We start from the raw sequence: 110271 nt of genomic DNA, 5'->3' as shown, positions 1-110271 counted from the left end.
ATGTGGATCAACCAGATCTTCGGCTCCTCGCCCTTCACGCTCAAGCACGGGAAGACGGATGCGGCGAGCCTTGAACCGGCCGCGGGCTTTCGCAAGATCGATTACCCGAAGCCCGACGGCGTGCTGACCTTCGATCGCCTGTCCTCGGTCTTCCTGTCGAACACCAACCACGAGGAGGACCAGCCGGTCCACCTGCAGGTGAAGGACATGGAACTTCAGAAGCGGTCGGAGCTTGGTGTCTATGCCGGCCCGTCGACCCGCTACTGTCCGGCCGGCGTCTACGAATGGGTCGAGAAGGACGGCGAGGAGGTCTACGTGATCAACGCACAGAACTGCGTTCACTGCAAAACCTGCGATATCAAGGACCCGAACCAGAACATCAATTGGGTGCCGCCGCAGGGCGGCGAAGGTCCGGTCTATCCGAGCATGTGACAGTTGTCTTGGCCCGGGTCGGGCTTTGCGGCTTCCGGTTCGGGGGCAGGCGGGGTATGACTGAGTGGCCGGACGTGGCAAGAGGTGAAGGATTGGCAATGAAGGCGGCTGAGCGGACGAAGAACGGCAGCCTGTTGATGCGGGCCTGGCAGCGCATTCGCTACAGCCGCAGCCGGGCGCTGCTGATCGTGGTCGGCCTGGCCGGTGGCCTGCTGCTGGTGGTCACCCAGTGGCCGACCGGCGTCGTCGGCAAATGCCGCACCGATGCCGGACCCTCCGTCGACTGGAGCGACTGCCGCAAGAGCATGCTGATGCTCGACCACAGCCGGCTCGACGGCGCGAAATTCACCGGCGCCGACCTCAGCCGTACGGACCTCAACGGCAGCAGCCTGAAGAAGGTCGATTTCACCAAGGCCAACCTGATGCGCGCCTCGCTGTCGAAGGCCGACGCCGAAGGCGCTGTCTTCCAGAAGGTCGAGGGCTATCGCGGCGAATTTTCCGAAATCAAAGCGGACGGTTCGACCTTCGTCAGCGCCGAGATGCAGCGCGCCAATTTCGCCGGAGCCGTTCTCACCAACACCGATTTCACCAAGGCCGAACTCGGCCGGGTGATCTTCTCGCAGGCGACGCTGGGGAACACGCGTTTCGCCACCGTCAACCTGTCTCGCGCGACGTTCCAGAACGCCAAGGTCACCGGGCCGGTGGATTTCACCGATGCGTTTCTGTTCCTCACCCGCATCGAGGGCGTCGATCTTTCGCAGGCGAGCGGCCTTGAGCAGGAGCAACTGGGGCTTGCCTGCGGCGATGCGGCAACCGTTCTCCCGCCGGGGCTGACGCGGCCGGCCAATTGGCCCTGCCGCGAGGAATGATCCTGCAACGTCGATGGCCCGACCGCCGCCGTTAGTTCTTCATTAACCATAGCGTCCATAAATTGCCGGTCATCACGAACCGACCGCAATAAGGACACTTTCATGTCGATTTCCCGTCGCGGGCTGCTCTTCGGACTGCCGCTGTTCCTTGCCGGATGCTCCACCGTCAGGTTGAACCCGCAGGCAGACTACGCCGCTCTGCCGGACGAGAAATTCCCGCTGCGGCCGGTCCCGGTCGATCGCATCAAGCCGGAGCTGCGCCGCACCGAGGTGGCCTATGAGACCCCCTACAAGCCCGGCACGATCGTCGTCGATACGCCCGCGCGTCGGCTCTACTACGTGCTCGGCGGCGGCAGGGCGATGCGCTACGGCATCGGCGTTGGCCGCGCCGGTCTCGCCTTTGCCGGCAGCGCCTATATCGGCCGCAAGGCCGAATGGCCGACCTGGACGCCAACGGCCAACATGATCCGCCGCGACCCGCAGAAGAACCTCAAATATGCCGGCGGCCTGCCGGGTGGACCAAACAATCCGCTCGGCGCCCGCGCCATGTATCTCTACCGCGGCGGCAACGACACGCATTTCCGCATCCACGGCACCAATCAGCCGGACTCGATCGGCCACGCCATGTCGAGCGGCTGCGTCCGCATGATGAACCACGACGTGATCGACCTCTACGCGCGCGTCAACGTCGCGGACCGGGTCGTCGTCATCCAGGAAGCCCGCGCCTGATCGGCGCTGGCGGCGGGAGGTATAGTCCTCCCGCAAGCTGCATCAGCGGCATTTCCAGGCGACCAGCATCAGCGCACCGACGATGCTGATGTGCTCCACCACCACGTAGAATTCGAGCGTCTTCATCGGCTCTTCCATCGCCCAGAAATTGTGGGCGATCGGGATCGTCAGCAGCGTGAAGACGGCCAGCATCCCGGCACCGAGCCAGGCATACCGGTTGAGGATGATCAGCGCTGACCCGCCGAGCTGGGTGACGATGACGGCGACATTGTAAGCCGCTGCCGGTTCCAACCCGAAATGCGTCATCTCGGCGACCCCGGCCGGGAAGTCGATGAGCTTCGACAGCCCGCTTCCCCAGAACATGAGGGTCAGCACGGTCCGCGCCAGATAGCCGAACCACGTCGTGTTGAAGAGTGCCATACCGGACGATGCACGTCCGCTGTCTGCCAGAGCCATGATCATTCCCCCTTTGTCGTGAAGGAGTGATCATAGCCGAGGTTCAGATTGTGCTCAAACCAGATGTTATGTCGACTGAAACGGCAGGGCTTCAATCGCCATCAGCGGGCCTGGCGGCGCTCCACGGCGATCGAGATCAGGAACACCACGAGGCCGAGCGCCGACAGCACCGAGCCGACGTAGCCGGTGGCACCGTAGCCGTAACCGGCTGCAATCACGACGCCGCCCAGCCAGGCGCCGAGCGCGTTGGCGATGTTGAACGCCGAGTGCATGGTGGCTGCAGCGAGCGTCTGTGCATCGGCTGCGACATCCATCAGCCGCGTCTGTACGGCGGGGCAGGCGGCAAAGCCGCAGCCGGTCAGGAAGACGCAGACATACAGCATCACCGGGTTGTGGGCGGTCACCGAGAAAATTGCCATCAGCAACACGTTGAAGGCCAGCATGCCGCCGATCGTGCCGTTCAGCGAGCGGTCGGCCATGCGCGAGCCGACGACATTGCCGACGTTCATGCCGATGCCGAACAGTGCCAGCACCACCGCGACCATGCTGACGGAAAGGCCGGCGGTGTCGGTGGTCGTCTTGGCGATGTAGCTGAAGATGGCGAACATCCCGCCGAAGCCGATCGCTGCCACGGCAAACGACAGCCACACCTGCAGCCGCTTGAAGGCGCCGAGTTCGCGGCGCATGCTGGCGCCCTCGGCCACCTGGTCCTTCGGCAGGTAGATGGCGATCAACAAAACGCAGATGATGCCGATGGCAGCGACCATCATGAAGGCCGCCCGCCAGCTGAGGATCTGGCCAAGGAAGGTGGCGATCGGCGTGCCGACCAGAGTGGCGATCGTCAGGCCGAGCATCACCCGTGCCACGGCACGGACCCGCCGATGTGGCGGCGCCATGGAGGCGGCAACCAGCGCCGCGACGCCGAAATAGGCGCCGTGCGGCAGGCCTGTGACGAACCGCAGCGCCGTGAAGCTGAGGAACTGCGGAGCCAGCGCGCTCAGAATGTTGCCGCCGGCAAACAGCGACATCAGGATCAGCAGCAGCGTCTTGCGCGGCAGCTTGGCGGCAAGTGCTGCAATCACCGGTGCGCCGACGACGACGCCGAGCGCATAGGCGCTGATCACGTGGCCGGCTTCGGGGATGGTCACGCCGTAGCTTGCGGCAACGTCCGGCAGAAGGCCCATGATGGCGAATTCGCCGGTGCCGATGGCAAAGCCGCCGACAGCGAGCGCAAGTTCGATCAGGGCAATGGTGAGCGGAGAGAGCCGGGCGTCCTGCGGGGGAGCGCAGTCGGCGGGAAGAGCAGCGGATGCGTTGGTCATGAGTGTGTTTCGTGCGCGTTCGACCAGCCTGTCAGGTGGTCACTGAAATGATGGGGAGGGCTCGGCGTTATTGATAAGGCTAACATACTATTTTGCACTGCGGGAGAGGCGAAGCTGCAACGGCCCTATCATTCTGCGCCTTAGGGTCCTTAAGCTCTTGTTGCAGCGCGCCGCAGCAACCATTTCCCACTTGCGCCGTTGTGTGGCGCGCTCATACCTCTCGGGATCACCTGACCCATGAAGCTCATTGCTATCTTCAACCGCGACGGCGGCACGTTCAAGACGACCGACATGGACGCCTATTGTGAGCGGGCGCTGCAGGCGTTCCGCGCCGGCGGGCACGAGATCGAGTGCCGTGTCGTGTCCGGCAAGGACGTCGTCTCGGCGATGGAAGAGGTGGCTGCTACGTCAGGCATCGACGGACTGATCGCCGGCGGCGGCGACGGCACGATCTCGGCGGCAGCCGGCATTGCCTGGAAGAGCGGGCTGGTGCTCGGCGTCGTGCCTGCCGGGACGATGAACCTGTTCGCGCGAACCTTGAAGCTGCCGCTCGACATCTGGCAGGTGCTTGAGGTTCTGGCGGATGGCGAGGTGCAGGATGTCGACATCGCCAGCGCCAACGGCCGCAGCTTCGTCCACCAGTTTTCCGCCGGCCTGCATGCGCGGATGGTTCGCTACCGTAACCAGATGAGCTTCGGCTCCCGGCTGGGCAAGATGCGTGCAAGCACCCGCGCTGCCATTGGCGTGATGCTCAATCCTCCGGTCTTCGAGGTCGAATTCAACGCCAGCGGCCACCAGGGCCGCCGCAAGGTTTCCGCCATCTCCGTCTCCAACAATGAATTCGGCCGCGAAGCGCTGATGTATGCCGACAGCGTCACCGGCGGACATTTGGGATTCTATACCGCGGATCCGCTGACCCCGGCCGGTGTCGCCAAGCTTGCCCTCGACATCATGCGTGGCCGCCTGAAAGAGAACGAGGCGGTCAATGCGATGACGGCCACGGAACTCGAATTGCATTTCCCCAAGGCGCGCCACGACGTGCGTTGCGTGATCGATGGAGAACTTCTGCCGATGGAGCGCGACGTCATTCTGAAGATCCACGCCGGCGAGCTGAAGGTTCTGGTGCGCGAGCCGCAGCAGCCGATGGCACAGGTCCAGGCACAGGAAGGCATCGCGCCGCAGCCGACCGGGCTCTAGCTCAAACCCGCGGCAGGTATGTCTGGTAGTCGAAGCTAGAGACGGTGCGCAGGTGGGTGATCGCCTCCTTGCGCTTGGTGTCGCCGTAGATGCGCTGGTAGTCCGCGCCGAAGATGTCGCGGACGAAGGCGGAGGCGCGGAAGCGGTCAACCGCCGTCAGGAAATCATGCGTCAGCATAGCGGGATTGTCGGGCGCCGAACCGGGGGCAGTGACCGGCCCCGGATCGAGATCCTGTTCCAGTCCAAGCAGCATGCCGCCGAGGATGGCGGCCAGCAGCAGGTAGGGATTGGCATCGGCGCCGGCCACCCGGTGTTCTATGCGGGCAGCCGGTCCCTCGCTGTCGGGAATACGCACGGCCGTCCCCCGATGACCGAACCCCCAGTCGATCTTGTCGGGCGCGAAGGAGCCCGGCTGGAACCGCCGGTAGGAATTGGCAAATGGCGCGAAGATCAGCTGCGCATCCTGCATCGTCTGCAGCATGCCGGCGGTCACCGACTTCAGGCGAAGCGGATCATCACCCCGCGCATCCAGCACGTTGTTGCCGTCGCGGTCGATGATGCTGGCATGCACGTGCAGGCCGGAACCCGCATGGTCGCCGTAGGGCTTTGCCATGCAGGTGGCCTTCAGCCCGTGCCGGCGGGCGGCAAAGTCGATCACCCGCTTCAGGTAGATGCAGTCGTCGGCAGCCGCCATCGCATCCGGACGGTGCAGGAGGTTCACCTCGAACTGGCCCGGTCCGAATTCAGCCGTCGTCGCATCGGCCGGCAGCTCCATGGCGTCGCAGTAGACCCGAACCGTATTGAGGTACTCGGAGAGCGCTGCGGTAGCCCGCATGTCGTAGAGCTGGAAACCTTCCACCTCGCCGTTCATCACCAGCGACTTTGGCGGCATCGGCCGGCCGCTCTCGCGGAAATCCGCTTCGATCAGGTAGAATTCCAGCTCGGTCGCCACCACCGGCGTCAGACCGAGCGCCGTGTAGCGCTCCAGCACCCGGGCGAGGATGGCGCGCGGGCAGATGAAATGCGGCTGTCCGTCGAGCCTGTGCATCGTCGCCAGCACCTGCTTGGATCCCGACGGCCCCCACGGGAGGGCAGTCAGCGACCGCGGGTCGGCGACGCAGATCCCGTCGGGATCGCCCAGCGTCAGCGAGATGCCGGTGATGTCGTCGTTGTCGTCGCCCCAGATATCCAGCGACTGGGTGGAGGAGGGCAGTCGGACGGCGTTCTTCCAGACCTTGTCCTCGGCCTTCAGCGGGATCATCTTGCCGCGCAGGTCGCCGTTCATGCCGACGAGAAGCACCTCGATACGCGGCGTGGCTGCAGCGCAATCGCGTTCCGGCTGATCGGTCATGACGCATCCCTTCTCGTCAGGCGAAACCGGTCGAAACCGGATCTTGCCAAACCTGTTGTCGCTGGGCCATGGTCGTAGCCCATCGCAAACCGCCTTACAATGTGCCGCGCGACCGGTCCCCCACGGCCGCTGCTTCGGGAGAAAGATCCGTGAACCCTCTGACGCCCCTCTCTAATCTGGCAGCGATCGATGCAGCCCACCATCTGCATCCGTTCTCCGACATGAAGGCGTTGAACGACAAGGGCAGCCGGGTGATCGCCCGGGCAGACGGCGTGCATATCTTCGATGCGCAGGGAAAGAAGTATCTCGACGCCTTCGCCGGCCTCTGGTGCGTCAACATCGGCTACGGCCGTCGCGAGATCGCCGAGGCCGCATCGCGGCAGATGAATGAACTTGCCTATTACAACACTTTCTTCGGCACCACGACTCAGCCGACGGCACTCCTGGCGCAGAAGGTCACCGGCTATACGGGCGGCCGGATGAACCATGTCTTCTTCACCAATTCCGGATCCGAGGCGACCGATACCTGGTTTCGCATGGCGCGCGTCTACTGGAAGGCGCTCGGCCAGCCGTCGAAGACGCACATCATCGGCCGCCGGAACGGCTACCACGGATCAACGGTCGCCGGAGCGTCGCTCGGTGGCATGAGGCACATGCACGAACAGGGTGGCCTGCCGATCGACGGCATCTCGCACATCGGTCAGCCCTACTGGTATGCGGAGGGCGGTGATCTCACGCCGCACGATTTCGGGCTGGCACGGGCGCGCGAACTGGAAGCGATGATTGATAAGCTGGGCGATGAGAATGTTGCGGCCTTCGTCGCCGAGCCGATCCAGGGCGCCGGCGGCGTTATCGTGCCGCCCGACAGCTACTGGCCGGAGATCGCCCGGATCTGCCGCGAGCGCAACATCCTGCTGGTCGCCGACGAGGTGATCTGCGGGTTCGGCCGGCTCGGCACCTGGTTCGGCCACCAGCATTTCGGTTTCCAGCCGGACATGGCGCCGATCGCCAAGGGTCTGTCATCCGGCTACCTGCCGATCGGCGGCGTGCTCGTCGGCGATCGGGTCGCGAAAGTGATGATCGAGGAGGTCGGCGATTTCAATCACGGCTTCACCTATTCCGGTCACCCCGTCTGCGCGGCAGCAGCGCTGGAAAACCTGCGCATCATCGAGGAGGAAGGGATGGTGGAGCGGGTCCGTGACGAGATCGGCCCCTATTTCGCCGCGGCGCTGAAGACGCTGGAGGACCACGAGATGGTCGGGCAGGTGGATGCCGCCGGACTGATCGCCGGGGTGCAGCTGGCAGCCGACAAGGCAACCCGCCGCCGTTTTGCAAAGCCTGATGATGCGGGAGCTGCGGTGCGCAACCACTGCCTGGAGAACGGCTTGGTGATGCGGGCAACCGGTGACCGCATGCTGGCCTCGCCGCCGCTGATCATTTCCCGTTTGCAGGTCGACGAGATGGTCGACACGCTGCGCCTGGGGCTCGATCACCTGCGCGAGACGTTGCGCGACTGAGCCCCTGTCAGCGGCTCGTCTGCGGCGCCTGCTCCAGCCACGCATAGCCGAACCGCATGGCATCGCCGCCGCGTGAGAAGTTGTACGGCACGTCCAGATGGGCAATCGGCACCGTCTCGGGTGCGACGCCGTTCGCGCGCACCAGATCGGCCAGCGGCGCCGGAAGCGCATCGGCTTCGCCGCCGGCCGGCCAGATCAGCAGGCCCGGTCCACGTCGCTCGGCAGATACGAGCGGGATCGGCTGGTCGAAACCGGGCATCATCACCGGCACAGTGGGGTAGTGCAGCCGCGTGTTGCCGGCCGTCATCAGATCGTCGGTGATGATATAGGCCGGATGCTCGCCACGTTGCGCCAGCACCTGCTCCAGCATCGGCCGGTAGGGAATGTGTTCCTTGCCGTATTTGCCGAGGAACGGGCCGATGATGTTGCTGAGCGCGAGGTAGACGATGAAGCCGGTGACGATGCCCATCAGCGGCGGCGCCATCCGCGCCACGCTGGCGCCGCTGTCGGTGCGCGCCGCGGCGAACTTCAGCGACAGATAGAGCGGGAGCAGCAAGAGGAAGGGCGACAGCCACTTCTGGCGGATGCTCGATGCCCCGAAGCCGATGCCGATGACGGCGACCAGCACGATGCAGACCACGATCATCCGGCCGATGACCCGCGTCCAGGCATTTTCCGCCCGCCAGGCGGCGCCGACATCGCGCCAGAACACCAGCCCGAACAGGATGATGACCGGCAGACTGCCCTCGAGGGTCGACAGCAGGATAGAGATCAGGCCGCGAATCGTGTCCTTCAACGGATCGCCGGAGGAACCCTCGCGCATGGCCTCGACCGTGCCGGTTGTCGCCGCCTCAAGGTGCATGACTGCCCAGATCAGGTGCGGCAGCGCGACGACGGCCGCGGCGCAGAGGGCGGCCAGGACACGCACGTCCAGCAACCGCTTCCGGAACTGCGGCTCCGGCAGCACGGCAAGTGCTGCGGCAAGCGGCACGATGACGAAGTTGTACTTGGTGATGGCACCGATGCCCACCGTCACGCCAAGCATGATGTAGCTGCCGAGGCTTGGCTGCTTCAGCGTCCGGATGAAGATGCACAGAAACACCGATACCAGACACAGAGTGGCTGTCGCATGCGTCAGGTCGCGCTGAGCCAGGATCGTCACCGACGGGATGGCGAGCACGCCGAGCATGGCGACGAGCGGCAGGCGCCGGTCGTCCATCAGCATCCTTGCCGCCAGCCAGTAGAACAGGCAGCACAGCAAGAGCAGCAGGTTCTTCAACAGCGAAATGGTGAAGATCGACAGGCCGAACACCTCCGCCATGCCGATCTGCAGCCAGTTGTAGAAGGGCGGTTGGCGACCGTAGCCGAGAAGCAGGAACTGCGCCTGGAAGGCCTGTTCGGCCTCGTCGTTCTGCAGGCTGTCGGACCGCAGCGCCCGCAGCAGGACCGACAGGACGAAATAGCCGAGGATCAGCCAGAAAACGATTTCCGGACGTCGGACGAGGAGATTATAAATTCGGTTGCTCACCGCTGTAGACGTCTCTCACGATATAGCTGACGGAACTATCGTCCCGGGAATAGGTGCGGGCGATCATTTCTGCCAGAATTCCGGTGGTGATCAACTGGACGGCAGACAAAAACAGCATGACCCCGATGATGAACAACGGCCGTGTGCCGATGTCGTTGCCGAGGATGAACTTCTCGACCGACAGATAGGCGAGGATGACCGCAGACAGGGCGCCGAGGCCAAGCCCGAGCGAGCCGAAGAAATGCCCTGGCCGCGCGCGAAAGCGCATGAAGAACATCACCGACAGAAGATCGAGGATCACGCGGAAGGTGCGCGAGATGCCGTATTTGGAAACGCCGTGCTGGCGGGCGTGGTGGGTAACGGGCATCTCGCCGATCCGCGAGCTCGGCACGACGCCGGCGACCCAGGCCGGAATGAATCGGTGCATTTCGCCCATCAGCTTTACCTGCTTGATCACCGTGGCGCGGTAGACCTTCAGGCTGCAGCCGTAATCATGAAGCCGGACGCCGGTGATGCGGCCGATCAGCCTGTTGGCGATGAACGATGGCACCTTGCGCAGCAGCAGGCCGTCGCGACGGTTCTGGCGCCAGCCGACCAATAGATCCAGCTCGCGACGCTCCAGCTCGGCAACCATCGCCGGAATGTCCTTCGGATCGTTCTGCAGATCGCCGTCCAGTGTCGCGATCAGCCGACCGCGGGCCTGGGTGATCCCGGCCTGCATAGCGGCGGTCTGACCGAAATTGCGCTGCAGGGCGACCACGTGCAGGTCAAGCCCGGGGCGGCCGAGTGCCTCTCGCGCAACGGCAAGCGTTGCATCGGTGCTGCCGTCGTCGACGAGAATCAGTTCCCATGGTGCCGCGTAGCCGGTCATCGCCTCGACGATGCGGGCGATCAGCGGAGCGACGCTTTCTTCCTCGTTGAAGATCGGCACGACGAGGGAGAGTTCCACCGCCGGCGTACCGCTCGCCGCAATTTCCGTCGACTCGGCCGTTGTCCGCACCAGATCTTTCTCCTAAACCTCAGTGCCCGTTGATCCGCCGGCAGAGCCGATAGTTCCCGGGCCGCCGCAGTTTACCGGAAACCGCGCCATCAGAGCGCCGTGTTATATGAAGAACGACATGCTTGCCAGCCGGAAGCCGTGGATTATTCGAAACGCAACCAGCCTCCTGACGGGTGCTGCGGTGCTCGGCTACATCGTCTTCATCCAGTGGTTCTGGGGATGGGGGCAGATCATCGCCCTGTGGCGGGAGGTTGGTCTGGCCGCGCTTGTCTCCGCGGTGGCGCTGCTGCTGTCGACCTACGTACTGCGCACCTGGCGGATCCACGACTATTTTCCGGTTGAGACGGGCGGCCGGTTTGCGCGACTGCTGAGGCTGGTGCAGGTGCATAACCTGCTCAACGTCATGCTGCCGTTCCGCAGCGGCGAGGTCTCCTTTCCGCTGCTGATGAAGCAGGAGTTCGGCGTCTCCTTCACCCGCGCAGGTGCAGCGCTGTTCGTGATGCGGCTGCTCGACCTGCACGCGCTCATGGCAGCGGCCGGTCTGGGTCTGGCGCTGGAACACGGCAGTCCGGCGGCCTGGCTGGCGTGGACCGCCTTTTCCATCCTCCCGGCGATAGCCTTTGCGGCACGTCGCCCGCTGCTTGCGCTGCTGCGTCGCCTGCTGCCGGCAAGGCTGCAACGGTTCGTCGCGGAGATTGAGGCCGGTCTGCCCGCCGATGCCCTGGCCTTCTGCCGCGCCTGGGGCGTGACGCTGGTCAACTGGTTCGTCAAGATCGCCGTTCTGGCCTGGGTGCTGATGCTTCTCGGCAACCTCGATCTGGCACCGTCGTTCGGCGGTGCGCTGGGCGGCGAACTGTCGTCCATCCTGCCCGTTCACGCTCCAGGCGGCGTCGGCACCTACCCGGCTGGCATCACCGCCGGCGCGCTGGGCTTCGGCGCCGCGCACGCGGAAGGTGCGGTCGAGGCGCTCGGTAAGGCAGCCGTCAACGCCCATCTGCTGATCATCGTGACGTCCGTGATCGGAACTTTGCTGTCGATGCTGGTGGCGAGGTCGAAGGCGTGAGGGCAGTCACGCCAGCCGCAGGCCGAGATGTTCTGCCATTGGCAGGAAATCCTTGTCGCGCTGAAGAAGGCGGTGACCATGTTCGATGCAGTAGGTGCCGATGATGGTGTCTATGGTCTTGCGGACCGTGATGCCACGGTCGCGGAGCAACCGATAATTGGCGGCCGCTTTGATGGCGAGATCCGCAGATAGCATCCGGGCGGTGGGGAAATCCCGGAAATTCTGCTCGATCCATCGGGCGTGATGATAATCACGCGCGCCTTGAAGCACTTCCAGCATGATGATGTCACCGACCAGAACAGTCCCCTGCGATATATAGGCGCGCAGCTGCTTTGAAACGTCGAGATCATCCTTCCTGAACAACGAGATCCAGACGGAGCTGTCCGCGACGATCATTGGCCAGCCTTCAAGCCCCAGTCGATTTGTTCGGCTGTTCCCTCGCGCATCGCATCAAGGTCACCTTCCCAGCCAATCCCTTCCAGATTATCGACAGCACGCAACTGCCGGCGGATACGCACGAATTCCCGCAGTGCCTGATCAACCGCCGCCTTTTTCGTCGGAAGACCTCCGAGCTCCATCGCTTCTACGATCAAGCTATCGTCCAGATCGATATTGGTACGCATGGCACCCTCGTGTGTATAATTTGAGCTGAGCGTACACCTAAAGGAGTATGTTCACAATCCTACTGAAACGCTGTCTCGTAGAAGCTGCGCAGCTTGCGCGAATGCAGCGTCTCGGTTGGCATGGCGGCCAGCTTCTGCACGGCGCGGATGCCGATCTTCAGGTGCTGGCGCACCTGCGTCCGGTAAAAGTCTGTCGCCATGCCCGGCAGCTTCAGCTCGCCGTGCAGCGGCTTGTCCGACACGCAGAGCAGGGTGCCGTAGGGGACACGGAAGCGGAAGCCGTTGGCGGCGATGGTCGCCGATTCCATGTCAAGCGCGATCGCCCGCGCTTGGGACAGCCGTTTGACCGGCCCGCGCATGTCGCGCAGTTCCCAGTTGCGGTTGTCGATCGTCGCCACGGTGCCGGTGCGCATGATGCGCTTCAGTTCGAAGCCTTCAAGGCCGGTGATCTCCTCGACTGCATCCTCCAATGCCTGCTGCACCTCGGCAAGCGCGGGGATCGGCACCCAGACCGGCAGGTCATCGTCGAGTACGTGATCCTCGCGCATATAGGCGTGCGCCAGCACGTAGTCGCCCAGCCGCTGGCTGTTGCGCAGCCCGGCGCAGTGGCCGACCATCAGCCAGGCATGCGGGCGCAGGACGGCGATGTGGTCGGTGATCGTCTTGGCGTTCGACGGGCCGACACCGATGTTGACGAGCGTGATGCCGGAGTGGCCCTTCTTCTTCAGATGGTAGGCGGGCATCTGCGGCAGGCGGACCGGCATCTCGTTGCTGCGGCTGCCGGCGGGGGTGATGATGTTGCCGGGCTCGACGAATTCCGTATAGCCACCGCCGCCTTCCGCCATCAGCTCGCGCGCCCAGGCGGCGAATTCGTCGATGTAGAACTGGTAGTTGGTGAACAGCACGAAGTTCTGGAAATGATCTGCGCTGGTGGCGGTGTAGTGGCTGAGGCGGGCCAGCGAATAGTCGATGCGCTGTGCCGTGAACGGCGCGAGCGGCGCCGGTTCGCCTGCCACCTGATCATATTCGCCATTGGCGATCAGGTCGTCAGTGATGTTGAGGTCGGGCGTGTCGAACAGGTCCCGCAACGGCATGTCGGTGAGCGCCGCCGAGGCCGAGGCCTCCACATGTGCGCCTTCGCCGAAGGCGAAGTGCAGCGGGATCGGCGTCTCTGATTCAGATACGATGATCGGCACGTGATGGTGGCGGACCAGGAGGCCCAACTGCTCGATCAGGTAGTGGCGGAACAGTTTCGGGCGCGTGACCGTCGTCGTGTAGAGGCCGGGCGATGCCACATGACCGTAGGACAGGCGCGAGTCGATATGCCCGAAACTGGTCGTCTCGATGCTGACCTGCGGATAGCAGGCGCGCAGACGGCCGCCGACCGGCGCACCGTCGGCAAGGCGCGAAAATCCGTCGATCAGGAAGGCGGTGTTGCGCTCGTAGAGCGCAGTAAGCGCATCGACCGCCTGGGCCGCGTCGTCGAAAACCTGCGGTTCGTACGGGTCGGGGCTGATGCAGTTGGGGGAGGCGGATGCGAAGATTCTTTTGCTCATGGCGCATTATAATGCGCTCTTCCTAACAAGCAAATCACAGGCGAGCCCGCAAATCAGCCTCGATGTGGCTGCGCGAATACAGCCGCGCGTCTGGCGTCTCTGCTAGAGGATGCTACGGCAATGCATGCCACCGAGCGGCTGGCAGGTCGGCGTCGCGCCGGCTTCAAGCCGCGCCGTGCCGCGCATCTCCTGAACCCCTTGAACCAAGGATGCGAAGCCGAAGGCGAAGATCGCCATGGTCAGTGTAATGATGGTCAACCGCCTGACGATCCGGTGCATGATCCCTCTCCCTTATCCTTAGGTATGACAATAGAGATGGGAGCTGAATGATCGCTGATCCGGCGGTTCATCAACCGTTCAACAAGTGGGCTCGGATGGACGAGTGGGCCGAGAGAGATCGGGAGAAGGCGGGTTGATGACCCGCCAACCCGACTAAAGCCGCGACCAGGTCTGCGTCTTGCAGAACACCGACATCACGCAGCCCTTCATCTTCAGTGCATTGCCGCTGACCGAGCCGGATCCGTTGTAGGTCTTGTTGGCCTCCGGATCGGTGATCTCGCCTTTGTAGTCGCTGCCCGTGCCGGACATCTTGCCGATCTGCTTGCCGGCATGCTTGCCCGTCTTCAGCGTCACGCAATAGGCGGAACCGCATTTGGAAATGGCGGCGGTCTCGCCGCTGGCTGTCTTCCAGCTGCCCTCAATGGGCTCTGCGGCAAACGCCTGGACTGCACCGCTTGCAAGCATTGCCAGGATCAAGGTCGTCTTGCGGATCATCATATTTCCTCCCACTGATCATCCCGTTGTGCGCCGGACGTACGGCTCCTCCCGTCTGCCCATCGCGCCATTGCTCAAAATATCTTACGCACACGTAAACGTAAAGCGGGACCTGGCGGTCGCTCGCGGCCTCTCGGCGGCCACCCGAAACGTGCGATCGGAGTGAGATCGCTGATCACAGGGTGAACGAACGGTAAAATCGGCACGGTTACCGGAAGCTTCTCAAATCGCCGAAAGGGCTGCCCTGCAGGCCCTCTGATGTTTAACGAAAACTCAAGTTTACCAAGCGTTTGGACTTTGTTTGCGTCGAATTAATCATGCATTTTAGGCGAATTTTGAAGTCCGGCAGGCATAGTGGGTTCATCAAACGAGCAGGACAACCTGCCGGCTTGAAGGATCGAAAAGCCGCAGAAGACGGTGATCCGGAGAGCGCCCGCGAGGGCATCAAACAGGGACTACAAACGACAGGCTCGAACAGGGATCTTTACCGATGGCACGCTTTGAAATGTACAATTCCGACATGGCCACCCTCGGTGGCGAAGCCCGCGCCGAAACCTTCTGCGACATGGGCCTGATGTATGCGACCGGCCGGGGCTGCCCTGTCGATCTCATCGCCGCCCACAAATGGCTAAACATCGCCGCGATCAAGGGATCGGACCGCGCCGCCGAACTGCGCGCCGACCTCTCCCATTCGATGACCAAGATGCAGCTGGCGGAAGCTCTTCGCGCCGCACGTGAATGGATGACCATGCACTGATAGAGATTGCCGGGACCATGACGGTGCCGGAACGAGAGAAGCGACGGGCTTCGTGCCATCGTCGCCGGATGACGGACCGCGACCGGCAGAAACAAGGCCGGCGCGGTCTTTGCTCGTTTTCGATCAGGCGAGCGTGCGCAGCACCTGCGGCAGTGCCTCGGCCAGCAGTGCCATGTCCGGCTCGGGACCGGTGCTGATCCGGATGCAGCGATTGAGCGGCGCGACGCCGGGCATCCGGATGAACACGCCGTGCTCCATCAGCCCGTCGACGATGGCGCGCGCATAGGTGCCATCGCGGCCGCAATCGATCGTCACGAAATTCGTCGCCGAGGGCAGGGGATGCAGGCCATTGTCGCGGGCGATGCCGGCGATCGTCTCGCGCGCCTGCACGATCGAGGTAACCACCGTCCGAAGGTAATCCTGATCCTTGAGTGCCGCCAGTGCCGCGGCAACGCTGATGCGCGACATGCCGAAGTGGTTGCGGATCTTGTCGAAGGCCTGGACGTTGCCGGGCGTGCTGATCGCGTAGCCGACGCGCGCACCGGCCAGGCCATAGGCCTTGGAGAAGGTCCGTGTACGGATCACGTTCGGCCGGTCGATGAGAGCTGTCGCGGCAGGCGTCGCGCCGTCCGGGGCTGTTTCGCAATAGGCCTCGTCGAGGATCAGCAGGCAGGTCTCCGGCACGCTTCGCGCGAACTCCACGACGCGCTCGGCGTCCCACCAGCTTCCCATCGGGTTATCGGGGTTGGCGAAATAGACGAGCGGCGCGTTTTCCCGCTTCACCAGCGCCAGAAGTCCCTCCATGTCCTCGCGATCGTCGACATAGGGCGTCGTCACCAGCCGACCGCCGTGGCCGGCGACGTGGAAGTTGAAGGTCGGGTAGGCGCCGAACGAGCTGACGACCGGGGCGCCGGGCTCGATGACCAGCCGCACGATCTGCCCGAGCAGCGAATCGATGCCTTCGCCGATGGCGAAGTTCTCCGGCCGGCAACCGAGATGCGCGGCGAGCGCCTGCTTGAGGGCGAAATTCTCCGGATCCGCATATTTCCAGGTCTCGGCCGCGGCGCTGCCGATCGCCTCCAGCACCGAGGGCGCCGGACCAAAACCGCTCTCATTGGCGCCGATGCGGGCCTTCACCGTGAGCCCGCGACTGCGCTCTATGGCTTCCGGGCCGACGAAGGGAACGCTTGCGGGAAGGCTTGCGGCGAGGGGAGTGAAATGCGCGAACGACGACATGCTGCTGGATCCGGTCTGTGTGAAGCGCCACACAATAGGAGGGATTCGTCGTCGCGCAAGATCAAGCTGCGCCCGGATCGCCCCGGTTTTGCGCTCGGTGGCGCTTCCGATCCAGAACTGCGGTGGCGGTCTTCGCCGTCTTGCTCAGTGCCGGGTCTGGAAACACATGCGCAGCACATGATGGAGAAAACCCGGGTCGATCAGCATGTTGAAGCTGATCTTCAGCTTCTCCTCCTGGCGCCGGGATAGCGTGCAGCCGATCTCTCCCTTGACGCCGAGGATCTCCAGGAAGAAGTTTTTCGGGATGACGATGCTGGGACTGACGTCGAGTTCCGCCCCCGAACGCGAGATCCTGCGCACCACACAGCGGCAATGGCTCTTGGTGCTGAGGTGATGCTCGACGAAGATGATCCTTCCGGGGCGATCGATCTGGAACGTCTCGAAACCGTCTTCGGCCGCCGGGCCGCTCTGTGTGTTTCTACCGATATCCAAGGGCATCCAACCCTCCCACGCCTCTATCTGCCGTGAGCCTACATGCGTTTCGCTGCTTTACGTTGAAGCGGATCTTTCAAATGCGACGGATCGGCTGGATTCATGTCGTGCCGCCGACGCGGGATCCAGGCGTGCGTTGACGGCTTGGCTTGGCGGCGCTACGCCTGCTGCCGCAGTATTTGCAGACGGGCAGGAGGAGTGACGACGTGGCGGATCGAGTGGTCATCATCGGCGGCGGTCAGGCCGGCTTCTCGCTGGCAGCCAAGCTGCGGGCGCTGAAGGATCCGCGACCGATCACCATTCTCAGCGCCGAGGACGTTGCTCCCTATCAGCGCCCGCCACTGTCGAAGAAGTATCTGCTGGGCGAGATGGATTTTGCGCGGCTGCTGCTGCGGCCGCTCGACTGGTATGCGCAGAACGATGTGGAACTGCGCCTCTCGGCCTTCGTCGAGCAGATCGACCGCGACGCCCGGCGGCTGCGCATGCAGGACGGCTCGACGCTCGACTACGGCGTTCTGGTGCTGGCGACGGGTGCTACGCCACGCACCCTGCCAGCAGCACTCGGCGGCGATCTCTCCGGCGTTTACGTGATGCGCGACAAGCGCGATGCCGACCGGCTGGCCGAAGAGATGCGCCCCGGGCGGCGCGTGCTGATCATCGGCGGCGGTTACATCGGGCTCGAAGCGGCGGCCGTTGCCCGGCACAAGGGGCTGGAGGTCACCGTCATCGAGATGGCAGACCGTATCCTGAAGCGTGTCGCGGCCAAAGAAACGGCCGACGCGATGCGCGACATCCACCAGCGGCAGGGCGTATCGATCCGCGAATCGACGGGCCTCCGACGGTTGCTCGGCCACGAGGGTCATGTCGTTGCGGCCGAGCTGGCGGACGGGACGACCATCGAGGTCGATTTCGTCATCGTCGGGATCGGTGTCAGCGCCAACGCCGAACTCGCCCAGCTTGCCGGCCTCGATGTCGGCAACGGCATCGCCGTCGATGCTTTCTCGCGAACCTCAGATCCGCAGATCTTCGCGGTCGGCGATTGCGCCGAACTGCCGTGGGAAGATGGTCGCGTCCGGCTCGAATCGGTGCAGAATGCGGTCGATCAGGCGGATGCCGCGGCGTCCGTCATCGCCGGCGGTGCAGAACCCTATCGCCCTAAACCCTGGTTCTGGTCGGATCAGTATGATGTGAAGCTGCAGATCGCCGGCTTCAATCTTGGCTACGACGAAACCGTCACCCGGCCCGGCAGCCGCGAGGGCAGCCTCTCCGTCTGGTACTTTCGCCAGGGGCGCTTCATCGCCGTGGATGCGATCAACGATGCCAAGGCCTATGTCACCGGCAAGAAGCTGCTGGAAAGCGACCTGCAGCCGGATCGCCTGATTCTCGCGGATCCTGCCGCGGATCTGAAGCAGCTGCTTGGCTGAGCAGGTCTCCGGTCGCCTCGATCTCATGGTTTTCGCGGCATTGGCGGGGAAATTGCGACGCGCGTGCAAAATCTCTTGCAAAGCCGAGCACTCCCACTTAATCAGACCGCACCGGAGAGGTGGCCGAGTGGTCGAAGGCGCTCCCCTGCTAAGGGAGTATACGTCAAAAGCGTATCGAGGGTTCGAATCCCTTCCTCTCCGCCATAGTTTTGCGTAAGCGGCTGCTGGTAACTGAGCCACGCTTTGCGGTAATTGCTTCCCCGGATTTCCGTAGACGTGGGCTGTGGCGGCGGCCTCGCCAATCGGATACTGCTCCGACTGTCCAGTGAACATCCTCGGTCTTGATCCGCTGCAGAACTTGCGCAGGAATAAGCGGTAAATCGACAGATGCTATTCAGCCCCGGTAGCTTCGTCCGGCGCCGATGGGCCGACTGATCGGTTCAAACTTTCGGCGTTTTCTGTTTCGGATCTTCGCGGCTGACCCGGCAGAACAAGCCTTGCGGCACTATGTGCGCGAGCGGAAAACGCGGTCACGGCGGACCAGGGCATCCGCTTCCATCGGAACCAAGTGAGCCGCTGCATCTTATGAGATTGCACACATCACAGGCGGCACCGAAATCATGATCTTCAGTTCAACCTCATCAAAGGTCCTGTCATCGGAGGACCTGGAAGAAATAGAGCGTTTCCATTCCGCCTGGTGTGAAGAAAACGGCGTTGAAAAGTCGGACGAGCGGGCACTGGAAGTCGCCTCCGCGTTGATCGACTGGTACTCGGCCGATACCCGGTACCGCTCAAGCAGCAAGCTGGATCAGGCGCCGGCGCTGCCTGTTTCCGAGAAGATCAAGGCTCTTCTTCTTCAGATAACATAGTCCCGATGCCGCGGATTCCATGTGGCGCGCGCCTTGTATGCTCCATGTGATCTATCAGCTGACTGATTACGCAAGCGACTCAACTGGACAGCTGGACCGACCTCAGTGTCTTGAGGGATTCTGGAAGCCTTCAACTCCGTTGGAGCGCGGTGGGACGATGGAGAGCGCGCCATCTGCTAAACGCCCGACTGATGGCCAGGGGCGCCGTGCACCAGCTGGAAATCAGGCGAATGAACCAGATGCAGATACCGCTCAAATTGCGCCAACACGTCGCTGATGAGTTGATCTCTCGACATGCCCATGACGTCATAGCCTCTGTTGCCACTCGAAAAATACGTCCTGGCTTCATATCTGAACTCAGCCTCTCCAGCCCGCACGGGCGTGAAGCTGGCGATACGGTGATCAGTCAGCGTGACACCGTAGACGAAATCCCGCACACCGTCCGCGGGTGACCGCAAGGCAATGGCGCCGTCGGCTTCTTCGACCACGTTCGACTGTCGACCTCGAGAGCTCAACTCTGCCGCCACCTGATCGAGAGCGGGTCTGACCTGTGTCGTTATGAACTGCCGCACGTCCTTTTCCGTTGCAGCGGTCAGCATGAGCGCAAGCCGTCGCTGCCAGGTTTGCCCGGACGCTGGTTGAGCGGAAGGCAGCAGGTTCTGCCCGTGATGCGCTTCTCTCTGGGCAAGATCCTCCCTCATGCCGAGATACAGTGAGAAGACAAGCCCCAGCATGACCACAGAAAAGGGAAGGGCGCTTGCGATAGTCGCGGACTGCAATGCTGTCAGTCCGCCCGCAAGCAGCAGGCAACCTGCCACCACCCCTTCCATGCCACACCAGAATACACGCTGGCCGGTCGTGGTCTGCGTTTCACCGCCCGCGGCAATGGAGTCGATGACAAGCGCACCGGAATCGGCCGAGGTGATGAAGAAGATCGACACCAAGATCACCGCAAGAGTTGATGTGATTGCGGGGAGGGGAAGGTACTCGAAAAAACGGAACAGTCCGACGGACACGTCATCGGCAATGGCTGCTCCAAGTGCACCGCCAGCAGCGCCGGTGTCCAGGAACATCGCGGTATTGCCGAAAACGGTCATCCAGAAAAATGTGAAGCCAGCCGGGATGAAGAGAACAGCGGCGACGAACTCGCGCACGGTTCTGCCGCGGGAAATGCGGGCGATGAACATGCCGACGAAGGGCGACCAGGAGATCCACCACGCCCAGTAGAACAGCGTCCAGGCGTCGATCCAGGGCGTTGGCTGGTAGGCATAGATGTTGAAGGTGCGAAGAACGAGCGTGTCGAGATAGAGCCCCAGATTCTGCACGAAGTCACGCAGCAGCTGGCTCGTCGGTCCGACGACAAAAACGAAGAGCATCAGCAGGATGGCGACAACGAGATTGGTCTCCGACAGGATGCGGACCCCCTTGTCCAGGCCCGTGACGACGGAGACTGTTGCCATCGCCGTCACCACCGCGATCAGCGGCAGTTGCACCTCGATGCCGATCGGGACCCCGATCAGGTGGTTGAGACCGGCATTGATCTGCGACACGCCCAAGCCGAGAGACGTAGCGATGCCGAACATTGTGCCGACGATCGCGAAGATATCGACGGCATGACCTATCGGCCCGTCGATGCGACCTTTCAGAAGCGGATAGAGCCCCGAGCGGATGGTCAGCGGCAGATTATACCGGTAGCCGAAGTAGGCGAGTGAGAGACCCACGACAGCGTATATGGCCCAGGCGTGCACACCCCAGTGAAAGAAGGTGACCGTCATGGCCTCGCGCATGGCGGCGATCGATTTCGGCTCGGCAGTGGGTGGCGCCATGAAATGCGTCATGGGCTCGCCGACAGCATAGAACATCAGACCAATCCCCATGCCGGCGGCAAACAGCATGGCGATCCAGGAACTGAACCGGAAATCCGGAACGGAGTCGTCCGGCCCGAGCTTCAACTGGCCAAACCGCCCGAAGCAGAGGATGACGACAGCCAATAGGAAGATGCCGACCGAGAGAAGATAGAACCATCCGAATGTCTGGAGAATCCAGGCCTGAATTGCCCCGAAGACTGCTCCCGCCTGTCCGGGTACGAGGATGCCGACAGCCACGAAAATGCCGATCACGATCACAGAGCCATAGAAGACCGGCGGATTGATAATGAAGCTTTTCATGGTTCGTCGTGTCGCCCCCTACTGCTTTCGCTTCGGCATCTCGGCACAATTGGCATTGGTTTATACGGAAATTAGGGGAAGTTCATATGAAGTCCACCATTGACTTGGCGCGGGGCACGGTCCGGAACCGCGGCGCTCGCGGTGGGCAGAGCTGGCCTCTTCAACTGGCAAAAGCGGAAAGCTGATTGCCCGTGTCCTAGGGGGCGTGCGGGCTCTGGATCTCGTCGGCACGTCTTGCCCTGATCGCTGCTGCAATGAACACCCGCGAGAGGCCGTGATACAACGGCTCGCGGGAAAGGATCCTCGACGTGACATAGCCGATCATCGAGACAGCCATGATCGAGATGACGGCATCGTGGTCGCCAGTCATCTCGAGGATGATGACGAAGGCGGTCATTGGCGCCTGCACGACACCGGCGAAGTAGCCGGCCATCCCCAGGATTGCGGCCAGTGCTATGCTGCTTCCCATCAGCGTGCCGATCGTGCTTCCGAGCCCGGCCCCGACCGAGAGCGACGGTGCAAATATTCCGCCCGGGATGCCGGACATCATCGAGGCAAAGCTGGCAAGCAGCTTTTCGGCAAAGAACATCAGCGGAAGCGGCTGGCCCTCGACTGCGCTTCTCGCCTGATCATAGCCGGTCCCGAATGTCTCTCCGCCAGACATCACCCCGATTATCGCGACTGCGACGCCGCATGCGAATGCCAGCCACACCATCCGCTTGAGCGGCGCCGGCTGCGCCCAGCGGCGGACACGGGATCCAATCTGCAGCGCAAGGCCGCTGAACCCGGCGCCAAGCGCCCCGCCGCCGACGCCACACGCGATGACCAGGCCCCAGTCGGCGATCTCACTGGGAGCCGCAGACGCCGTCCCGAAATAGTTGTAGCTGCCGGAGATCCCGAGTGCCGCCAGTCCGGCCAGAATGACAGCCGTCAAAACGAGACCGTTGGCGCGCGATTCGTATGTACGGCTCATCTCCTCTATCGCAAAGACGATGCCGGCGAGCGGCGTATTGAACGCGGCAGCTATGCCTGCCGCAGAGCCGGCAAGGATGAGGCCTCGGGTGTGCGCCATGCCGCCAAACCTGGCAACCGCCAGCATGAACGATGCGCCGACCTGTACGGTCGGCCCTTCGCGGCCGATCGACGCACCGGAGGCCAGTCCGAGCACCGTCAGTACGATCTTCCCGAATGCCAGTCTCAAGGACAATAGGCGCGAACGGTCAGCGTCCTCGCGCAAGTAACGGGCCGCTATCGCCTGCGGGATACCACTGCCCTGTGCGTTGGGAAACAGGCGTGCTGCAAGATAGGCCGACAGTGCAAAACCAAGCGGCGTAATGATCAGAGGCAAGCAGAAAGACCATTCACCGGAGGACGTCATGCTTGAGAAAACCCGCTGGGCGAGATCAGCCATCTTCGCGAAGGCGACGCTGACGACACCGATGGCGAGTGCTCCGGTCCAGAAGACCAGCCGCGGCTTCCAGACCCGTGCCGATCCCCAGACGACGCGCGAACGACGGAAGACCTTGGTTTTTCGATAGACTGTGCGCACTTGGGCAAACTTCTAGCAGATCACGGGATGGGATTGCCGCTGCAGATTTGGGCAGAGACAGATCGCCTATTAACCAGAGGCCCGTCCGGCATGGCAACCCTTGGTCACCATTCTCGCGGAACTACGGCCTCTGGCGAACTTTTGTGGAAGCGTAAAACGCCGGTAGCAGCAGCTCCAATCCGGCATCGTCAACATGACCGTTTCGCCGAAGAACAACCTGAGACAAATCCCAATCCCGCGCTTGGATGTGCTCCTTCACGTCTCTACCGCCTACCTCTCATGAAACGACTGCACGGTGGATGGTCCCACTTTCCGCTCTGACCCAACTTGCCGTGTGCTGCGGAGGGACTATGTCCGCACGACAACGCGGGGCACTATCATGACGTCGAGGTGGGTGTGGCTAATCTCCAGGGTCACGCGGCGCATCTGGCTGAGGGCGACGTTGTTTTCGATCTTGGCGGTCGCCACGGCCCTCGTTGCGATCGTCGTGTCCCCCTACATCCCTGTCGGGCTATCGACGAAAATTGGAGCCGATGCTGTCGACAACATTCTCGGCATCATCGCGTCCAGCATGCTCACCGTCACGACCTTCTCACTCAGCACCATGGTCTCGGCATACTCTGCAGCGACAACAAACGTCACGCCGCGGGCGACGAGACTGGTGATGGAGGACAGCACGACGCAGAACGTGCTCGCCACCTTTATCGGCTCCTTTCTCTTTAGCCTCGTCGGCATCATTGCGCTCACCACTGGCGCCTACGGCGAGCAAGGTCGGATCGTTCTCTTCTTCGTGACGATTGGGGTGATCGTTGTCATTGTTGTTACACTCCTTCGTTGGATCGACCATCTTTCCCGGCTTGGGCGCGTGACGGAAACAACCCAGCGGGTAGAGGCTGCTACAGTGAAGGCGCTACGGGCTTCCAAATCTGCGCCTCATCTCGGTGGTCAACCGCTCGACGCTGCGTCCGGCCGGATCGGACATCCCAACCACCCGATATTCTCCTCCGATATCGGCTACGTCCAGCATGTGGATGCCGCAGCCTTGTCAGCGATTGCCGAAGAGGCTGAGATCGATATCTCCGTCGTGGCCATACCCGGGAAACTAGCCGATCCGTCGGAGGCCATCGCCTGGTCGAGCAGCGGATTGGACGATGAACTCACTCACCGGATCGCATCCTGTTTCACCATCGCTGACACCCGATCCTTCGAACAGGACCCGAGGTTCGGGGCATCCGTGCTGTCGGAAATTGCCTCCCGCGCCTTGTCGCCAGCTGTCAATGATCCAGGGACGGCGATCGATGTGATCTCCAGGGCTCTGCGCATTCTGGCTGTTTGGGTTGAGCCACAGGAGGACCCGGAACGGAGCAGCGAGGTGAGGTACCCGCGACTGCATGTCGTTCCCTTAAGGCTGCAGGATCTGTTCGATGATCTATTCACTCCGATAGCGCGTGATGGCGCGGGTCTGGTAGAGGTTGGACTGAGGCTGCAGAAGACGTTCAAGGCATTGTCGCGCATGAGCGAGAGGGAGTTCCGCCTCGATGCCGCGAGACATTCAAGAGAGGCGTTAGCCAGAGCCGAGGCAAGTCTGCATATCGAGGCGGACAAGCAGCGAATACGGGATGCGGCACTGATGCCGGCGGCCGATTGAGGTCGCTGTGCATCGAGCTCGCCCACGCCGACACCGGTACCGTGCTCTAACGTCGGGCTAAGTCCGCCCGACCGCAATCAACTCCCTGACAGCCGGATCGTCATCTAGGAATTCCGCTTCGACGGTCGCACCGACGGCATCGAAGTAGCGGCTCATGAAGCTCCTGAACGAGGCAGCCAAGGCGATGTCGGCTATGTTGAGGTCTGAGAGGCCGACATCTCGCAACCGCTCGATATCGGCTTGCGTGATCCGGGACGCGTCGCGGGTGATCTGCTCCGCGTAGGCGAGCATCTCGACCTGCTGGTCGCTCAGCCCGGCGTTGCGGTAGTCGCTCCGGATCGCCAGCGCCTGCTCGCGTCCGAGCATGCCTGACAGGCTGCGGAAGTAGACGTGGGAGCAATAGCTTGACGGCACGTGCCGGGCGACCACGAAGGTGATCAGCCGAAAGTTGAGCAGCCCGAGGGAAAACCCGTCGCGGATCTGATGGAGCAGGTTCTCGACGGGGACGAGGATATCCGACCGCGCTGACCAGCACTGGGTCGCCTGCATGACGCGCCCCGTCGACTGTATCTCGGCGTTGTAGAGCGCGGCGATCTCGCCGTCTGCCTCGCCTGGTTCGACTGTCCTGATGAACATCCTGTGCCTCCCTTGGCCAAAGAGCTGCCACGAAGCTACGCGAAAAACGAGCAGATGACGACACCCGCGCCCGATCGGTTTGCGCCGATGTGCATTGCCCGCGAGCGCCGCAATGCCTGTGGGAACCAGAGGCTCGACATCCCGTTTCCCTCGCACGCAACAGGAGCCGCTTGATGTCCAGTGACAATGTCAAAACCCTCTACGCCACGTTCGATACCCGGCAAGCTGCCGACCTCGCCATCGAGCATCTCGTGCAGCAGTACGGGATCGACCGCACGGATGTATTCGTCGAGGCAAAGGGCGCGGACAATACGGCCGGTACGGAGCCCTCTGGAGGTGATGTCCTGAACCGCGAAGGCTCTGGCACACGCAGCGATGCAGCACTTGAGGGACAGCTTCAGGTGTCCGTCGATCTTGCGCTTGAAGATATCGCCAAGGCGCAGGCGGCATTCGAAGAGGCCGGCGCGCGCGACGTGTCGAGCCGGTAACCGGCCGGGATGAGAGCAGGCGGAGCGCTTTTTCGCGCGCTCTCGCCTGCCTCCGTGCAGCCTTCCGTGAGCTTCGTCTGAAACATTAAACCGGCCCATTGAAGCGGCCGTGTAGCACGGATCTTCCAAGACAGCCTTGTCCTGACGCAGTGTCAGGCATTGCTTGAGAGGAAGATTCCAATGAATACATCCGTGACGATCCTGCCCATCAACCCGAACGTCGACAGTGAATGGCGGGAAGTCACGCCCGGCGAGCGCTTCAGGCTACTGACGTCGGCTGCCGACACGAACGGCATCTACACCATCATCGAGATGGTCGGCGAGGCTCGCAATGGCGTACCCGCTCACACCCATGCCAACGAAGAGGAACACTTCGTGGTGCTCGAGGGCAGCGTTCATCTGACCAACGGGGACCAGAGCCTGTCTCTATCTGCCGGGGACGCGGCGACGGTCAAACGGGGAACGCCCCACGCATGGTGCAATCTGTCGGATGAACCAGTCCGGATGCTCATCATTTTTTCCCCGGGACATATGGAGAAAGCGTTCCGGATGATCGGCGCGCTCAGCAACGGCGATCTTGAAGCTATTGCGAGTTCGGCGGAAGATTCCGGCTCGACGATCGTCGGGCCTCCGCCCTTCGAGAACATCTACTCCGTCCTGTCGCCTCGGCCGCAAGCCTAGGCGACGTGCCGCTCCAGGGAGCAGGCGCAAGCGTGAGACGATCGTGGGCGATCTGGCGCTTTGTAAGCAGGTCGAAGGGCTCCCGGCACCGGGAGCCCCAGATCGTGACGTTATTCGGCTTTCTGATTGACGACCGAGGTCGCAAGCTCGGTCAGCGCGATGTCGGTGGCCTGTTCTTCGTCGAGCGTCGTCTGCAGGAGCTTGGCAGCATCCTTCATCTCGAGCTCGAGAGCCCAGGTACGCAGCGTGCCGTAGCGCGACATCTCGTAATGCTCGACGGCCTGGGCTGCAGCCAGCAGACCGGCATCGAGAGCCGGCGAACCCTTGTATTCCTTCATGATCTCGTCACCTTCGTCGGTGATCCCGAGAATGGCATCGCAGGTCTTCTTCTCCGGCTTGGCGCCGATGATCTTGAACACCTGTTCGAGGCGCTCGATGTGGACCTTGGTTTCCGCAAGGTGCTTCGTGAACGCAGCCTTGAGTTCCTTGCTCTTGGCGGCCTTTTCCATTTTCGGCAGTGTCTCGACGATCTTGCCTTCGGCAAAATAGACGTCCTTCAGCGTGTCGTGAAAGAGTTCGTCGAGCTTCTTGATTTTGTCAGCCATGATGGGCTCCTGTCCGTGATGGCCAGCGTCCGGTGACCTCGGGTAGCAATGGGAGGCGCACGTCCCGATTGACGGGTCGTGCGCCATTGATATTAGAGACGGGCGATATTAGAGGCCGGTGCGGCGGTAACGCTGGCGTTCCTGCTCGACCTGGTCGGGACCATAGGGATCAAGCGTGTCGTCGAACGTCGACCAGCCTTCCTGATTGTAGGCTGCGCGTCGCTCGGTCGGATCGACCCAGTTCGAGCGCTTCAGGATCACGTCTGCCTGCGGTGCGAGCACGTCGTCGACCTTGGCAGTGACCAGGGAGCCGCCGCGACGAACGCCTTCCGCGTAGACATGCGCGTCATCTTCGGAGACACCAGAGCTGGTCATGGCACCGACCAGACCGCCCGCTGCGCCGCCTGCGACAGCACCGGCGACCGCGCCGGCAGCCGTTGCAGCCAGCCAGCCGGCGGCAACGACCGGACCGACGCCCGGAATTGCCATCAGGCCCAGGCCCGTCAGCAGACCGCCAGCGCCACCAACCACGGCGCCGATACCGGCTCCCGTGCCGGCGCCTTCGCCTGCGTTGGAATGCTCGCCATGACGATTGTCAGCATTGTTGGATACGATGCTGATGTCCTTGGAGGGAACGCCGGCGGCTTCGAGTGCGCTGACGGCTGCGCTGGCATCGGTGTAATCGTCGAAAAGTCCAGTGATCGTCTTCATATGATAGTCTCCTTGAAGGATTGAATTACTTGGCGACGACGTTGCCCTGATAGTCGAGGGCAATCATGACGGGCTTGCCGTCCTTCATGCCGGACGCCATCCAGATGCCCTTGTCATCCTTCTTGAGATCCTTGATGTCGGCGTAGCCTGCCTTTTCGATGCGGCTCTTCGCCTGGCTTTCGGTGAAGCTGTTGGCGCCTTCGACGGGCGCCGTCGTGTTCTTGGAGTCCGGCGTGGCGACTGCCGGAGTGTTGCCGTTGGTCGTGGCGGCAGGTGCCGTCTGGGCGACAGCGGAGAGCGCGGACGCGCCAAGAAGCGCCGCGGCGTAGATGATTTTCTTCATGTCGGGAATTTCCTCTCGTTTGGATCCTTGTTCACAGATCCGTGAGCAGGCAACCCGCTGGGAGAGGTTTGGTTCCGTCGCACCGCACAAGTTGGCTACCGGCGGGAAGGGCGCGTGAACCACTTCTACCGGGAAACGACGATGGCGTCAGCATGACCGCCGACCTATAAGGACGGTGAGCCTTCAGGGGGTCGGAGGTTCACGGCGCTTTCTGCTCCGCCGGTGTCGGCCCGAGGCTCCGTTCCCGTTCGTATCGCTTGAGCAGATCGAGATAGCGGGATCGGCATTCCTGCATGTCGATTGCTCCGCTGGTCCAAAGCCCGACCAGCTCCATGAATTCCGCGTCGGCATCGATCGCCACGCCGCGCTCGCACATACGGGCGATGACCCTGGCGGCGACCGTCTGCCGCGAATGGAGATTATCGGGTCCGCGCTGCTTGGCTCGCTCGGTCACGACGCTGACATCCTCCCCTCGGACTGAAACCTATCTCTTGAGGCGGCCGAACCTGCGACCGCTCACGAAGTTCCATGACCACCAACGCTACATCCGCCACCCGTCCGGGCGCTCTGGCAGACGACACGAGATGCGAGGATACAGTCCGTGATTATGCGAGCGGGTAGGGGGTCGGCCCGGTCCGCAGGGTCTGCTGTCGACGCGGCGGCTGATCGAGGATGCCTAGCCGTGCCGCGCGAAACCTGCTCCGGTCGCGACACTCGCATTGCTCACCAGCACAGATCGCATCAGTGCGATGATGGCACTCGTCCTCAGGGCGTCCGGCCGGCCTGAGCCCTGCAGGCCGAATTCGCTGCAGAGCTGGAGGACATCTTCCTTATTGTTGACGCGGATCATCCGCCACTCGGGAAACGCCCGCTCTTCGGCCGCGGCAAGCTCGATCAGCCGCACACGTCGGTGCCGGAGGTCGCGGCAGATCCTTTCGAAGGTCGTCTCCAGCGCCGTCAGAGGCCCCTCAAGGGCCTGGATGAAGACGCCATTCGACGCGATGAGCGCACCGGAAAGGTTGTCGCGTGTATTCGCAAGTGCCGACGACGCCACGATAGCCTCGATCTGCTCATCGAACGGACCGGCTTCCGGCGACAGGGCGATGTCGCTCCGGTACAACAGGCGGTAAAGGGGCATGGCGTGATCTCCCTAGGCGACGGCTTTGTCTGCGACGCTGAACAGCGACCTGATCACCGATCGTTCTACCGGCCGGCTGATGAGGTAGCCCTGAATTTGGTTGCAGCCCTCGGCAATCGTGAAGTCCCGCTGTTCGGTTGTTTCGACACCTTCGACGGTGACCGTCATGTTCAGCTTAGCGGCAAGCGACGTAATCGCCTGGACGATGGCGACGGCATCCCGATCCTCGGGGACCTGCCGGACGAATGACTGATCGATCTTGATCTTCGTGAACGGGAAACGTCTGAGATAGCTCAGCGACGAATAGCCGGTGCCGAAATCATCCATCGAGATGTGGATGTCCATCGCGCGCAATTCGTGGAGAATGCGGTAGGCCGTCCCGCCGTCCTGCAGCAAGGCGCTCTCGGTGATCTCGAGCTCCAGCCGTGAAGCGGAAAGGCCAGTCTCACGCAGGACATTCGCCACGATGGCGGTGAAATTGCTGTCGCGAAGCTGGAGCGGCGACAGGTTGACGGCAATCGAGATATGGTCGGGCCAGGCGGTAGCCTCCAGACATGCCGTCCGCAGCACCCATTCTCCCAGCGCGCCGATCACACCGATCTCCTCCGCCAGGGGAATGAAGTCGGCCGGCGCCACCATTCCTCTGACGGGGTGTTGCCAGCGAACCAGCGCTTCGGCGCCCTGATACGCTCCCGAACCCGGATCGACCTGCGGCTGGTAGTGAACGTCAAACTCCTCGCGGGCCAGTGCACGACGCAGATCGAGCTCCAGCGCCCGTCGCGCCTGCGCCCGTTCGCTCATCTCTTTTTCAAAGTGACGGAACGATGCGCCGCCACCGTGCTTGGCGGCATAGAGCGCCAGATCCGCATGACGCGACAGCAGGGTCGGTTCGCAACCATCGCGAGGCGCGACGGCGATGCCGATGCTGCTGGTGACATCGATCACCGAACCGTCGATCAGGAACGGCCGTTCGAGGAGATCGGCGATCATGCCGGCAGTTCGATCGGCATGCTCGGCATTGCGGACGATGACGGCGAATTCGTCGCCACCCAGCCGTGCGACCACATCAGCCTCCCCGACGCAGGCACAGATCCGCTTGGCAACGCGCGTGAGAAGCTGGTCGCCCGTCACATGCCCCAGCGTATCGTTGACGGACTTGAACCGGTCGAGGTCGAGGAGCAGCAGTGCGAACGGATGGCCGTCGCGCTCGGTCGAATGGCAGCAGCCCTGCAGGATCTCGTTGAAACGCTGTCGGTTCGACAGGCCCGTCAGATCGTCGAAATAGGCGAGCGCATGCATCCGGCTTTCGGTTCGGAGCCGCTCGCTCTGATCTCGAACGGCGATGATGGTCTGCTGTCTGGCGCCGACGGCCACTGTCTTGCGCAGAATGCGCACCGGGATCGATCGACCGTCGGCATGGTTGAGGCTGGCGTCCTGTTCTTCTCCCTCGTCCAGTTCGGATGCCACGAAGCCGGGGATGAGCGCGGTGACCGGCCTGCCGGCCGCATCCTCTTGCCTAAAGCCGGCCAGGCTGGAGAAGCTGCTGTTCGTCGCCTGGATGATGTCGTCCTCGCAGATGAGCAACCCTTCGACTGCGAGATCCGCCAGTTGCTTCAGACGAAGTTGATCGCGGCGCTGCTGCGCACGTGCGGCCAGCGCGAACCGGAGACCGACAAAGGCGAGCAGGACCAGTCCGGCGCTGACGGATGCGACGATCGGTGCGATGACGTCCGGAGAGATGGCGCTCTCCGGCAGTTGGATACGCGGATCGTATTCCAGCTGCAGCGCGGCCATTCCGGCAAAATGAAGAACCGCTACTGCAACGACGAGGAGGGGAGCCGCCAGCCTCCTCAAGGCGCGCCGCTTTTCGCCGGCAATGACCATGGCAACGGCGAACAAGGGCAGGCTGGCGACGATCGAAAGCCCGATCAGCCTGGTGTTCCAACTGACGTGGCCGGTAACGATAAAGGCGGATTGTCCGAGATAGTGGAGCAGGATGATGCTGCAGCCGAGCAGCAGGCCCGACGCCATTCGGCCGAGCCGGTTGCGTCTGCCGATCGCTGTCGCGACGGCGATACCGATACCGATGATCGTGAAGAGCAAGGAAGCAGCCGTCAGAAGCGGTTCAAACCCGCTCAGCATGCCCGGCTGAAACGCAAGCAGGCCGATCATGTGCGTGGCCCATGCGGTGCAGCCGGCAGCCAGGATGGCTACGCCCGCCCATGTCCGTCTCGAGGGGCCTTCCGCACGGCTCGCATGTCTGGCAATCGAGAACGAGGCGTAGACGCCAACGATGCACACGATCGCGGCAATGGCCAACAAGTACTGATCATGCGCTTCGCGAAGACAGCTGTAGACGTCCTGCATGGGCTTCCCTCCGTTCCCGAAGGCTCATATCAGCGAGTTCTTAACGGCTGATAGGAAAGGCAGGGTCGAAGGTCTGAATATGATAAATAGATTGTGTAGAATAGTTGCATGTCTTGGCGGCCGATCTTGCCCGCGTTCGACGGCCCGGTCCGGCGCCTCATTTATATCAGTAGTTACTTATACAATAGGCGCCTGCTAATCGCTGATGGATCGCGTCCCGGCGGTTTCCGCCGCCATGGCTAGCCTGTTCCGGCTCCGGCGGGGATGTCATCGCGCCCGCACGGCCGATCTCCTGCGTCACGGCTAAGGTCCGACGCGGGACATGGATGCGAGATGGAGGCCTGTGCGGATACCGGCGCCGCCAGACGGGCGCCGGTATCCTCACTCTATGTATGTGCGTCTACCGCAGCGTCAGACCTGATTCATGCCGCCGTCGACGACAAGTTCCGCGCCGGTGGTGAAACTGCTCTCGTCACTGGCGAGGAAAAGCGCTGCCGCGGCCACCTCTTCGGGCCGGGCCATGCGGCCAAGCGGCACCAGGCTGACGATCGCGTCGCGGATCTCCTGGCTGGCATTCGCCATCATCGGCGTATCGGTCGGTCCCGGGCTGACAACGTTGACGCGGATGCCCTTCGGCGCGAGTTCATTGGCCCACGTCCGCGCGAATGCGCGAACCGCCGCCTTGGTGGCGCCGTAGACACCATATCCCTTCGTGCCGATATCGCCGGCGATGGAGCCGATCAGCACGATCGTCCCGCCTGGCTGCATCAGTTGGATCCCGCCCTGTGCCGCCAAAACCAGGGACCGGACGTTGAGGCCGAAGGTCCGGTCGAAGTGGTCCTCGCTGAGGTCTTCAAGGAGCGCGTGTTCGGCAAGCCCTGCATTCACCACGAGGACGTCGATGCGTCCCTCCTCGACCCTTATCTCTTCAAAGACGCGTCCGAGATCGGCGTTGCTGCTTGCATCCGCCTGAACGAAGAGGACGGAGCCGGTGCCGTTTGCTCCGGTATCGCCGTCGCCTCCCTTGCGGCTGGTGGCGTAGACGCGGGCGCCTTCGCTGGCGAACCTTTGCGTGATGGCACTGCCGATCCCGCCACTGCCGCCGACGACCAATGCGATCTTGTTTTCAAGTCTGCTCATGTGACCTCCATCAGAGAAAGAAGAAGGCTCACAGATATATATGCTATATCTACGGTCAATTACGCACTATGGGTAAAGCAGATAACCCGGAGTATACCGATGTCAGCCCTGACAGACGATCGTTTTACCGAGATCAGCCGGCCAGCGCGGCCGAAGCCCGTCTCGCCGGAAGCCTTGCTGGACGTCCAGAAGGCGCGGCCGGTGCTGGAGCAGATCGCCAACAAATGGTCGATCCTGATTCTGACGGTCCTGTGCACGAGGCCATCGCGGTTCAACGAGATCATGCGACGTCTCGACGGCATCACCCACAAGGCGCTCGCCGACGCGTTGAAGCGGTTGGAGCGCAACGGCCTCATCCGCCGCGAGGTGCTGACCACCACGACGCCGGTCGGCGTCGAGTATACGATCACGCCTCTCGGCCATTCGCTTCGGGAGCCGTTCGAAGCGCTCTACGCCTGGGCGATGGCGTATGGACCCGAAATGGAAGGTGCGCAGATGGAGTACGACAGCGCCCGGACGTGATCGCGTGTCTCCTTCCGTCTCCAGGTCTCTCTTCCTCTCTCTCTTATCGATGGCGACTCGCATGCGAGCCCGTCCGCTGCGCCGAGAATCGCACCGCACGATTCGACCAGTTCGGCGTCCGCAGGCTCTGTCGATGGCCGGCGAAGACAGGCGGCGCAGGCGACACCCGAGCTCCACCTTTCCGTAAGACGCCGCGTTTCCAGGGATTCGCGTTGGTTCCATGGCATCGGAGGTCATCTTCCGGTCCGCATAAATGCTTGTCCCTTAAGGCTTTTCTTAATGATTGGTAAAAATTGAACGGTTCGCCTCACGGTTTTGTGTCCTTTCAGCAACAGGACTTGGTGAAGCGGGTGTGCAGGCAAGTCCGGCGGGCAGTTCGCGATTGCAAGCCGATGTCGGTCTTGTATGGTCACCAACAGAAGCGAGGCGGTGGATCGTCTGTCTTCTAAAACCGACGGGGATGGGGCAGGGAATGCTGTCCTTCAGCCAAAGAACCCATACCCTTACGAAACTTGACTGGAGGTCATTATGAACATCAAGAGCCTTCTTCTCGGCTCCGCTGCTGCACTCGCAGCAGTATCCGGCGCTCAGGCTGCCGACGCTATCGTTGCTGCCGAACCCGAGCCGATGGAATACGTTCGCGTGTGCGATGCATTCGGCACCGGCTACTTCTACATCCCGGGCACCGAAACCTGCCTCAAGATCAGCGGTTACGTCCGTGCACAGCTGGACTGGGATAGCCGTACTCGCCGGACCGCCGCAGGCGCTCCGACTGGTGCCGACGATTTCGACTGGAACGCTCGTACCCGCGGCCTGTTCACACTCAATGCCAAGACCGACACTGAGCTCGGTGCGCTGGCTTCGACGATCACGATCCGTACCTGGGCCGAAGGCGACGCTACGCAGAACAGCCTCGACCTCGACGAAGCCTTCATCACGCTTGGCGGCTTCCGCGTTGGCTACGGCTACAACTACTGGGACCTCGGCCTCTCGGGTGAAACCGACAACCTGGGCTCCAACCGCATCAACCAGATCGGTTACGAATACAACGCTGGCGCCATCAAGGCAGGCGTATTCGTTGACGAGCTGACGAAGTCCTACAGCCGTCCGAGCACTGGCCCTGGCAGCTTCGGTGGTGTATTCAACGCTGGCACCTACGGCACCGGTGGTGGTAACGACGGCATCAACGACAACGTTGGTGTTGAAGGTCAGATCTCCGGCGTCCTCGGCCCGGCACAGCTGGCTCTCCTCGGCGGCTACGATATCGCTGCTGAAGAAGGCTCGGTTCGTCTGATGGGAACGGCTGAAATCGGCCCAGGCACGCTCGGCGCTGCCGGTATCTGGACGTCTGGCGTCAATGCCTACTACGACGTTGCCGAATGGACCGTTGCTGTTGAATACGCAGCAAAGATCACCGACAAGTTCAAGATCACCCCCGGCTTCCAGTACTTCTGGAACACCGGTGTTGACGCTGGTGGCTCGTTCACCGACGGCGACGCTTGGAAGGCTGGCGTAACCCTCGACTACGCTATCACGGCCGGCCTGACCTCGAAGGTCAGTGTTCAGTACACGGAAGACGACAACGCTGACGACGTATGGGCAGGCTTCTTCCGCCTGCAGCGCACGTTCTGATCGAGCGCCGCTTCCTGATTTAGGGACAGGCCCGGCATTGCGCCAGGCCTGTTTCAAGCCCAAAAACGTTACTAAATAACATTATCAGGGGATGTGTTCCATGCACATGAAATCTCTGCTTCTCGCTTCTTCCGCAGCGCTGATGGCCGTATCGACTGCACAGGCTGCCGACGCTATCGTTGCTGCCGAGCCCGAGCCGATGGAATACGTTCGCGTCTGCGATGCATTCGGCACCGGCTACTTCTACATTCCTGGCACCGAAACCTGCCTCAAGATCAACGGATACGTCCGTGCACAGCTGGACTGGGACAGCCGTACCCGTCGTGACGCCGGCGGTCTTCCGACGGGTGCTGATGATTTCGACTGGAATGCTCGTACGCGCGGCCTAGTCTCCGTCAATGCCAAGTCCGACACCGAACTCGGTGCGCTGGCTTCGACGATCACGATTCGTACCTGGGCCGAAGGCGATGCTACGCAGAACAGCCTCGACCTCGACGAAGCGTTCATCACGCTCGGCGGTTTCCGCGCTGGCTACGGCTACAACTACTGGGATAACGATCTGTCCGGCGAAACCGATGATATCGGTTCGAACCGCATCAACCAGATCGGCTACGAATTCACCACCGACGCGTTCTCGGTTGGCATCTTCGCCGACGAGCTGACCAAGACCTACAGCGATCTGTTCCCGGGCTACTACACCGGCAACGACAATGTTGGTATCGAAGGCCAGATCTCCGGCACCTTCGGCGGCATCAAGGCCTACCTGCTCGGCGGCTACGATTTTGCTGCTGAAAACGGTTCGGTTCGCGCTCTCATGACCGCTGACATCGGCCCGGGCCAGCTCGGCCTCGCCGGCATCTACTCGAGCGGTGCAAACGCCTACTACGATCTCGCAGAATGGACTGTTGCCGCTCAGTACGCACTGAAGGTCAACGACAAGTTCGGCATCACGCCGGGCGTCCAGTACTGGTGGAATCGTGACGTCAACCTGGCGAACGGCGACTTCAGCGGCGACAGCGAAGCTTGGCGCGCTGGCGTGACCCTCGACTACGCGATCACCGCAGGCCTGGATTCCAAGGTCAGCGTTCAGTACACCGAAGAAGACGGTGCAGCTGACGACGTATGGTCGGGCTTCTTCCGCCTGCAGCGCACGTTCTGATCCGCATTCGACCCTCCAGTCAGAAAGGCTCGGCCGCAAGACCGGGCCTTTTTCGTTTTACCGTCTAGGGACTTTGGCAGGACCTAAGCTGTCGAAGGGCGGATGTTGCGGCAGTTGTTCTAAGGCTCCAAGGCTCCAAGGCTCCAAGGCTCCAAGGCTCCAAGGCTCCAAGGCTCGAGAGCTCGAGCGTCGGCTCGCACTGCATGTCGCAGCGAGCAGCTCTTCCTGCACAAGTTCGCGGTGCTGGTCCTGCGGCATTCACGTCTTTCCCCTGCCGTCGGCGACGGCGCGGTAGAAGAGTTCCGGGGAGGGGCCGCGACCCCACCCATTCCAGCGTCAGTCAAACTGCAACCCGGCCATGTCTCCGAAATCATTGTTGGGAAGAGCCCGCGGCGTCGGCGCCGCCCGTGCACGGTACGGCAGCGGCCTTCATGTCATCCGCCAGTTGGCGACGGACCATCCGCAAGGTGAGACATGCTCCACTGGTGCGGTTGGTAATGCGTTCCCGTCGGGATGACGCTGCGCAGTCGAGCGACGCGTAGCGCTTCAAGGACGAATAGCGACGTTTTCACGCAATGATCGCCGCCTTGTCGGAAATTCCCCGGGGCTCGGGCTCGGTCCTGCAGATGAACCTTAGAGATGCCTGGGCGGCGGTGCGATATCTCCGTCGGACACGCCCCAGCACGACGGCAACCGGGATCACTGGCGGCCGAGGCGCAGGTCGCTGTCAATCTCCGCCGTCTGGCCCAGGCGCACCTTGTAGACCTCGTAATTCTCGATCACCCGCTGCACGTAGTTGCGGGTCTCCGGAAACGGAATTCGTTCGATCCAGTCGATCACCTCATCGAGCGGCTTGCCGCGCGGGTCGCCGTAGCGGGCGATCCATTCGGGAACACGGCGCGGCCCCGCATTGTAGGCGATGAATGTCAGGATGTAGGAGCCGCCGAAGGCATCGATCTGCTCGCCAAGGTAGTGGGCGCCGAGCGTCGCATTGTAACCGGCGTCGGAGGTCAGCCTGTCGGCCTTGAAGTTGAGGCCGTGCCGCTTGGCGACGCCCTGGGCTGTCGCCGGGAGGATCTGCAGCAGGCCGCGTGCATTGGCCGGCGAAACGGCGGCGGGGTTGAAGGCGCTTTCCTGGCGGGCGATCGCATAGGCCAGGGCCTTGCCGGATCCGGCAATGTTGGCGCTCGAGGGAATGACACCGACCGGGAAGGCGAGCGCCGCCACGTCGACACCGCGGTTGAAGGCGGTCTTGCCGATCTGCAGCGAGAGTGCGTGGTTGCGGTTGAGCTCGGCGCGCGCCGAGAGGATCGCCAGTTCGCCAGGGCTCGTCAGCTCTTCTGCAAGCGCCTTGTACAGCGCATCGGCACGGTTCGGATGGCCAGCGGCGTCCAACCTGTCGATGGCGCGCACGGCCTCGCGCGTCTCGAAGGTCAGCCGGTCGCTGCCGCTGGGCGAGGGGTAGGAGACGTCGAGCGTCTTCATCTGCAGCTTGGCGGCGGCAAGCTGGCCGTAGAAGGTCGCTGGATAGCGGGCCGCCTTGGCATAATAGTCCGCAGACTTGCCCGGGCCTCCAGCTTCCGCTGCACGGCCCAGCCAGTACCAAGCGCGAGAAGCCGAGAGTGGCCGGGTGGAAGCCTGCAGTATGCGCTGGAAGTGACCCTCGGCAGTGGCCGGATCGTTCAGAGCCCGCAGCGCGTACCAGCCCGCATGGAACTCGGCGTCGGCGATATCGGCCGGCGTGGCGGCGGCATGGGTCGCAACAAGCCGGTAGGCTTGCCGATAATCTCCCTTGTCCGCCAGCCCGCGGGCAATGATCCGCCGCTCGTTCCACCATTCGCCGGCATTCACCAGTTCGGATGTGGCGCGCGGTGCTTTTTCCAGGATCGCTGCCGCATCCTCGTAACGATCCTGATGGCGCAGATGTTCGATGCGGACGAACAGGAAGGCGGGATCCTGCGCCCAGGAGGCGCTCGCCGTATCAATCAGTGCGGCGGCGTTCTTGGCCTGGCCGGCAACCGCTGCCCAGGCAGCATAAAGGCTCTGCGCCGCGCCGAGGTCGGCAAATCGCTTCGCCTGGGCCACACGGCCGCGATACATCAGGTAATCCATCCGGCCACGGTGATCTGCGGCCGTGAGCAGCCGGCCGAACTCCTGCAGCAACCGGTCCTCCAGGTCCTTGTCGAGCGCCGCTCCGGTCCAGAACGGCCGCAATGTGGCTGCCGCATCCTTCTGCTTGCCGGTCGCGACAAGTGCGCGTGCCAGCACGATGGCGCCCTGCGGCGTCTCAGGCCGGGTCTTGCCGAATGCCGCCAGCGCTTCCTCGGGCGAGGGCGCTTCCAGGTAGAGTGCCCGCTCGGAGCTGGCGCGCAGATGCTGCAGGCCCGGCCAGCCGCGCAGCTCCTGCTGCGCTTCGGCTATCTCGCGAGACGGAACGCCGCGCTGTCCGGAGGTGGCGATGGCCCAGGTCAGCAGGTGGCGGTCGAGCGAACCTCTTGCCATCCCGTCGCGGGTGATGATTGCTGTAGCGGGGTCGCGGGCGGAAAGGGCGTCGAGACCGGTCTTCAGCTGGGTGATCGGCGCCGCGTCGGGTACTGCGCGCGGAATGGCTCCGGTGATTTCAGGGGTCGGCATTGCCGCGTCGGTCAACCGGTCCGGCCGTGCATAGGGAAGCGGTGCCGGACCGTCTGGCAGCGGTGCGCCCAAGGCTGTTTCCAGCCCTGTCGACAGGATCAGGAACGCGATCAGAACAGACTTTTTCATCCATTCACTCGTTGCAAGAAGGAGCTACCCCCAGTTAGCGACGGGTCTCGTTAACGGAACCTTACCGGATGCCGCCGCGTGTGTCTTCAGCCCATCACGATCTGTTGCAATTCAGCGAGAACTCGGCTTGTCGCCCGCAATCGGCCGCTCTATGGTGCCCGCCTCATAACCGGATATTACGGCCGAAGCGTGAAGTCGGTCGCTCAGGAGTCATCGCATGTTCAAGGGGTCCATGCCCGCGCTCGTCACACCGTTTACCGACGCGGGTGCAGTGGATGAGGAAGCCTTCGCCGCCCATGTGGAGTGGCTGATTGCCGAAGGTTCAACAGGTCTGGTGCCGGTCGGCACGACCGGAGAATCGCCCACCCTGTCGCATGCCGAGCACAAGCGGGTCATCGAGATCTGCATCGAGGTCGCTGGCGGCCGGGTGCCGGTCATCGCCGGGGCCGGATCCAACAATACGCGCGAGGCGATCGAGCTGGCGCAGCATGCCCAGAAGGCCGGCGCCGATGGCCTGCTGGTGGTCACGCCCTACTATAACAAGCCGACGCAGAAGGGCCTGATCGCCCATTACGGCGCGATCGCCGAGGCTGTCAGCCTGCCGATCATCATCTACAACATTCCGCCGCGCTCCGTAATCGACATGCTGCCGGATACGATGGGGGCGCTCGTCAAGGCGCACAAGAACATCGTCGGTGTGAAGGATGCGACCGGCAAGCTGGAGCGCGTCTCCGAGCAGCGCATCACCTGCGGCACCGATTTCGTCCAGCTGTCCGGCGAGGATGCGACGGCTCTCGGCTTCAACGCCCATGGCGGCGTGGGCTGCATTTCGGTTACCGCCAATGTCGCGCCGCGCCTCTGTGCCGAATTCCAGCAGGCAACACTTGCCGGCGATTTTGCCAAGGCGCTCGAATATCAGGACAGGCTGATGCCGCTGCACAAGGCGATCTTCATCGAGCCCGGTCTCTGCGGCGCGAAATATGCGCTGTCGAGGACCCGCGGCATGAACCGCACCGTCCGTTCGCCGCTGCTTTCGACGCTGGAGCCGGGCACCGAGGCGGCGATCGATGCGGCACTTCGACATGCCGGCCTGCTGAACTGAGAGGCAGCATCCGGCCGCGTTCCGCGGCTTCCGACCGAAGCTGGCGCCGGATGACTTTCCAAGCCGGGTACTAAACACTACATACAGCCACCGGGCAGCGCCGAATTGGCGCGCTCGACCGGCAACCAGACCCTTCAAGGGCGGAGACAACCACAGTCCATGGCACCCAGAGCCAGCCAGCGCATCGTCAACAAGATCGTCGCGGAAAACCGCAAGGCGCGCTACAATTACGAGATCATCGATACCTATGAGGCCGGCATCGTCCTCACCGGCACCGAGGTAAAGTCTCTGCGCGAGGGCAAGGCGAACATCGCCGAATCCTATGCTTCGGACGAAGGCGAAGAGATCTGGCTGATCAACTCGCATCTACCGGAATATCTGCAGGCCAACCGCTTCAACCACGAGCCGCGCCGGCGTCGCAAGCTGCTGCTCAACAAGCGCGAGATCAACCGTCTGCGCGTCGGCATCAATCGCGAGGGCATGACACTCGTGCCGTTAAAGATCTACTTCAACGAAAAGGGTCGGGCGAAGCTGGAACTGGCTCTGGCAAAGGGCAAGAAGCTGCACGACAAGCGCGAGACCGAGAAGGAACGCGACTGGAACCGGCAGAAGAGCAGGCTGCTCAAGTCGGGCTGACGCCGCCGGTCTCCCGCAAATTCGATGTTCTCTTCAACAAGCCGCAGGTTCTCGCCTGCGGCTTGTTGCGTTGGGTCAACGTGCTCTGTGACCAAGCGCCAGCAGCAGTGCCCTGTCGCGCGCCTGCTGCAGCAGCGCGTCCTGCCGCGCGGCCCGGTCAATCGGATCCTTGTAGTCTAGGCCTCCCTGGAGCCCGAGGTCACGCCGCTGCCTCTGGTCGAGATCACCGAGGCGATTGAGCCGCTGCGCAGTGCCGACAATCGGCCGGAAGAATGTGACGATCCAGCGGAAGCCCGAGCGACCGGTTCCGATCGTGTCGCGCGCCTCTTTGTCATTCGTCAGGATGGCGAGGTTGCTGTCCGTGGTGCGCATGATTTGATCCTTTCGAAGACGCGCAGAGGCAGTCTCGCAGCGGGCTGCGAGACGAGGGTGAGGGCTGGAGATCGGGGCACGGGGTGAAGCCGCCTGATGCGGCGAGAGCACCGTGCTTGAGCCGGATCCATGGGTCTAGTGAATGTTTTCGATGCGGGTCATCAACGTCGATGATGGATCAGGGCGCCGCATTCGTTCCAGCGCGCTGCTCGTGACGCAGCAGCCACTGCTTGCGCCACAGCCCGCCGCCATAGCCGGTCAGGCTACCGTCGGTGCCGATCACACGATGGCAGGGGACGACGATGGCGATCTGATTTGCGCCATTGGCACGCGCAACAGCGCGCACGGCAGTTGGCCGGGCCATCGCCTCTGCGATGTCCCGGTAGCTGGCCGTCGCTCCGGAAGGGATCTCCTGCAGCGCACGCCAGACCTGTCGCTCGAACGGCGTGCCGTGATCGCCGATGCGCAGCGAGAACGTCGTCAGGCGACCGTCAAAGTAGGCCGCCAGCTGCTCGCCGACGCGATCGGTGACCGCCGTGCGCCCCATGATGATCGCCCGGCCGTTGCGGTCGCGCAACCGGGTGAGTTCCCCCTGCAGGGCAGGGCGGTCCGCGAACTCCAGGAGGTGCAAAGCGTGGTCGCAGGTAACCGCGATCATCGGCCCGATCGGCGTCTCGATCCAGGCGGCCTTCAGAAGGCTTTGCGACTTCACCTGCTGCGGCGCGGCACCCAGCCACTGGCTGACGGCGGCGCGAAAGCCGCTGCCGGATTCGAAGCCTGCCTCCAGCTGCGCGTCGATGACGGATGCGCCGGTGCCAAGCGTGGTGACGGCATGGCTCAGCCGTCTGCGGCGGGCGATCTCCAGAAAGCTCATGCCGAACCGGCGCTTGAAGATGCGGCGGATGGTCGAGGGATCGTAGCCGAGGGCTAGGAGATCGGCTTCGCTCCAGCGCCTGTCGGGGGCACGCTCGAGAGCATCAAGCAGAGCCCGGATCGTCGGCTCGCCGTCGCCGAGGCGCAGCATCGGTGTGCACCGCTTGCAGGGCCTGTATCCGCCGTCCAGGCAGTCGGCGATGCTCGCTTCGAAGCGGCAGTTGTCGCGGAGCGGCTTGCGTGCCGGGCAGGTCAGCCGGCAGAAGATGCGGGTTGTCGTGACACAGACATAGGCAAATCCTTCATAGGCCGCATCGCGGCTGAGAAGGGCTTGGTAGAGAGTGTCGTCGGAAGGGCGGGTCATCAGCATGCCGCCACCATAGTCCCGCTTCCGCGTGTTTGCCGCCGAAAAACGGGCAGCTATTTCAGCTGCTCGGTCTACGCGGGCTTCGTCCAAAGCCTGGATCTATTCGGCTTCGGGTTCGACGGTCGGTTCGGCCGGACGTGGCGCGCGCTCCGAGGGATCGCGACCGATCTCCGCCTTCAGCGACATCAGGTCGATGAAGTGATCCGACTGGCGGCGAAGATCGTCGGCGATCATCGGCGGCTGAGTTGCAAGCGTTGAGACGACTGAAACCTTGCGGCCCTTGCGCTGAATGGCCTCGACCAGGGTGGTGAAGTCGCCGTCGCCGGAAAACAGTACGAGATGGTCCACCGTTGCCGCTTGCTCCATGGCATCGACCGCGAGTTCGATGTCCATGTTGCCCTTCACCTTGCGGCGGCCCATCGAGTCGGTGAACTCCTTGGCCGGCTTGGTCACCACCTTGTAGCCATTATAATCCAGCCAATCGATGAGCGGCCGGATCGACGAATACTCCTGATCTTCGATCAGCGCCGTGTAGTAATAGGCGCGTAGCAGGTATCCGCGCTTTTGAAACGCCTTCAGCAGTTTCCGATAATCGATGTCGAAGCCGAGACTCTTGGATGCAGCATAAAGATTAGCGCCATCGATAAAAAGGGCGATCTTTTCCCTCGGGTCAAACATGTATTCTCGCTCCCTGTCTCAATACACGAAGTAACTTCCGCCACGCTAATTAGATCCCCGGGACCGGCCCGGTGACAAGGAAAAGGCGTGTTACATTATGTTATATTCATATATTAAGTCTTTAAGGTACGAAGCGTCGATATCCAAGCAACCTTTGGTTGAATTAGCCGTTGTGTAACCCGACCGCGTGCGGCGGAGTCGTGATGAGTGAGGAAAAACTTGAATTTCATGGCTAATCCCTGTATCGGGCGTTCAATCCACGAAATATCGACCGTAAAGGACAGGCAATGGCCCGCGTCACAGTAGAAGATTGCATCGACAAAGTCGACAACCGTTTCGAGCTGGTACTGCTTGCCAGCCACCGCGCGCGGCAGATCTCGCAGGGCGCTTCGATCACCATCGATCGCGACAACGACAAGAACCCGGTCGTTGCCCTGCGCGAGATCGCCGACGAGACGCTGTCCCCCGACGACCTGAAGGAAGACCTCATCCACTCGCTGCAGAAGCATGTGGAAGTGGACGAGCCGGAACCCGATCCGTCGACGCTGATCTCCAGCAATGCCGGCGCTGCGACGGGTGCCGACCGCGGCTCGGACGAGGACGACCTGCCGGAAACCGTCACCTTCGACCAGATGTCGGAAGAAGAGCTGCTGGCCGGCATCGAAGGCCTTGTTCCGCCGGAAAAGAGCGACGACTACTAAGATCGGCGCTTGTCGACGCCTCGCACGAGGCGCTTTCTGGCATTGATACCGGCTGCGCCAATCTAGAACGGTTGGCGGGCCTTTTTGTTTTACGGGTTTGAAGGATCTCTCGAGGCATGATGCGGCAATACGAGCTCGTCGAGCGGGTTCAGAAGTACAAGCCCGAAGCGAACGAAGCTCTCCTCAACAAAGCCTATGTGTATGCCATGCAGAAGCACGGCCAGCAGAAGCGCGCCAGCGGCGACCCCTACATTTCCCACCCGCTGGAAGTCGCCGCCATCCTCACCGACATGCACCTGGACGAGTCGACGATCGCGGTGGCCCTGCTGCACGATACGATCGAGGACACGACCGCAACCCGTGCCGAAATCGACGAGCTGTTCGGTGAGGACATCGGCCGCCTCGTCGAGGGGCTGACGAAGCTGAAGCGCCTCGACCTCGTGTCGAAGAAGGCCAAGCAGGCGGAAAACCTGCGCAAGCTGCTGCTGGCGATTTCGGACGACGTCCGCGTCCTGCTCGTCAAGCTCGCCGACCGTCTGCACAACATGCGCACGCTCGAGCACATGTCGCAGGAAAAGCGCGCCCGCATCTCCGAAGAGACGATGGATATCTATGCGCCGCTTGCCGGCCGCATGGGCATGCAGGACATGCGAGACGAGCTGGAGGATCTGTCCTTCCGCTACCTCAATCCGGAAGCCTACGAGACCGTCACGCACCGTCTGTCGGAACTGTCGGCGCGAAACGAGGGACTGATCACCAAGATCGAGGACGAGTTGCGCGACCTGTTGATCGCCAACGGCCTGCTCAACACCACCGTCAAGGGGCGCCAGAAGAAGCCCTATTCGGTCTTCCGCAAGATGCAGTCGAAGTCCCTGTCGTTCGAACAGCTGTCGGATGTCTACGGCTTCCGTCTGGTGGTCGATGACGTGCCGGCCTGCTATCGGGCGCTCGGCATCGTCCACACGCGCTGGCGCGTCGTCCCCGGCCGCTTCAAGGATTACATCTCGACACCGAAGCAGAACGACTACCGGTCGATCCACACGACGATCATCGGTCCGTCGCGGCAGCGCATCGAGCTGCAGATCCGCACCAAGCGCATGCACGAGATTGCCGAATTCGGCATCGCCGCCCACAGTCTCTACAAGGACGGCGAGAACGGCGAGCCTGGCGAACTGCTGTCGCGCGACAGCAATGCCTATTCCTGGCTCCGCCACACGATCGAGTCGCTGTCGGAAGGCGACAACCCAGAGGAATTCCTCGAGCACACCAAGCTCGAGCTGTTCCAGGACCAAGTGTTCTGCTTCACGCCGAAGGGCAAGCTCATCGCGCTGCCGCGCGGCGCAACCCCGATCGATTTTGCCTATGCGGTGCACACCAATATCGGCGACACGACCGTCGGCGCCAAGATCAACGGCCGCATCATGCCGCTAGTGACGCGCCTCAACAACGGCGACGAGGTGGAGATCATCCGCTCCGGCGTGCAGGTGCCGCCGGCCGCCTGGGAAGAAATTGTCGTCACCGGCAAGGCGCGTGCCGCCATCCGCCGCGCTACGCGCATGGCGATCCGCAAGCAGTATGCCGGCCTTGGCCACCGTATCCTGGAGCGCACCTTCGAGCGCGCCGGCAAGGAATTCTCCCGCGAGGCGCTGAAGCCGGCACTCTACCGGCTTGCCCAGAAGGATGTCGAGGATGCGATCGCAGCCGTCGGACGTGGCGAGCTGTCGTCGCTCGACGTGCTGCGGGCGGTGTTCCCCGACTTCAAGGACGACCGGACGACCATCAAGCCCGCCGCCGACCAGGGCTGGTTCAACGTGCAGACGGCAAGCGGCATGATGTTCCGCCTGCCGGGCGGCGACCGGACCGTCAAGGACATTGGCAAGCCGGGCGAAGAGGTGCCGGGCGGCGGGCTCGATCCGCTGCCGATCCGCGGCCTTGCAGGCTCCACCGAGGTCCGTTTCGCGCCGGCCGGTGCGGTGCCTGGCGATCGGATCGTCGGCATCATGGAAGACGGCAAGGGCATCACCATCTACCCGATACAGGCCTCGGCCCTGCAGAAGTTCGACGACCAGCCCGAACGCTGGATCGACGTGCGCTGGGATCTCGATGAGGCCAACAAGTCGCGCTTCACCGCCAAGCTCAATATCAACGCGCTGAACGAGCCGGGAACGCTGGCGACGGTGGCGCAGACGATCGCGCGGCTCGACATCAACATTCGCCGGATGACGATGGGACGCGTCGCCACGGACTTCTCCGAACTGTCGCTCGAAGTCGAGGTCTGGGACCTGCGCCAGCTGAACCAGTTGCTGGCCCAGTTGAAGGACCTCGACTGCATCTCGACCGTCAAGCGCGTCTACGATTGATTGCCAATTGAGCAGGCGGCCTGCGCCTGCTCCCCGCTGTTATGCGTCTGACGCAGGGCTGCCGGTGGAAGCTGGCGATGGTGGAGTGCGGTGGGAACCCTTATGTTCTGTCCAACATCATAAGGAGCAAATCATGTTCAAGCCGCTGAAGCAGTTCGCCCGCGCCCTTCGTGCCCCGTCCGTCCAGGAACGCGAAATGGCCTACCTCAACGAGTCGCACGACGCGATCGAACTCGAATACCGCATGCGCCAGATCGACCGCGGAATGTTCCGCAAGGGTCTCTGATCCAGAGTTCTACCGCCGGCTTCACCGTCCGAAGCCGGTCCGCCTGCGTTGCGCAGGCCTGCATATCTTCCATGCGCTTGTCGCATGGCTGGTCGGTTCCTGCTTTCGAACTGATCCCCTGGCGTCCGCCGACGTCAGTTGTTCTGGGCTGACCCATCCGACTGCGACGCCGAGGCAGGTGCCCGGCACCATTCCGTCCAAGGCCTGCGGCTGCGGGCCGCACCCGGTGCTTCTGGTCGACATTCGCATCGCCGTCTGGCAGAAAAGCTCGACAGGCAGGCGAAAGGAACCGCATGATCATCGGCATGGGCAGCGACCTCATCGACATTCGACGCGTCGAGAGGTCGATTGAGCGTTTTGGCGATCGGTTCACGCATCGCTGTTTCACCGAAATCGAACGCCGCAAGTCCGATGGCCGCAAGATGCGCGCCGCCTCCTACGCGAAACGGTTTGCAGCCAAGGAAGCCTGTTCGAAGGCGCTCGGCACCGGTCTGGCGCAGGGCGTGTTCTGGAAGGACATGGGCGTCGTCAACCTGCCGAGCGGCAAGCCAACGATGGCACTGACCGGCGGCGCCGGCGATCGCCTCGCGGGACTGACGCCGCCGGGCCACGTCGCCGTCATCCACCTCACCATCACCGATGAATTCCCGTATGCGCAGGCCTTCGTCATCATCGAGGCCCGACCTGCCGCAGCGCTGTCGCCGTCACCTGGCGATTGATGCCATTGCCCGCACGGGGTGAAGGGTTTAGAGAAGCGCAAATCGCTGCAAACGAAAGACGTGCACGTGTCTGAAAAAGTTGAAAAGAAGCCGAACGCCCTCTGGGAAAACATCAAGGTCATCATCCAGGCACTGCTGCTGGCGATGGTCATCCGCACGGTCTTGTTTCAGCCCTTCACCATTCCTTCCGGCTCGATGATGCCGACGCTGCTGGTCGGCGACTACATCTTCGTCAACAAGTTCGCCTATGGCTACTCGAAGTACTCGCTGCCGTTCTCGCCGGACCTGTTCTCCGGCCGCGTGCTGGAGTTTTCCGAGCCGAAGCGTGGCGATGTCATCGTCTTCCGCCTGCCGACGGATCCCGACGTCGACTACATCAAGCGCCTGATCGGTCTGCCGGGCGACCGCGTACAGATGATCGACGGCGTGCTGCAGGTCAACGGCCAGCCGGTTCCGAAGATGCCTGATGGCACCTTCACCTCCGATTACCGCCTCGATCCGGGCTCGGACGTTCCGGTATTCCGCGAAACCCTCGACAACGGCAAGTCCTACACGACGCTCGACCAGTCGCCCAATTCGCGCGGCGACAACACCCGCGAGTTCGTCGTGCCGGAAGGTCATTACTTCTTCATGGGCGACAACCGCGACAACTCCCTGGATAGCCGCTTCGACGTTGGCTACGTGCCCACCGAAAACCTCGTCGGGCGCGCCAGCGTCATCTTCTTCTCGCTCGGCAACGACACCTCGTTCCGCGAGATCTGGAAGTGGCCGTCCAACATGCGCTGGGAGCGTCTGTTCAAGGTGGTCGATTGATGAAGGCACCAACGCTGTCGGCAGACCAGCGGGCAAAACTGGAAACGGTTCTCGGGCACGCGTTTGCCGACAAGCAATGGCTTGACCGGGCGCTTACCCACGCAAGCACCGGCACCGCCAAATCCGGCAATTACGAGCGCCTGGAGTTTCTCGGAGACCGGGTGCTCGGCCTCTGCGTCGCCGAACTGCTGTTCAGTACCTTCCGCACTGCCGACGAGGGCGAGCTCTCGGTGCGCCTCAATCAACTCGTCAGCGCCGATAGCTGCGCCAGCGTCGCCGACGAGCTTGGCCTGCACCAGTTCATCCGCACCGGCGCCGATGTGAAGAAGCTCACCGGCAAGCGGATGATGAACGTCCGCGCCGACGTTGTCGAAAGCCTGATTGCTGCTATCTATCTGGATGCAGGCCTGGAAGCGGCGCGTCGCTTCATCCTGCGCTACTGGGAAAAGCGGGCGACGGCCGCCGATGCTGCCCGCCGCGACGCCAAGACCGAACTGCAGGAATGGTCGCATGCCCGCTCCGGGCTGACGCCCGTCTACCGCGTCGACGATCGTTCGGGGCCGGATCATGATCCGCGCTTCACCGTGACGGTGGAGGTGAAGGGCGTGGCCCCGGAGACCGGTGTCGACCGCTCCAAACGTGCCGCCGAGCAGGTGGCCGCAACCAAGATGCTCGAACGTGAAGGCGTGTGGCAAAAGCCCGCCGACGAAGGCTAAGGACGCTATGACCGAAGAAGACAACATGACCGGCCTGCCCGAGGCGCCGACCACTCCGACCCGGTCGGGCTTCGTTGCGCTGATTGGCGCCACCAATGCCGGCAAGTCGACCCTCCTCAACCGGCTCGTCGGCGCCAAGGTGTCGATCGTCAGCCACAAGGTGCAGACGACGCGCGCCATCGTCCGCGGCATCGCCATCCACGACCGCACGCAGATCGTCTTCATGGATACGCCGGGTATCTTCAAGCCGCGTCGCCGGCTGGACCGGGCAATGGTCACCTCCGCCTGGGGCGGCGCCAAGGATGCTGATCTGATCGTTATGCTGGTCGACAGCGAGCGCGGTCTGCGCGGCGATGCGCAAGCCATTCTCGAGGGGCTGAAGGAGGTTCGCCAGCCGAAGATCCTGGTGCTCAACAAGATAGACCAGGTGAAGCGCGAGGATCTGCTGAAGCTCGCCTCTGCAGCCAACGAGGTCGTCACGTTCGATGATACCTTCATGATCTCGGCCACCACCGGTTCCGGCTGCGATGACCTCATCGCGCATCTGTCGGCAAAGCTGCCGGAAGGTCCGTGGTACTACCCGGAAGACCAGATTTCAGACCTGCCCATGCGACAGCTGGCGGCCGAGATTACCCGTGAAAAGCTGTTCCTGCGCCTGCATCAGGAGCTTCCGTATTCGTCGCATGTCGAGACGGAACAATGGGAAGAGCGCAAGGACGGCTCGGTGCGCATCGAGCAGGTCATCTACGTCGAGCGCGACAGCCAAAAGAAGATTGCGCTTGGCAAGGGCGGCGAGGCGATCAAGTCGATCTCGACCGCCTCGCGTAAGGAATTGTCGGAAATTCTCGACCAGCCCGTACACCTGTTCCTGTTCGTCAAGGTGCGCGAGAACTGGGGCGACGATCCCGAGAGGTTCCGCGAGATGGGCCTGGAATTCCCGAAAGGCTGAGCGGCGAACCGCTTATTTCTGCTGGCGATCCATCAGCGCCTTGACCTCGCGGTAGCGGCGCTGGCGTTCCTCATCCTGTTCGGAAGCCGAATAGCAGGTGTTGGAAATGCAGAAGCGCGTCAGGCCGAACGGTGCCTGGGCCTTCTCGAACTCGCAGTTGATCTCGCTGGTGAAATCCGAAGGCTCCGGCTTGGCGCGCGTCGAATAGGTGAGGCGGGCGCCTGGCGGCTGCAATTCCGGGAAGGACTGGACCACGCCGGTGGTCAGCACCGGGGCCAGCAGGAAGTTCTTGGCGACGGCGACGCAGGCCTGGTCGAGGCCGGCAGATTGCGCCGATGCGGTGACCGGGCTGGCAAACAGCATCGGCAGGGCGATGAGGGCGGTAGCATAGGCAGCGTGGCGCATGGGTTCTCCAGAGATTGTCTGTGCCCAGCAACCCGCGACTTCGATTTTTGTTCCATCGCCCGCTGTGCTCCCGGTCGTTCGGCGAGTGCAGAAAGCGATTCAGTCGGAGCGGCTTACCGGCTATTGTTGAATCGAAAGCAAAGGATGAGCCGGCAGCATGCAGTGGCAGGATGAAGGCATCGTCATAGGGGTTCGCCGGCATGGGGAAACCAGCGTCGTGGCGGAGCTGATGACCCGCGAGCGCGGCCGCCACATGGGCCTCGTTCGTGGCGGCCGATCACGCACGATGCAGCCGGTGCTGCAGCCCGGAAACCGCGTCGATGCCGTTTGGCGCGCACGCCTGGACGAACATCTCGGCGACTTCAAGCTCGAGCCGATCCACCTGCGCGCCGCCCGGCTGATGGAAAGCGCCACGGCGGTCTATGGGGTGCAGGCGATGGGGGCGCTACTGCGGCTGCTGCCGGAGCGGGATCCGCATCCGCATCTCTACGAAGCGCTCGACGTCATCCTCGATCACATGGACGACCCGGTGGGGGCTGGCGAACTGTTCGTGCGCTTCGAGCTGGCGGTCCTCAACGACCTGGGCTTCGGTCTCGACCTCAGCGAATGTGCGGCGACCGGCGAGCGCCAGGATCTCATCTATGTGTCGCCGAAGAGCGGCCGGGCCGTCTCGCGCGACGCCGGCGCGGCCTATGCGGACCGGCTTCTGACGCTACCGCTCTTCCTGCGCCCGGAAGGCAGCCGCAGCAACGATCCCGACAGCCTGTTGGCGGCCTTTCGGCTGAGCGGCTTCTTCCTGCACCGGCATGTCTACGAGCCGCGCGGGCTGCAGCAGAACACAGCCCGCGACGGTTTCGTCCAGGCGGCGCTGAAGGCGCTGGTCAGGCTGGAGGACAAGTCTCCGGAAACCGGTGCTTAGCAGCCTCTATGCAGCTACGGCAATCGGCCGGTCGACGGGGCGCTCGCGGATCGGCAGGTGCACGGCTGCGGCAAACAGGCCGAGCACCACGCCGAGCCACCAGACCGCGTCATAGGAGCCGAACCGGTCGTAGAGGAAGCCACCCAGCCAGACGCCGAGGAACGAGCCGATCTGGTGGGACAGGAACACCATGCCGCCCAGCAGGCCGAGATGGCGGGTGCCGAACATGATCGCCACCAGTGCATTCGTCGGCGGCACGGTCGACAGCCACAGCAGCCCCATGACGATGGCAAAGACGATGACCGAGAACGGCGTCTGCGGCAGCAGCAGGAAGGCCGTCACTGCGATCGAGCGGCCGATATAGATGTAGGCAAGAAAATACGGCTTCGAATAGCGTTGGCCGATAACGCCGGCTGCCAGCGACCCGGCAATGTTGAAGAAGCCGATGCAGGCCATGGCGATAACGGCGTAGCGGGCGTCTATGCCGATGTCGCCGAGATAGGCGGGGAAATGCGCGGTGATGAACGCCACCTGGAAGCCGCAGACGAAGAAGCCGCTGACCAGGAGCAGGTAGCTGCGATGCCGGAAGGCCTCGTTCAGCGCCTCGCCGATACTTTGCTGGAACTGCGCCTGGCTCTGCGTGCCGGACGACGAGTTGCCGCGCAGCGGGAACGCCAGAAGCGGCACGATCAGCATCATCACGCCCATGATCACCAGGCTGTCCGACCAGCCATATTGGGTGATCAGCGTCTGGCTGATCGGCGCAAACAGGAACATGCCCGCCGAACCGGCGGCGGTGCCGATGCCGAAGGCCATTGACCGCTGCTGCGGCGTCACGTGCCGTGCGAAGGCGGAGAGCACGACGCTGAACGAACCGGCGCCGATCGCCATGCCGACGAGAATGCCGCCGCCGACATGCAGCCACATTGGTCCGGCCGCATGCGACATCACCAGCAGGCCGGCGGCATAGAGAAGGCCGGAGATCACCAGCACCCGAGCGGTGCCGTATTTATCGGCGAGCGCGCCGAAGAACGGCTGGCTGAGACCCCAGAACAGGTTCTGCAGCGCCATGGCAAGGCCGAAGGTCGAACGGTCCCAGCCGGTATCCGCCAGCATCGGCAGCTGGAAGAACCCCATCGCCGAGCGCGGCCCGAACGTCAGCATGACGATCAGCGAGCCGCTGGCGATGATGAGCCACGGCATGCGGCGGGCGCTTTGTGCAGTCATGTCGGAACCCTTGCGTAATCCTGACCGACAATAGCCGCCGCAGCCCGGAAGCCAAGTGCGTTTTCTTGGCCCTTGCATCAGTTTGGCTGATGGATCGCAGGCTGCCTGAATAACGGGGGAGGGGTTTCGCCGCCCGCCTCAGTTGAACAGCGTCAGCAGCGACTGCGGCTGGCTGTTGGCGATCGATAGCGCCTGCAGCGTCAGCTGCTGCTGTGTCGTCAGCGCCTTCAGCCGGGTGGCCTCCTCGTTCATGTTGGCATCGACCAGCGTACCGATGCCGCGGCTCATCCAGTCGCGGAGTTTGGCGGTAAACTCCGTCTGGATTTCCATCCGCGCCTGGATCGAGCCGAAGTTGGCGCCCGAATCGGCCATCATCTGCAACATGCCGTCGACCGTCTTGATCATGTCGGTCAGCTGCTCGGAGGTCGTGCCGGCGCCGATCGACACTTCGGTTGCGCCGCTATTGCTGTCGTTTGCCAGCAGAACGTAGGTGGTCGAAGCTCCGGCCTCGCTCGAGAACCGCGTGCTGGTGAGGATGCCGGCGTCGCCGGTGGTGCTGTTCGACCGGTTGTCGATCAGCGGGCTGATCGTCCCGCCGGATGTCCACAACCGGTTCTCGATGGTCTCCAGAAAAACCCCACCGTCGAGGTCGCGGTAGAAGGAGGCCGCGAGTTTCGCCGTCTGGTCGGAATCATCAGTGATGGTCAGCCAGTTGACCCCGTTGAAGGTGGCCGAACTGGCGATGGATTTCAGCTGCCCTTTCAGCTGTTCGATCTCGCTGTTGACCTTGTCCTTGTCCACGCCCGGCTGGCTGGCGGAAACCAGCTTCGCCTTGATCTCGTCGGTCACGGAGATCGCAGCCTGCATGCCCTCATAGGCGACGTCGACGGTGGCCGAGCCGAGGTTGAGGGCATCCTGCACGGCTCCGAGAGCCTTGTCGTCGGATTTCATCGTCGCGGCGATCGACCAGTAGGCGGCATTCTCGGAGGATTGACCGACCCGCTCGCCGCTTGCCATGCGCGACCGGGTCAGATCAAGGGCGTCGCTGATATGGCGCAGCGTCGCAAGCGCCGCCATCGAGGCGACGTTGGTCCTGATACTCGTCATGATACGCTCTACTCAAACACTTACGAAACGCAGGAGAGACTGTGGCGACCGCCGCTGCATGGTGAACGGAGGTCAGTATCTCTTGGGTCTCATTCAAGCATCGCTAACCTTAATGCTCGCTTAAATAGAAAGCCATGACATGCTTTTTTCTTGCCTGGTCCTATTCCTGGTCGGGGAGGGACGGGCCGTTCATCCGCGCCTTGCGGCTTTCGCGCCAGATGGTGAACAGGCCGGCGCTGATGACCAGCGCGGCGCCGGCGATCATGTTCAACGTCAGGATCTCGCCGTAGATCAGCACGCCGAGGATGCAGACGAGAACCACCTGCACATAGCCGATCTGCTGGACGGTGACGGCGTCGACGAGATCGTAGGCGCGGATCAGCAGGTAATGGCCGACCGTGCCGGTGAGGCAAAGAACAGCCATCCAGATCCAGTCCTCAGGCGCAAGCGACGTCCAGTAGAAGGGGCCGACGAAGGTGATGGCGACGGCGCCGGCGATGCCGGTGTAGAAGAAGCTGGTTGTCGAACTGTCGACCCGCGCCGCCAGCCGGGTGGTGATGGCATAGAGGGCGAAGATCACCGAGCCGGCGATCGGCAGCAGGATCGTCGGGCCGAAGCTTGCCTGGACCGGGTTGACGATCATCAGCACGCCGAATAGGCCGATGCCGATGGCCGTCCAGCGCCGCCAGCCGACTTTCTCGCCGAGCAGCGGCACGGACAATGCCGCGACCACCAGCGGTGTGGCGGCAAAGATCGACTGCGTCTGCGACAGGCCGACCACGGCGAACGAGGTGATTGCGAAACAGATCTGCACGACGAGAATGACACCGCGGGAGATTTGCAGCAGCGGCCGGGCGGTGCGAGCCGCACCGGCTATGCCGCCGCGCGAGCGGGCCGACAACAGCAGCACGAAGACGGCGAACGCCCAGTAGCGGATCATGATGATGAAGATCGGCGGGTAGTGTGTTCCGAGATACTTCGAGACCACGTCCTGCGCCGCAAAGATGATGACCGCCGTAACGGCGAAGGCGAGGCCTTTGGATCTTGCTGTCATGAATGCTGCTCGAATGTCAGGAGAAGTTCGCCGCCTGCCGGCGACGAGGGGAAGAGAATTGCTGGCTGCGGGACCATTGTCAGGAACATCCCGCTGCCATCCGCTGTCAGCGACGCTTGATGTCCCAGGCGGGCCGCTGCTCGACGACGCGAACCTGCTGGCCGATGCTCAGCCTGCCGCTTCCGACCGGCACGGCATTCCAGCCGAACAGCGGTCCAGGCACGCGCCGGTCCGCCGACATGCGGATGCGGCCCATCGCCGGCATCGGACTTGCGCCCTCGCGTGATCCGGTCAGCTGGTCCTGCGTCGTCATGATGCAGCGCGCGCAGGGCTTGACCAGATGAAGTGTCACACCGCCGATTTCGATCGATGCCCAGCCATCCTCTGCCCACGGCTGATCATGCTCGAGGACGACATTGGCGCGGAACCTGTCCATGCCGACCGGCGCTTCGCCGTTTTTCGCCATGTCGGCATTCAGCGCGCCGAGCGAGCCGGTGGTGGTGACCAGCACCTGGTAGCCGTCGGCAAAGGCCACCGGCGTGTCGGGTCCAGCCCAGTCGGTGCTGGCCATCCGACGGGCATCTGCGTCGAAATGAACGAGCCGCACCTCGCGCTGAAGCCAGTCGCTCAGCACCGTATGCGCGGCGTCGTCGGCAAGCGCTGCGCTGACCGGCGATTTCCAGATCTCAACCTCGAGGCGGCCGTCGCCATTGGGAAAGGCGACATCCAGGTCGCTCTTGCCGTCCATCGCCAGCCGCAGGCCTTCCGCGTGTGGCGAGACCTCGATGCGGGCAAGTGCCGGCAGCTCCCGCTGCGTGATGAAGCCGCCGCTCGGATCGGTGATCATCCAGCGCCGATCGTCCGCCAGCCCCCAGCCATCGATTGCGGCCTCGTTCAACGCAATGCCGCGGGCGCTCTTCAGCGGAAAGATGTTGAGGGCGGAGACGTGCATGGGCGGATCCTTCAGATCTCGTCGAGGAACAGGTCGCGGAACTGCACGAGACGCCGGTGCCGCTCGGCTGCCATAGCCTTTCCGCTGTCGGTCTTGAAGCCCTGCGACAGCTTCATCAGTTTCGTCTCGAAGTGGTCGAGGCCGTAGGTCCGATCGTCCAGCGGCCGATCCATGCCCTGCGGGTCGGCTGTGTGGTAGAGCTTTGAGCCCATCCGGCCGGCAATGTAGAAGGTGCGCGCCACGCCAATCATGCCGAGCGAATCCAGCCGGTCGGCATCCTGCAGGATGCGCGCCTCGAGCGTCACCGGCTCGACATTGGCCGAATAGCTGTGGGCGTGAATGGCGTGCGCGACGGCATCGATGCGCTCCGGCTGCCAGCCGAGATCGGCAAGGATTGCCGTGGCCTTGTCGGCGGCGAGCCGCGAGGCCTCTGCCCGGTGCGGCGAATTCTTCTCCACCGAGACGCAATCGTGGAGCAGCACCGCAGCCGCCAGCAGTTGCGCGTCGCCGCCCTCCGCCGCCTGCAACCGCATGGCATTGTGGAATACCCGCAGCAGATGCGCCACGTCGTGGGCGCCGTCGCCGGCATCCTCGGCATGCGGCAGGAGGGCAGCGGCCAGGTCCTCGAATGGCGTAAAGGCGGCAGCGGCGCTGGTGGTGTCGGTCACGAGGCATCTCCGGGGGCTGGCGGTTCAGCGCTTGCCACCGAGCGGGCCAGGATGCGCTGGTAGAAGAGGCCGATGCCGATCAGCACGACGCCGAGCCCCATGAACGAGATCGCCCGCAGGATGCCCTCGAGGTTCGACATGTCGACGAGGAACACCTTCAGCACGGAGACGAGCACCAGTCCCGCCGAAACGAGACGCAGACTGCGTGCATCGAGTCGGGAGCCGAGCGCAAGCAGGCCGACGCCGATCGCCAGCCAGACCACCGAATAGGTGTAGGTCTCGCCCGGCAGGAAGCCCTTCCAGGCGCTGATCTCCGATCCCTGCCAGAACCAGCGGACGGAAAGCGTCGCCCAGGCGAAGCCGAGCACCGCGCCTGCCAGCGCCAGCATGACGACATAGGGCATCGGCCGCTTGCCGCGCGTGTAGAGGGCGAGACCGGCATAGGCGAGGGCCGGCATCAGGTAGCCGGGCAAGAGCAGGTTGATGAGCGGCCAGGTGCCGATGTCTTCGCCGGTTGCGTAGGGGTTGAGCCCGATGAGATGCAGGCTGAGAACGTTGAGCGTCGCGATGACGCCGGCGAGCATCGAGCCGTAGCGGAAGGCGCGGCTGGGGCTCTTCAGGTCGAGCGTCATGAGGATGCCCGAAAGCCCGATCAGCAGCAGCGTGTAGATCGACTGTTCGGCAAGCGTCGGCACCCGCTCGTCGAGCAGGCCGCCGTTCATGGCGTGGCGAACGAGGATGGCGACCGTCATCAGGCAGCCAAGTGCTGCAAGCCCCTGCAGGGCATTGAGCACCCGGCGTCCGGGCCACGCCCGCAGCCACCACGCCGACACCGTCAGCAGCAGCGCCGGAATGCCGTAGCCGGCGATGAGGGCATTGAACACCGGCGTCTTGCCGAGGAGATCCGGCCCGACGATCGTCGGTTCCCAGGCGATCCGCAGGCCGACGACGATCGCGGCTGCGACCATCGCCCAGGGCAGGCCGCGCCATGGCCGCACGGTCGTCGCCCCGACGAAGGCAAAGCCAATAAGGGCGGTCCCGATCGTCGTCGTCAGCCCGTGCGTCACCGTGTGCAGGGCAAAGACGAAGGCCGCGAAGGCGCCGAGCAGCAGCAGATCGCGGGGCGTGTTCGCCGTGGCAGCGCTTGGGGACGGTTTTGAGATACGCTCGGCGGTCAGCAGCAGGGCGAGGCCGATCGCCAACCCATAGATCCCGTGCAGCCAGTCGCCGCCCAGCGTTCCGTAGTTGAGGTGGGTGATTGTCGCCAGTGTCACCGGCATCGCTGCAGCAAGGATCGCCCAGAATGCCGCAAAGTCCGGATCGCTGGCGCTACGCCGGCGCGCGACGCCGACACCGCAGAGGGTGAAGATCGCCCCGAGCGCCAGGCCGCCGAGGGTTTCCGGACCGATGGCGGCAAGCCAGCCGGTAACGGCCTCCGCTGAGGGATCGGCAATCGAGGTCGAGAGATCCTTGATCGCGATCAGCGACACGCCGCAGAGGCCGGACAGTGCGGCAAAGGTTGCCGGCAGCAGACCGGCGCGGCGACCGGCGCCGAGGCCGGCCAGTGCGCCCGCCACCGCCACCAGGATCAGTACCGGATGTGTAGCGGACGGGGCATCCACGGCCATCAGCATCAGCAACGGCAGGAAGACTGAGAGCGATACCGACAGCATGATCGACCGTGGCCGCCGGCCGATGAGCCGCCGCGTCCGCCGCCAGATCCCGCCGTCTGCCTCGGGCTCCTCCGCCGCCACCTCGAACAGGCGTCCCGGCCAGAGGAATGCGGTGCCGGCGACCATTACCAGAAGCGCCCAGCCGGCGGGCACGGGATCGAGAATCTCCGCGTTGACGGCATAGACCAGGACCCAGAGCGCCAGCCCCAGGTTGGCGAGCACTGGAAGCAGCCGCCAGCGGCGAATGCGTGCCGCCGCATCGGCGGCAAGCCAGGCAAGCGACAGGAAGCCGAACAGAAAGCTGATATTGGGCGAGGTGGAAGCAACCAGCGCCGGCGTGACGAGCGAGGCGGCGAGACCGAGCCCTGCAAGCGCCTGTCCATGCAACAGCGACAGGAGAAGCGTCGTCAGCGAGACGATGGCGAGCATCGCGAACGTCGGCGCCGATCCGAGGAAGCCGTAGACCGCATAGGCGGTATAGATGGTCGCCAGCAGCGTCGCGCTCGCCGCGGCCGTCAGCACGCCGGGGATCATCGCGTGCGAATAGGCCGATGGCAGGCGCGGCAGCCCGCCACCGCGTCGCATGAACTCACCGGTTGCCGCCAGCAGCAATCCGAACACGGCGGCGAGTCCGAGCCGTGCGGCCGGGCCCAGCAACCCGCTGTCGATCGAGTAGCGGACCAGGAAGATGCCGCCGAGCGCCAGCGCCAACCCGCCGACCCAGACCGGCCAGCGTGCGCCGAACCGGCTCTCGAAGCTCTGGCGCGGTGGTGCGGGCGCGGGTGCGGGCGCCGGCGCCTCGTCAACCTCATCCGGCACTCTCTCGCGCGCCGCCTCGATATCGGCGGATGGCTCCACCATGTCCGCGGATGCTGCGTCGGTTGTCGCCAGCGTCGCCGAACCGTCCGCTGTCTCATCGATGGACGGTCCTGCGATGGAACCGGAGGCGACGGCGGTCGTCAGAGCGGCCACCTGTGTCTCCAGCGTCCGCAACCTCTGCGACAGACGGCGATGCCAGATCAGCAGCGCGAAAAGCAAAACGAGAAGAAGGAGTTCCAGCATCAAAGCCCCGCCATGGTTCAGCAGTCCGCTTATATCGCCCTGCGGCTGCGAAAGAAAATTCGCTGTTCCAGATCAGACCCCACAACCGCTGCTGTTCAAATTCTTTGCACTTGCCAGCCTCCTGAGGAGCATTTGCACATAAATAAGACGTAACGTCAAAATGATTAGATAATGGGCATTTTCAGGTTGCGTCGCGGGTTAGGAATCGATTTTGATAGCGACAGTTCAGGACGTTCCAAGGGGGAATTCGATACCATGTTCACTCGCCGCCTCTTCAGCAAGCTGCCGGCCGTAGCCGCGCTTGTGATATCAACCGGTCTTTCCGCACCGGCCTTTGCCGATACGGCGGTCAAATTCACCCTCGACTGGAAGTTCGAAGGACCTGCCGCCGGCTTCCTGCTGGCGCTCGACAAGGGCTACTTCAAGGCAGAGGGCCTCGACGTCACGATCGACAGCGGCAACGGTTCTGTCGAGGCGATCCCGCGCGTCGCGACCGGCGCCTACCAGATGGGGTTCGGCGACATCAACTCGGTGATCAAGTTCCTCGACGAGGATCCGAGCCAGAAGGTCAAGTCGGTCATGATGATCTACGAGCGCCCGACCTTCGCGGTCGTCGGCCGCAAGTCGCTCGGCATCACCGAAGATCCCAAGTCGCTGGAGGGCAAGAAGCTTGGCGCGCCGCCGCCGGATGGCGCCTTCGCCCAGTGGAAGGCCTTCAAGCAGGTCGCCAAGATCGACGACAGCAAGATCACCATCGAATCCATCGGCTTCCCGGTGCGCGAGCCGATGCTGGCCAAGGGTGATGTCGATGCCGTCTTCGGCTTTGCCTTCTCTGTCATTCTCAACCTGAAAAAGCAGGGCATCAAGGACGAGGATATCGCCACGATCCTGATGGCCGAGCACGGCCTCAATCTCTACGGCAACGCCGTTCTGGTGAACGAGGATTTTGCGGAGAAGAACCCAGAGGCGGTGAAGGGCTTCGTCAAGGCGCTCGCCAAGGGTTTTGCCGACGCGATTGCCAACCCGGAAGAGGGCGTGGAAGCCGTCCTCAAGCGCAACGAAACGCTCGATAGCGCAATCGAGCTCGAGCGCCTCAACATGGCAAATTCCATGAACATCAAGACGCCTTACGTCGTCGAGAACGGTTTTGGCGGTGTCGACATGGACCGCCTCGGCGCCTCGATCGAAACGCTCAAGGTCTCGATGGGCCTGAAGGGCAATGTGAAGGCGCAGGACGTCTTCGACGCCAGCTACCTGCTGGAGAAGTCGGCGCGCATGCTGCCTTAAACTGAAAACCCCGCCCCAAACCCCTCCCCACAAGGGGGAGGGGCTTAACCTGCCGCACGGGCTTAGGCATATCGAGCGCGAACTGCGCGGAGCAGGTCAGGCGGGTGCCCCGGGTCTTCTCCCCCCTTGTGGGGGAGATGGCCGGCAGGCCAGAGGGGGTCTTTGGGCCTGCATGAGACTGAACGGAGAACTGATGTCCCACCTCGTTTCAATCGATAATGTCGACATGCGCTACGGCGGTACCGACGGCACGCTTGCCGTCTCCGGTCTCACCATGCGCGTCGACAAAGGCGAGTTCGCCGCTGTCGTCGGTCCGTCCGGCTGCGGCAAGTCGACGCTGATGAAGCTGGTGACCGGTCTGCACATTCCGCAGGCCGGCGTCGTTATCGTCGCCGGCGAGCAGGTCACCAAGCCTGTTTCGATTGTCGGCATGGCCTTCCAGAACCCGACGATGCTGCCCTGGCGCACGACGCTCGAGAACATTCTCCTGCCGCTGGAGATCGTCGAGAGGCATCGCCACCGGCTGCGTGCCAACAAGCGGGAATATGTGGACAAGGCCGAGCATCTGCTGGAAACGGTCGGCCTCAAGGGTTTCGGGTCGAAATTTCCGTGGCAGTTGTCGGGCGGCATGCAGCAGCGCGCCAATCTCTGCCGGGCGCTGATCCACGAGCCCGACCTGCTGATGCTCGACGAGCCTTTCGGTGCACTGGATGCCTTCACCCGCGAAGAACTGTGGTGCGTCATCCGCGATCTGCACGCCGCGCAGGGCGTCACCATCGTGCTGGTCACCCACGATCTGCGCGAGGCGGTGTTCCTCGCCGACAAGATCTTCGTGATGACGGCACGGCCGGGTCGCATCCTGAGGGAGCATGCGGTGCCCTTCGCCCGGCCTCGGGATCTGGAGATCATGTACCAGCCGGCCTTCAACGACATGGTGCACGACCTGCACGGGGAAATCGCCAAAGCGAGGGTAGCCGCATGAGCACCGTGATCGACACCGCCGCCCCAGTGAAAATCGCGCAGGCGAAGCCGCCGGCATCCCGGATCAACTGGGTCCGCGCGGCGCCCTGGCTCTACACGCTCGCTTTGTTCGCTGCCTGGGAGGTGCTGGTGCTGGCGCTCGACATGCCGGCGACGATCCTGCCGTCTCCGACGCGGGTGTTCCAGGCGATCGTCCAGTACTGGTCGCCGATCTGGAAGAACTCGCTGCAGACGCTCTACACGACCACCGTCGGCTTTGCGATCGCTGTGGTCGCCGGCCTCGGGATCGGCCTGTTTATCGGCTGGTCGAAGACGATCTATGCAGGGCTCTACCCGCTGATGATCGGCTTCAATGCCATCCCCAAGGTGGCGCTGGTGCCCATCCTTGTCATCTGGTTCGGCATAGGCACGGTGCCGGCGGTGCTGACCGCCTTCCTGATCTCGTTCTTCCCGATCGTAGTCAACGTCGCCACCGGGCTTGCCACCATCGAGCCGGAGACGGAGGACGTGCTGCGGGCGCTGGGGGCACGCAAGATGGACATCATGCTGAAGGTCGGCATCCCGCGCTCGATGCCGTATTTCTTCGGCTCCCTGAAGATCGCCATCACGCTCGCCTTCGTCGGCTCTGTCGTCTCGGAAACCGTCGCCTCCAACTACGGCCTCGGCAACATGATGAGCTCGGCGCAAAGCCAGTTCAACGTGCCGCTGGTGTTCGCCGGCCTGCTGATGCTGGCCATTGAAGGCATCGCCATGTACGCGCTGATGGCGTGGATCGAGCGGCGGATGACCGGCTGGGCGCACCGCTCGACGATGGCCAACTGAGGGACTAGAGGGCGCGAGGCGCCTAGTCCGCGACCTTGGCGGCGTCAGCCTCGGCGCGCTGCCGGTCGAACTGCAGCTTGACCGCCTTCGCAAGATCGCGCCGCACCGGTCCCCATTCGCGGCTTCTTGCCCAGTAGCGCAGCGTCACCTTCGCCGAGGAATCGCTGAACTCGGCCACATACGTCGTCGGTGCGGGCGACTGCAGGACCCGCTGATCGGCGGCAGCGATTCCCAGCAGCAGTTCCTGCGCCTTCTCGATGCCGATCTTGCTGTCGGTCGTGACGGTGATCTCGTTGCGCCGGCTGTCGTGGCGGCTGTAATTGGTGATTGGCACGTTCCACAGCGTCTGGTTCGGCGCCAGCCGGTACACGCCATCGGCGGTCTTCAGCTCGGTCGCGAAAAGCCCGACATCGACGACGGTGCCGCTGACGTTGTTGGTCTCGATCGTCTCACCGACGCGAAACGGCCGAAGAACGAGCAGCATGATGCCGGCGGCGATGTTCTGCAGCGTGCCCTGCAGTGCCAGACCGACAGCCAGACCGATGGCGCCAAGCGCTGCGAGCACCGACGCGGTCTGCACTCCGAACTGTCCGAGCACCATGACGATGACCAGCACCAGGATGGCGTAGCGGATGACGTTGGAGAAGAACTGCGCCAGCGTCGCATCGATGCCGTGGATCCGGCCAAGTCCCTCTCGGGCCCAGCGGCTGATCATGCCCGATGCAAGCCAGCCGAGGCAGAGCAGGATGATCGCGCCGACCACGGAGAACGAATACTGTACGGCAAGCGCCGAAAGCTGCGTCAGCGCCGCGCGCGTGGCGATCACGAACTGGGATGCTTCATCCATACTGCCAATCTCTCCTTGGTCCTGTCCGGTTGAGAAGGCTAACTGGCGCGGCAGCGAGAGCGGTCAAGGGGATTTGAGGCGGAATAGGCCGGTCCGCTTCAACTTGAGGCAGACCCGAATCGAGACGCTGCACTAGCGGCTCATTTGCCGCCGCTCCTCAGCGCCAGCCATCGGCCGGGCGTCATGCCGAAGGTCTTGCGAAAGTGGCGGGTGAAATGCGGCTGGTCGGCAAATCCGGCGGCAGCCGCCGCATCTGCCAGGCCAACACCCGTCGACAGAAGCTGTTTCGCCTGGTCCAGCCGGCGCAGGACCATGTATCGGTGCGGGCTCGTGCCCATCAGCCGGCGGAACTGCCGGGCAAGCTCGAAGCGGCTCAGCCCGCTCACCGCCTCCAGGTCCTCCGATCCGATACTGTCGTTGTAATGGCTTTCCAGGAAATCGACTGTCCGCATGACGGCAACCCGCGCCGGCGTCGCCACCGCGGCGGTTGGTCCGCCGGCGTGTCGGTTGAGCGCATCGGAAACGCGTAAGACCACGTCGTCGAGCAGCAGTTCGCTCGGCGCGTGTTCGAGATCGTCGAGAACCTCCGCCAGCGCCTGCCACAGTGTCGCATCGGCCGTCACGGGATCAGGAGCAAAGGGCAGTGCATGGCGGTAGTCGCCGACGGCGGCGAGCAGTTGTGGCGGCAGGTAGATCATCCGGTAGATCAGCCCGAGATCTGTCCCGGCTGCCCCGTCATGCACCTCGTCCGGATGCAGGATGATGACGTTGCCAGGGCGGCTGAAGTGCGAGGTTCCGCGATAGTGGAACGTCTGGATGCCGTGCAGCGTCAGCCCGAGAGCGTAGGTGTCATGGCGGTGCGGTGAAAAGCCGTTGCCGTGAAAGCGGGCCTCGATGCGTTCGATGCCGCGCGCCGAGTTCGATATCCGCATGCCGTCGCCGTTGTCGTCCGTGCACGAACGTTCAAGACCGCGATGCGGATCGGGCGCTAGGAGTTCGCCTCTCTCGATGCCTTGAACGGAGTTGTCCCGCATGTTCCAGACCAAGATTGCAATTGTTGTCCGCGACGATCTCGCCGACTGGCAGAAGCTCAACGTCACGGCCTTCCTGACGAGCGGCATCGTTGGCCATGCGCCGGATATCATCGGCGAAGCGTATCGGGATGCGGCCGGCAATGTCTACAACCCAATGACCATCCAGCCGATGGTGGTCCTCGTCGCGGATCAGGAAACCTTGCGGACGATCCAGAAGCGGGCGCTGGAGCGGCAGGTGATCACCTCCGCCTATATTGAGGAGATGTTCGCGACCGGCCATGACGCTGCCAACCGCGATGTTTTTGCTCGCTCCAAGCCGGACGATGCGAACTTCGTCGGCATTGCCCTGCGCGCCGACCGCAAGATCGTCGACAAGATCACCAAGGGCGCGGCGATGCACGGATAGCCGGCTCGCCTCCGCATCGTCCGATCTGCAGCGTGTCCTAGCCGGTAAGCGGCAGGAAGAACGACGCCCGGCCGTCGGTCTCGCTGCCGCGGCCGATGGCCTTGATCGCAGCCACCAGCCGCCCTTCGCGCTTCAGGGCGCGATCGCCGATGTCGATCAGCCGGCTGTTCGGCGTTGCATGTGGCGCGACCTGCCGCAGCCGCCGGGCAAGCGCGAAGTCATCCTCGTCGGGGTCGACGGCAAGTGCCGCGATCAGCGCTGCAGCCGGCGACCGCGAAACTCCCATCCAGCAGTGGATGACGATAGGGGCCGTGCGGTCCCAGCCACGGGCAAAGGCGATCAAGTCGTCGACATGGCCTTCGCTCGGGGCCACCAGGTCGCCGGTGCCGGCGAACACGATGTCGTTCATCGCAAGCTTCAGGTGGCGCTCGGCGCGGATGACGCCGGGTCGGTGGAAATCCTGGTTGGCGGCCACCAGGCTCACCATCTCGCGGGCCCGGTGGCGAACGGCGAGCTCGGCGATGCTGGCAAGCGGGCAGACGACGATGCCGGTCATCGCAAACCTTCCACGCGCCGCGCTTCTTCCAGCGCCTGGAATCGATCGAGAAACCGCTGCTGTGCCTCGACGGCCGCCATCGGCTGCATCGGCAGCATGTCGCAGGTAATGTTGCGCGGCAGGCCGAAGAACTTGCGGGCCTCGGGGGCGGTGAAGCCGGCAAGTTCTGTTGCCTCGAAGAAGGCGGCCACCGTGTCCGCCTTCTTTATGCGCGCCTTCAACTCCTTGGTCGGATGCGGCGGAAGACCGAAGCGCAGGTGAACCGCCGCTTCCAGCCGCTTCTCGACACCCTTGTAGCCGCCGCCGACGACTGCCTTGAACGGCGAGATCATGTCGCCGATGACGTATTCGGGCGCATCGTGCAGCAGCGTCATCAGCAGATCGCCGGCCGGAGCACCGGGCACCGAAAGCCGGAAGATCTCCTCCACCACCAGGCTGTGCTGGGCGACGGAAAAGGCATGGTCGCCGCGCGTCTGGCCGTTCCAGCGCGCGACGCGCGCCAGCCCATGGGCAATGTCGGAGATCTCGACGTCGAGCGGCGAGGGGTCGAGCAGATCGAGCCGCCGGCCGGAAAGCATCCGCTGCCATGCGCGGGCCGAAGCAGGGGTCGTCACTGCTCGGCCTCGCTCGCCTCGATCGGAAACGTGAGGCCCGACCACTGCGGCAGTGCCAGCGTCACCAGCGTCTCACCTGCCAGGATCGGCAGGTTGGCGGCGGTGGCGGCACCGACGCGGTCGGTGCGGACGATGGCAAGCCCGCGGGAACCGACCACCGTGCCGAGCGTGCCGACCGGCTTGCCGCCGGCCATGAGTTCGGTGCCGGAAGGCGGCAGATCCGTGTCACCGGTCACCTGCGCCACGCGGCGACGCGCGGTGCCGCGATGCTGCATGCGCGATACGACCTCTTGGCCGACATAGCAGCCCTTGCGGAAGGACAGCCCACCGTCGAGATCCAGCAGCACATCGTGGGGAAACGCGTCCTGAAGCGCGAAGTCGCGGCCCGAAAGCGCAAGGCCCGCCTCGATGCGCAGGGCGTCATAGGCTTGGCTGCCGTCGGAGACTGCGAGACTGCCGGGCTGGCGCTTGAGAAGTATGCCGGCCTTGTCGAAGGCGCCGTCGATGATGCCCTCGGCTTCCTTGGCCCCGTCGCCCCAGATCACCGTCACGCCGGTGCCGCCCGGCGCAAGCGTCACCGCCGCGCGCAGCTTGTACATGGTGAGCCGGCGGATCAGCGCATCGCGGTGCTCGGCGTCGCATTCCAGCTGGAAACCTTCGCCGTCGCGCCAGAGGTTGAAGTCGAAGAGGATCTTGCCCTGCGGCGTCAACAGGGCACCGGGACGGCTTTCGCCGGGCACCAGCGCATCGACGTCGGTGGTGAGGATGCCCTGCAGGAAGCTGTGCGCTTCGGCGCCGGCAATCAGGATCAGGCTGCGGTCGGGAAGATAGGCGGATGGCATGGGGGTCAACGTCCGGTTCTGATCCAGACATAGGCGCCGGCGCGGGCCAAGGCAAGCGCCGGGCGGGCGATGTCAGTCGCCGCCGGCAAACAGCCGCCAGCGGCCGTCGGGAGTGATGCCGAGACGGTAGAAATTATAATTGTTGGTCTCTTCCATCGCCACCAGATCGCCGGCGGTGATGAGACGCAGAAGCTCGACACGTTCCGGAGCGCTCAAGCCAGTGACCGGCTTGCCGACGAAATAGGGCCAGACATACATCTCGTCGGCCGTGCCGACGCCCACATGCGCGGCGCCCGTCTGCAGCACATCGAGGATGATCGCCAGGATTTCGAGGCCGTCCGGATCGCCCGAAAGGCTCTTGAACGCCTCTACCGGATCGCCACCGTCCGCCTGCAACTGCTGCATCACGTCGGCATCAAAACTCATCAGCGGACGAAGCCGCTCGATGTCGCCGGAGGCAGCCGCTTCGGCCAGCGCCTGGCGGGTCTTCTGCACCGCCTCCGGCAGCTTGCTCAGGTCGTGCAGGATGTCGATCTTCGGTGTGGCTGCTGCAGGCGCTCCGGCAGCCGGAGCCTCGCCCGCGGATGGCGTGGTGGCGGGTGCCTGGCTCTGCTTCATCATCGGATCGGGAAGCGGCAGGCCGGTCGCCGGAGGAGTGGTTTGTGGGGCAGGCTCGGCCGACTGCGCCGTGGTGCCCGACAGCGCCAGTGCCGGAAGGCTTCCTGCAGCCGTAAGCGTCGTGAAAGCAAGACCGCAGGCGACCAGTCCATGGCGAACAAAGCTGCGAATCGACGTCGGCGCATTCGCCATCATGGGAAGGCCTCGGCTCTTACTGGACGATGCGCTCGGGGGAAAACTCGCCTGCCAGCATGCGGGCACGCAGAGATTCGAGCATGGCTTCGGCGCCGTCCTCGCCATGCAGGCGGATGGTTTCACGCATCGCCAGCGCGATAGCGGCGTCAGCGATGATCTCGGCTTCGATGCCGTCGGCACGTCCGTCAGCCCAGGCTTCGTTCTGATATTCGAGCGCCGCCTGCATCTTCTCGTGCACAATCATGTCGTCGATGTCGTTGCGCGCAGTCTGCATTTCAATTCCTCTTGCAACGGTTGGCTATCTTACCGGCACGTTAACAACACTAGCAGCCTTTTATCAAAACGACACGTGCGCGGCGTGAAAGAGGTTAATAAAGGTCTAATTTCCATAGCGGGCGGCAATTTCACCGGCCAGTGTTGCACCTTCGTTACGGTAGCGTTCCTCCGCCACCCGGGCCGCCGTGGTGCATGTGGTATGCACTGCGGCGAAAGCCCGGTAGCCGCGGTTGAACGATGCCGTCAGCCGTTCCCGGCGTTTCGGCTCGTTCAGCGTCTCGGCATCCAGAAGCGTCTGCATCGAGGAGCGCCAGTCGGCCGAATCGGCACCGCACAGGGTGCGCAGGTAGTGCACGGAGCCGAGCACCTCCGCAAGCCGCATCAACTGGGTGTCGTAGGGCGCGGGCTTCTCCTCGGCCGGCGGTGCCGGGGCAACAGGCGGCACTGGCTCCTGTCCCTTCTTCTGGGCAACTGCCGGCGTGGCAAGGCTTGCCAGCGCAAGGCAGAAGACGACGAGGAGACGGACAGGACTTTGAAGCATCGACACCATCGGGCTTGGCAAATGGAGGTGGTCCGCCGTCGTCTGAGCCGACGGCAGGCGCGGAAGCTTTAGCCTGCTTCCCGTTCTGCCGCCAGTCTCTCGGCACATTCCAGCACGCTGGACGGGACCGGCAGCGCGCGGATCTCGTCGACCGTGAACCAGCCGGCATCGGCGGCATCGTCGGCGGCAATCGCCTGCGTCGCGGCATCGGCAGTGACCTTGAAAACGGAGAGGAAGAAGCGGCTCACCGTGCGGCCCTCGTCGTCTCGGTGTTCCAGATCATAGGTGGCGAACAGCTGCGGATCGAACGCCTGGATCCCTGTCTCCTCGTGAAACTCGCGCACCGCCGTTTCGGCGGGCGTCTCGCCGGGTTCTCCGCGTCCGCCGGGAAAGGCGAACATGTCCGCCGATGGCGGATTGCGCCGACGGATCAGCAGATACCGGCCGTCCCTCTCGAGGATCGCGGAGGAGGCGGGATGCGGCCGGCTGCGGGCGGCGGTGGATGATGTGGGTTGTTCGGACAGGTGCGAGGTCATGGACGCACACTGGCAAGGGCAGCCATCTTGCGCAAGCGGTTGGCCTCTGCCACGAACGAAGGATGAAGACCTCTCTGCTGTTCATCGCCGCCGCGCTTGCCGAAATCGGCGGCTGCTTCGCCTTCTGGGCGTGGTGGAGGCTGGACAAGTCCGCCTGGTGGCTGCTGCACGGCACCGGCTCCCTCATCGTCTTTGCGCTTTTGCTTGCGCTGGTCGACAGCGCCGCCGCGGGTCGTACCTTCGCCGCCTATGGCGGCATCTATGTCGCATCCTCGCTCCTCTGGCTGTTCACGGTCGAGGGCCGCATGCCGGACCGGTTCGATCTTGCCGGCGGTGCGCTGTGCCTTGCCGGCTGCGCGGTCATCTTCTTCGGCCCCCGGGCCGGCGCTTGACCCTTACGCCCGGCGGTGCGATCACATCCGCATGTGTGGACGCTACTCCCTGACCGCGACGCCCGAGGAGATCCTCGAATTCCTGAGCGTCGTGTCGATCGATGATTTCCCCAAGCGGTTCAACATTGCGCCGACGCAACCGGTGCTGCTCATCGTGGCCGGCGAGAAGCCTCTACCGGGGAGCAACTTGCCGGCGCGCCAGGCGGTGCTTGCCCGCTGGGGCTTTCTGCCGGGATGGGTGAAGGATCCGAAGGAGTTTCCGCTGCTCATCAACGCGCGGGCAGAGACGGCGATCGGCAAGGCATCCTTCCGCGCCGCCATGCGCCACAGACGCGTGCTGGTTCCGGCATCGGGTTTCTACGAATGGCATCGGCCGTCGAAGGAGGAGGGCGGCCCGTCGCAGGCCTACTGGATCCGTCCGAAGCGCGGCGGCATCATCGCTTTTGCCGGTCTGATGGAGACGTGGTCGTCCGCCGACGGTTCCGAGGTGGACACGGCGGCTATCCTGACAACCCGCGCCAACCGCACGATCGGCACCATTCACGACCGAATGCCGGTGGTGATCGATCCGCATGACTTCGAGCGCTGGCTGGACTGCAAGACGCAGGAGCCGCGCGACATCGCCGACCTGATGAGGCCGGCGGATGATGATCTCTTCGAGATGATCCCGGTGTCCGACCTCGTCAACAAGGTCGCCAACATGGGGCCGGAACTGCAACAGCCGGTCGAGCCGAAACTGCGGCCTGGACGATCAGAACCGCGCGGGCAGCAGAACCAGCTTTCGCTGTTCTGATCTGCTGCCGCCGAGGTCAGGGTCGGTAAAGGCTCAGGAAGCCGGCTTCATGGTCTTACGCTGCAGCATCATGGCGGCAGCGGCAACAGCCCTCAGACCGAGCGGGCGCAGCGGCGCGTGCAGGTCGTTCTTGGCGTGCGAAGCAGTGGTCTTGTCCTGGCTCATGGTCTTTTCCTCGAAGGCGCGATTCATTCGGAATCAGTGTTGGGACTGCGCGTTTCGTCAGAAAACCGGGCGGAAATTTGTCGGGCAAGAAGTTCTCGGCATTTTAGTCTGTTTGTAGATGCCGATGGTCGAAAACTGTTGTCGAAACAACGCAGTTTTGCTGCGACGCCGAAGAATGCTGCGCTGCGTTGTTAAGCTTCCGTTAACCTTTGCTGCGCCGCATCAAATATTGGCGTGATCATCTTCGATGGTCAGCGTGCCGTAGCGGCGCTTCCAGGCGCGGGCGCTGAACGGCAGGATGCAGAGGTAGGCGATCGCCGTGACTGAGAGAACTTCCCAGGTATAGCTCATCAGCAGCGCCACATAGATGACGACGCCGAGCAGCACCGGCAGCATCAGGTCGCGCCGCACACGGGTCTCTGATTTCCCCGACCAGACGGGCAGGCGGCTGACCAGCAGATAGGCCATCAGCACCGTGTAGGCTGTGGCGATGAAGGCCATCGGCCGGCTCTGCTCGACGCCGAGAAATCCGAGATAGACCGGCAGAAGAACCAGTAGCGCGCCCATTGGTGCCGGCACGCCGACGAAGAACTCCGACTGCCATTTCGCCTTGAACTGGCGTTCGGCCATGACGTTGAACCGCGCCAGCCGCAGACCGGCGGCGATCGCATAGATCAGCGCGGCGATCCAGCCGATCGAGCCGACCTGGTCGAGCACGAAGACGTAGAGCACGAGGGCAGGGGCGACGCCGAAATTGATGATGTCGGCGAGCGAATCCATCTGGACGCCGAAATTCGACGTTGCCTTGAGGGCGCGCGCCACCCGGCCGTCGATGCCGTCGAGGAAGGCTGCCAGCAGCACCATGGCGACCGCCAGCTCGAAGCGGTTCTCGAAGGCGAGGCGGATGCCCGTCAGGCCGGCGCAGATCGCAAGCACGGTGATCAGGTTGGGCACCATCAGCCGAAGCGGGATCTCCCGGAAGCGTGGCCCACGCGCGGCGTCGTCGTCGCGGGTCTCGGGGATCTCGTTCGGCTGCATGGCGTTCTCCAGGATGGGCTGTGTCAGTTGCGGCGGCTGATGGTGGGGCCCTTCAGCGAGGCGAATTCGGCAATCACCGTCTCGCCGCCGATGGTCCGTTGGCCGAGCGAAACGCGCGGCTGGCCGCCTTCCGGCACGTAGATGTCGAGGCGCGAGCCGAAGCGGATCAGGCCAAAACGCTCGCCGGCATCGACAGGTTCGTTCTCGTGCACGAAGCAGAGGATGCGCCGTGCGATCAGCCCGGCGATCTGGACGACGCCGAGCTTGCCGTGCTTGGTCTCGATCACCAGGCCGTTACGCTCGTTGTCGACGCTGGCCTTGTCCAGCTCGGCATTGATGAACTGGCCCGGACGGTAGACGATCTGCGAGACGCGACCGCGTGCCGGTGCCCGGTTGATGTGGCAGTCGAAGACATTCATGAACACCGAGATCCGCAACATCGGCGCCGATCCAAGATCGAGTTCCACCGGCGGCACGACGACCTGTACGGCAGACACGCGCCCGTCGGCGGGGCTGATGATGATGTCGTCGTCCTGCGGGATGACGCGTTCCGGATCGCGGAAGAAGTAGGCGCACCACAGCGTCAGTACCAGGCCGATCCAGAACAGCGGCTGGGCGATCAGGCCGAGGACCAGCGACGCCACGAAGAAGGCGATGACGAAGATGTAGCCTTCCTTGTGGATCGGCACGAGCGTGTTGCGGATGGTGTCGAAAAGATTGACCAACGAGTGTTTCTCCAGATTGTCCAGCCAGGGATCTTGTTCCTAGCTGACTACAGGCAAACAGAATTGGGGGCAATCCGGTTCCGCCGGAGTGGCAAAGGGTAACAGAGTTCTGTCTGGCTGCTGCGAAGGCGTCAGCAGTTGTTGGCAAAAGACTGCGGGCACAGGAACGCGACCATGACTGCGCGACGCTCCTCTCTGAAACGCCAGCGGCCGCATCGGTCACGCGCAACGATCAGCGGCCGTCCAACGTCTGTGACATGAACATCGAGATCACTCTTACGCGCAGCCGCTTGCCTGGCAGTGGCGTCAGCGGCTCTCGGCCGAAAAGCGGCTCAGGGAGAAGGCACTGAGGTCGGTCTGGCTTGTACCGTCAACGTGTTGCTGCGCAAGTGCTTCACCGATACCCGCCGAGTGCTTGAAGCCGTGGCCCGAACACGCGCTGACGACCACGACATTGTCGATCATCGGATGCCGGTCGATGATGAACCCGAAGTCGGGCGTCAGCGTGTAGGTGCAGACGCTCGTCTTGACGGCTTCAGGCAGCACCCCGGCGATCTTCCCAGCCACTTGCGTGTCGAACATGGTGCGGCATTCGTGGGGTTCGACATGCCGCCAAAGCTCTTCCGGCGTCGTCGGCACGCGGAATTGCTCGGTGGCGATCTTCACGCTGCCCTCGCCGGCAAGCGGCGGGAAGCCGTAGCATATGTCCTGATCCGTCGGGCCATGCGACAGGATGAAGGCGGGCGATGGATCCGGGAAGATGGAAGGCTCGGCGAGCTTGAACCAGTAGAGGTTCTGTCGGCACACCTTGAGCAACCGGTCGAAGGGCGCGCCAAGCAGTTCCGCTGACCACATGCCGGCGCAGACGATCACCTTGTCGGCAACGATCTCGCCACCATCCATCGACACCACGGCCGCCCCGTTCACCGAACGCAGACCAGTCACGGTCCGATTGGTGATGATCTCGGCCCCATAGCGCTTGGCCAGCGTCAGCTGCGCATCGATGCACCGTTCTGGCCTGACATAGCCGCCGCCCGGCTCGAAGTAGCCGATCGCGCTGTCGATGACCGGGCTGAACTGTGGGAAACGATGGCGTATCTGCGTGGCATCAAGCACCTCATGCTCGATCCCGTAACGCTCTGCCAGCCGGATCGTGTTCTGCGTGAAGTCGGCCATTCCGTGATGTGACGTCGGCGTCTCGCTCGACGTCATGACCAGGAGCCCGCACTGCTCGAACAGCGACACGCCAAGCTCGCCCTCGATCTCGCGCCAGATCTGGTGCGAATTGGCGACAAGCGGGATATAGGCGTCGCCTTCACCCACTGCTCGGCGGGTTATGCGCGTGTCCCCGTGGCTGGACCCTTGATCGTGCGGCGGCGCCAGTCGGTCGATGCCGACCGTCGTCACGCCCCGCTTCGCAAGCTGATAGAGGGTGGCCGCCCCCATGGCGCCGAGACCGACAACTGCCACTTCGTATCGTGCTTCCACCATGCCACCCCGGAGATAACGCGTCTGTGCATACGTCTTCGTACACAAGCACGCTTGAGCGGTAAATATTGGCAGCAGATTGCAGCAGGTAGCGCCCGGTGCCGGTGATGTCGGCTGGGGAGCTGACGAGAAACGCACCGGCAGGCGCTCTCTCGAGCACCGCCGGAGTGGCCCAGATGCCTCAGTTTGCCGGCGTCTTGCGCACCACGACGCCCATGTCGTCGCTCTCGCGCACCTGGCGCAGATGTTCCTCCGCCTGCGTCGCTTCGCGCTGGCGGTTCCACATGGAGGCATAAAGCCCGTTGCTCTCGAGCAGTCCCGCATGTGTCCCGCGCTCCGCGATCTGGCCGTCGCGCAGCACGATGATCTCGTCGGCATTGATGACCGTCGACAACCGATGGGCGATGACCAGCGTCGTACGGTTTTTTGACACCACGTCGAGCGCCGCCTGGATTTCCTGCTCGGTGGTCGTGTCGAGCGCCGAGGTCGCCTCGTCGAGAATGAGGATCGGCGGCGCCTTCAGGATGGTGCGGGCGATCGCCACGCGCTGCTTTTCGCCGCCCGACAGCTTCAGGCCGCGCTCGCCGACCATGGTCTCGAACCCGTCCGGCAGGCTGGTGATGAAGTGGCCGATCTGCGCCACGTCGGCCGCCGCCAGCATCTCGTCCTCCGTCGCCGAAAGCCGGCCGTAGCGGATGTTGTAGGCGATCGTGTCATTAAACAGCACGGTATCCTGCGGCACCATGCCGATCACCGCGCGCAGGCTCTTCTGGGTGACGTCGCGAACATCCTGTCCGTCGATTGCGACCGCGCCGCTCTGTACATCGTAGAAGCGGTAGAGCAGGCGGGAAATGGTGGACTTTCCGGCCCCCGACGGGCCGACGATTGCCACCGTCTTGCCGGCCGGCACTTCGAATGAGATGCCTTTCAGGATCGGCCGCTCGGGGTCATAGGCAAAATGCACGTCCCTGAACGAGATGCTGCCGCGATCGATGGCGAGGGGCGCGGCCCCCGGTCTGTCCACTACCTCGGCTTCGACCTCCAGCAGCTCGAACATCTGCTCGATGTCCGTCAGGCCCTGGCGGATTTCGCGGTAGACAAAGCCGATGAAATTGAGCGGCACGGAAAGCTGGATCAGCAGGGCGTTGACGAAGACGAAATCGCCGATCGTCTGCTCGCCGCGCTGTACCGCCAGCGCCGACATCACCATCATCACCGTGGTGCCGAGACCGAAGATCAGGCCCTGGCCGAAGTTCAGCCAGCCGAGCGAGGTCCACACCTGCGTCGCCGACTTCTCGTAACGCGCCATAGAAGTGTCGAAGCGCGTCGCCTCCATGTCCTCGTTGCCGAAATACTTGACCGTTTCGAAGTTCAGCAGCGAGTCGATCGCCTTGGTGTTGGCGTCCGTGTCGCTGGCATTCATCGAACGGCGGATGCCGATGCGCCAGTCGCTGGCGCGGATCGTGAACCAGATATAGGCCCAGACGGTGACCGCGGTGATCGCCACATAGGTGAAGCCGTAGGAGTACCAGAAGATGATCGCCGTCAGCAGGAACTCGACGAGCGTCGGCACCGAGTTGAGGATGGTGAAGCGGACGATCGTCTCGATGCCCTTGGTGCCGCGCTCGATGATCCGCGACAGGCCGCCGGTCTTGCGCTCCAGGTGGAAACGCAGCGATAGCCGGTGCATGTGGACGAAGGTGCGATAGGCGAGCTGGCGCACCGCATGCTGGCCGACCGAGGCAAACAGCGCGTCGCGCAGCTGGTTGAGGCCGAGCTGGATGATGCGCGTCAGGTTGTAGGCGATGACCAGTGCCACGGCGCCGAGCAGGAAGGCTGGCAGCAGCCCCACCATGTCCAGCCGGCCGTTCAGCGCATCGGTTGCCCACTTGAAGAAGTAGGGAACGCCGATCAGCACCAGCTTGGCAACGAACAGGAAGAAGGTGGCCGAGACGACCCGGGCCTTGAGGTCTCGGCGGTTGCTCGGCCACATGTAGGGCCAAAGGTTCACCAGCGTTGCCAGCGGATTGCTGGAATCCGCCGAAACCGTCTTCTTGCTGTCTGCCATGATGGGTCTCCGGAAGCCCTGAGCACATAGGCCGGTCGGCGCCGCTTTGCAAATGAAAGGCCGGTCTACCTGTCGGGGTTATCGGAAAAAAGCAAAAGGGCGCCGCTAACGACGCCCTTCCGCAGGGATGGATTCGAGGAACTGGCCGTCAGCTCTTGTTGAGCCGCCGATGCATCTGCTCGGCTTCGCCGTTCGGCATCGCATCTTTCGGCAAGCCAAAGATCTGGCCCGGTTCGATCAGGTTGGGATTGTTGATCTGATCCTGGTTGGCGATGTAGATCGTCGTGTAGCGAACGCCCTGGCCGTAGATGCGCCGCGAGATCTGCCAGAGCGTATCGCCGCGGCGGATGATCACCGATGCGGCCTCGCTCTGCGTCAGCGGCGCCTGGGCGATGGTCTTCGGTGGAGTGGCAGCACCACCGGCGGCCGGTTGGCCTGTCGTCGCACCGGCAGCCGGATCGACCGCCTGTGCAGCCGCGAGCGTCTCGGGCAGCGGTGCCACCGCACCGTCCGGCAAAATGGGGCCGATCGTCTTGGCGATCATGTCGCGAACCGACGGCAGACCCGCGCCGAGTCCCGCCACGTCGCTCGGCAGCGCCTCGAGCGCGGCCAGTGCCGCAGCGGCGTCCTTCGCCGTCCGTTCGACGATCAGACCGGCATTCTGTTCGGCACCGGCGGCAAGCCGGTATTCGGTGAGCGAGCGAAGCGCAATGGCGGTTGCCGAGCGGGCTGCCGCCACCTGTTCGGCGGACGGCGTCGCGCCATCGGCGTAGAGGTTGCTCAACAGCTGGAAGGCGCGCGAGACGTCGGTGCGCAGACGGTCGAAGGCGCCCTGGTCGATCGGTGCCAGTCCGGCGGTGCCGGCCTGCGGGGTCGCCACAGCCGCCACCTGTTCGCCAGCCGGTCGGTCGAACGGAACCTCGACGCGCAGCATGACCTCGCCGGCGGGGCCGATGTGATCGACGGCAATGCGGTGCTGTCCGACCGGCAGCGTCTGGCGACCTTCGATGACGAAGTGGCCATCGGTGCCGGCCTGCGCCTCGCCGACGGCAGTGCCGTCCGCATAACCGCGGAGCCTGGCGCCTGGGCGGCTGATGCCGGCGATGAAGATGCGGTCGCCCTCGATCTCGACGGCGCTCACCTGAAGATCCGGCGGCCCGGCAGCCGGTGCCGCCTGCGGGGCGGTGCCAGCCATATTGGCCGCCGCCGGTGCAGACGCGGTCTCGGTCGCCGGAGCAGTTGCGGTGGTCGTGGAGGGAGCGCTTGCGGAAGGCGCTGCCGGCTGACCGGGCTTCGCGGCGTCTTGCACCTGCGGAGCAACGGCTGCGGCATCCTTGCCGGCAAGCGCTACGCGTTCGGTCTTGGCGCCCGCGCCGGCGCTCGGCATGGCGATGATGCGGCTTGCGGTGCCCGGCTTGGTGACCATGGCGAGCAGCTCGCCATCCTTGGTCATCGGCACGGAAACGGTGGCGATCTCTTCGGAAATCACGGTGCGGCCGTCCGCGGACGTCGCCTTCAGCACCAGCTGATGGTCGCCAGGCGGCAACGGCGCGTCAAGGATTGCGACGAACTCGCCGGCGGTATCCACATGGCTGGCGGCAACCGTGCGGGCCTGATCGGCAACTTCGAGCTTGGCCTTGGGTTCGGCCCGACCGGCGATGACCGCCGACCCATCGGGCTCGACGCGCAGCACGTCGAAGGTCGGCACCACGAGTGCCGTCTTCGCCGTTTCTGCGGCGGGCGCGACGGCCGTTCCGGGTGTCGTGGGCGAGGGCAGGGTGGCGGAGCCAGCGGCAGTCTGGCTATCGGTCTTCGGAGCGGCCTCTCCAGGCGCTGCTTGACCCGCAGCGGGCTGAGCGGCCTGACGCGCCGCATCGGCGCTCTCTGTCGGTGCCGGGGTGGCGGAACCCGCCGCAACCGGCGCCTGGCCTGCAGGCTGCTCATCCTTCGACAGCCGCGGCATCACGAAGAAAACCATCAGTACCGTTGCGATCGCGAGTACGGATAGTGCGAGCCAGCCGGCACGATTCTTGATCATCAGACCTCTCCAGACGGAACTCCGTCGATGACAATGGAATTACAGCTTTCACCACTCGTTCACAAGCTTGCCCGCGGGTTTCCGCTTGCCCGAAGCTTGCTTTCCCGTCACTTTTACCGGTCGGGCGATGATGAACGACGCCCTTCATGACATCTGACGGAGAATTTTGTGTCGATTCGATCCATCTGTGCTTACTGCGGCTCGCAGCCCGGCCGCGACCCGGCCTATGTCGCTGCCGGCCGGACCCTCGGCAAATCAATCGCCGACCATGGCCTGCGACTCGTTTACGGCGGTGGCACCAAGGGCATCATGGGCGCCGTGGCCTCGGGCGTGCTTTCGGGCGGCGGTGAGGTAACCGGCATCATTCCGGAATTTCTTGTCGACATGGAGGCGACCCGCCACTCGCTCAGCCAGTTGAACGAGCTCATCATCACCAAGAACATGCACGAGCGGAAGCACGCCATGTTTGAGCGCTCGGACGCCTTCGTCACCCTGCCGGGCGGCATCGGCACGCTGGAGGAGATCGTAGAGATTATGACCTGGGCGCAGCTCGGGCGGCATCGCAAGCCGATGGTGTTTGCCAATATCGGCGGCTTCTGGGATCCGATGCTGGAACTCGTCGACCACATGCGCGCCCAAGGGTTCATCCACAACGCGGCGCTTGTGCAGCCGCTGGTCATCGACCGGATCGAGGACATCGTCCCGGCGATCCTTGAGGCCTGGGGCAATGCGCCGACCGAGGACGGCGAGGAGGCGGTCATCGCCAAGCTCTGACCCTGCAATCGGGAACCAGCCTCGACGTCGGTCTGCGGACCGGCGTCAGTCGACGATGAACAGTCTTGCGCCGACGCTGGTGGAGGAGCGGTGGGGCTCGGCCTTGTCTGCCACCTGATAGCTCATTCCCGGCTTCAGCACGAAGATGCGACCGTCTTCGAGCTCGGTCGTCAGTTCCCCGTCGAGACAGAGCAGGATGTGGCCCTTTTCGCACCAGTGGTCTGCGAGATAGCCGGGCGTGTATTCGACCATGCGCACGCGAATGTCGCCGAAACGCTGCGTCCGCCAGACGGCGATGCCGCTCTCGCCCTGGTGTTCGCTCCGTTCCACCTGGCTCCAGTCGGTGGTGCCGAAGGGAATATCGTTGATCTGCATCCGTCTCGTCCTCGTTCTTACCCCGTCAGCGCGAGCGGTAGTTCTTCAGCATCGACCAGCTGTAGAGCGCAAGCGCCGTCCAGATCAGCGCGAAGGCGGAAAGCTTGATCGGGTTCATCGGCTCGTGGAAGATGAACACAGCGATCAGGAAGACGATGCTCGGCGTGATGTACTGCATGATGCCGATCGTCGACAGCCGAAGGAGCTTGGCCGCATTGCCGTAGATCATCAGCGGCACGGCGGTGGTGATACCGGCGGCTGCCAGCAGCCAGACATCGGACGTGGTGCCGTTGAGAAGATGGCCGGTGCCGGTCGCTTCGAGATACGCGATGTAGGGCACCGCCGGCACCGACAGGATCGCCACTTCGAGGAAGAAGCCCTGGTTCGGTCCGACGGGCAGCGTCTTGCGCAGGAGCGCATAGAAGCCCCAGCTGAAGGTCAGCGTCAGCGAGATCCACGGCAGGCGGCCGGCCTCGAAGGTCAGGATCGCCACCGCCACGAAGGCCAGCGCGATGGCCACCTTCTGGGTGGTCGCCAGCCGCTCGTTGAGCAGCATCGCGCCGAGCATGATGCTGAACAGCGGATTGATGAAGTAGCCGAGGGCGCCCTCGACCGTCTGGCCGGAGCCGACCGCATAGACATAGGTGCACCAGTTGACGGTGATCAGCGTCGCCGTGACGGCCGCCATCACCAGCGTGCGCGGCGAGCGCAGCGCCGTTTTAAGGTCGCCAGTCCGGCCGGTGATCAGCAGGATCAGCGCGGCAATCGGCACCGACCAGACGACCCGGTGCGCCAGCACCTCGAAGGGCGAGATGTGCGCCAGCGCCTTGAAGTAGAGCGGCAGGAAACCCCACATGCAGTAGACGGTCAGCGCATAGGCAAAGCCGCGCGGTTGATCGGCCGTCTGGACCGCGGGGGATGCAGCGCTGTCTGTCGCCATGGGGATTGCCTTTCGATGATTCGCGCCCTCCATAGGCCGGAACGAAGGCCGGCGCCAATTCATTCGTCTGGTGCTTGCATCAACATCGTTCATCCGATCCGCCCGTACCGGCTGAGATCAGTCGAAGGTCTGCACGTCGAGGAGATGCGCCGTGCCGTTCACTCCGCCGCCAGCCGTCCGGCCATGTGACGGTTCTTCATCAGCTTGTAGATGATCGAATCGATCAGCGCCTGGAACGAGGCGTCGATGATGTTTTCCGAGACGCCGACGGTCCACCAGCGGGTGCCGTCACCGTCCATGGATTCGATCAGAACGCGGGTGATCGCCTCGGTGCCGCCGTTGAGGATGCGCACCTTGTAGTCCACCAGTTCGAGGTCTTCGATCTCGCGGTTGAACTTGCCGAGATCCTTGCGCAGCGCAAGGTCGAGCGCGTTGACCGGCCCGTCGCCTTCCGCCACCGACATGATCCGCTGGCCGTCGATGACGAGGCGCACGACCGCTTCCGAGACGGTCTTCATCTGGCCGTTGGCGTCGAACCGGCGCTCCACCATCACCCGGAAGCCGTCGATTTCGAAGAAGCTCGGGATGGTCCCCAGCGTCCGGCGCGCCAGCAGTTCGAAGCTCGCATCGGCGCCTTCGTAGGCATAGCCCTGCGCTTCACGCTGCTTGACGATCGAGATCAGCGTATCGAGCCGGCTATCGTCCTTCGCCACCTCAATGCCGCGCCGCTTCAGGGCGTTGAGGAAGTTCGCCTTGCCGCCCTGGTCGGACACCATCACCTTGCGGAAATTGCCGACGCTCTCCGGCACCACGTGCTCATAGGTGCGCGGGTCCTTGAGCAGCGCCGAGGCGTGGATACCGGCCTTGGTCGCAAAGGCTGACGCGCCGACGTAAGGGCTCTGATGATTGGGCGAGCGGTTGAGCAGCTCGTCGAAGGCGTGGCTGAGCTGCGTCAGCTCGGTCAGCCGCTCGGCATCGATGGCCGTTTCGAACCGCGACGAATAGGTCTCCTTCAGCGCCAGCGTCGGGATCAGCGTCACCAGGTTGGCATTGCCGCAACGTTCGCCGATGCCGTTCAGCGTGCCCTGGATCTGGCGCACACCGGCTTCGACGGCGGCCAGAGAATTGGCGATCGCCTGGCCTGTATCGTCATGCGCGTGGATGCCGAGCGCCGCCCCTGGAATGCCGGCGGCGATGACCGCCGAGACGATGTCGCGCACCTCGTTCGGCTGGCTGCCGCCATTGGTGTCGCAGAGGACGACCCAGCGGGCGCCCGCCTCGAAGGCGGTGCGGGCGCAGGCGAGAGCGTAGCCCGGATTGGCCTTGTAGCCGTCGAAGAAGTGCTCGCAGTCGATCAGCGCCTCGCGACCGGAGGCGGTGACGGCCTCGACGCTCTCGCGGATAGACTGGAGGTTTTCCTCATTCGTGCAGCCGAGCGCCACGCGCACGTGATAGTCCCAGCTCTTGGCGACAAGACAGATGGCATCGGTCTTCGATTGCAGCAGTGCCGCAAGACCCGGATCGTTGGCGGCCGAGACGCCCGCCCGCTTGGTCATGCCGAAGGCAACGAACTTTGCCTTGCGGGTCCGCTTTTCAGTGAAGAAGGCGGTATCGGTGGGATTGGCACCGGGATATCCGCCCTCGACATAGTCGATGCCGAACTGGTCCAGCAGCCGGGAAATGGCGATCTTGTCCTCGACCGAGAAATCGATGCCGGGCGTCTGCTGCCCGTCACGCAGGGTGGTATCGAAGAGATGGATCTTTTCCCGTGTCATGTCGGTGCCTCCCAGCACGCTACGCATTGCCCGAGCCTTCAGTTCTTGCCGGCGAACCGGTCCGTGGCGCGGATCAGCTGATCGAGAATGCCGGGCTCCAGATAGGCGTGTCCGGCACCTTCGATGAGGTGGAACTCCGCCTTCGGCCAGGCCTTGTGCAGCATCCAGGCATACTTCGCCGGGCAGGGCATGTCGTAGCGGCCGTGGATGATGACGCCCGGAATATCCTTCAGCTTCACCGCGTCGCGCAGCAGCTGGCCTTCCTCCAGCCAGCCGGCATGGACGAAGAAGTGGTTCTCGATGCGGGCGAAGGCGAGCGCATAGTCAGGCTCGGCGAAGCCACCGGAGTAATCCGGGTTCGGCAGAAGCGTGATCGTCTCGCCTTCCCAGGTGCTCCAGGCGAGCGCTGCGCGCACCTGCTCGTCGCGGTCGCCGCCGGTCAGCCGGCGGCGGTAGGCGGCCATCATCTCGTGGCGCTCCTGCTGCGGGATCGGTGCCTGGAACCGCTCCCACTTGTCCGGGAACATCTCCGACACGCCGAACTGGTAGTACCAGTCGAGTTCCGCCCGGGTCAGCGTATAGATGCCACGCAGCACCAGTTCCGACACCCGCTGCGGATGCGTCTCGGCATAGGCGAGCGCCAGCGTCGAGCCCCAGGATCCGCCGAATACCAGCCACTGCTCGACGCCCATCATCTCGCGCAGCCGCTCGATGTCGGCCACCAGATGCCAGGTGGTATTGGCTTCGATCGAGGCATTCGGGGTCGACTTGCCGCACCCGCGCTGATCGAACAGGATGACGTCGTAGAGATCGGGATCGAACAGCCGCCGCTGGGTGGGGCCGATGCCGCCGCCGGGGCCACCGTGCAGGAACACCGCCGGCTTGGCGCCGCGGGTGCCGACCCGCTCGAAGTAGACGCTGTGTCCGTCGCCGACGTCCAGGAAGCCGGTCTCGTAGGGTTCGATTTCGGGATAGAACCCGCGCAGGTCAGCGGTCATGCTCATTCGTCCTTTGGCGGCCACTCGGCCGTGTCGTGATCGGGATGCTGGTAGGACACCATCTCGGTTGCGTCGAGGCTTTGTGCGGCAAGCGGCTTGTCAAACAGCGTTTCGACCCAGGGCAGGCGCTTGTCGTGGTTCACCTGCACCTGGGGTTCCAGAAGTTCGGGCTGGTCGAAGGCGCCGATGGTGATCTCGACGCCGCCCGGATGATGATAGGTGAGCGGCGTTCCGCAGCGGTTGCAGAAGCCGCGCTTCACCTTCGCCGAAGAGCGAAACAGGCTGGGCTGGCCACGCGTCCAGGTCAGATGCGCCTGGTCGGCGGAGACGAAGGCGCCGAAAAAGCCGCCGGAGGCTTTCTGGCACATGCGGCAGTGGCAGATCGACGGCCGGCCGAGCTTTTCCGCCCGGAACCGCACCGCGCCGCACTGGCAGCCGCCGGTGAAAACGCCGGTTAAGGTCATGGTTGCCCATCCTTTGCCGGCTGGTCTTCCGGCGGCCATTTGGCCGTGTCGCGGTCCGGATGCTGGTAGGAGACGAGATCCGCAAGGAACGGCTCGTCCTGTAGATCCTCTTCGGTCCGGCGTGACGGCAGTTCGTGCAGATGGTCGACGAAGCCGATCTTGCCTTCGGCGCCGAACTGCAGGGTCGGCGCCACGCTGGAGGGATCGTCGAAGGCCCCGGCGGCGATCGCTATTCCGTCCGGCGCCTCATAGGTCAGCGGCGTGCCGCAATCGCCGCAGAAGCCTCGCGACACGACGTTGCTGGAGCGAAAGATCTTGCGCTCGCCGCGCGTCCACTGGAAGTCGACCTCTCGCACTGAGACGAGCGGCGCGTAATAGCCGCCGAACGCCTTCTGGCACATGCGGCAGTGGCAGATCGACGCGCGGCTGATCTCTCCCTCTGCCCGGAAGCGGATCGCGCCGCACTGACATCCGCCGGTGTAGATCTGGGTCATGCTGTGGGCCTCCGTTTGTCTGCGCATCGTCTTTCAGTTCAGGCAGTCCTTGGTGATGGATAGCTTGGCTCCACCTCCGCCGCGACATGCTACCGCTTCATCTCCCAGGTCGTCACCCGCTCGCCGCTTGCCGGATCCTTGCCGTCCTTCAGCTGGATGCCCTTGTCGGCAAGCTCGTTGCGGATGCGGTCCGCTTCGGCAAAGTTCTTCGCCTTCAGCAGTTCCAGGCGCATCTCGACGACGGCATCGATGCCCGCCGCCACCGCATCGTCTACCTCCGTCTGCTTCGGCAGCAGGCCGAGCAGCGCGGCAGAGCCGGCGAACCGGCGCCGCGCGTCGGCATCCGAATGAGACGCCTGCGCCAGCCCGTGCAGCGCCTGCACGGCCGCGACGGTGTTGAGATCGTCGGCGAGCGCATCGAGCACGTTTTCGCAGGGCCGCGCATCGTCGTCCGGCTCGACGACCGGCCATCTGGAGATCAGCCGTTCCGCCTCTTCCAGCCGCTTCACCGAAAAATCGATCGGCTCGCGGTAGTGGGTCATCAGCATGGCGAGCCGCAGCACTTCGCCGGGCCATTTCCGGCCGCCGAACTTGTCGGTCTCCAGCAACTCGTTGATGGTGACGAAATTGCCCTCGGACTTCGACATCTTGCGGCCTTCCACCTGTACGAAGCCGTTGTGCATCCAGACATTCGCCATCACCTCGGTGCCGTGGGCGCAGCGCGACTGGGCGATCTCGTTTTCGTGGTGCGGGAAGATCAGGTCAAGCCCGCCGCCATGGATGTCGAAGACCTCGCCGAGATAGCGGCCCGCCATGGCGGAGCATTCGATGTGCCAGCCGGGGCGGCCGCGACCCCAGGGGCTGTCCCAGCCGGGTTCGCTGTCGCTGGACGCCTTCCACAGCACGAAGTCGCCGGGGTTCTTCTTGTGCGCGTCGACGGCGATGCGGACGCCGGCCTGCTGCTCGTCGAGCGGCCGCTTGGACAACTGGCCGTAATCGGCCATCGAGCGGGTGTCGAACAGCACTTCGCCTTCGGCCGCATAGGCATGGCCGCGCTCGATCAGCCGCTCGATGATGTCGATCATCTGCGCAATGTTGTCGGTGGCGCGCGGCTGGATGCTCGGCTCCAGGCAGCCGAGCGCTGCAGCGTCGGCCTGGAACTGGCGCTCGGTGCTGTCCGTCACGGCGCGGATCGCCTCGTTGAGCGGCAGGCCCGGATGGTCGCGCAGCGCCCGCGCGTTGATCTTGTCGTCGACGTCGGTGATGTTGCGGGCATAGGTGACGTGCGCGTCACCATAGACATGCCTCAGCAGCCGATAGAGCACGTCGAAGACGACGACCGGCCGGGCGTTTCCGATATGGGCAAAGTCGTAAACCGTCGGCCCGCACACATACATGCGCACGTTGTCGGGATCGATGGGCTGGAACGGCGCCTTCTGGCGGGTCAGCGTGTTGTAGAGCTTGAGCGTGAGGCTCATCGAAGTGTCTCCCGGAATGCACTGTAACCGGCCGGACCGGTTCTGTGTCTTCTTTCGGACTTCGAGAGACGAGAACGGCCGGCCAGCGAAAGCTAGCGAATAATCTTCCCGCAGATGATGCAGAGGGCCGTGTTCATGGCAAAGGTTATGGCGCGCAACGCGAGGCTGGTCAAGGGAGGGCAAGAGTGCATCATCCAGCTGCCCCAGGTGTGCGGCAAATAAATTCCACGGTTGGCGGGCAGGCGATAGCTGCGTCTCTTGCCTTACGGCGAAACCGGGATCTTGTCCCTGGCCGGCACCAGGCCGAGCACCAGCGCGCAACCGGCGATGATCACCACGCCGCCGATGATCTGTACGAGCGTCAGCGGTTCGTCGAGCACGGTTGCACCGACCAAGACGGCGACCAGCGTGACGACGAACTCGACGCTGATTGCCCGCGTCGCGCCGATGCTGGCGACGAGACCGAAGTAGAGAACGTAGGTCAGCGCGCTCATCAGGCCCGCCAGCGCAATCAGGTAGACGTAGTCCAGCAGCTGCGGAATGCCGGGCACCGGCACCGCGGCAAGCAGCGGCAGGGTCATCAGCCCGCCGGCCAGGAAAGCACCGATCGTTACCTCCCACGGCCCGGTCGTCGACAGGTGACGGCTGGCGTGATTGCTGCCATAGGCAGCGGAGAAGGTGGAGAACAGCATTGCCCCGCAGCCGAGCAGGAACGGCGTGGTCACCGGAACGGCCGGGAAGCCAACCAGCATGATGAGCCCGATCGTGCCGAGCGTCAGTCCGGCCACCCGTGTCGGCGTGATCCTCTCAAGGCCCCAGGCCTGCGATATGACCATGGAGAATAGTGGGATCGAGGAGACGAAGATCGCCGCCATGGCCGTGCCGATCCGCGGCATCGCGTAGGAAAGGCCGATGAGCTGGCCCGCCACCGTCGTCGCGCCGACCACGGCGAGCGCCGTCCAGTTCTTCGGAAAGTCGAGGCGGCGGCGCGTCACCCGCGCCAGGACGAGCAGGATAGCTGCGGCGATGAAGCAGCGGAAGGTCACCGCGCCCACCCAGCCGAATGCCTGCACGACCTTCAGCAACAGCAGGAAGGAGAGGCCCCAGGCGACGGCCAGACAAAGGTAGGCGGCAAGGTCGCGCGGGCGCATGCGGAAATCCGGTGATGGAGGAGGGCGGCCGGCCGGTCCGGTCCGGCTATTCCGGCAGGCGGTAGTCGACGAACTTGTTTTGCCGGGCGACGAACAGCCGGCCGGTCTCGGTCATCTCCGGTCCGCAGAGCGGCAGAAGCTTTTGCGCCACTTCCGAGGGATGCGGCAGGTCGGCCGGATCTTCGCCCGGCATCGCCTGCGCCCGCATCGCGGTGCGGGTGGCGCCCGGATTGACGTTGATGACCCTGAGCTTCGATTGCTTCGTCTCCGCAGCCCAGGTGCGGCCGAGCATCTCGACGGCGGCCTTGGACGCGGCGTAGGCGCCCCAGAAGGCGCGCGCATCGGTGGCGACGCCCGAAGACAGGAGCAACGCACGGCCCGCGTCTGATCTCAGCAGCAGCGGTTCGACCGAGCGGATCAGCCGCCAGGTGGCCGTGACGTTGGTCAGCATCACCTTGTCGAAGACTTTTGCCTCGATGTGACCGACCGGCGAGATGACGCCGAGGATGCCGGCATTGGCGACGAGGATGTCGAGCTTGCCCCAGCGCTCGAAGATCGAGGCGCCGAGCTTGTCGATCGCTGCCATGTCCGTGATGTCGAAGGGTACGAGCGTGGCGCTGCCGCCGGACGCCTGGATGGCGTCGTCGAGCTCTTCAAGCCCGCCGACGGTGCGGGCGCAGGCAATCACATGTGCGCCGGCTTTTGCCAGTTCCAATGCGGTAAAGTAGCCGATGCCCCTCGACGCGCCGGTGACCAGCGCGATCCTGCCCTTCAGATCCGTCATTATCCGTCCCGTTACCCCTTCGGCGTGAGCGCCATTCCGGCGCCCGCGCACGATCTCCCTCAGCCGTTTGCTCGATCAGCCGTTGCTGGCCATGACAGCAAGCTTGCGTCCCACCGGTTCGCCATCCTTGTCAAGCAGGCGGGTCGGATAGTCACCGGTGAAGTAGTGGTCGGTGAACTGCGGGCGCGCCGGATTGCGCGGCTCGCCGCCGACGGCGCGGTAGAGGCCGTCGATCGACAGGAAGGAGAGGGTATCGGCGCCGATATAGCGGCACATGGCTTCCGCGCCGTCATACTGGTTGGCCAGCAGCTTTTCCGCATCGGGCGTGTCGATGCCGTAGAAGTCCGGGTAGAAGATCATCGGGCTGGCGACGCGCAGGTGGACTTCCTTGGCGCCGGCATCGCGGATCATCTGGACGATCTTCAGCGAGGTCGTGCCGCGGACGATGGAATCGTCGACCAGCACGACGCGCTTGCCCTCGATCATCGCCCGGTTGGCCGAGTGCTTGAGCTTGACGCCGAAGGCGCGGATCTGCTGCGTCGGCTCGATGAAGGTGCGGCCGACATAATGGTTGCGGATGATGCCGTATTCGAACGGGATGCCGCTTTCCTGCGCGTAGCCGAGGGCAGCCGGCGTACCGCCGTCCGGAACCGGCACGACGACGTCAGCCTCGATCGGGGCTTCCTTGGCAAGATTGATGCCCATGTTCTTGCGCGCGACGTAGACGCTGCGGCCGCCGACGACCGAGTCAGGCCGGGCGAAGTAGACATATTCGAACAGGCAGAGCCGCTCCGGCTGGGAGCTCGTCGACTTGCGGGAATCGATGGTGATCGAGCCGTCCGGCTGGATCTCGCAGATGATGACTTCGCCGTTTTCGACGTCGCGGACGAATTTGGCGCCGATGATGTCGAGCGCACAGGTTTCGGAACAGAAGATCGGCTTGCCATCGAGGTCGCCCATCACCAGCGGCCGGATGCCCGTCGGGTCACGCGCGGCGATCAGCTTAGTGCGGGTGATGCCGAGCATCGAGTAGCCGCCTTCCATCTGCCGGATGGCATCGATGAAGCGATCGGTGGTCGAGGCGTAGCGCGAGCGGGCAATGAGATGCAGCACGACTTCGGTGTCGGAGGTCGACTGGCAGATGGCGCCGCCGGCGATCAGCTGGCGCCGCAGCGTCAGGCCGTTGGTGAAATTGCCGTTGTGGGCAACGGCGATGCCGCCGACTTCCAGTTCGGCAAACAGCGGCTGGACGTTGCGCAGCGCGACTTCGCCGGTCGTCGAGTAGCGGGTATGGCCGATCGCCATGTTGCCCGGCAGCTTGGCCAGCGTCAGCGGGTTGGTGTAGTGGTCGCCCACCAGGCCCATGTGCTTTTCCGTGTGGAACTGCTGGCCGTCGAAGGAAACGATGCCGGCCGCCTCCTGACCGCGATGCTGCAGCGCGTGCAGGCCAAGTGCCGTCAGCGTCGCCGCATCGGGATGCCCCAGAATGCCGAAGACGCCGCATTCCTCGTGCAGCGTATCGCCGTCCAGTTCATCGGAAATATCATGAGCAACCGGCTGATTCATGTCTGCAGGTCCTTGCGCTGTCTCAGTGTCGATAATGGAAAGAGGCCGGAAGGGCGTGTGGGTGACGCCTGCTTCCGGCCTCTCGAATTGCCTATAGCATATCTGGGAATGCTTGAGAGCCCTTACAATCGCAACTTAGCGTCAATTGTTTGTCACACCTGGCGCCGGAGCCGGTGCCTCGTCGGAGGGTGCGGGCTCGGTGCCGGTTGCCGGTACCTCGTCCCCATGACCGAGAATGCGGGCGCGGATCTGCGGCTCGATATCCGTCGGCAGCACGGCTTCCAGCCGCCCGACCAGCGTGTCGAGGAAGGGCTTGGATTTTGCCTGGGTGATCCATTCCGGCTGCGACCGAACGTCGACCAGCCAGTTCCAGAAGGCGACGGCGACGACCAGCAGCAGGATGCCGCGGGCAGCGCCGAACAGGAAGCCGAGCGTCCGGTCGAGCGCGCCGATGCTGCTGTCGATGATGAAGTCGGCGATGCGGGTGGTGATGAAGGTGATGACGATCAGCGCGATGAGGAAGATCAGGCCGGCCGATGCGGCAAGCGCGATCTTGTCGTCGTTGGTGTAGTTCTTCGCATAGGGCAGGATGACCGGGTAGAGATAGTAGGCCGCGGCGATCGAGCCTGCCCAGCTTGCGATCGACAGCACCTCGCGGGAGAAGCCGCGAACCATGGCGAGCACCGCCGAGAACAGTGTGACGCCGAGGACGATGCCGTCGAAAATCGTGATGGGCATGGGATGATCTAACTCCAAGACTGGCCCGGCAAAGCCGAAAGGTGATCTGGTGATGGCGTCGGACATGACCCCGCCGCTCGCCGTATGGCGCACTCCTTACAACAGCGGCGTCGCCGGGAAAAGATCAATCCTCCTGCGGCGGCGTCCCCAGCTTCCTCGCCGAGCCGGCAATGGTGACGACCAGATCCGGAAGTCCCTCGATCTTGCTCCAGCGCTTCTCCCCGCCTTTCGGGATTTCCGCCGAGGAGGCGGGCAGCATGGCCGAGGTGAAGCCCAGCTTCTCGGCCTCCTTGAGCCGCTGCGCCGTCTGCGACACGGGTCGCACGGCGCCCGACAGGCTGACCTCGCCGAAATAGACGCATTCAGGGGGCAGAGGCACGCCGGCAAGCGAGGAAACCAGTGCCGCGGCAACCGCCACGTCGGCTGCCGGCTCGGAAATCCGGTAGCCACCGGCCACGTTCAGATAGACGTCGTGGCTGCCGAGCTTGACGCCGCAGTGCGCCTCCAGCACAGCAAGGATCATTGACAGGCGCGACCCATCCCATCCGACGACGGCGCGTCGCGCCGTGCCGAGCGAGGTGGGGGCCACCAGCGCCTGCACCTCGACGAGGACCGGCCGCGTTCCCTCCATTCCCGCAAACACTGCGGCACCTGGTGCCTTGGCATTGCGCTCGCCCAGAAACAGTTCGGACGGATTGGTCACCTCGCGCAGGCCCTTGTCCGACATCTCGAAGACGCCGATCTCGTCGGTTGGGCCGAAGCGGTTTTTCACCGTGCGGAGGATGCGGTAATGATGGCCGCGGTCGCCCTCGAAATAGAGGACCGCATCGACCATGTGCTCGACGACGCGTGGCCCGGCGATCTGGCCCTCCTTCGTCACATGGCCGACCAGCACCATGGCGGCGCCGGTCTGCTTGGCGAAACGGATCATTGCCTGCACGCCGGTGCGCACCTGGGTGACGGTGCCGGGCGCCGAATCGGCGGTATCGCTCCACAGCGTCTGGATCGAATCGATGATCACCAGGTCCGGCCGCTTGCCTTCGCCGATCGTCGCAAGGATGTCCTCCACGTTGGTCTCGGCCGCCAGCAGCACGTCCGACGAGGCCGCATCCAGCCGCTGGGCACGCAGCCGCACCTGGGCGACCGCTTCTTCGCCTGACACGTAGATGATCCGGTGGCCGCGCCGCGACAGAGCTGCCGCCGCCTGCATCAAAAGCGTCGACTTGCCGATGCCGGGATCGCCGCCGATCAGCACAGCCGAACCGCGCACGAAGCCGCCGCCGGTTGCCCGATCAAGTTCGGAAATGCCGGTGTAGATGCGCGGCGCTTCCTCGGTCTCGCCCGACAGCGTGGTGAGGGCCACGGCGCGGCCCTTCTTCGGCACCTTGCCGGGGCCGCCGCCGATGCCGCCCATCGGATCTTCTTCGACGATGGTGTTCCACTCGCCGCAGCCATCACACTTGCCGGCCCAGCGGTTGTGCACGGTGCCGCAGTTCTGGCACACGAATTGGGTCTTGGTCTTTGCCATGAGGTCAGTCTTTTATGTCGGTGAAATGATCAGGCGAAATGTCCTGGTGGCCGTGCAGGACGCGCAGAATGATCACCTGTTCCGGTGTGGTTCGGAAGTAGATGCAGCGCCGACGAAACGGCAAGGCCTTCAGTCCAGGGCGGAGATCGTCACGCGGAACTCCTGGGAAACCACTCGCGGCGATCCAATCGATCTTGTCGGTTATCTGGCGGATGAACCGGGCAGCTGCGTTCACATCCTCTTGACCGATGTAAACGAACATGGCGAGGAGGTCCTGATCTGCCAGCGGAGTATAGACTAGCTCCTTCGGTTTAATAGGCGCATCCCCCGATCGATGATCGAATCGGCGACCGCCTCGGCACTGGCGAAACGTACTGTGTCGCCTGAAGCCACTTGAGCGTCGGCAGCATCGATCATCTCGCGGATGTGCTCATCGTCGCGATCGAGCAAGCGAAGGCCTGCCCTAACGACGTCTTCGGCACTTCTATAAGCACCCGTACGCATCTTGCTCTCGATGAACGCGCGATCTTCATCGCTCAACTGGATCTCGGCCATTTCGATCTCCTTTTGTTCTCTTATAGCGCGGCGCGCGACCGCTGACCAGAGGTCAAATATCGGGATCCAGGTAGCGGCGCTCGTAGCGCAATCCAAGGCCGGTCAGGAGTTCATAGCCGATCGTTCCGCCGGCATTTGCCACCTCTTCGAGCGGCATGTTGGGTCCGAACAGCTCGATATAGTCGCCGGCGCGCACCGCCGTGGAGGTAACGTCGGTCACGTCGAAGATGGTGAGGTCCATCGTCACGCGCCCGACAACGGGAACGCGCTGGCCGGCGACAAAACCGAAGGCGCCCGACGGCACGGCCTGCCGCAGCGGTATTCCGGCGCCCGAAAGTGCGCGCAGATATCCATCCGCGTAGCCAACTGCAGCGATCGCCAGCCGGCTGTCGCGGGCGAGCCTGTGACTTCCGCCGTAGCTGACGGTCTCGCCGGCAAGCGCCGAGCGGACCTGCAGAATCCGGGCTTCGGCCGTGGCGACGGGCCGCATCGGGTTGCCGATCTCGCCGGCGGCCTGGCCTCCGTAGAGCGCGATGCCCGGACGCGTCAGGTCGAAGTGGTATTCCGGGCCCAGGAAAATGCCAGCCGACGCGCTGAGGCTCGCTTCGATGCCGTCGAAGGCATGACTTATCTTGCGGAATGCCTCAAGCTGCACCCGATTGCTGTCGGCGCCGCTGAGGTCGCTGCTGTGCAGATGCGACAGCAAAAGCACCGGTGAGAAGCTCGCTGGACGCGACACGTCGCCGGCAAGCTCCAGCGCTTCGGCGACGGATAGTCCAAGTCGGTTGAAGCCGGTATCGACCTGCAGCGCGCAGGGGTGGTCGCCGCGCTCGGCAAGCACCGACATCCAGAAGGCCAGCTGTTCTTCCGATGCGAGAACCGGCACCAGATCGTTGTCGAAGAAGGTCTTCTCCTGGCCTGGCCATATGCCGGACAGCACGAAGATCCGCGCTTCCGGCGCGTAGGGACGAAGCGTTTCGCCTTCCGTGGCGGCAGCGACGAAGAAGTCGCGCGCGCCGGCATGGTAGAGGGCTGTGCCGCAATCCTCGATGCCGAGCCCGTAGGCATCGGCCTTCAGCACCGCGCCGGTGCGCGCCCGGCCGGAGCGTTGCGCGAGGTTACGCCAGTTGTCGGTCAGCGCCTGCAGGTCGATGGTCAGGCGAAGCGGCGCTGCTTCGAAGGGATCGAGTTCGCCTTCGGTCGGGTCCAAGTCGGTCATCGGATCTCGCAGGTCATTAATGCCGAAGTTCACGCAACTCGGCGCAGGTCGAAATCTGCGCGAATAACGTCGTACGGAACGTGAATGCGGCCGTTCTTGTTGACCTCGACCAGTCCCCACTCGATCAGCACGGTCGTGTCTTCATGCACCCGCTTGAGGTCTCGGTCGAGGGCAGCGGCCAGAGCTCGATAGGACGAGGGGCCAAGCGTCTGAAGAGTTTCGATCAAAGTCCAGCGCTTCGGCGTCAGCACCGTAAAGAGCTGCTCGGGCGAGGCGAAGCTGAGTACGTGATCCTGCGGCTCCGCGGTCTTCCAGGCGGCCAAGAAGCTTTCCGTAGCGCGCTTCAGTGCCGCGTCGTCGTCGCGCTCGATCCGGATCGTGGCTGTCGTCATCGACGGCTCCTCCTCTTGCGGATATCGTCTAGAAAATCGCTGATCAGGGCATCGACAGTCGAAAAATGGTAAGCCTCCTGCCGGCTGTCGATATGCCGATGGTCGCCTTTTCCTCTTTCGTTGTCGTATCCAACGATGCGCTGCCCTTTGAAGCCGTAGAACAGGCTATACTTAAACAGGTGCGAACTTCCCAAAACAGGAGAGGGAAGTCGCCAGACGACCATCTCGATGATTGCGCCGTCGGATAAAACTGCCTTCGTGCGGTAGAGCAGGTCCGCGTCCATGTTGGCCATGGTGCCAACGCGGACGCGATCTGTCAAATATACCCATCAGTGCTCTTCGTACTGGGTGAAGCTCGGTTCGGCGAGGTCGGCGAAGCGGGTATATTCCGACTGGAAGGCGAGCTTCACGGTGCCCGTCGGTCCGTGGCGCTGCTTGGCGATGATCACGTCAGCTGTGCCCTTCACCTTGTCCATCTGCGCTTCCCATTCCTCATACTTCGGGTCGGCGGGATCGCGGGGCTCCATGTTCTTCACATAGTATTCCTCGCGGAACACGAACAGCACGACGTCGGCGTCCTGCTCGATCGAGCCGGATTCACGCAGGTCGGAAAGCTGCGGGCGCTTGTCTTCGCGGTTCTCCACCTGACGCGACAGCTGCGACAGGGCGACGATCGGAACGTTCAGCTCCTTGCCGAGCGCCTTCAGACCAGTCGTGATCTGCGTCACTTCCTGAACGCGGTTCTCGCCCGACTTGCCCGAGCCGGTCATCAGCTGAATATAGTCGACGACCAGGCAGTCGAGGCCGCGCTGGCGCTTCAGGCGGCGGGCACGGGCCGACAGCTGGGCGATCGAAATACCACCTGTCTGGTCGATGAACAGCGGCACCTTCTGCATCATCTGGCTGCAGGCGACGAGCTTCTCGAAATCGGCCTCGGTGATGTCGCCGCGCCGGATTTTCGACGACGACACTTCCGTCTGCTCGGAGATGATACGCGTGGCCAGCTGCTCGGACGACATTTCGAGCGAGTAGAAGCCGACGACGCCGCCGTTCTTGGCCTTGAACGAACCGTCGGGCTGTACCTCCGGTTCGTAGGAGGCGGCGATGTTATAGGCGATGTTGGTGGCGAGCGACGTCTTGCCCATGCCCGGACGTCCGGCGAGCACGATCAAGTCGGAGCGCTGCAGGCCGCCCATCTTGTTGTCGAGCGACATGATGCCGGTCGAGATGCCCGACAGATGGCCATCACGCTCGAAGGCCTGGCCGGCCATGTCGATTGCCTGGGCGACGGCATCGGAAAATGTCTGGAAGCCGCCGTCGTAGCGGCCGGTCTCGGCCAGCTCGAACAGCCGGCGCTCGGTGTCCTCGATCTGCGTCTGCGGCGGCATGTCCAGCGGCGCGTCGTAGGCGATGTTGACCATGTCCTCGCCGATGGTGATCAGCGCCCGGCGAAGCGCCAGGTCGTAGATCGCCCGGCCATAGTCCTCGGCGTTGATGATCGTCACAGCCTCGCCGGCCAGCCGTCCGAGATACTGGGCGATCGTCAATTCGCCGACCTTGGTGTCGGCCGGAAGGAATGTCTTGATCGTCACCGGGTGGGCGATCTTGCCCATGCGGATGATGTCGCCGGCGACCTCGAAGATCTTGCGGTGCAGCGGCTCGTGGAAATGCACGGGCTTCAGAAAATCCGACACGCGATAATAAGCATCGTTGTTGACGAGGATCGCGCCCAGCAAAGCCTGCTCGGCTTCAAGGTTGTTGGGAGCCTCGCGGAAATGCGGCTCCGCCGGTGCGATATTGCCCAGCTTGCGCGCTGCTTCGTTCATGACGTCGGATCCATATCTTGTCTGTGAGCGGCGGAGTGTAGTGAAGCGCTACGCCGAGAACAGGGCGTTTAACCGCAACACATATCAATTCACAGGGCCTGTCTGCAGCAAGGCAAATTTTGTTCGCGCGCCGCCGAATTCCATTGACAGTGACCTCTGCCGAATCGCTCTGCAGCCGGGCTCCATCATCGCGCAAAAGTCCATTCACCGGAAGCGTTGGGCGTATCGGCGCGACGGGCTGGCGTCGATTCAGCGAACTTACGTCAACTTCGTCTGTTGCATGGCTGCAATGCAAGCACGCCGCTTGAAAGGCGCCGACGGCAGTAATAGGTAGTCCACGAATAGTTAGCAACCTAATGATCAGCCAGGGTTACCAATGTCTCGCCACACTATGACGGAGAGGCTGTTCGACGAGATGTCGGCCTTCAACCGGCGGCTTCGATCGATGTTCGACATGCGGGCGAGGCAGACGGGGCTCACCCTGCCGCGCGCCCGCGTGCTCTTCGCGCTCAGCCGTCGCGGCCCGCTCAGCCAGACCGATCTTGCGCAGGAACTCGAAATCGAGACCCCAACGCTGGTGCGGGTGCTGGATGGCATGGAGAAACAGTCCCTCATCGAGCGGCGGGCTGAAGGCTCGGATCGTCGCGTCAAGCTCGTCCATGTGACCGAGGAAGGCACAGAGGTCGGCAGGAACGTCCAAGCCCTGGCCGCTGATTTGCGAGGACAACTGGTGGTCGACATAGATGAGCGGGATCTTGATGTGGCGTTGCGTGTTCTGCAGCGATTGAATGGCAATCTTTCGGACCTGAACACGGGGAAGGCGACTGATGACGAAGGCTGATACCGTGGCTGTAGAGGGAGCTCCTTCCGGTGCCGGGCCGGCTGCAGCGCCCGGAACGACGCTTGCCGCGACGCCTGGCCCTGCGGCGCCGCTCCCGCCGGGCAGCCCCATTCCCGTCGAGCAGAGGCCCGCCTGGTTGACCGGCCTCTACATCGCCTCCGGGCTGATGATGTTCCTCACCCAGGGGCTGGGCCTCAACATCGTCAACGTCAACCTCTACCAGCTGCAGGGGACGTTCTCGGCGACTGTTGCCGAGGTTGCGGCGCTGTCGGCTGCCTACATGTTCCCCTATGCCAGCCTGTCGCTGGCGCTGTTCAAGATCCGCGTCCAGTACGGCCTGCGTCCATTCGCCGAACTCAGCATCGCCGCCTTCGTGCTGGCATCCTGTCTCAATCTGTTCGTCACCGATCTGCATTCGGCGGTCGTCGTGCGCTTCGTCAGCGGCATGGCGGCAGCGCCTTTGTCGTCGCTCGGCTTTCTCTACATCCTCGAAGCCTTCCCACCGCAGCGCAAGCTGAACCTTGGCCTCAGCATTGCGCTGATGGGAACGCTTCTGGCCGCTCCCGCAGCCCGCATCATCTCGCCGACGCTGCTCGATTTCGACGGCTACCGGGCGCTCTACACGATGGAGCTCGGCCTGTCGCTGATCGCGCTGCCGATCATCTACCTGCTGCCGCTCACCCCGCCGCCACGCGCCAAGGTCATCCAGCGCACCGATGTATTCACCTATCTGCTGCTGGCGATCGGCCTCGGCTCGCTTGCCGTCTTCTTCACGCTCGGCCGTTTCTACTGGTGGCTGGAAGCACCATGGCTCGGCGTTCTGCTGGCGAGCGCGCTCGCCTTCCTCACCGCCTACGGGATGATCGAGCTGCGCCGCGAAAATCCGCTGCTCGACCTGCGCTGGATCTTCTCGCGCTCCAACCTGCATCTGGCCGCCGTGCTGATCATGTTCCGCGCCATCACGTCGGAGCAGTCGACCACCATCGTCAGCTTCTACCAGCAACTCGGGCTGCAGAACGACCAGATGACGTTCCTCTACGTGCTGATACTGATCGCATCGGTTCTCGGCGGACTCGTCTGCGCCGGCCTCATGCTGCGCGAAAGCACCGGCCTGGCGCACGTCATAGCGCTCAGCCTGATTGCAGCCGGCGCCTTCCTGGACAGCCAGTCGAACAATCTCACCCGCCCGGAGCAGATGTATCTCAGCCAGTCGATGATCGCCTTCGGTGCCGCGATGTTCCTGCCGCCGGTCATGGCCAAGGGATTTGCCTCGGCGATGGAGCGGGGGGCGCCGCATCTGGTGAACTTCATCACCATCTTCCTGTTCACCCAGATCACCGGCTCGGTCATCACCACCGCCTTCCTCGGCAGCTTCGTCACCATCCGCGAGAAGTTTCATTCCTCGATCCTCGTCGAGAACGTGCTGCTCACCAATCCGCAGGTCACCCAGCGCATCTCGCAGCTGGTCGGCGGCTACAGCCACACGATCACCGACCGAACGCTGCTCAACGCCGAAGGTCTGGCACTGCTTGGCCAGCAGGTTTCGCGCGAAGCCTATGTGCTCGCCTACAACGATACCTTCCTGCTGATCGGCTGCGTCACCATCGCCTCGCTCGTCATCCTTCTACTCCACCTTGCCTGGAACCGCTTCGCCGTGGCACGCTCCAAGCCCGCATCGGGCGAGGCAGGCATGGCACTACCCAAACAGGTCTGATCTCATGCTCAAACGTATCTTTTCGCCGGCAACCCTCATCGTCCTCCTGGTCGGCCTGACCGGCATAGGCCTCGTGCTCTATGCCTGGCGGCTGCCGCCGTTCACCAGCACCCTCGAAATGACCGACAACGCCTATGTTCGCGGTTACGTCACGGTGCTCAGCCCACAGGTGAGCGGCTACGTGGTGGACGTCCCGATCAAGGACTACCAGCGGGTCACGGAAGGCCAGCTGCTGGTGAAGATCGACGACCGCACCTACGTGCAGAAGCTGGCACAGGCCAATTCGACGCTGGAGAGCCAAAAGGCTGCACTCGCCAACTCGCATCAGCAGGAAGTCTCCGCGAACGCCAATATCGGCGCAAGCCAAGCGACCGTGGACAGCGCGCGGGCCGCTCTGAAACAGGCCCAGCTTGCCGCCGAACGCCAGCAAAACCTCAGTCGCAGCGGCGCCGGCGTCTTGAGCGCGCAGGAACAGTCCGCAGCCGAACTGGAGAAGGCACGCGCAGCGGTCGCCCAGGCGCAGGCGCAGCTCGAGGTATCCCGCCAGCAACTGACCACCATCGTCGTCAACCGCGGATCGCTGGAGGCTGCCGTGACCGGTGCCGAAGCTGCCGTCGAGCTTGCCAAGATCGATCTCGCCAACACCGAGATTCATGCACCGCGCGATGGCCGGGTCGGCGAGGTTGGGGTCCGCCTCGGCCAGTACGTGACCGCCGGCACGCAGCTTCTGGCGGTCGTGCCGTCGGAGGTCTGGGTGATCGCGAACTATAAGGAAACGCAGCTTGCCGGCATGCAGGTCGGCCAGCCGGTGGCGATCAGCGTCGATGCGCTGGGCCATCGTCAGCTGCGCGGCCGCATCGAACGTTTCGCGCCGGCGACCGCTTCGGAATTTGCAGTCATCCGGTCCGACAATGCGACCGGCAACTTCGTCAAGATCGCCCAGCGCGTCGGCGTGCGCATCTCGATCGATGCCGACCAGGAGTCTGCCAAGGACCTCGATCCCGGCATGTCGGTGGTGGTCAGGGTCGATACCTCGGCGGCTCCTGAGAACCGCTAAGGGTCAGAGAAGCTCGCAGCTACAGAAGATCCCCGAACGAAAAATGGCCCCGGACCAGTCAGGTCCGGGGCCATTTTCATGATGCTTGGCGGTCGATTATTCGTCGTCGCCTTCGCCGTCGCGGTCTGCATCCGGATCGAAGAAGTCTTCCGGACGCAGGGCGTCTTCGTCAACGCCGTAGATGGCGTCGGCCGAGGTAAGGCTTTCGCCCTGTGCCTGGCGCTCGGCTTCTTCCGGCGTACGAGCGACGTTGAGCTCGATTTCGATCTCGACTTCGGCATGCAGGTGGAGAACCACCTTGTGCAGGCCGATGGCCTTGATCGGGTTGTTGAGGTCGACCTGGCTGCGGCTGATGGCGAAGCCTTCGGCTGAGAGCACTTCAAGCACGTCGCGAGCGGCGACCGAACCGTAGAGCTGACCGGTTTCGCCGGCGGCGCGCACGACGATGAACGACTTGCCGTTCAGCGTTTCGGCAACCTGTTCGGCTTCCGACTTGCGCTCCAGGTTACGGGCTTCGAGCGTCGCACGCTCGGCTTCGAAGCGGGTCTTGTTGGCAGCGTTGGAGCGCAGTGCCTTGCCCTGCGGCAGCAGGAAGTTACGGGCGTAGCCGTCGCGAACCTTGACGGTTTCGCCCATCTGGCCGAGCTTGGAGATGCGTTCAAGTAGGATGACGTGCATCGTTGATGTTCCTTTCTATCAATCGGATGTGTTTGCTTTATCGGTATTGCGGGCCGGCGTCAGGGCGATCGTCCGGCGGGTATCGGAAAGGCCGATGATGAGGATGGCGATAGCCGGAAGCACCATCATCGTCGACAGGTAGACGAGCACCAGGGCCGGGACGCGCCAGTCCTTGCCCTTGGTGCGGTAGTGAAGAGAGGCGAAGCCGGCCATCAGGAAGCCGCCGCCGAACGTGCCGCAGATCGTTGCACCGATCATCGCCGGAACGCCGCCGAGAAAGGTCAGCACGATGCCGCCGAGAAACACGAAGATGGCGTTGCGGTTCATGCGCAGCGCCGATGGCATGTCCTCGCGCGGGCGAAGTGCACGGCCGCTGCGCGACACGATGCGGACCGCGAGGTAGAAGGCCGCAAACAGCAGGATCACCCACAGCCCACCCTGGATGAGCGGCAGCATCAGGACCGCCATCGCCTTGGTCTGGGCAATGCCGGCCGGATCCGGCACGAGACCGGCATCCTGGCTGTTGAAGCTGTCGACCATCACGTCGACCATCCGGTCGGTCAGTTCGGGGCCGTAGCCGATCGCCGCGCCGAGGATGACGACGGCAACCGTCACCAGCCCGCACAGATGCATCAGGATGTTGGAGATCGGATACCAGGCCACCAGGTCGTCCGGACCGCCGAGTTCCGATGCCGGGCGCGCCAGGTTTGCCAGGTGCGACAGCCAGCCGGCCGGGATCAGCGTGAAGATCGCCATCGCCAGCGCGAACATCGGCGATACCAGCAGGGCGCCGATGATGGCGGCGGTAACGATCGCGACGATGGCCGCGCGATTGCCCCAACCGAGGCCGGCGACCAGGACCGGAAGGGCGGAGGAGGCATAGAGGATCGAGGCGAACGACGGCTGCGCATTGGCGCCCAGCACGAGCAGGGCGGCGGCAATGCCGGCAAGGATGCCGGTTGTCAGCACTGTCTGGTTCAGTCCGGTCACGATCGCTGTCCTGCTGTCGAGCAGTTAGGGGAAGCTCCGGATCTCCGGTCCCCAACATGGGTTTTGTCCGCTGGCGCCGCTCCGGACGAACTCCGGTATCGCGCCGCGGCCTGTGTAGGATTCCGATCCGCGCCCAACGCGGAAGGGAGAAGGGAAGGCAGAGACTGCCTTCCCTTTCAGTCAGGTCCGATTAGGACAGAACGTAGGGCAGCAGGCCGAGGAAGCGGGCGCGCTTGATGGCCTGGGCCAGTTCGCGCTGCTTCTTCTGGGAAACGGCCGTGATGCGCGAAGGTACGATCTTGCCACGCTCGGAAATGTAGCGCTGCAGGAGGCGAACGTCCTTGTAGTCGATCCGCGGAGCGTTTGCGCCCGAGAAGGGGCAGGTCTTGCGGCGGCGATGGAACGGACGGCGTGCCGGAGCGGAGGATGATTCAGCCATGATGTGTTCTCCTTGAGCTCTCGATTAGGCGCGATCTTCGCGCGGACGGCGCTCGAAGCCGCCTTCACGCGGGCCACGGTCCGGACGCGGACCACGGTCGCCGAAGCCACCTTCGCGGCGCGGGCCACGATCGTCGCCGTCACGACGCGGACGGTCGTCGCGGTCGCGCTTCTGCATCATTGCAGACGGGCCTTCTTCGTGCTTCTCGACGGCAACCGTCATGTAGCGAAGAACGTCTTCGTTGATGCGCATCTGGCGCTCCATCTCATGCACGGCAGCAGCCGGTGCATCGATGTCCATGAGCGCGTAGTGAGCCTTGCGGTTCTTGTTGATGCGGTAGGTCAGGGACTTGAGGCCCCAGTTCTCTACACGCCCGACCTTGCCGCCGTTAGCTTCGAGGACGCCCTTGTACTGTTCGACGAGGGCATCAACCTGCTGTGCGGACATATCCTGCCGGGCAAGGAATACATGTTCGTAAAGAGCCATGGTAGCTTTGCCTTTTCTTGCGGTTGTCACACCCGGGTCCGGCGCTAAGCCTCAACGACTGCTCCTGTTCGGGTAACCGATGCAAGAAAAGCGTTGTTCGAGACGGTCGAGAGCGGAGACACGGGAGACCGGAACTCTCTAGTTCCTGCGGTTTCCGTTGCCGGAAACCAGCCCTCCGTTCAGCCACCAGCCAAATGACCGGGTGTTGTGAACAGCGCGCTTATACGGATTTCTCGCCAGAACGCAACACCGCAGGGCAGAATGTTGCGAGTGGATCGGCAGTGGCGCATCACGCGGATGTGTTTGCGAGACCTGTAACCGAGCAGCACCTGCACCCGTAGAAGATGTTGTCATCAATCGGAAACCTGGGAGAATCAGATGAAGACCAGAATGGTATCGGCACTGGCAGCCGGCTTCGTGGGCATGATCGCCTTGGCGACGACGACCGGCGCAGCCGAGTTGAAGCCCTATGATAAGGCGTCGTTTCAGGCGGCGCAGCAGAAGAACCAACCGATCGTCGTCGACGTCTGGGCGAGCTGGTGTCCGACCTGCAGGGCCCAGGAGCCGATCATCAAGACCCTGGCGGCGTCGCCGGACTTCTCCGAGCTGACGATCTTCCGGGTCGACTTCGACACGCAGAAGGACGTCGTGCGGGCCTTTGGCGCGCAGAGCCAGTCGACGCTGATCGCATTCAAGGGCAAGACCGAGACCTCGCGGTCGGTCGGTGACACGAGTGCGCAGAAGATCGAGGCGCTGTTCCGATCGACGGTAAAGAACTAGGCGATGGTCGGCTCCCTGTCGCTTGCGGCACTCGCGGGCCTGCTTTCGATCCTCTCCCCTTGCGTGCTGCCGCTCTTGCCGATCGTGTTGACGAGTGCTGCGAGCAAGCATCGGTATGGTCAGCTGGCGCTGGCGCTCGGCCTTGCCGGCTCGTTCGTCGCGATCGGCATGTTCGTGGCGACGATCGGTTTCGGCCTCGGCTTTGACCTCGCCTTCTTCCGCAGCTTCGCGGCGCTGATGATGATCGCCTTCGGCCTCGTGCTGATGGCGCCGTCCATGCAGACACGGCTGGCGGCCGCTGCCGGCCCGGTCGGCAACTGGGCCGAGCGCCGCTTCGGCGGTTTCGGCGAGGAGGGCTGGACGGGGCAGTTCCTGGTCGGCGTCCTGCTCGGTGCGGTCTGGAGCCCTTGCGTCGGACCGACGCTCGGCGCGGCCTCGGTGATGGCCGCGCAGGGGCAGAGCCTCGGTGAGGTATTCCTGACGATGGTCGCCTTCGGCATCGGTGCGGCAGCACCGCTTCTCCTGTTGGGGACCCTGTCGCGCGAGGCGATGCAGCGTTGGCGCGGCCGCCTGATGGATGCCGGCAAGACGATGAAGATCGGCCTTGGACTGCTGCTCGTGCTTGTCGGCCTGGCGGTTCTGACGGGGCTCGACAAGCTGGTCGAGACGCGCCTGGTGGAACTGTCGCCGGATTGGCTGACACGCCTGACGACACAGTTTTGAGATGGGTCCGAACCGGCGCAGTTTTTTGCAACCGCGCCGGTTTTCGTCAGATCGGTTTCGTCAGATCGGCATCGGGTACTGGCGGTGGATGTCGAAGATTCCCCTCATCACCTCATCGGAGAGAACCACGTCGGCGGCACCGATGTTGAGCTTCAGCTGCTCCATGGACGTGGCGCCGATGATCACCGACGTCATGAACGGCCGCGTGAGGCAGAAGGCGAGAGCCATCTGCGTCGGATCGAGATCGTGCCGACGCGCCAACTCGACATAGGCGCGCGTCACCGGCTCCTGGTGCGGCACAAGCCGTCCGCCGAGGTCGCCGTTGATCGATCCGCGCGAACCAGCCGGCTTGCCGCCGTCCAGATACTTGCCGGAGAGGATGCCGGCGGCGAGTGGCGAATAGGCAAGCAGGCCGACATCTTCGTGATGCGAAAGTTCCGCCAGGTCCAGGTCGAAGGTGCGGTAGAGCAGGCTGTATTCGTTTTGCACGGTTGCAACGCGCGGCAGGCCGAGCTTTTCGGCGATCGTCAGGAAGTTCTGGGTTCCCCAGGCCGTCTCGTTCGACAGGCCGATGGCGCGGATCTTGCCGGCCTTGACGCAATCGCCGAGCGCATCGAGCTTCTCGGTGATCTCGTCGCGGGTGCGGGACTTGTCCTGCTCGAACGGATTGTAATTCCAGGCGCCGCGGAAATGGTAGTGCCCGCGGTTCGGCCAGTGGATCTGGTAGAGGTCGATATAGTCGGTCTTCAGCCGGGACAGGCTCGCATCCACCGCCTGGCGGATGGTCTCGGCATTGATCGGCGCGCCGTTGCGGATATACGGACGGCCGGCGCCGGCGACCTTGGTTGCCAGCACCACCTTGTCACGGTTGCCGGTCTTCTCGAACCAGTTGCCGATCATCTTTTCGGTGTCGGTGTAGGTCTCGGGCGAAACCGGGGTCGTCGGATAGAGCTCGGCGGTATCGAAGAAGTTGACGCCCTGGTCCAGCGCGTAATCCATCTGTTGAAAGGCTTCCGCCTCGCTGTTCTGGGAGCCCCAGGTCATCGTGCCGAGGCAGATTTGCGACACCTTGATACCGGTGCGACCGAGCGTCTTGAAGTTCATGCAGATGTTTCCGTTTTGAGATGGTCTGATGGCTGGGGGGCGATGCGGAGAACCGCTGGCGACCTTGGGAAGGTCCTGGGGATTGGAGCGGATCGGGCATGACAAATGTAACCGGCTTTCGCCGCAAGGCAAGATCCGGCTCTCGCGGCAGGGAACGTGGCAACCAGGCAGAGGGCAATGATGGAGGAAATGAGGCAACTTTTTCCGGCGAAACGACTTTCTGCCTCAGTGGCCGTGTTCCATTGGTGTAGGAGAAAAGCATGAATGATGTGACGAAACAGCAGGCTGAGGCCCCCCCGGCAGACCTGTCGGCGCCGCCTCGACATGGCCGCTGGAAGCTGATCGGACCGGGGATCGTGGCGGCTGCCACGGGCGTCGGCGCCGGTGATCTGGTGGCGACTTTGATCGCCGGGTCGCGCTTCGGCTATGCGCTGCTGTGGGCTGCCGTCATCGGCTGCATCGTCAAGATTGCCCTGGCTGAGGGGTCCGCCCGTTACCACCTCGCCACCGGTTCCACCATGCTGGAGGGCTGGCGCTCGCTCGGCAAATGGACGAGCTGGTATTTCGGCATCTACATCATGATCTGGGGCTTCGTGTACGGCGCAACGGCGATGAGCGCCACGGCGCTGCCGCTCGCCGCCCTGTTTCCGGCGGTGCCGCTCTGGCTCTGGGCCATGCTGTGCGGTTCGATCTGCGCCGTCTTCGTCGCGCTCAACCGCTACGAGATGTTCGAGAACGTCATGAAGTTCTTCATCGGCTTGATGTTCGTCATTGTCGTCGGCGTGGCGCTGATGGTCGCGCCGAACATCGGCAACGCCCTGACGGGCCTCGTGCCGAGCATACCGGAAGGCTCGGTCGTCTACACGCTCGGCCTGATCGGCGGCGTCGGCGGCACCATCACCATGGCCTCCTACGGTTACTGGGTGAACGCCAAGGGCTGGCGCACGCCGGCCTGGATGGGCGTCATGCGCCTCGATAACCGCGTCTCCTACGCCATCACCGGCATCTTCGTGGTCGCCATGCTGATCATCGGCGCCGAAATGCTCTACACGGCGCAGATCACCCTCTCGACGGGCGACCGCGGCCTTCTCGACCTCGACGAGGTGTTGCGTGAACGGTTCGGGCCGGTCGTGTCGACAATCTTCCTCATCGGCTTCTTCGCCACCGCCATCTCCTCCATCCTCGGCGTCTGGCACGGCGTCTCGCTGCTGTTCGCCGACTTCGTCCACATCCTGCGTGGCGGCACGGGCCGCGGGCAGAACCTCGAAAAGACCAACGCCTTCCGCTTCTACCTCTTCTGGCTGACCATCCCGCCGATGGCACTGCTGTGGTTCGGTCGCCCGTTCACCCTCGTCATCGTCTACGGAGCGCTCGGTGCCTTCTTCATGCCGTTCCTGGCGCTGACGCTGATCTGGCTGCTCAACTCGTCGCGCGTCCCGAAGGAATGGCGCAGCGGCTGGGTATCGAACGGACTGCTCGGAGTGGCGGCACTGCTGTTCATCGTCCTGTGCATCAACGAGGTGATCGGCCTGGTTTCCGGGGGGTAGCGGGCAGCAGACGGCATCGTCCCCGTCCGGGAGCCTTGACTCTCCGGGCGGGAATGTGAATGGAGAGGCGAAAAGGGAAAGGAAACGGATCCCATGAGCATTGCATTTACATTCCCGGGCCAGGGCAGCCAGTCGGTCGGCATGAGCAAGGATCTCGCCGAGGCGTTCCCCGAGGCGCGTGCCGTTTTCGACGAGGTCGACGAGGCGCTCGATCAGAAGCTCTCCGAGATCATGTGGAATGGCCCGGAAGATCAGTTGACGCTGACGGCCAATGCACAGCCGGCGCTGATGGCTGTGTCGATGGCGGTCATGCGCGTGCTGGAGGCCAATGGTGTGAGGCTGGCCGACAAAGTCGCCTACGTCGCCGGCCATTCACTCGGCGAATATTCGGCACTGTGCGCCGCCGGCACCTTCAGCCTCTCCGATACCGCTCGCCTGTTGCGCACCCGCGGCAACGCCATGCAGTCGGCAGTCGCCGTCGGCGAGGGCGCCATGGCGGCGATCATCGGGCTGGAACATGCGGATGTCGAAGCCGTCTGCGCCGAAGTCCTGCCGGTCGGCATCTGCCAGATCGCCAACGACAATGGCGGAGGACAACTCGTCATCTCCGGCTCGAAGGCTGCCGTTGAAAAAGCCGCCGCACTGGCCTCGGAAAAGGGCGCCAAGCGTGCCATCATGCTGCCGGTTTCGGCACCTTTCCACTCCGACCTTATGGCACCGGCCGCAAGTGCCATGCAGCACGCGCTGGACCTGGTGACGAAGAATGATCCGGTAGTGCCGCTGATCGCTAACGTCCGGGCAGCTCCGGTGCGCGATGCCGGCGAGATCGCCCAGCTTCTCGTCACCCAGGTCACCGGCCAGGTGCGCTGGCGCGAGACTGTCGAGTGGTTCGGCGCCAACGATGTGACGACGCTCTACGAGATCGGCTCCGGCAAGGTGCTGACGGGCCTGGCGCGCCGCATAGACAAGAACGTCACCGGCATCGCGGTAAATACGCCTGCCGATATCGAAGCAGCGGTAAAGACGCTCCTCGGCTGAGAACAAAGGAATAGACGATGTTTGACTTGACCGGCCGCAAGGCCTTGGTGACGGGTGCGACCGGCGGCATCGGCGAAGAAATCGCCAGGCTGCTGCACGCACAGGGCGCAACCGTCGGCCTGCACGGAACGCGCGCCGAAAAGCTGGAGGCGCTGGCCGCCGAACTCGGCGAACGGGTGCACGTCTTCCCCGCCGATCTCAGTGATCGCGCCGCGGTAAAGGCGCTCGGCGAGAAGGCTGAAGCCGAACTTGGCGGCGTCGATATTCTTGTCAACAATGCCGGCATCACCAAGGACGGCCTGTTCGTGCGGATGAGCGACGAGGACTGGGACGCGGTTCTCGAGGTCAACCTCACGGCGACTTTCCGGCTGACGCGCGAGCTCACCCATCCGATGATGCGCCGCCGCTTTGGCCGCATCATCAACATCACCTCGGTGGTCGGCGTCACCGGCAATCCGGGGCAGGCCAATTACTGCGCCTCCAAGGCCGGCATGATCGGCATGTCGAAGTCGCTGGCCCAGGAAATCGCCACCCGCAACGTCACGGTCAACTGCATCGCCCCCGGCTTTATCGAGAGCGCCATGACCGGAAAGTTGAACGACAAGCAGAAGGAAGGCATTCTCGGGGTCATCCCGATGAAGCGGATGGGCGTCGGCGCCGACATCGCGTCTGCCGTCCTTTACCTGGCTTCCAACGAGGCCGGCTACGTCACCGGCCAGACGCTGCATGTCAACGGTGGCATGGCAATGATCTGAATGGTTTGCGCCCGCTGTCGGCCGTTGCTCGATTGCCTGTTGGCGGCGTGGCGGCGGGCGATTTTCGGGCTTTGCGGCGCGGTGAAACCGTGTTAAGCGGGCCATGACTGTGAACAGTCACCCCGAAGGTTGGCGTCCTCCATGCGTTTCGCGCATCATGGATCGCAACTTCTCTCGGGTGCGCGAGTTTGCCCTCGACCGGCCTCACCAGGCGGTTCGGGGGTTTTCAACAGGGTGCGGATGCCGTTACGGTAGTCCGAAAAGATAAAGGTCGAGGAAAACCGACATGAGCGATATCGCAGAGCGCGTTAAGAAAATTGTCATTGATCATCTCGGCGTTGACGCCGACAAGGTTGTCGAAGGCGCAAGCTTCATCGACGATCTGGGCGCTGACTCCCTCGACACCGTCGAACTCGTCATGGCTTTCGAAGAAGAGTTCGGCGTTGAAATCCCGGACGACGCTGCTGACTCGATCCTGACGGTCGGCGATGCCGTGAAGTTCATCGAAAAGGCTCAGGCCTGATTTCGATCGATATCTGAGAGCTCCCTCGCTTGGGAAGTTCTTTGGCGGCCCGGCATGTTCGGGCCGTTTTATTGACGTGATATAACATAGAACATGCGGGGTGGGACGCTGGCATGAGGCGTGTCGTTATCACCGGTACCGGTATGGTATCTCCTCTGGGCTGTGGCACTGAAGTGAGCTGGTCGCGTCTGATCGCCGGCCAGAATGCAGCGCGCCGCGTCACCGAGTTCGAAGTCGAAGACCTTCCTGCCAAGATCGCCTGCCGCATTCCGCTCGGCGACGGTTCCGACGGAACGTTCAGTGCCGACAACTGGATGGAGCCCAAGGAACAGCGCAAGGTCGATCCGTTTATCATCTACGGCATGGCAGCCGCCGACATGGCGCTTGAAGATGCCGGCTGGCACCCGCAGACCGACGAAGATCAGTGCGCCACCGGCGTGCTCATCGGCTCCGGCATCGGCGGCATCGAAGGCATCGTCGAAGCGGGCTATACGCTCCGCGACAAGGGGCCGCGCCGCATCTCGCCCTTCTTCATTCCGGGTCGCCTGATCAACCTGATTTCCGGCCACGTGTCGATCCGTCACAAGCTGCGCGGTCCAAACCATTCTGTCGTGACGGCCTGTTCCACGGGCGCGCACGCGATCGGCGATGCGAGCCGTCTGATTGCCTTCGGTGATGCCGACGTGATGGTGGCAGGTGGCGCAGAATCGCCGATCAGTCGCATCTCGCTTGCCGGTTTTGCTGCCTGCAAGGCGCTGTCCACGCAGCACAACGATGACCCCACAAGGGCATCGCGTCCCTATGACAGGGACCGCGACGGTTTCGTCATGGGCGAGGGCGCCGGCATCGTCGTGCTCGAGGAACTCGAGCACGCCAAGGCGCGTGGCGCCAAAATCTACGCTGAAGTGATCGGCTACGGTCTGTCGGGTGATGCGTTCCACATCACGGCTCCGTCGGAAGACGGCGACGGTGCCTTCCGCTGCATGACCGCGGCCCTGAAGCGTGCCGGTCTCGGCGCGTCGGACATCGACTACATCAACGCCCATGGCACCTCGACCATGGCCGACACGATCGAACTCGGTGCCGTGGAGCGGCTGGTCGGCGGATCCGCCTCCAGGATCTCGATGTCGTCGACTAAATCGGCGGTTGGTCACCTTCTGGGTGCCGCCGGCGCTATCGAAGCGATCTTTTCGGCGCTCACCATTCGCGATAACGTCGTGCCTCCGACGCTCAACCTCGACAATCCCGATGTCGAGACGGCGATCGATCTCGTTCCGCACGTGGCGCGCAAGCGGCAGGTGGATGTTGCATTGTCGAACTCGTTCGGTTTCGGCGGCACCAACGCCTCGCTCGTGCTTCGGCGCTACGAAGGCTGAGACTGCGAGACGGGTCTGCCCGGCCTCGGATTGTTGATCCGCGGCCGGGTTGTCGTCGTCTTCTGAACCCTGTTTTCGCCGCATTGCTTGGTCATGGACCAACGATGAGAGAACCTCAGAAGGAGTGCCGGTAATCGACATGAACAGCAGCAGCGATCAGGCTTCCGGCCGCGATGCCGGCCAGGGCGGCGGGCCTTTCATGCCGAAGTCGCCGAACGAGGCTTTGAAGCCGGAACGGGTTCCGGAGCCGCCGCGGCGCTCGAAGAAGGCGCGCAGCCAGATCGTCATTTTCCTCAACTTCCTCATGACGATGGTCGTTCTCGGCTGTATCGCGGCGATCGCCGCCTTCTATTACGTCGTCACCTCCTACCAGAACCCGGGTCCGCTCGAGACCAACACGCATTTCACCGTGCGCGAAGGCTCCGGTCTGGCGGAAATCGCCCAGAGCCTGGAGCGTAACGGCATCGTCTCCGACGGGCGGATCTTCCGCTACATGACGGCAAGCAACCTGCGGGACGGGGCGACGTTGAAGGCCGGCGAATACGAGATCAAGGCCGGCGCCTCGATGAAGGATGTCGCCACCCTGCTCGAATCCGGCAAGTCGATTCTCTATTCCGTCTCGATGCCGGAAGGTCTGACGGTCCAGCAGATGCTGAGCCGACTGTCGGAAGATTCTGTGCTGGAAGGCGACCTGCCCAACGAGCATCCGCCGGAAGGCAGCCTGCGGCCCGATACCTACAAGTTCTCGCGCGGCACGCGGCGCAGCGAGATCCTGTCGCAGATGCGGGTTGCCCAGGAGCGCCTCGTCGACCAGATCTGGGAGAAGCGCGATCCCGACCTGCCGATCAAGACGAAGCAGGAATTCGTCGTTCTGGCGTCGATCGTCGAAAAGGAAACCGGCAAGGATGACGAGCGGGCGCATGTCGCTTCGGTCTTCATCAACCGCCTGAACAAGGGCATGCGCCTGCAGTCCGACCCGACGATCATCTACGGCATCTTCGGCGGCGCGGGTAAGCCCTCCGACCGGCCGATCCTGAAATCGGATCTCGACAAGCAGACGCCTTACAACACCTACCAGGTACGCGGCCTGCCGCCGACGCCGATCGCAAATCCTGGTCGCGCTGCGCTGGAAGCGGTTGCCAATCCGTGGCGCACCAACGACCTATATTTCGTCGCCGACGGCAGCGGCGGTCATGTGTTCGCTGCGACGCTTGACGAGCACAATGCCAATGTCCGCCGCTGGCGCAAGATTGAGGCGGATCGCACCGCTGCGGGCGGCGCCGATCAGGAATTGTCGGACGGGCTTCCCGGCGGCGCGGACGCCGAAAAGCCGCCGAAAGGCAACTAGGAGACAGGCCGCCGCTCGGCGGCCTTTTTCGTTCGGAAGGGTCTTATGACGACTGTGCAATCGATGACCGGTTTTGCCCGCCGGGAGGGCACGACGGGGCGCTATCGCTGGGCTTGGGAGCTGCGCTCGGTCAATGGCAAGGGGCTGGATGTGCGGCTGCGGCTGCCGCCCGGCTTGGATCTCCTGGAGACCGAAGTCCGCCGCCGTATCGCGGCTGAACTCGGGCGCGGCAATATCCAGGCGTCGCTGTCGCTTGGCTACAGCGAGCCGAAGATCGAAGCGGTGCTCAACCGCGATGCGCTGGCGGCGCTGCAGGTCTTGCGGAGCGAGCTTGGCGATCTGGTTGACCCTTCGCCGCTACGCCTCGACAGCCTTCTCTCGATCCGCGGGCTCGTCGAGTTCAAGGAGGCGGAAGACGATGCCGAGGCTGTGTCTGTCCGGGATGCGGCAATCCTCGACGGGCTCGACCTAGCGCTGGAGGATCTGGTCACCATGCGGCGCAGCGAGGGGGCAGCGCTTGCGGCGATCTTGAGCGGCCAGGTGCGGACCATTGAAGCGCTGACGGCGACGGTTGAAAACGATCCCTCGCGATCGTCGGAGGAGATTGCCCGCCGTCTGTCGGCTCAATTGTCGACGCTGCTGGAGAGCGGCGGCTCGGGGCTCGACCGCGACCGTCTCTACGGCGAGGTGGCACTGCTTGCGACGAAGGCGGACCTGCGCGAGGAGATCGACCGGTTGAAGGCGCATGTGGCGGCGGCGGACGATCTATTGGCCCGAGGCGGACCTATCGGCCGGCGGCTCGATTTTCTTGCACAGGAATTTAACCGCGAGTCCAATACAATCTGTTCCAAATCCAACTCGGCTGCGGTAACCGCGGCAGGCATCGAATTGAAAGTCGTGATCGACCAGTTCCGAGAACAGGTCCAGAATTTGGAGTAGTCCATGAGCCCGGCGCAGTCCTCGCCCATCAAGATCGCCCGTCGTGGCCTGATGCTGGTTCTGTCTTCGCCGTCTGGCGCGGGCAAGTCGACCATCGCGGGCAATCTGCTGCGCGATGACCACAGCCTGGAGATCTCGGTCAGCGTCACGACCAGGACGAAGCGCCCGAGCGAGATCAACGGCAAGCACTACCACTTCATCACCATCCCGCAGTTCGAGCGCATGCGCGA

The 110271-nt window shown here is 63.5% G+C and carries 116 protein-coding genes and 1 tRNA gene (2 of these 117 only partly in view); 46 read left to right on the top strand and 71 right to left on the bottom strand.

The window, feature by feature from the left end:
* The 3 genes from ACR65N_RS02820 to ACR65N_RS02810 form a co-directional block, all read left to right on the top strand.
* Window positions 1-432 carry the 3' portion of an electron transfer flavoprotein-ubiquinone oxidoreductase gene (locus tag ACR65N_RS02820; protein WP_440455646.1) on the top strand. 1227 nt of this gene lie to the left of the window's left edge, so the window shows 432 of its 1659 coding nt (coding positions 1228-1659); its start codon lies off the left edge, out of view; it ends in the stop codon at window positions 430-432.
* Window positions 433-530: 98 nt separating this feature from the next.
* The gene (locus tag ACR65N_RS02815) at window positions 531-1301 is read left to right on the top strand and encodes a pentapeptide repeat-containing protein (RefSeq protein ID WP_440455645.1); all 771 of its coding nucleotides are present in this window, start codon (window positions 531-533) and stop codon (window positions 1299-1301) included.
* A 102-nt stretch (window positions 1302-1403) separates the two neighbouring features.
* The gene (locus tag ACR65N_RS02810; RefSeq protein ID WP_430305442.1) at window positions 1404-2030 is read left to right on the top strand and encodes a L,D-transpeptidase; all 627 of its coding nucleotides are present in this window, start codon (window positions 1404-1406) and stop codon (window positions 2028-2030) included.
* A 42-nt stretch (window positions 2031-2072) separates the two neighbouring features.
* On the opposite strand, the gene ACR65N_RS02805 is transcribed toward ACR65N_RS02810, so the two are convergent.
* Both ACR65N_RS02805 and ACR65N_RS02800 read right to left on the bottom strand, forming a co-directional pair.
* Window positions 2073-2486: a DoxX family protein gene (locus ACR65N_RS02805; RefSeq protein WP_430305441.1), complete on the bottom strand. Its 414-nt coding sequence runs from the start codon at window positions 2484-2486 to the stop codon at window positions 2073-2075.
* 101 nt (window positions 2487-2587) lie between these two features.
* The gene (locus ACR65N_RS02800; protein WP_440455644.1) at window positions 2588-3808 is read right to left on the bottom strand and encodes an MFS transporter; all 1221 of its coding nucleotides are present in this window, start codon (window positions 3806-3808) and stop codon (window positions 2588-2590) included.
* A 237-nt stretch (window positions 3809-4045) separates the two neighbouring features.
* On the opposite strand from ACR65N_RS02800, the gene ACR65N_RS02795 reads away from it, so the two are divergent.
* The gene (locus tag ACR65N_RS02795) at window positions 4046-5005 is read left to right on the top strand and encodes a diacylglycerol/lipid kinase family protein (RefSeq protein WP_440455643.1); all 960 of its coding nucleotides are present in this window, start codon (window positions 4046-4048) and stop codon (window positions 5003-5005) included.
* Window position 5006: 1 nt separating this feature from the next.
* Here the strand turns inward: ACR65N_RS02795 and ACR65N_RS02790 are convergent, their stop codons facing one another.
* A complete protein-coding gene (locus tag ACR65N_RS02790; RefSeq protein WP_440455642.1) occupies window positions 5007-6356 on the bottom strand; it encodes a glutamine synthetase family protein in 1350 nt (449 codons plus the stop codon).
* A gap of 68 nt (window positions 6357-6424) precedes the next feature.
* On the opposite strand from ACR65N_RS02790, the gene ACR65N_RS02785 reads away from it, so the two are divergent.
* Window positions 6425-7873, top strand: coding sequence for an aspartate aminotransferase family protein (locus ACR65N_RS02785; protein ID WP_440455641.1), 1449 nt, complete (start codon window positions 6425-6427; stop codon window positions 7871-7873).
* Window positions 7874-7880: 7 nt separating this feature from the next.
* Here the strand turns inward: ACR65N_RS02785 and ACR65N_RS02780 are convergent, their stop codons facing one another.
* Complete coding sequence (locus tag ACR65N_RS02780; protein WP_440455640.1) at window positions 7881-9401, bottom strand: glycosyltransferase family 39 protein; 1521 nt, start codon at window positions 9399-9401, stop codon at window positions 7881-7883.
* Complete coding sequence (locus ACR65N_RS02775; RefSeq protein ID WP_440455639.1) at window positions 9382-10401, bottom strand: glycosyltransferase family 2 protein; 1020 nt, start codon at window positions 10399-10401, stop codon at window positions 9382-9384. Before ACR65N_RS02775 ends, ACR65N_RS02780 begins: the two co-directional genes overlap by 20 nt.
* 106 nt (window positions 10402-10507) lie before the next feature.
* On the opposite strand from ACR65N_RS02775, the gene ACR65N_RS02770 reads away from it, so the two are divergent.
* Complete coding sequence (locus ACR65N_RS02770) at window positions 10508-11464, top strand: lysylphosphatidylglycerol synthase transmembrane domain-containing protein (protein ID WP_440455638.1); 957 nt, start codon at window positions 10508-10510, stop codon at window positions 11462-11464.
* A gap of 6 nt (window positions 11465-11470) precedes the next feature.
* Here the strand turns inward: ACR65N_RS02770 and vapC are convergent, their stop codons facing one another.
* From vapC to ACR65N_RS02745, 5 genes are all read right to left on the bottom strand, one after another.
* Window positions 11471-11860, bottom strand: a complete 390-nt coding sequence (vapC, locus tag ACR65N_RS02765; RefSeq protein ID WP_440455637.1) for a type II toxin-antitoxin system VapC family toxin — start codon at window positions 11858-11860, stop codon at window positions 11471-11473.
* Entirely contained in the window at window positions 11857-12087 is a 231-nt protein-coding gene (locus ACR65N_RS02760; protein ID WP_430305430.1) for a type II toxin-antitoxin system VapB family antitoxin, read from the bottom strand. The genes vapC and ACR65N_RS02760 overlap by 4 nt, the downstream gene beginning before the upstream one ends.
* A 59-nt stretch (window positions 12088-12146) precedes the next feature.
* A complete protein-coding gene (locus ACR65N_RS02755) occupies window positions 12147-13643 on the bottom strand; it encodes an AMP nucleosidase (RefSeq protein ID WP_440455636.1) in 1497 nt (498 codons plus the stop codon).
* Window positions 13644-13745: 102 nt separating this feature from the next.
* Window positions 13746-13922 carry a hypothetical protein gene (locus ACR65N_RS02750; protein ID WP_430305428.1) on the bottom strand — a complete coding sequence of 59 codons (177 nt, stop codon included), beginning with the start codon at window positions 13920-13922 and terminating at the stop codon, window positions 13746-13748.
* Window positions 13923-14075: 153 nt separating this feature from the next.
* Window positions 14076-14417 carry a DUF2147 domain-containing protein gene (locus ACR65N_RS02745; RefSeq protein WP_440456106.1) on the bottom strand — a complete coding sequence of 114 codons (342 nt, stop codon included), beginning with the start codon at window positions 14415-14417 and terminating at the stop codon, window positions 14076-14078.
* 490 nt (window positions 14418-14907) lie between these two features.
* Between ACR65N_RS02745 and ACR65N_RS02740 the strand changes: the two genes are divergently transcribed.
* Window positions 14908-15174, top strand: a complete 267-nt coding sequence (locus ACR65N_RS02740) for an SEL1-like repeat protein (protein WP_440455635.1) — start codon at window positions 14908-14910, stop codon at window positions 15172-15174.
* 123 nt (window positions 15175-15297) lie between these two features.
* Here ACR65N_RS02740 and ACR65N_RS02735 read toward each other — a convergent pair whose 3' ends face one another.
* Window positions 15298-16410: a pyridoxal phosphate-dependent aminotransferase gene (locus ACR65N_RS02735; protein ID WP_440455634.1), complete on the bottom strand. Its 1113-nt coding sequence runs from the start codon at window positions 16408-16410 to the stop codon at window positions 15298-15300.
* A gap of 144 nt (window positions 16411-16554) precedes the next feature.
* A complete protein-coding gene (locus ACR65N_RS02730; RefSeq protein WP_440455633.1) occupies window positions 16555-16908 on the bottom strand; it encodes a hypothetical protein in 354 nt (117 codons plus the stop codon).
* Window positions 16909-17108: 200 nt separating this feature from the next.
* Here ACR65N_RS02730 and ACR65N_RS02725 point away from each other — a divergent pair, with 200 nt between their 5' ends.
* The 3 genes from ACR65N_RS02725 to ACR65N_RS02715 all read left to right on the top strand — a co-directional run bounded on the left by ACR65N_RS02725 (window position 17109) and on the right by ACR65N_RS02715 (window position 19195).
* Entirely contained in the window at window positions 17109-18326 is a 1218-nt protein-coding gene (locus ACR65N_RS02725; protein ID WP_440455632.1) for an NAD(P)/FAD-dependent oxidoreductase, read from the top strand.
* A 113-nt stretch (window positions 18327-18439) separates the two neighbouring features.
* Window positions 18440-18530, top strand: a tRNA-Ser gene (locus tag ACR65N_RS02720).
* 416 nt (window positions 18531-18946) lie between these two features.
* Window positions 18947-19195: a hypothetical protein gene (locus ACR65N_RS02715; protein ID WP_440455631.1), complete on the top strand. Its 249-nt coding sequence runs from the start codon at window positions 18947-18949 to the stop codon at window positions 19193-19195.
* A gap of 176 nt (window positions 19196-19371) precedes the next feature.
* On the opposite strand, the gene ACR65N_RS02710 is transcribed toward ACR65N_RS02715, so the two are convergent.
* Entirely contained in the window at window positions 19372-21363 is a 1992-nt protein-coding gene (locus ACR65N_RS02710; protein WP_440455630.1) for a BCCT family transporter, read from the bottom strand.
* Between the two features lie 196 nt (window positions 21364-21559).
* Window positions 21560-22912, bottom strand: coding sequence for a chloride channel protein (locus tag ACR65N_RS02705; RefSeq protein ID WP_440455629.1), 1353 nt, complete (start codon window positions 22910-22912; stop codon window positions 21560-21562).
* A gap of 379 nt (window positions 22913-23291) precedes the next feature.
* Between ACR65N_RS02705 and ACR65N_RS02700 the strand changes: the two genes are divergently transcribed.
* Complete coding sequence (locus ACR65N_RS02700; protein ID WP_440455628.1) at window positions 23292-24560, top strand: DUF2254 domain-containing protein; 1269 nt, start codon at window positions 23292-23294, stop codon at window positions 24558-24560.
* Window positions 24561-24617: 57 nt separating this feature from the next.
* Here ACR65N_RS02700 and ACR65N_RS02695 read toward each other — a convergent pair whose 3' ends face one another.
* A complete protein-coding gene (locus ACR65N_RS02695) occupies window positions 24618-25196 on the bottom strand; it encodes a carboxymuconolactone decarboxylase family protein (RefSeq protein WP_440455627.1) in 579 nt (192 codons plus the stop codon).
* A 173-nt stretch (window positions 25197-25369) separates the two neighbouring features.
* On the opposite strand from ACR65N_RS02695, the gene ACR65N_RS02690 reads away from it, so the two are divergent.
* Window positions 25370-25684, top strand: a complete 315-nt coding sequence (locus ACR65N_RS02690; RefSeq protein ID WP_440455626.1) for a hypothetical protein — start codon at window positions 25370-25372, stop codon at window positions 25682-25684.
* Window positions 25685-25864: 180 nt separating this feature from the next.
* On the top strand, window positions 25865-26365 hold the full coding sequence (locus ACR65N_RS02685; RefSeq protein ID WP_440455625.1) for a cupin domain-containing protein: 501 nt from the start codon (window positions 25865-25867) through the stop codon (window positions 26363-26365).
* 110 nt (window positions 26366-26475) lie between these two features.
* Here ACR65N_RS02685 and ACR65N_RS02680 read toward each other — a convergent pair whose 3' ends face one another.
* From ACR65N_RS02680 to ACR65N_RS02650, 7 genes are all read right to left on the bottom strand, one after another.
* A complete protein-coding gene (locus tag ACR65N_RS02680; protein WP_440455624.1) occupies window positions 26476-26970 on the bottom strand; it encodes a YciE/YciF ferroxidase family protein in 495 nt (164 codons plus the stop codon).
* A 108-nt stretch (window positions 26971-27078) separates the two neighbouring features.
* The gene (locus ACR65N_RS02675) at window positions 27079-27681 is read right to left on the bottom strand and encodes a general stress protein (RefSeq protein ID WP_430305405.1); all 603 of its coding nucleotides are present in this window, start codon (window positions 27679-27681) and stop codon (window positions 27079-27081) included.
* Between the two features lie 25 nt (window positions 27682-27706).
* Entirely contained in the window at window positions 27707-28024 is a 318-nt protein-coding gene (locus tag ACR65N_RS02670; protein WP_430305404.1) for a PepSY domain-containing protein, read from the bottom strand.
* A gap of 199 nt (window positions 28025-28223) precedes the next feature.
* On the bottom strand, window positions 28224-28478 hold the full coding sequence (locus ACR65N_RS02665) for a hypothetical protein (RefSeq protein ID WP_440455623.1): 255 nt from the start codon (window positions 28476-28478) through the stop codon (window positions 28224-28226).
* A 222-nt stretch (window positions 28479-28700) separates the two neighbouring features.
* Window positions 28701-29162 (bottom strand): BLUF domain-containing protein, encoded by a 462-nt coding sequence (locus ACR65N_RS02660; protein WP_440455622.1) that lies wholly within the window; start codon window positions 29160-29162, stop codon window positions 28701-28703.
* Window positions 29163-29174: 12 nt separating this feature from the next.
* Window positions 29175-31529 (bottom strand): bifunctional diguanylate cyclase/phosphodiesterase, encoded by a 2355-nt coding sequence (locus tag ACR65N_RS02655; RefSeq protein ID WP_440455621.1) that lies wholly within the window; start codon window positions 31527-31529, stop codon window positions 29175-29177.
* 411 nt (window positions 31530-31940) lie between these two features.
* Entirely contained in the window at window positions 31941-32669 is a 729-nt protein-coding gene (locus tag ACR65N_RS02650) for an SDR family NAD(P)-dependent oxidoreductase (protein WP_440455620.1), read from the bottom strand.
* A gap of 99 nt (window positions 32670-32768) precedes the next feature.
* On the opposite strand from ACR65N_RS02650, the gene ACR65N_RS02645 reads away from it, so the two are divergent.
* The 3 genes from ACR65N_RS02645 (at window position 32769) to ACR65N_RS02635 (ending at window position 35982) form a co-directional block, all read left to right on the top strand.
* Window positions 32769-33191 carry a winged helix-turn-helix transcriptional regulator gene (locus ACR65N_RS02645; protein WP_430305398.1) on the top strand — a complete coding sequence of 141 codons (423 nt, stop codon included), beginning with the start codon at window positions 32769-32771 and terminating at the stop codon, window positions 33189-33191.
* A 528-nt stretch (window positions 33192-33719) separates the two neighbouring features.
* Window positions 33720-34823, top strand: a complete 1104-nt coding sequence (locus ACR65N_RS02640; protein WP_440455619.1) for a porin — start codon at window positions 33720-33722, stop codon at window positions 34821-34823.
* A 100-nt stretch (window positions 34824-34923) separates the two neighbouring features.
* Window positions 34924-35982 carry a porin gene (locus ACR65N_RS02635; RefSeq protein WP_440455618.1) on the top strand — a complete coding sequence of 353 codons (1059 nt, stop codon included), beginning with the start codon at window positions 34924-34926 and terminating at the stop codon, window positions 35980-35982.
* A gap of 699 nt (window positions 35983-36681) precedes the next feature.
* On the opposite strand, the gene ACR65N_RS02630 is transcribed toward ACR65N_RS02635, so the two are convergent.
* A complete protein-coding gene (locus ACR65N_RS02630) occupies window positions 36682-38745 on the bottom strand; it encodes a lytic transglycosylase domain-containing protein (protein ID WP_440455617.1) in 2064 nt (687 codons plus the stop codon).
* A 217-nt stretch (window positions 38746-38962) separates the two neighbouring features.
* Here ACR65N_RS02630 and dapA point away from each other — a divergent pair, with 217 nt between their 5' ends.
* Both dapA and smpB read left to right on the top strand, forming a co-directional pair.
* A complete protein-coding gene (gene dapA, locus ACR65N_RS02625) occupies window positions 38963-39847 on the top strand; it encodes a 4-hydroxy-tetrahydrodipicolinate synthase (protein WP_440455616.1) in 885 nt (294 codons plus the stop codon).
* A gap of 159 nt (window positions 39848-40006) precedes the next feature.
* Window positions 40007-40483, top strand: a complete 477-nt coding sequence (gene smpB, locus ACR65N_RS02620; RefSeq protein WP_430305393.1) for an SsrA-binding protein SmpB — start codon at window positions 40007-40009, stop codon at window positions 40481-40483.
* A 75-nt stretch (window positions 40484-40558) separates the two neighbouring features.
* Here the strand turns inward: smpB and ACR65N_RS02615 are convergent, their stop codons facing one another.
* From ACR65N_RS02615 to ACR65N_RS02605, 3 genes are all read right to left on the bottom strand, one after another.
* Window positions 40559-40855, bottom strand: coding sequence for a hypothetical protein (locus tag ACR65N_RS02615; protein ID WP_440455615.1), 297 nt, complete (start codon window positions 40853-40855; stop codon window positions 40559-40561).
* Between the two features lie 178 nt (window positions 40856-41033).
* The gene (locus ACR65N_RS02610) at window positions 41034-42098 is read right to left on the bottom strand and encodes a bifunctional transcriptional activator/DNA repair enzyme AdaA (RefSeq protein WP_440455614.1); all 1065 of its coding nucleotides are present in this window, start codon (window positions 42096-42098) and stop codon (window positions 41034-41036) included.
* 96 nt (window positions 42099-42194) lie between these two features.
* The gene (locus ACR65N_RS02605; protein WP_430305389.1) at window positions 42195-42773 is read right to left on the bottom strand and encodes a LabA-like NYN domain-containing protein; all 579 of its coding nucleotides are present in this window, start codon (window positions 42771-42773) and stop codon (window positions 42195-42197) included.
* A gap of 287 nt (window positions 42774-43060) precedes the next feature.
* Between ACR65N_RS02605 and rpoZ the strand changes: the two genes are divergently transcribed.
* The 7 genes from rpoZ to era all read left to right on the top strand — a co-directional run bounded on the left by rpoZ (window position 43061) and on the right by era (window position 49317).
* On the top strand, window positions 43061-43474 hold the full coding sequence (rpoZ, locus tag ACR65N_RS02600) for a DNA-directed RNA polymerase subunit omega (RefSeq protein WP_440455613.1): 414 nt from the start codon (window positions 43061-43063) through the stop codon (window positions 43472-43474).
* Window positions 43475-43590: 116 nt separating this feature from the next.
* Entirely contained in the window at window positions 43591-45834 is a 2244-nt protein-coding gene (locus ACR65N_RS02595; RefSeq protein ID WP_440455612.1) for a RelA/SpoT family protein, read from the top strand.
* A 133-nt stretch (window positions 45835-45967) separates the two neighbouring features.
* A complete protein-coding gene (locus ACR65N_RS02590) occupies window positions 45968-46120 on the top strand; it encodes a DUF3563 family protein (protein WP_430305386.1) in 153 nt (50 codons plus the stop codon).
* Between the two features lie 293 nt (window positions 46121-46413).
* Window positions 46414-46839, top strand: coding sequence for a holo-ACP synthase (gene acpS, locus ACR65N_RS02585; RefSeq protein ID WP_440455611.1), 426 nt, complete (start codon window positions 46414-46416; stop codon window positions 46837-46839).
* A gap of 66 nt (window positions 46840-46905) precedes the next feature.
* Window positions 46906-47652, top strand: a complete 747-nt coding sequence (lepB, locus tag ACR65N_RS02580; RefSeq protein WP_440455610.1) for a signal peptidase I — start codon at window positions 46906-46908, stop codon at window positions 47650-47652.
* Window positions 47649-48368 carry a ribonuclease III gene (gene rnc / locus ACR65N_RS02575; RefSeq protein WP_430305382.1) on the top strand — a complete coding sequence of 240 codons (720 nt, stop codon included), beginning with the start codon at window positions 47649-47651 and terminating at the stop codon, window positions 48366-48368. Before lepB ends, rnc begins: the two co-directional genes overlap by 4 nt.
* 7 nt (window positions 48369-48375) lie before the next feature.
* Window positions 48376-49317, top strand: coding sequence for a GTPase Era (gene era, locus ACR65N_RS02570; RefSeq protein ID WP_440455609.1), 942 nt, complete (start codon window positions 48376-48378; stop codon window positions 49315-49317).
* 12 nt (window positions 49318-49329) lie between these two features.
* On the opposite strand, the gene ACR65N_RS02565 is transcribed toward era, so the two are convergent.
* A complete protein-coding gene (locus tag ACR65N_RS02565; RefSeq protein ID WP_430305380.1) occupies window positions 49330-49722 on the bottom strand; it encodes a hypothetical protein in 393 nt (130 codons plus the stop codon).
* 157 nt (window positions 49723-49879) lie between these two features.
* Between ACR65N_RS02565 and recO the strand changes: the two genes are divergently transcribed.
* A complete protein-coding gene (recO, locus tag ACR65N_RS02560; RefSeq protein WP_440455608.1) occupies window positions 49880-50641 on the top strand; it encodes a DNA repair protein RecO in 762 nt (253 codons plus the stop codon).
* A 6-nt stretch (window positions 50642-50647) separates the two neighbouring features.
* Here the strand turns inward: recO and ACR65N_RS02555 are convergent, their stop codons facing one another.
* From ACR65N_RS02555 to ACR65N_RS02530, 6 genes are all read right to left on the bottom strand, one after another.
* Window positions 50648-51868, bottom strand: a complete 1221-nt coding sequence (locus ACR65N_RS02555) for an MFS transporter (RefSeq protein ID WP_440455607.1) — start codon at window positions 51866-51868, stop codon at window positions 50648-50650.
* A gap of 138 nt (window positions 51869-52006) precedes the next feature.
* Entirely contained in the window at window positions 52007-52975 is a 969-nt protein-coding gene (locus ACR65N_RS02550; protein WP_440455606.1) for a flagellin N-terminal helical domain-containing protein, read from the bottom strand.
* A gap of 160 nt (window positions 52976-53135) precedes the next feature.
* Window positions 53136-54029: a DMT family transporter gene (locus ACR65N_RS02545; RefSeq protein WP_440455605.1), complete on the bottom strand. Its 894-nt coding sequence runs from the start codon at window positions 54027-54029 to the stop codon at window positions 53136-53138.
* Between the two features lie 106 nt (window positions 54030-54135).
* Window positions 54136-54981 (bottom strand): MOSC domain-containing protein, encoded by an 846-nt coding sequence (locus tag ACR65N_RS02540; RefSeq protein WP_440455604.1) that lies wholly within the window; start codon window positions 54979-54981, stop codon window positions 54136-54138.
* A gap of 11 nt (window positions 54982-54992) precedes the next feature.
* A complete protein-coding gene (locus tag ACR65N_RS02535; RefSeq protein ID WP_440455603.1) occupies window positions 54993-55649 on the bottom strand; it encodes an HD domain-containing protein in 657 nt (218 codons plus the stop codon).
* Complete coding sequence (locus tag ACR65N_RS02530) at window positions 55646-58384, bottom strand: DUF2339 domain-containing protein (protein WP_440455602.1); 2739 nt, start codon at window positions 58382-58384, stop codon at window positions 55646-55648. Before ACR65N_RS02530 ends, ACR65N_RS02535 begins: the two co-directional genes overlap by 4 nt.
* Before the next feature lie 255 nt (window positions 58385-58639).
* On the opposite strand from ACR65N_RS02530, the gene ACR65N_RS02525 reads away from it, so the two are divergent.
* From ACR65N_RS02525 to ACR65N_RS02515, 3 genes are all read left to right on the top strand, one after another.
* Window positions 58640-59671 carry an ABC transporter substrate-binding protein gene (locus ACR65N_RS02525; protein WP_440455601.1) on the top strand — a complete coding sequence of 344 codons (1032 nt, stop codon included), beginning with the start codon at window positions 58640-58642 and terminating at the stop codon, window positions 59669-59671.
* Between the two features lie 193 nt (window positions 59672-59864).
* Window positions 59865-60653: an ABC transporter ATP-binding protein gene (locus tag ACR65N_RS02520; protein ID WP_440455600.1), complete on the top strand. Its 789-nt coding sequence runs from the start codon at window positions 59865-59867 to the stop codon at window positions 60651-60653.
* Window positions 60650-61474 (top strand): ABC transporter permease, encoded by an 825-nt coding sequence (locus ACR65N_RS02515; RefSeq protein ID WP_440455599.1) that lies wholly within the window; start codon window positions 60650-60652, stop codon window positions 61472-61474. The genes ACR65N_RS02520 and ACR65N_RS02515 overlap by 4 nt, the downstream gene beginning before the upstream one ends.
* A gap of 22 nt (window positions 61475-61496) precedes the next feature.
* Here ACR65N_RS02515 and ACR65N_RS02510 read toward each other — a convergent pair whose 3' ends face one another.
* Both ACR65N_RS02510 and ACR65N_RS02505 read right to left on the bottom strand, forming a co-directional pair.
* Window positions 61497-62321, bottom strand: coding sequence for a mechanosensitive ion channel family protein (locus tag ACR65N_RS02510; RefSeq protein ID WP_440455598.1), 825 nt, complete (start codon window positions 62319-62321; stop codon window positions 61497-61499).
* A 140-nt stretch (window positions 62322-62461) separates the two neighbouring features.
* Entirely contained in the window at window positions 62462-63355 is an 894-nt protein-coding gene (locus ACR65N_RS02505) for an AraC family transcriptional regulator (protein WP_440455597.1), read from the bottom strand.
* Between ACR65N_RS02505 and ACR65N_RS02500 the strand changes: the two genes are divergently transcribed.
* Window positions 63354-63761, top strand: coding sequence for a DUF2000 family protein (locus ACR65N_RS02500; protein WP_440455596.1), 408 nt, complete (start codon window positions 63354-63356; stop codon window positions 63759-63761). The two genes, ACR65N_RS02505 and ACR65N_RS02500, sit on opposite strands and share 2 nt — an antisense overlap.
* Window positions 63762-63798: 37 nt before the next feature.
* Here the strand turns inward: ACR65N_RS02500 and ACR65N_RS02495 are convergent, their stop codons facing one another.
* The 7 genes from ACR65N_RS02495 to ACR65N_RS02465 form a co-directional block, all read right to left on the bottom strand.
* On the bottom strand, window positions 63799-64317 hold the full coding sequence (locus ACR65N_RS02495; RefSeq protein WP_440455595.1) for a tyrosine phosphatase family protein: 519 nt from the start codon (window positions 64315-64317) through the stop codon (window positions 63799-63801).
* The gene (locus tag ACR65N_RS02490; RefSeq protein WP_440455594.1) at window positions 64314-64931 is read right to left on the bottom strand and encodes an HD domain-containing protein; all 618 of its coding nucleotides are present in this window, start codon (window positions 64929-64931) and stop codon (window positions 64314-64316) included. Before ACR65N_RS02490 ends, ACR65N_RS02495 begins: the two co-directional genes overlap by 4 nt.
* On the bottom strand, window positions 64928-65773 hold the full coding sequence (gene ygfZ, locus ACR65N_RS02485; protein ID WP_440455593.1) for a CAF17-like 4Fe-4S cluster assembly/insertion protein YgfZ: 846 nt from the start codon (window positions 65771-65773) through the stop codon (window positions 64928-64930). Before ygfZ ends, ACR65N_RS02490 begins: the two co-directional genes overlap by 4 nt.
* 72 nt (window positions 65774-65845) lie before the next feature.
* Window positions 65846-66586 carry a hypothetical protein gene (locus ACR65N_RS02480; RefSeq protein WP_440455592.1) on the bottom strand — a complete coding sequence of 247 codons (741 nt, stop codon included), beginning with the start codon at window positions 66584-66586 and terminating at the stop codon, window positions 65846-65848.
* Between the two features lie 16 nt (window positions 66587-66602).
* Complete coding sequence (locus ACR65N_RS02475) at window positions 66603-66860, bottom strand: hypothetical protein (RefSeq protein ID WP_430305362.1); 258 nt, start codon at window positions 66858-66860, stop codon at window positions 66603-66605.
* 105 nt (window positions 66861-66965) lie between these two features.
* Entirely contained in the window at window positions 66966-67403 is a 438-nt protein-coding gene (locus ACR65N_RS02470) for a TIGR02301 family protein (protein WP_430305360.1), read from the bottom strand.
* Window positions 67404-67471: 68 nt separating this feature from the next.
* A complete protein-coding gene (locus ACR65N_RS02465) occupies window positions 67472-67939 on the bottom strand; it encodes an NUDIX hydrolase (protein WP_440455591.1) in 468 nt (155 codons plus the stop codon).
* Window positions 67940-68001: 62 nt separating this feature from the next.
* Here ACR65N_RS02465 and ACR65N_RS02460 point away from each other — a divergent pair, with 62 nt between their 5' ends.
* Both ACR65N_RS02460 and ACR65N_RS02455 read left to right on the top strand, forming a co-directional pair.
* Window positions 68002-68331, top strand: coding sequence for a YnfA family protein (locus ACR65N_RS02460; protein ID WP_440455590.1), 330 nt, complete (start codon window positions 68002-68004; stop codon window positions 68329-68331).
* Between the two features lie 31 nt (window positions 68332-68362).
* A complete protein-coding gene (locus ACR65N_RS02455; RefSeq protein WP_440455589.1) occupies window positions 68363-69124 on the top strand; it encodes an SOS response-associated peptidase in 762 nt (253 codons plus the stop codon).
* 33 nt (window positions 69125-69157) lie between these two features.
* Here the strand turns inward: ACR65N_RS02455 and ACR65N_RS02450 are convergent, their stop codons facing one another.
* The 6 genes from ACR65N_RS02450 to ACR65N_RS02425 all read right to left on the bottom strand — a co-directional run bounded on the left by ACR65N_RS02450 (window position 69158) and on the right by ACR65N_RS02425 (window position 76646).
* Window positions 69158-69289, bottom strand: coding sequence for a hypothetical protein (locus tag ACR65N_RS02450; protein ID WP_440455588.1), 132 nt, complete (start codon window positions 69287-69289; stop codon window positions 69158-69160).
* Window positions 69290-69511: 222 nt separating this feature from the next.
* Window positions 69512-70327 (bottom strand): CDP-diacylglycerol--serine O-phosphatidyltransferase, encoded by an 816-nt coding sequence (gene pssA, locus ACR65N_RS02445; protein ID WP_430305349.1) that lies wholly within the window; start codon window positions 70325-70327, stop codon window positions 69512-69514.
* A gap of 23 nt (window positions 70328-70350) precedes the next feature.
* Window positions 70351-71052 carry a phosphatidylserine decarboxylase gene (locus ACR65N_RS02440; protein ID WP_430305347.1) on the bottom strand — a complete coding sequence of 234 codons (702 nt, stop codon included), beginning with the start codon at window positions 71050-71052 and terminating at the stop codon, window positions 70351-70353.
* 306 nt (window positions 71053-71358) lie between these two features.
* Window positions 71359-72543, bottom strand: coding sequence for an N-methyl-L-tryptophan oxidase (gene solA, locus ACR65N_RS02435; RefSeq protein WP_440455587.1), 1185 nt, complete (start codon window positions 72541-72543; stop codon window positions 71359-71361).
* Window positions 72544-72721: 178 nt separating this feature from the next.
* Window positions 72722-74608, bottom strand: a complete 1887-nt coding sequence (locus ACR65N_RS02430) for an ABCB family ABC transporter ATP-binding protein/permease (RefSeq protein ID WP_440455586.1) — start codon at window positions 74606-74608, stop codon at window positions 72722-72724.
* Window positions 74609-74756: 148 nt separating this feature from the next.
* On the bottom strand, window positions 74757-76646 hold the full coding sequence (locus tag ACR65N_RS02425; protein WP_440455585.1) for a LysM peptidoglycan-binding domain-containing protein: 1890 nt from the start codon (window positions 76644-76646) through the stop codon (window positions 74757-74759).
* 153 nt (window positions 76647-76799) lie between these two features.
* On the opposite strand from ACR65N_RS02425, the gene ACR65N_RS02420 reads away from it, so the two are divergent.
* Window positions 76800-77420, top strand: coding sequence for an LOG family protein (locus ACR65N_RS02420; protein ID WP_440456105.1), 621 nt, complete (start codon window positions 76800-76802; stop codon window positions 77418-77420).
* 45 nt (window positions 77421-77465) lie between these two features.
* Here ACR65N_RS02420 and ACR65N_RS02415 read toward each other — a convergent pair whose 3' ends face one another.
* The 18 genes from ACR65N_RS02415 to ACR65N_RS02330 all read right to left on the bottom strand — a co-directional run bounded on the left by ACR65N_RS02415 (window position 77466) and on the right by ACR65N_RS02330 (window position 93703).
* Window positions 77466-77795, bottom strand: a complete 330-nt coding sequence (locus tag ACR65N_RS02415; protein ID WP_440455584.1) for a DHCW motif cupin fold protein — start codon at window positions 77793-77795, stop codon at window positions 77466-77468.
* Between the two features lie 25 nt (window positions 77796-77820).
* Entirely contained in the window at window positions 77821-78735 is a 915-nt protein-coding gene (rarD, locus tag ACR65N_RS02410) for an EamA family transporter RarD (protein WP_440455583.1), read from the bottom strand.
* Window positions 78736-78893: 158 nt separating this feature from the next.
* On the bottom strand, window positions 78894-80510 hold the full coding sequence (gene cimA, locus ACR65N_RS02405; protein ID WP_440455582.1) for a citramalate synthase: 1617 nt from the start codon (window positions 80508-80510) through the stop codon (window positions 78894-78896).
* Between the two features lie 38 nt (window positions 80511-80548).
* Window positions 80549-81508: a prolyl aminopeptidase gene (pip, locus tag ACR65N_RS02400; RefSeq protein WP_440455581.1), complete on the bottom strand. Its 960-nt coding sequence runs from the start codon at window positions 81506-81508 to the stop codon at window positions 80549-80551.
* Between the two features lie 2 nt (window positions 81509-81510).
* Entirely contained in the window at window positions 81511-81972 is a 462-nt protein-coding gene (locus ACR65N_RS02395) for a GFA family protein (protein ID WP_440455580.1), read from the bottom strand.
* Window positions 81969-82466, bottom strand: coding sequence for a GFA family protein (locus ACR65N_RS02390; RefSeq protein WP_440455579.1), 498 nt, complete (start codon window positions 82464-82466; stop codon window positions 81969-81971). Before ACR65N_RS02390 ends, ACR65N_RS02395 begins: the two co-directional genes overlap by 4 nt.
* A gap of 89 nt (window positions 82467-82555) precedes the next feature.
* On the bottom strand, window positions 82556-83944 hold the full coding sequence (gene cysS / locus ACR65N_RS02385; RefSeq protein WP_440455578.1) for a cysteine--tRNA ligase: 1389 nt from the start codon (window positions 83942-83944) through the stop codon (window positions 82556-82558).
* Window positions 83945-84207: 263 nt separating this feature from the next.
* Window positions 84208-85095, bottom strand: a complete 888-nt coding sequence (locus ACR65N_RS02380) for a DMT family transporter (protein ID WP_440455577.1) — start codon at window positions 85093-85095, stop codon at window positions 84208-84210.
* Between the two features lie 46 nt (window positions 85096-85141).
* Window positions 85142-85882 (bottom strand): SDR family NAD(P)-dependent oxidoreductase, encoded by a 741-nt coding sequence (locus tag ACR65N_RS02375; RefSeq protein ID WP_440456104.1) that lies wholly within the window; start codon window positions 85880-85882, stop codon window positions 85142-85144.
* Between the two features lie 72 nt (window positions 85883-85954).
* Window positions 85955-87445: an amidophosphoribosyltransferase gene (gene purF / locus ACR65N_RS02370; protein WP_430305320.1), complete on the bottom strand. Its 1491-nt coding sequence runs from the start codon at window positions 87443-87445 to the stop codon at window positions 85955-85957.
* 141 nt (window positions 87446-87586) lie between these two features.
* Window positions 87587-88183 carry a CvpA family protein gene (locus tag ACR65N_RS02365; RefSeq protein WP_440455576.1) on the bottom strand — a complete coding sequence of 199 codons (597 nt, stop codon included), beginning with the start codon at window positions 88181-88183 and terminating at the stop codon, window positions 87587-87589.
* Window positions 88184-88307: 124 nt separating this feature from the next.
* Window positions 88308-89711: a DNA repair protein RadA gene (gene radA / locus ACR65N_RS02360; RefSeq protein WP_430305316.1), complete on the bottom strand. Its 1404-nt coding sequence runs from the start codon at window positions 89709-89711 to the stop codon at window positions 88308-88310.
* 4 nt (window positions 89712-89715) lie between these two features.
* Window positions 89716-89997 carry a type II toxin-antitoxin system RelE/ParE family toxin gene (locus ACR65N_RS02355; protein ID WP_430306517.1) on the bottom strand — a complete coding sequence of 94 codons (282 nt, stop codon included), beginning with the start codon at window positions 89995-89997 and terminating at the stop codon, window positions 89716-89718.
* Window positions 89998-90008: 11 nt separating this feature from the next.
* On the bottom strand, window positions 90009-90266 hold the full coding sequence (locus ACR65N_RS02350; RefSeq protein WP_430305314.1) for a type II toxin-antitoxin system ParD family antitoxin: 258 nt from the start codon (window positions 90264-90266) through the stop codon (window positions 90009-90011).
* Between the two features lie 52 nt (window positions 90267-90318).
* On the bottom strand, window positions 90319-91485 hold the full coding sequence (alr, locus tag ACR65N_RS02345; RefSeq protein ID WP_440455575.1) for an alanine racemase: 1167 nt from the start codon (window positions 91483-91485) through the stop codon (window positions 90319-90321).
* A 29-nt stretch (window positions 91486-91514) separates the two neighbouring features.
* The gene (locus tag ACR65N_RS02340; protein ID WP_440455574.1) at window positions 91515-91877 is read right to left on the bottom strand and encodes an HVO_A0114 family putative DNA-binding protein; all 363 of its coding nucleotides are present in this window, start codon (window positions 91875-91877) and stop codon (window positions 91515-91517) included.
* Window positions 91874-92170, bottom strand: a complete 297-nt coding sequence (locus ACR65N_RS02335; protein WP_440455573.1) for a toxin-antitoxin system TumE family protein — start codon at window positions 92168-92170, stop codon at window positions 91874-91876. The genes ACR65N_RS02340 and ACR65N_RS02335 overlap by 4 nt, the downstream gene beginning before the upstream one ends.
* A gap of 36 nt (window positions 92171-92206) precedes the next feature.
* Complete coding sequence (locus tag ACR65N_RS02330; RefSeq protein ID WP_440455572.1) at window positions 92207-93703, bottom strand: replicative DNA helicase; 1497 nt, start codon at window positions 93701-93703, stop codon at window positions 92207-92209.
* 415 nt (window positions 93704-94118) lie between these two features.
* Between ACR65N_RS02330 and ACR65N_RS02325 the strand changes: the two genes are divergently transcribed.
* From ACR65N_RS02325 to ACR65N_RS02315, 3 genes are read left to right on the top strand one after another with little or no spacing between them, the layout of a single operon-like run.
* Complete coding sequence (locus ACR65N_RS02325; RefSeq protein ID WP_440455571.1) at window positions 94119-94544, top strand: MarR family winged helix-turn-helix transcriptional regulator; 426 nt, start codon at window positions 94119-94121, stop codon at window positions 94542-94544.
* A complete protein-coding gene (locus ACR65N_RS02320; protein ID WP_440455570.1) occupies window positions 94531-96258 on the top strand; it encodes an MFS transporter in 1728 nt (575 codons plus the stop codon). Before ACR65N_RS02325 ends, ACR65N_RS02320 begins: the two co-directional genes overlap by 14 nt.
* A gap of 4 nt (window positions 96259-96262) precedes the next feature.
* A complete protein-coding gene (locus tag ACR65N_RS02315) occupies window positions 96263-97315 on the top strand; it encodes an HlyD family secretion protein (protein ID WP_440455569.1) in 1053 nt (350 codons plus the stop codon).
* 96 nt (window positions 97316-97411) lie between these two features.
* On the opposite strand, the gene rplI is transcribed toward ACR65N_RS02315, so the two are convergent.
* The 4 genes from rplI to rpsF form a co-directional block, all read right to left on the bottom strand.
* On the bottom strand, window positions 97412-97993 hold the full coding sequence (rplI, locus tag ACR65N_RS02310; RefSeq protein ID WP_430305301.1) for a 50S ribosomal protein L9: 582 nt from the start codon (window positions 97991-97993) through the stop codon (window positions 97412-97414).
* A gap of 18 nt (window positions 97994-98011) precedes the next feature.
* Entirely contained in the window at window positions 98012-98983 is a 972-nt protein-coding gene (locus ACR65N_RS02305; RefSeq protein ID WP_440455568.1) for a YybS family protein, read from the bottom strand.
* 190 nt (window positions 98984-99173) lie between these two features.
* Complete coding sequence (rpsR, locus tag ACR65N_RS02300; RefSeq protein ID WP_430305297.1) at window positions 99174-99422, bottom strand: 30S ribosomal protein S18; 249 nt, start codon at window positions 99420-99422, stop codon at window positions 99174-99176.
* Between the two features lie 24 nt (window positions 99423-99446).
* Window positions 99447-99908, bottom strand: a complete 462-nt coding sequence (rpsF, locus tag ACR65N_RS02295) for a 30S ribosomal protein S6 (protein ID WP_440455567.1) — start codon at window positions 99906-99908, stop codon at window positions 99447-99449.
* A gap of 378 nt (window positions 99909-100286) precedes the next feature.
* Between rpsF and ACR65N_RS02290 the strand changes: the two genes are divergently transcribed.
* Window positions 100287-100688: a thioredoxin family protein gene (locus ACR65N_RS02290; RefSeq protein ID WP_440455566.1), complete on the top strand. Its 402-nt coding sequence runs from the start codon at window positions 100287-100289 to the stop codon at window positions 100686-100688.
* Window positions 100689-100691: 3 nt separating this feature from the next.
* Complete coding sequence (locus ACR65N_RS02285; RefSeq protein WP_440455565.1) at window positions 100692-101411, top strand: cytochrome c biogenesis CcdA family protein; 720 nt, start codon at window positions 100692-100694, stop codon at window positions 101409-101411.
* Between the two features lie 60 nt (window positions 101412-101471).
* Here the strand turns inward: ACR65N_RS02285 and ACR65N_RS02280 are convergent, their stop codons facing one another.
* Window positions 101472-102515, bottom strand: a complete 1044-nt coding sequence (locus ACR65N_RS02280) for an aldo/keto reductase (protein ID WP_440455564.1) — start codon at window positions 102513-102515, stop codon at window positions 101472-101474.
* 260 nt (window positions 102516-102775) lie between these two features.
* Here ACR65N_RS02280 and ACR65N_RS02275 point away from each other — a divergent pair, with 260 nt between their 5' ends.
* The 8 genes from ACR65N_RS02275 to gmk all read left to right on the top strand — a co-directional run.
* The gene (locus tag ACR65N_RS02275; protein ID WP_440455563.1) at window positions 102776-104062 is read left to right on the top strand and encodes an Nramp family divalent metal transporter; all 1287 of its coding nucleotides are present in this window, start codon (window positions 102776-102778) and stop codon (window positions 104060-104062) included.
* Window positions 104063-104155: 93 nt separating this feature from the next.
* Window positions 104156-105100 carry an ACP S-malonyltransferase gene (gene fabD, locus ACR65N_RS02270; RefSeq protein WP_440455562.1) on the top strand — a complete coding sequence of 315 codons (945 nt, stop codon included), beginning with the start codon at window positions 104156-104158 and terminating at the stop codon, window positions 105098-105100.
* A 17-nt stretch (window positions 105101-105117) separates the two neighbouring features.
* Entirely contained in the window at window positions 105118-105855 is a 738-nt protein-coding gene (fabG, locus tag ACR65N_RS02265) for a 3-oxoacyl-[acyl-carrier-protein] reductase (RefSeq protein WP_440455561.1), read from the top strand.
* Window positions 105856-106141: 286 nt separating this feature from the next.
* Complete coding sequence (locus ACR65N_RS02260; RefSeq protein WP_003502080.1) at window positions 106142-106378, top strand: acyl carrier protein; 237 nt, start codon at window positions 106142-106144, stop codon at window positions 106376-106378.
* A 113-nt stretch (window positions 106379-106491) separates the two neighbouring features.
* On the top strand, window positions 106492-107754 hold the full coding sequence (gene fabF, locus ACR65N_RS02255; RefSeq protein WP_440455560.1) for a beta-ketoacyl-ACP synthase II: 1263 nt from the start codon (window positions 106492-106494) through the stop codon (window positions 107752-107754).
* Between the two features lie 139 nt (window positions 107755-107893).
* A complete protein-coding gene (mltG, locus tag ACR65N_RS02250; RefSeq protein WP_440455559.1) occupies window positions 107894-109102 on the top strand; it encodes an endolytic transglycosylase MltG in 1209 nt (402 codons plus the stop codon).
* 45 nt (window positions 109103-109147) lie between these two features.
* Complete coding sequence (locus tag ACR65N_RS02245) at window positions 109148-110041, top strand: YicC/YloC family endoribonuclease (RefSeq protein WP_440455558.1); 894 nt, start codon at window positions 109148-109150, stop codon at window positions 110039-110041.
* 3 nt (window positions 110042-110044) lie between these two features.
* Window positions 110045-110271: the 5' portion of a guanylate kinase gene (gmk, locus tag ACR65N_RS02240; RefSeq protein ID WP_440455557.1), read on the top strand. 436 nt of this gene lie beyond the right edge of the window; the window shows 227 of its 663 coding nt (coding positions 1-227); it begins with the start codon at window positions 110045-110047; its stop codon lies beyond the right edge, outside the window.

The sequence above is a fragment of the Rhizobium sp. SAFR-030 genome (assembly GCF_059415005.1).
Note: the sequence above shows the minus strand (reverse complement) of the source record. Positions and strands in the feature narration are given on the sequence as shown.

What these genes read in the sequence shown, in the direction of transcription:
- ACR65N_RS02815 (WP_440455645.1), top strand. Translation starts at nt 531, where the DNA reads ATGAAGGCGGCTGAGCGGACGAAGAACGGCAGCCTGTTGATGCGGGCC.
- ACR65N_RS02810 (WP_430305442.1), top strand. Translation starts at nt 1,404, where the DNA reads ATGTCGATTTCCCGTCGCGGGCTGCTCTTCGGACTGCCGCTGTTCCTT.
- ACR65N_RS02805 (WP_430305441.1), bottom strand. Translation starts at nt 2,486, where the DNA reads ATGGCTCTGGCAGACAGCGGACGTGCATCGTCCGGTATGGCACTCTTC.
- ACR65N_RS02800 (WP_440455644.1), bottom strand. Translation starts at nt 3,808, where the DNA reads ATGACCAACGCATCCGCTGCTCTTCCCGCCGACTGCGCTCCCCCGCAG.
- ACR65N_RS02795 (WP_440455643.1), top strand. Translation starts at nt 4,046, where the DNA reads ATGAAGCTCATTGCTATCTTCAACCGCGACGGCGGCACGTTCAAGACG.
- ACR65N_RS02790 (WP_440455642.1), bottom strand. Translation starts at nt 6,356, where the DNA reads ATGACCGATCAGCCGGAACGCGATTGCGCTGCAGCCACGCCGCGTATC.
- ACR65N_RS02785 (WP_440455641.1), top strand. Translation starts at nt 6,425, where the DNA reads ATGGTCGTAGCCCATCGCAAACCGCCTTACAATGTGCCGCGCGACCGG.
- ACR65N_RS02770 (WP_440455638.1), top strand. Translation starts at nt 10,508, where the DNA reads ATGAAGAACGACATGCTTGCCAGCCGGAAGCCGTGGATTATTCGAAAC.
- vapC (WP_440455637.1), bottom strand. Translation starts at nt 11,860, where the DNA reads ATGATCGTCGCGGACAGCTCCGTCTGGATCTCGTTGTTCAGGAAGGAT.
- ACR65N_RS02760 (WP_430305430.1), bottom strand. Translation starts at nt 12,087, where the DNA reads ATGCGTACCAATATCGATCTGGACGATAGCTTGATCGTAGAAGCGATG.
- ACR65N_RS02755 (WP_440455636.1), bottom strand. Translation starts at nt 13,643, where the DNA reads ATGAGCAAAAGAATCTTCGCATCCGCCTCCCCCAACTGCATCAGCCCC.
- ACR65N_RS02750 (WP_430305428.1), bottom strand. Translation starts at nt 13,922, where the DNA reads ATGCACCGGATCGTCAGGCGGTTGACCATCATTACACTGACCATGGCG.
- ACR65N_RS02745 (WP_440456106.1), bottom strand. Translation starts at nt 14,417, where the DNA reads ATGATCCGCAAGACGACCTTGATCCTGGCAATGCTTGCAAGCGGTGCA.
- ACR65N_RS02740 (WP_440455635.1), top strand. Translation starts at nt 14,908, where the DNA reads ATGGCACGCTTTGAAATGTACAATTCCGACATGGCCACCCTCGGTGGC.
- ACR65N_RS02735 (WP_440455634.1), bottom strand. Translation starts at nt 16,410, where the DNA reads ATGTCGTCGTTCGCGCATTTCACTCCCCTCGCCGCAAGCCTTCCCGCA.
- ACR65N_RS02730 (WP_440455633.1), bottom strand. Translation starts at nt 16,908, where the DNA reads ATGCCCTTGGATATCGGTAGAAACACACAGAGCGGCCCGGCGGCCGAA.
- ACR65N_RS02715 (WP_440455631.1), top strand. Translation starts at nt 18,947, where the DNA reads ATGATCTTCAGTTCAACCTCATCAAAGGTCCTGTCATCGGAGGACCTG.
- ACR65N_RS02710 (WP_440455630.1), bottom strand. Translation starts at nt 21,363, where the DNA reads ATGAAAAGCTTCATTATCAATCCGCCGGTCTTCTATGGCTCTGTGATC.
- ACR65N_RS02700 (WP_440455628.1), top strand. Translation starts at nt 23,292, where the DNA reads ATGACGTCGAGGTGGGTGTGGCTAATCTCCAGGGTCACGCGGCGCATC.
- ACR65N_RS02695 (WP_440455627.1), bottom strand. Translation starts at nt 25,196, where the DNA reads ATGTTCATCAGGACAGTCGAACCAGGCGAGGCAGACGGCGAGATCGCC.
- ACR65N_RS02690 (WP_440455626.1), top strand. Translation starts at nt 25,370, where the DNA reads ATGTCCAGTGACAATGTCAAAACCCTCTACGCCACGTTCGATACCCGG.
- ACR65N_RS02685 (WP_440455625.1), top strand. Translation starts at nt 25,865, where the DNA reads ATGAATACATCCGTGACGATCCTGCCCATCAACCCGAACGTCGACAGT.
- ACR65N_RS02680 (WP_440455624.1), bottom strand. Translation starts at nt 26,970, where the DNA reads ATGGCTGACAAAATCAAGAAGCTCGACGAACTCTTTCACGACACGCTG.
- ACR65N_RS02675 (WP_430305405.1), bottom strand. Translation starts at nt 27,681, where the DNA reads ATGAAGACGATCACTGGACTTTTCGACGATTACACCGATGCCAGCGCA.
- ACR65N_RS02670 (WP_430305404.1), bottom strand. Translation starts at nt 28,024, where the DNA reads ATGAAGAAAATCATCTACGCCGCGGCGCTTCTTGGCGCGTCCGCGCTC.
- ACR65N_RS02660 (WP_440455622.1), bottom strand. Translation starts at nt 29,162, where the DNA reads ATGCCCCTTTACCGCCTGTTGTACCGGAGCGACATCGCCCTGTCGCCG.
- ACR65N_RS02655 (WP_440455621.1), bottom strand. Translation starts at nt 31,529, where the DNA reads ATGCAGGACGTCTACAGCTGTCTTCGCGAAGCGCATGATCAGTACTTG.
- ACR65N_RS02650 (WP_440455620.1), bottom strand. Translation starts at nt 32,669, where the DNA reads ATGAGCAGACTTGAAAACAAGATCGCATTGGTCGTCGGCGGCAGTGGC.
- ACR65N_RS02645 (WP_430305398.1), top strand. Translation starts at nt 32,769, where the DNA reads ATGTCAGCCCTGACAGACGATCGTTTTACCGAGATCAGCCGGCCAGCG.
- ACR65N_RS02640 (WP_440455619.1), top strand. Translation starts at nt 33,720, where the DNA reads ATGAACATCAAGAGCCTTCTTCTCGGCTCCGCTGCTGCACTCGCAGCA.
- ACR65N_RS02635 (WP_440455618.1), top strand. Translation starts at nt 34,924, where the DNA reads ATGCACATGAAATCTCTGCTTCTCGCTTCTTCCGCAGCGCTGATGGCC.
- ACR65N_RS02630 (WP_440455617.1), bottom strand. Translation starts at nt 38,745, where the DNA reads ATGAAAAAGTCTGTTCTGATCGCGTTCCTGATCCTGTCGACAGGGCTG.
- dapA (WP_440455616.1), top strand. Translation starts at nt 38,963, where the DNA reads ATGTTCAAGGGGTCCATGCCCGCGCTCGTCACACCGTTTACCGACGCG.
- smpB (WP_430305393.1), top strand. Translation starts at nt 40,007, where the DNA reads ATGGCACCCAGAGCCAGCCAGCGCATCGTCAACAAGATCGTCGCGGAA.
- ACR65N_RS02615 (WP_440455615.1), bottom strand. Translation starts at nt 40,855, where the DNA reads ATGCGCACCACGGACAGCAACCTCGCCATCCTGACGAATGACAAAGAG.
- ACR65N_RS02610 (WP_440455614.1), bottom strand. Translation starts at nt 42,098, where the DNA reads ATGCTGATGACCCGCCCTTCCGACGACACTCTCTACCAAGCCCTTCTC.
- ACR65N_RS02605 (WP_430305389.1), bottom strand. Translation starts at nt 42,773, where the DNA reads ATGTTTGACCCGAGGGAAAAGATCGCCCTTTTTATCGATGGCGCTAAT.
- rpoZ (WP_440455613.1), top strand. Translation starts at nt 43,061, where the DNA reads ATGGCCCGCGTCACAGTAGAAGATTGCATCGACAAAGTCGACAACCGT.
- ACR65N_RS02595 (WP_440455612.1), top strand. Translation starts at nt 43,591, where the DNA reads ATGATGCGGCAATACGAGCTCGTCGAGCGGGTTCAGAAGTACAAGCCC.
- ACR65N_RS02590 (WP_430305386.1), top strand. Translation starts at nt 45,968, where the DNA reads ATGTTCAAGCCGCTGAAGCAGTTCGCCCGCGCCCTTCGTGCCCCGTCC.
- acpS (WP_440455611.1), top strand. Translation starts at nt 46,414, where the DNA reads ATGATCATCGGCATGGGCAGCGACCTCATCGACATTCGACGCGTCGAG.
- era (WP_440455609.1), top strand. Translation starts at nt 48,376, where the DNA reads ATGACCGAAGAAGACAACATGACCGGCCTGCCCGAGGCGCCGACCACT.
- ACR65N_RS02565 (WP_430305380.1), bottom strand. Translation starts at nt 49,722, where the DNA reads ATGCGCCACGCTGCCTATGCTACCGCCCTCATCGCCCTGCCGATGCTG.
- recO (WP_440455608.1), top strand. Translation starts at nt 49,880, where the DNA reads ATGCAGTGGCAGGATGAAGGCATCGTCATAGGGGTTCGCCGGCATGGG.
- ACR65N_RS02555 (WP_440455607.1), bottom strand. Translation starts at nt 51,868, where the DNA reads ATGACTGCACAAAGCGCCCGCCGCATGCCGTGGCTCATCATCGCCAGC.
- ACR65N_RS02550 (WP_440455606.1), bottom strand. Translation starts at nt 52,975, where the DNA reads ATGACGAGTATCAGGACCAACGTCGCCTCGATGGCGGCGCTTGCGACG.
- ACR65N_RS02545 (WP_440455605.1), bottom strand. Translation starts at nt 54,029, where the DNA reads ATGACAGCAAGATCCAAAGGCCTCGCCTTCGCCGTTACGGCGGTCATC.
- ACR65N_RS02540 (WP_440455604.1), bottom strand. Translation starts at nt 54,981, where the DNA reads ATGCACGTCTCCGCCCTCAACATCTTTCCGCTGAAGAGCGCCCGCGGC.
- ACR65N_RS02530 (WP_440455602.1), bottom strand. Translation starts at nt 58,384, where the DNA reads ATGCTGGAACTCCTTCTTCTCGTTTTGCTTTTCGCGCTGCTGATCTGG.
- ACR65N_RS02525 (WP_440455601.1), top strand. Translation starts at nt 58,640, where the DNA reads ATGTTCACTCGCCGCCTCTTCAGCAAGCTGCCGGCCGTAGCCGCGCTT.
- ACR65N_RS02520 (WP_440455600.1), top strand. Translation starts at nt 59,865, where the DNA reads ATGTCCCACCTCGTTTCAATCGATAATGTCGACATGCGCTACGGCGGT.
- ACR65N_RS02515 (WP_440455599.1), top strand. Translation starts at nt 60,650, where the DNA reads ATGAGCACCGTGATCGACACCGCCGCCCCAGTGAAAATCGCGCAGGCG.
- ACR65N_RS02510 (WP_440455598.1), bottom strand. Translation starts at nt 62,321, where the DNA reads ATGGATGAAGCATCCCAGTTCGTGATCGCCACGCGCGCGGCGCTGACG.
- ACR65N_RS02500 (WP_440455596.1), top strand. Translation starts at nt 63,354, where the DNA reads ATGTTCCAGACCAAGATTGCAATTGTTGTCCGCGACGATCTCGCCGAC.
- ACR65N_RS02505 (WP_440455597.1), bottom strand. Translation starts at nt 63,355, where the DNA reads ATGCGGGACAACTCCGTTCAAGGCATCGAGAGAGGCGAACTCCTAGCG.
- ACR65N_RS02495 (WP_440455595.1), bottom strand. Translation starts at nt 64,317, where the DNA reads ATGACCGGCATCGTCGTCTGCCCGCTTGCCAGCATCGCCGAGCTCGCC.
- ygfZ (WP_440455593.1), bottom strand. Translation starts at nt 65,773, where the DNA reads ATGCCATCCGCCTATCTTCCCGACCGCAGCCTGATCCTGATTGCCGGC.
- ACR65N_RS02480 (WP_440455592.1), bottom strand. Translation starts at nt 66,586, where the DNA reads ATGATGGCGAATGCGCCGACGTCGATTCGCAGCTTTGTTCGCCATGGA.
- ACR65N_RS02475 (WP_430305362.1), bottom strand. Translation starts at nt 66,860, where the DNA reads ATGCAGACTGCGCGCAACGACATCGACGACATGATTGTGCACGAGAAG.
- ACR65N_RS02470 (WP_430305360.1), bottom strand. Translation starts at nt 67,403, where the DNA reads ATGCTTCAAAGTCCTGTCCGTCTCCTCGTCGTCTTCTGCCTTGCGCTG.
- ACR65N_RS02465 (WP_440455591.1), bottom strand. Translation starts at nt 67,939, where the DNA reads ATGACCTCGCACCTGTCCGAACAACCCACATCATCCACCGCCGCCCGC.
- ACR65N_RS02460 (WP_440455590.1), top strand. Translation starts at nt 68,002, where the DNA reads ATGAAGACCTCTCTGCTGTTCATCGCCGCCGCGCTTGCCGAAATCGGC.
- ACR65N_RS02455 (WP_440455589.1), top strand. Translation starts at nt 68,363, where the DNA reads ATGTGTGGACGCTACTCCCTGACCGCGACGCCCGAGGAGATCCTCGAA.
- ACR65N_RS02450 (WP_440455588.1), bottom strand. Translation starts at nt 69,289, where the DNA reads ATGAGCCAGGACAAGACCACTGCTTCGCACGCCAAGAACGACCTGCAC.
- pssA (WP_430305349.1), bottom strand. Translation starts at nt 70,327, where the DNA reads ATGCAGCCGAACGAGATCCCCGAGACCCGCGACGACGACGCCGCGCGT.
- solA (WP_440455587.1), bottom strand. Translation starts at nt 72,543, where the DNA reads ATGGTGGAAGCACGATACGAAGTGGCAGTTGTCGGTCTCGGCGCCATG.
- ACR65N_RS02430 (WP_440455586.1), bottom strand. Translation starts at nt 74,608, where the DNA reads ATGGCAGACAGCAAGAAGACGGTTTCGGCGGATTCCAGCAATCCGCTG.
- ACR65N_RS02425 (WP_440455585.1), bottom strand. Translation starts at nt 76,646, where the DNA reads ATGATCAAGAATCGTGCCGGCTGGCTCGCACTATCCGTACTCGCGATC.
- ACR65N_RS02415 (WP_440455584.1), bottom strand. Translation starts at nt 77,795, where the DNA reads ATGCAGATCAACGATATTCCCTTCGGCACCACCGACTGGAGCCAGGTG.
- rarD (WP_440455583.1), bottom strand. Translation starts at nt 78,735, where the DNA reads ATGGCGACAGACAGCGCTGCATCCCCCGCGGTCCAGACGGCCGATCAA.
- cimA (WP_440455582.1), bottom strand. Translation starts at nt 80,510, where the DNA reads ATGACACGGGAAAAGATCCATCTCTTCGATACCACCCTGCGTGACGGG.
- pip (WP_440455581.1), bottom strand. Translation starts at nt 81,508, where the DNA reads ATGACCGCTGACCTGCGCGGGTTCTATCCCGAAATCGAACCCTACGAG.
- ACR65N_RS02395 (WP_440455580.1), bottom strand. Translation starts at nt 81,972, where the DNA reads ATGACCTTAACCGGCGTTTTCACCGGCGGCTGCCAGTGCGGCGCGGTG.
- ACR65N_RS02390 (WP_440455579.1), bottom strand. Translation starts at nt 82,466, where the DNA reads ATGACCCAGATCTACACCGGCGGATGTCAGTGCGGCGCGATCCGCTTC.
- cysS (WP_440455578.1), bottom strand. Translation starts at nt 83,944, where the DNA reads ATGAGCCTCACGCTCAAGCTCTACAACACGCTGACCCGCCAGAAGGCG.
- ACR65N_RS02380 (WP_440455577.1), bottom strand. Translation starts at nt 85,095, where the DNA reads ATGCGCCCGCGCGACCTTGCCGCCTACCTTTGTCTGGCCGTCGCCTGG.
- purF (WP_430305320.1), bottom strand. Translation starts at nt 87,445, where the DNA reads ATGAATCAGCCGGTTGCTCATGATATTTCCGATGAACTGGACGGCGAT.
- ACR65N_RS02365 (WP_440455576.1), bottom strand. Translation starts at nt 88,183, where the DNA reads ATGCCCATCACGATTTTCGACGGCATCGTCCTCGGCGTCACACTGTTC.
- radA (WP_430305316.1), bottom strand. Translation starts at nt 89,711, where the DNA reads ATGGCAAAGACCAAGACCCAATTCGTGTGCCAGAACTGCGGCACCGTG.
- ACR65N_RS02350 (WP_430305314.1), bottom strand. Translation starts at nt 90,266, where the DNA reads ATGGCCGAGATCCAGTTGAGCGATGAAGATCGCGCGTTCATCGAGAGC.
- alr (WP_440455575.1), bottom strand. Translation starts at nt 91,485, where the DNA reads ATGACCGACTTGGACCCGACCGAAGGCGAACTCGATCCCTTCGAAGCA.
- ACR65N_RS02340 (WP_440455574.1), bottom strand. Translation starts at nt 91,877, where the DNA reads ATGACGACAGCCACGATCCGGATCGAGCGCGACGACGACGCGGCACTG.
- ACR65N_RS02335 (WP_440455573.1), bottom strand. Translation starts at nt 92,170, where the DNA reads ATGGCCAACATGGACGCGGACCTGCTCTACCGCACGAAGGCAGTTTTA.
- ACR65N_RS02330 (WP_440455572.1), bottom strand. Translation starts at nt 93,703, where the DNA reads ATGAACGAAGCAGCGCGCAAGCTGGGCAATATCGCACCGGCGGAGCCG.
- ACR65N_RS02325 (WP_440455571.1), top strand. Translation starts at nt 94,119, where the DNA reads ATGTCGGCCTTCAACCGGCGGCTTCGATCGATGTTCGACATGCGGGCG.
- ACR65N_RS02320 (WP_440455570.1), top strand. Translation starts at nt 94,531, where the DNA reads ATGACGAAGGCTGATACCGTGGCTGTAGAGGGAGCTCCTTCCGGTGCC.
- ACR65N_RS02315 (WP_440455569.1), top strand. Translation starts at nt 96,263, where the DNA reads ATGCTCAAACGTATCTTTTCGCCGGCAACCCTCATCGTCCTCCTGGTC.
- rplI (WP_430305301.1), bottom strand. Translation starts at nt 97,993, where the DNA reads ATGCACGTCATCCTACTTGAACGCATCTCCAAGCTCGGCCAGATGGGC.
- rpsR (WP_430305297.1), bottom strand. Translation starts at nt 99,422, where the DNA reads ATGGCTGAATCATCCTCCGCTCCGGCACGCCGTCCGTTCCATCGCCGC.
- rpsF (WP_440455567.1), bottom strand. Translation starts at nt 99,908, where the DNA reads ATGGCTCTTTACGAACATGTATTCCTTGCCCGGCAGGATATGTCCGCA.
- ACR65N_RS02290 (WP_440455566.1), top strand. Translation starts at nt 100,287, where the DNA reads ATGAAGACCAGAATGGTATCGGCACTGGCAGCCGGCTTCGTGGGCATG.
- ACR65N_RS02285 (WP_440455565.1), top strand. Translation starts at nt 100,692, where the DNA reads ATGGTCGGCTCCCTGTCGCTTGCGGCACTCGCGGGCCTGCTTTCGATC.
- ACR65N_RS02280 (WP_440455564.1), bottom strand. Translation starts at nt 102,515, where the DNA reads ATGAACTTCAAGACGCTCGGTCGCACCGGTATCAAGGTGTCGCAAATC.
- ACR65N_RS02275 (WP_440455563.1), top strand. Translation starts at nt 102,776, where the DNA reads ATGAATGATGTGACGAAACAGCAGGCTGAGGCCCCCCCGGCAGACCTG.
- fabD (WP_440455562.1), top strand. Translation starts at nt 104,156, where the DNA reads ATGAGCATTGCATTTACATTCCCGGGCCAGGGCAGCCAGTCGGTCGGC.
- fabG (WP_440455561.1), top strand. Translation starts at nt 105,118, where the DNA reads ATGTTTGACTTGACCGGCCGCAAGGCCTTGGTGACGGGTGCGACCGGC.
- ACR65N_RS02260 (WP_003502080.1), top strand. Translation starts at nt 106,142, where the DNA reads ATGAGCGATATCGCAGAGCGCGTTAAGAAAATTGTCATTGATCATCTC.
- fabF (WP_440455560.1), top strand. Translation starts at nt 106,492, where the DNA reads ATGAGGCGTGTCGTTATCACCGGTACCGGTATGGTATCTCCTCTGGGC.
- mltG (WP_440455559.1), top strand. Translation starts at nt 107,894, where the DNA reads ATGAACAGCAGCAGCGATCAGGCTTCCGGCCGCGATGCCGGCCAGGGC.
- ACR65N_RS02245 (WP_440455558.1), top strand. Translation starts at nt 109,148, where the DNA reads ATGACGACTGTGCAATCGATGACCGGTTTTGCCCGCCGGGAGGGCACG.